We start from the raw sequence: 115,343 nt of genomic DNA on the forward strand, positions 1-115,343 counted from the left end.
AACTCGAAAGTGGTGATTACTACATGAAATTGTTAAGCGGCGCATCTTTTCAGCGGTTGGAAAGCGCAGTTCATGCAGCAGAAATGCGGCAAGGCGTGCTGGCAAATAACATCGCAAATGCCGATACTCCAAACTTTAAACGGTCTGAAGTGTTATTCGAGGAACTGCTGGAACAGCAAATGGGTCAACAACCGGAGAGAAAGCTGGTAGGACTTCGAAACAATGAAAGGCACTTGCATATCGGCAAGACTTCCGCTGCGGCTTCGACAACGCAGATTTCGACAGATTCGGCGACTACGATGAATAATAATGGCAACAATGTCGACATTGAGAGAGAAATGGCGCTGCTGGCTAAAAACCAATTAAGCTATAACTTCTATATTCAACAAATCAATCATGACGCGAAAATGATGCGAATCGGAATTGAAGGGAGAGCTTAGTCTTGAAAATATCGAGCAGTTTTGATGCAAGCGCATCGGCGCTAACCGCGCAGCGGCTCAGGATGGACGTTATATCTTCAAACGTAGCAAACGCGGAAACGACTAGAGCTTCGATTGTGAATGGGCAATTCGTCCCGTACAAAAGGAAGATGGTCGTGGTCGAGCCGCAAACGCAGCAAACTTTCGCGGATGTGCTGAATGGCCATATAAATGGCTCCAGTAGTTCGAAAGGCGTGGTTGCAGCTCGCGTAATCGAGGATCAGACACCTACGAAACTGGTCTACAATCCGACTCATCCCGATGCCGATGCAAACGGCTATGTGAATATGCCCAACGTAGATATCGCAAAGGAAATGGTAGATATGATTTCGGCCACTCGTTCTTACGAGGCCAACGTCACGGCGCTCAACGCTTCAAAGGCGATGTTTATGAAAGCCCTTGAAATCGGTAAATAAAACTAAATTCGCGGAGGTGCTAACATGATTCAGTCGCTTCAGCTCAGCCAGGCCCAGCCTGTTTCCAAGCTGTTGGAAGCTTCCCAATCTAAGCAAGCAACGCCTGCAGAATTGACGCAGTCATTCGGGCAATATTTGCAGCAAGCCATAGATGGCGTAAGCGCGCAAGAAAAGAATGTACATACGATGAATGATAAGTTTCTGATCGGCGAGGTTGACGTTTCGCAAGTGCTCATCGCATCCGAACAAGCACAGCTTAGCCTGCAGCTTACCGCGCAAGTCCGTAACAAAGTGATTGAAGCATATCAAGAGATTATGCGGATGCAAGTATAGCTGTAATACATACCTAGCAAATATTTGGGTGAGGTGACAATGTGAACGAAAGAATCGCCCAAGCTACGCAAAGGCTCAAGCAATTTTGGAGTCAAATGGGCAAAAAACAAAAAATTGGGCTGGGGGCATCGATTGGTGTACTGCTTTTGTCCATCATACTGCTGACGTACATATTCACAAGGACCGATTATGAGCTCGCTTTTCAAAATCTAGATACAACGGATGCAGCTGCAATTATGAATTATTTGGACAGCAGCGGCATTTCATACGAACTGAGCAATAACGGAAAAAGCATTTCCGTTCCAAGCGCAGTCGCTTCTCGAATCAAAGTCGATGTCGGCTCGCAAGGACTTGTCCAGAACGGCTCGATGGGCTTTGAGGCATTCTCGGAAGGCTCCTCGCCATTTGGCGGAACGGAGAACGAATTCAATGTTAAATATTTGAATGCGTTAAACGGCGAGGTTCAGCAGTTGCTGAACGGCATGCAAGGCGTCGAAAGCTCCAACGTATTGATCAATCTGCCGGAAGAGACCGTATTTCTAAGTCCTGAAGAGGCGGAGAGAGCATCGGCTTCCATCATGTTGAAATTCACTTCCGGTTACCGCCCTTCGCAAAAAGAAGTGGACGGCTACTACAATCTGGTAAAAACGGCAGTGCCGAAATTGGCGGTTGAAAACATTACGATTTCCAGTCCGCAAGGCGAACTCGTTTCAACTGAAGCCGGCGGCATTGGAGCAGGTGCAACAGACGCGGCTGACGACCAGTTCCAAATTCAGCGCAAATACGAATTGGAATTGAAAAAGAACATTCAGCAGTTTCTTGGTCCGCTCGTAGGCGAGAATCTTGTCATCAGCGTAGCGAGCAGCTTTAATTTCGATAAGAAAAAGTCGGAAGAGCAGCTGGTTAGGCCGCTGGAGAACAACAACAACAACGGCATTATACTTAGCGAAGAGTCGAGCAACAGCAGCTCGACAAACGGAAGCGCTCAAGCCGGCGGAGTGGCCGGAACGGGTGAAACCGACGTGCCTGGCTACACAGCCGCTCAATCGAACGGCAACTCCGAATCGGAGCAAAGCACCAGCGCTATTAATTATGATTACAACCGCATCAACAACTTGATTGAATCCGCTCCGTTCACGCTTAAAGATCTGTCGATTAGCATCGGCGTTGAGGAAGGCAAGTTGAACGAGCAATCGCTAGCCAGCGTTACTACATATTTGACATCACTCGTACGGGCGCAGCTTGCTGATTCCGGTCAAGATGTTAATGATGACGTGCTGATGAATAAAAAGGTTTCAGTCATTGCCCAAGCTTTTGCGGAAAATGGCGGAAACGGCGCAACAAGCGGGTTGTCCACAGGTTGGACGATCGGTATTGGCGCAGCGGCACTTGCCATAATCGGCGCACTTGCCGTCATGCTTGTTCGAAGAAGAAAACAACAGGCAGTCGAACAGCAGCTGGTTATGGATACACCGGTCAAAGTCGAGTATCCATCTCTGGATTTTGATGCCACGCAAGACAGTCAAGCTCGTAAAAATCTGGAAACACTGGCCAAACGCAAGCCTGAAGAATTCGTTAACCTTCTTCGCACCTGGCTTGTGGATGAATAGAGGTGGATCAGATGGCGAAATTGTCAAACGGTTTAACCGGCAGGCAGAAGGCTGCTATCCTTCTAATTACGCTAGGGCCTGAAGTGTCGGCACAAATTTTTAAACATTTGCGGGAAGAGGAGATTGAACAGCTTACGCTGGAAATCGCCAATGTCCGAAAAATCGATAGCAGTGAAAGAGAAACGATCATAAGCGAATTTCATCAAATTTGCTTGGCTCAGGAATACATTACGCAAGGCGGCATTACGTATGCGAAGGACATCTTGGAAAAAGCGCTTGGCGAGCAGAAAGCAAGTGAAGTGATCAGCCGTCTGACAGCTACGCTGCAAGTAAGACCGTTCGACTTTGCACGCAAAGCTGAACCGACGCAGATTTTGAACTTTATCCAAAATGAAAATTCGCAAACGATCGCGCTCGTCCTGTCCTATTTGCAATCGGAGCAATCCTCGCACATTCTTTCGTCGCTTCCGCAAGAGAAGCAAGCAGATGTTGCACGCAGAATTGCGCTGATGGACAGTACTTCACCTGAAGTTATCGGTCAAGTAGAGCGAGTCCTGGAGCAAAAGCTTTCGGCTACAGTTACTCAGGATTATACGAACGCCGGCGGCATCGATTCGATCGTTCAAATTTTGAACGGCGTCGACCGCGGTACAGAACGCACCATTCTCGATGCGCTCGAAATTCAAGATCCTGAACTAGCCGAAGAAATTAAAAAACGGATGTTTGTATTCGAAGATATCGTCAACATCGACAACCGTTCGATTCAGCGTATCATTCGCGATATCGAGACCTCCGACCTTCAGCTTGCGCTTAAAGTGGCGAGCGAAGAAGTTCGCGAAGCGATTTTCCGCAACATGTCGAAGCGGATGGTCGAAACGTTCAAGGAAGAAATGGAGTTTATGGGTCCTGTCCGTTTGCGGGATGTGGAAGAAGCCCAAACTCGTATCGTCGCTACTATTCGCAGACTGGAAGAATCCGGCGAGATTATTATAGCTCGCGGCGGAGGAGACGATATCATTGTCTAATTTAATTAAATCGAATAGCGTTATCTCGCTCGAGCAAATAAAAGAGCTGCTCCGGCAAAACCAATATGCGCCGCCTGCTGCTGAGTTCGATCAAGCACAGCTGGTCCCGGAAGAACCTGCGGGTCCTGACGAAGAAACGATTTCGCTCCGCGAGCAAATTTTGAATGACGCTCAGTCATTTGCGGAGGAACGGCTTCGTGAAGCCGGGAAACAATGCGAGCAAATGATCGCCGATACAGAAGCGCAAATTGATGCCTGGTGGCTTGAGAAAAGGCTTGAAGATGAGCAAATGGCCCAAGTTTCTCGCGAAGACGGATACAAGCAAGGCTTCATGGAAGGCAGCGAACAAGCACAGGCCGAATTGCACCAGCAATGGGAACAAAAGCTTGTTGAAGCTAGCGCCATACTAAAGTCCGGCTATGAAATGCGGGAGCAAATCATTCAAGAAGCAGAACCGTTCCTTGTCGAATTAAGCTGTGCGATAGCGGAAAAGGTTATTGGCCGCCAACTTGAATCAGCTCCGGAAATTGCTCTTGAACTCATCCGCAAATCTTTATCTCGTCGCAGAGAACAAGGCGTTATTGCGCTTTGTGTTGCCCCAAGCCAATTGGCTTTTGTGCAAGCAGCACGAGAAGAACTTAATCTCGTAATCGACTCGCAAGCTGAACTGCAAATTTTGCCCGACGCTACAGTACGCGATTTTGGCTGTGTCATACGCTCTGCATTCGGCAGCATAGACGCTCGAATCGACACGCAGCTTTCGGAAATTAAACGCGAGCTCATCCAGCTTGCTCACCAAAGCGATGAGGATCGAGGGATAATTGATGAGCGCGATTAAGCTGGATGCTTCCAAGTATATTGAACATTTGACTCCAATCGATCCAGTCCGTGTGAACGGAAAAGTTACACAGGTTATTGGATTGACGGTCGAGTCGGAAGGTCCGGACGCAAGCATCGGCGATGTGTGTTACATCTACTCGTCGAAAGGCGCAAAGCCGATTAAAGCGGAAGTCGTTGGATTTCGCGACAATAAAGTTATTCTAATGCCGCTAGGAGATCTTCATGCGATAAGCCCGGGTTGCGATGTTGTCGGCACAGGCAAACCGCTGACGGTTCAAGTCGGATCTGAACTGCTAGGCAAAGTGCTAGACGGACTTGGTCAGCCGCTTGACGGATCATTCCTGCCAAGCCGGATGCAGCACTATTCGACTCATAACGAGCCTGGCAATCCGCTCAAGCGTCCTAGGGTAACGGAACCGCTAAGTATCGGTGTACGAGCGATTGATGGTTTGCTTACTGTCGGTCAAGGCCAGCGCGTAGGCATCTTCGCAGGCTCGGGCGTAGGCAAAAGTACGCTGCTCGGCATGATTGCGCGCAACACCTCAGCGGATGTAAACGTAATTGCGCTAATTGGTGAACGCGGTCGAGAGGTGCTCGAGTTTATCGAGAAGGATCTCGGACCGGAAGGGCTCGCCAGATCCGTCGTCGTAGTCGCGACATCCGATCAGCCGGCGCTTATTCGAATTAAGGGCGCTTTGCTCGCGACGTCAATCGCTGAATATTTTCGCGATCGCGGCATGAACGTCATGCTCATGATGGATTCTGTCACGCGATTTGCGATGGCGCAGCGCGAGGTCGGGCTTGCTATCGGCGAACCTCCGGCAACCAGAGGCTATACGCCTTCTGTTTTTGCAACCTTGCCGAAACTGCTTGAACGGGCGGGAACCGGTCCGACAGGATCGATTACCGCGTTCTATACCGTTCTTGTAGACGGCGATGATATGAATGAGCCAATCGCAGACGCAGTCCGCGGCATATTGGACGGGCATATCGTATTAAGCCGGCATCTTGCTAACAAGGGACATTTTCCTGCCATCGACGTGTTGGCTTCCGTAAGCCGGGTCATGAAGGAAATTGTAACGGAAGAACAGCAAGATGCAGCCAATCAATTAAAACGGCTGTTATCAATTTATAAAGATTCGGAAGACCTCATCAATATTGGGGCGTACCAAAGCGGTTCGAATGCAGAAATTGATTTGGCGATCGAAAATATCGAAGCTATTCATCAATTTACGAGGCAGAGAACGAGCGAAAAAGTAAGTCTCACAGAGGCGCAAGACCGTTTAATGAGCGACTTTTACAGGAGATGAACCGTAAATGGCAATGGCATCCTTTCGGTATTCGTATCAAAAGATCGTCGATTTGAAGACAAGCGAAAAGACTCAGGCCGAATGGCTTCTCTCTTCCGCGATCGGAGCTTTGCAGGTTGAGGAGCTGTCGCTCTCCGAACTGCGTCAGAAGCGATTCGAGTGGGAAGAGAAACAGCAAGAATCGGCTTTATTGTCCGTATCGTTGTCGGAATTGCAGCTCGTTCAACATTATTTAGAGTATTTAGACTGTTGTATTGAGAACAAGCTGCGAGACATTCGGCGTGCGCAGCAGAAGGTGGATAATAGCCGTTCTGAGCTGGCTGATCGGATGAAGGACGAGAAGGTATGGATGAAGGCGAAGGAGCATGCGCATGAGCGGTTCCGGTATGCGACGCAGTTAAAAGAGCAGAACGAGCTCGATGAAATAGCGACCGTTCGCTATATCGCATCGGCTACGTAGCGGAAGCTGCACGCTAGGCTAGAGGGAGTGATTCAATTGGCGAATGCGGATTTGGAGAAAGAAGGCTACAGCGGTTTTGAACGATTTCTGTTTTTTATGACTCCAGTGCTGTTTGTAATCGTTTTGTTAGGCGTGCTGTATGTGCTGTTTAACGCAGATATGCGCAATTCCGCATTGAAGCTTGGCAATTCGATTCCAGTACTCAAAGAAGTTATTCCTGAAGCTCGGGAAGAGTCGGCAGGGTCGAAAGATTCGGAGCTGAAGTCGGAGAATATGGGACGCAAAATTGCCGACCTGCAGGCGCAGCTGACGGAGAAGGAAAGCGAACTGGCACAAACCGCGCAGCTCAAAACCATGCAGGAGCAGGAGATAAAAAGCTTGGAAACGGAAATTGAGCAGCTGAATGCGGCGAACTCGAAAAAGGCGCTTGAGGATGAGCAATATCAAGCTAAAATTCAAGAGCTTGCCGCGATGTACGGCAAAATTACGCCAAGCAAGGCGGCGCCTATTCTGGAGAGCATGACGATTGAGGATATGGTCCTCGTGCTTGAAGCGATGCGGCCGGACGATCGGGTTCGCATTTTGGAAAAAATGAACCCGCAAACGGCAGCAGATGCAACGGTGATGCTTAAAGATACGGTATCGGCTAAAGATCGCCAAATTGCCGCATTGCAAGCACAGCTGAAAAAAGCGCAAGAAGCAACTGCGACGAAGCAACAGTCCGCATCGCTCGATTCGGACCAACTGAGCGCTACATTCTCGGCTATGGACCCGAAAAATGCGGCGGAGCTTCTACTTACAATGTCAGACATTAGTCCGAGCAAAGTGCTTCGCATTTTGAACGCAGTAAACGATACGACACGTTCGTCAATCGTAGGCGAAATGTCGGCGATCAACGATAAGCTGACTGCACAGCTTGTGTCGAAGCTCATGACAGGCAATTAAGCGGCTTCATTATGAAATTGTTAGTTAGAATATGTTGTGACTTAAGATCCTGATGTCATCAAAGATCCTGTTGTAGGGAAAGGAGGTGAAACAATGGATATGAACATGCCTGCCATTTCGGCAGGAAGCGCAACATCGGCAAAAGCAATTGCTGCATCGACCGCAACAGGTCAGACGAAAACAGAAGGTGGAGCAGCGTTTCAACAAAAGCTGTTCTATCACATGAGCAGCGGCAATACCGGTGAAACAAACGGAGCAGCAAGTGCTGCAGCAACCGGATCGCCTTCTTTATCGGTAGCTGATGCTGCCGTTGACAGTGTGAATGCAGATCTTACGCTTGCAGAAACAATGGACTTAATTGCGATGATAGAAGGATTGATTGAGGAACTAATCGCTAAGGACGAGCAAACTGATGCTGCTGAGGTCGATGAGAAATCGCTGGAGCAAATGCAATCGGTGCTGGAACAGCTTAATGCGTTGCTAGCACTGCTCGGAGCGCCGGTCATCGAATGGAAAGATGTCCAACTGTCTGGCGATTCGGCGGACGGGGAAAGCGTTCAAGCAAATGCTTCCACTCAAGTGAAGCTGCAATTGCAAGAGTCGCTCTATCAGCTTCAATCGCTTTTGCAAGAAGGCGGTCTGAAGCAAGTTCAACAACAAGAACCGCTTCAGCTGATCGGACAGCAATTGCAAGCAATTGAGAAAGTGCTTCAAAAGCAGAAGGTTCAGCAGAATAATGCGCCAGCAAACTTGCAAAGCCAAACAGATGCGGCAGCGGATCAAACGGCTGAAGTCCAAGTTACTCAGTCGGCAGCATCGTCAACGACGTCAATGCTGCAAAGGTTGAGCCAGCAAGCGATTCATCCGTCGGTGCTGATCGCATCTACTGGCGAAGAGGGGACGGAAAGCGCAACGCAAAGCATGACGGCAGAAACGGCGGAAGCCGGAACAGCCGCGCAAACGGGGCCGGTATTTGGCGATCTGGTACGCTCGGCTGCTATTCATCCGTCTGCAAAAGCGCTGCTTCAACCATATGTTGCTGCGGATCAATTCGCAGACACGATGTCCGAATTTGTACAAAAGCTGGATTTCAAAGTGTTGAACGGAGCGACTGAAGCGACGATTCAATTGTTCCCGGAACAGCTCGGGCAAGTAGACATTCGCATAACTGTGCAGAACGGACAATTGACCGCAGTATTCCATACCGACACGGTGTCAGCTAAAGATGTGCTGGACAATCAAATGGCTCAGCTTCGCGCAGCGCTTCAAGCGCAAGGATTATCGGTTGATAAGCTGGAAGTAACGCAAGGCCAAGCGGCCGCGCACTTGTCTAACGGATATCTTGGCCAAGGTGCAGGACAACAGTCTTTTACGGGACAGAACAAGTCGAAAGGCAGCCGCATCGCGGATGATGCCGCCGTATTTGAGAATGATGTAGTCGAGCAATTGGCGATTCAGGATATGGGTTACGGACGAGCAGTTAATGTAACGGCATAAAGCACAGCAAATCAATCGGTACGCAAGTAGGATGGAGGTGAACGAAATGGCGACTGTTTCATCCAAAGTAACGTGGCCGAATTATTCTGAAGTCAACGTGCAGACAGCAGCAGCGAAAGAGAATGACTCGATGATGGGGAAAGACGATTTTCTTAAAATATTAGTCACCCAGCTTCAAAATCAGGATCCGCTGCAGCCGATGCAGGATAAAGAGTTTATCGCTCAGATGGCTCAATTCACTTCCGTAGAGCAGCTAACGAATATGTCGGAACAAATCGGCTTGCTTCGCCAAAATCTCGGCTCGGCATCCACAATGATCGGCAAAACTGTGCAGTGGTACGAACTGAATGATGCGGGACAATCCGCAGTCGTTTCCGATGTCGTTGAATCGGTTGTTGTCTCAGGCGGTAAGCAGTATGTGAAGTTTGGCGACGATACGATGGTTCTGGTTGACGACTTGATTTCCATTTCGGAGACTAGCTCAACCGACACAGATGCAGATACAGATGCTTCCGCAGAAGATAAGGACAGCTCGAATTCCGAATCGGAAGGGGCTGAAACCGCATGAGTGACAGCGTGAAGATCGGGCATCTGATGCCTGTCAAATCGCCGTTATTAGTACAAGGAAAGACGACGGCGGCCAAATCGAGCCAATCAGGCGAATTTCGCAGCATGCTCGATGCCAAAGTGCTTCATTTCAGTCATCACGCAGAGGTACGCATGAAGCAGCGCGGCATTCAGCTACAGCCGGAATCGTTGACGAAAATTATGAACGCGGTTGAAGAGGCAGAGTCCAAAGGGGCCATTGATTCTTTAATCGTCATGAAGGATGTCGCGATGATCGTAAATGTGCCAAGCCGAACCGTTGTAACGGCAATGGATGGCAAACAGCTGCAAAGCAATGTATTTACGCAAATCGACAGCGCCGTCATTCTGAATGAATAGGCTGGACCGAGCAGGAGGCCTAATACAGGCTGCGGACCGACTGAAGCAGCCTGGCGCAAAACTAATTAAGCAAACCCAAATTGTTGAGGAGGAATTACTTAATGCTTAGATCGATGTACTCCGGCGTATCCGGTATGCGCGGGTTTCAAGTTAAGCTTGATGTAATCGGCAACAACATTGCAAACGTGAATACGGTCGGCTTTAAAGGCAGCCGCGTTATGTTCAGCGACATTCTGAGCCAGACGACTGCTGGCGTAACAGGTTCCATTGAAGGTGAACAAGCCGGCGTAAATGCGAAGCAAGTGGGTCTGGGCGTTTCTATCGCTTCAATCGACACTATGCATTCTCCAGGCAGTGCGATGACGACGAATAATCCGACAGACCTTCGTATCGACGGAGACGGATTTTTCGCCGTATCTCCAAGTCCGGACGCTGAGCCTGTATTGTTGACTCGCGCAGGCAACTTTACAATCGATGCCAATCGCCAGCTGGTAACGGCTGACGGCCTGTTCGTCCTTGGCGTTGACGGACCGATCACGATTCCGGAGGAAGTAACATCCTTCTCGATCGGACAAGACGGAACCATTCTTGGCGTATCGCCGGACGGAACGGAAGCTGTTGCACAGCTCGGTATTGTTAAAGTAGTTAACCCAAGCGGTTTGCTTAAAATGGGCAACAACTTGTATCAAGTAACGGCGAACGCCAATCCGGAAGGCGAGTTTGAAATTGTTACGGCTTCCGATGCTGAGCTTGGTACGGGCGACATCATTTCCGGTCAGCTGGAAATGTCCAACGTTGACCTGACAGCAGAATTTACAGAGATGATTGTTGCACAGCGCGGCTTCCAAGCGAACTCGCGGATTATTACGACATCGGATGAAATTTTGCAAGAAGTTGTAAACCTGAAACGCTAATCGCTTAATTAGCTAGATCAATACATGCGGGAGGCTCAAACAGCCTCCCCGGTATGTGAGGGGGACAGCTTATGATAACCGTAACTCGGTTGAATGGCACGAAAGTAATGATTAATGCTCTTCTGATTGAGTTGGTCGAAGAGACGCCTGATACGATTATTTCGTTGACGACAGGCAAAAAAATCATCGTGGCGGAAAGCTCGTCCGAACTTCTGCTGCTCGTACAGAGTTATATTCGCTCGATCGGCGTTCTCGCAGCGACCCAGAAGATCGAACAAACGGAGGGTCCTTAGACATGAAGAAGATGTTGCCTTGGATAGTAACTACATTGCTCGCGATTACACTGATCGCAATCGTATCCATTATTTTATTCAAATCATTTTTCAGTGAAGCTGCTGACGCAGACCCGAACAAAACAATTGAAGTCAAGCACTTATCGGCGACAGAGCGCGTAGAGGTTACCTCTGAGCTCAAAGATTTCAAACGCAACCTGCTTGACACAGATTATGTCGTCGTAATGAACTTTGCTTTCCAGCTGGACAGCAAAAAGACGAAAGAAGATTTCGACAAGCTGCTGGACATTGAGGTGAAGCCAATCATTAACCGCACGATTGCGGATATGACGGCCGATGATCTGAAGGGTTCCAAAGGTGAAGACATGCTGGAATCGAAGCTGCTTAACCTAATTAATCCGATACTGCCGGAAGGGAAAAAGTTGGTTAAAGTCGAAATTACTAACTTTATCATTACGCAGATCTAAAGCTTGAAGCCGACATTCCTTGAAGGGGGTGAGAGAATTGGTTGATGTATTATCGCAAAATGAAATTGACGCGCTGCTAGCGGCGTTATCATCCGGCGAGATGGACGCTGACGAGCTAAAGAAGGAAGAAGTAACAAAGAAAGTCAGAGTATACGATTTCAAGCGCGCCGTTCGTTTCTCGAAGGATCATATTCGAAGCTTGACCCGCATACACGAAAACTTCGCGCGATATTTGACTACCTATTTCTCAGCGCAGCTCCGCACTTTCGTGCAAATAAATGTGGTTCAGGTGGAACAGCTGCCTTACGACGAATTTATTCGTTCCATTCCGAAAATGACGATATTGAACATTTTCGAAGCCGAACCGCTTGAAGGCAGAATGGTGCTGGAGGTTCATCCGAACGTCGCTTATGCGATGCTCGATCGTTTGCTGGGCGGTCAAGGTAACGCGCCTACTAAGATTAATAACTTGACGGAAATCGAGACGATAGTGATGGAGCGTATTTTCGCCCGCACATTCGAAAGTCTTCAAGAAGCGTGGAAAACGATCATCGACATTTCTCCGCGATTAGAGGCGCTCGAGACAAATCCGCAATTTATGCAGATCGTGTCGCCGAATGAAACGATCGCACTAATTTCATTGAGCACCAAGATTGGCGATACGACAGGGATGATAAACCTTTGTATCCCGCACGTCGTAATTGAACCGATAATGCCAAGATTGTCGGCGCATCATTGGTTTGTGTCTCAGAAGAAGGAGCGCATTCCGGAAGAGGTCGAGATGCTCGAGCATCGCGTAAGCAAAGCGAAGCTTCCTATCGTAGCCGAGCTTGGAGAGTCTTCCATTACGATTCAAGAGTTTCTTAGTTTATCGGCAGGCGACGTCATTTCGCTAAGCAAGCCGATAAATGAAGGTTTGCACATTAAAGTAGGCGATAAATTGAAATTTATCGGCAGTCCCGGCTCGGTCAAAGATCGGATAGCCGTTCAAGTGGATCAAGTTGTCAGCGAAGGAGCGGAAGAAGAATATGACGAGTAAAGATTACTTATCGCAGGAAGAGATTGACGCGTTGCTCAATCAATCGACTGGATCGGAAGCAGCGCCTTCGTCCACCGAGGACGTACAGCTGTCGGACTTTCTGTCAACGATAGAGCAGGACGCGCTTGGCGAGATCGGCAATATTACGTTTGGCAGCGCGGCTACCGCATTATCGACGCTGCTGGGCAAGAAAGTCGATATTACGACGCCTCAGGTAACTTTTATTCGCAGAGATCAGCTGGCGGATGAGTTTCCAAAGCCTCATGTTGCAGTTAGCGTTCAATACGTAGACGGCTTTGAAGGCATCAATTCGCTCGTAATTAAGACGAAGGATGCGCAAGTCATTGCGGATCTGATGTTGGGCGGAGAAGGCGATATCACGGCTCAGGAGCTTAACGAAATACATATTAGCGCCGTTCAAGAAGCAATGAACCAGATGATGGGCTCGTCGGCCACGTCGATGTCGACGATCTTTAACCGATTTGTCAACATTTCGCCGCCAGGCATTGATATTTTGGATGTGGATAGCGGCGATGGAATGGGCCAACTGCCGCCGGTCGATATCTTTATCAAAATTTCATTCCGTCTAACAATCGGCGATTTGATCGATTCGACGATTATGCAGCTTCTCCCGGTATCGTTTGCAAAACATATGGTGCAAACGCTGATGGGCGGAGGAATGGAAGAACCTGCGAGCGCTCCGGCACCGGCGCCTGCACCACAACAGAAGCAGCAAGCTGTGCAAGAGCCTGCTTACACGCAGCAGCAAGCTCATATGGAAGCGGCAGCATCGCAGCAAATGTATCAACAGCCGCCAGCTCATTACAGCATGCCGATGCAGCCGCAAGGCCCGCAAACGTACGGAAATCCGGTTAATCGCAACGTTAATGTGCAGCCTGTACAGTTCGCGAATTTTAATCAGGCTCCATTTGTGCAAGCGGATGACACAAATCTGAATTTACTTCTCGACATACCGCTGAAGGTTACCGTAGAATTAGGTAGAACCCAGAAGCAAATTAAGGATATTTTGGAATTGTCCCAAGGATCGATTATCGAGCTGGACAAGCTTGCCGGCGAGCCTGTAGACATTCTTGTGAACAATAAGCTGATCGCCAAAGGCGAAGTTGTCGTAATTGACGAAAACTTTGGCGTTCGCGTAACCGATATCGTCAGCCAATGGGACCGCATTCAAAAATTACAATAACACCTTAGGAGGAAAAGAAGATGGCAAACCGCATTCTAATCGTAGACGACGCAGCATTTATGCGCATGATGATCCGAGATATTTTATCCAAAAATGGGTATGAAGTCGTCGGGGAAGCGCAAGATGGAGCGCAAGCGGTGGAGAAATACAAGGAACTGAAACCAGACCTCATTACGATGGACATTACGATGCCTGAGATGGACGGCATTTCTGCACTGAAAGAAATTAAAAAACTCGACGGAAACGCTAAAGTCATTATGTGCTCCGCAATGGGGCAACAAGCGATGGTTATCGATGCGATTCAAGCCGGCGCTAAAGACTTTATCGTGAAGCCTTTCCAAGCGGATCGCGTTATCGAAGCGATTAAAAAGACGTTGGGCTAACGGTTTCCGGATGCTCAACAAAATTTCAACGATATCCATGCTGTCGGTTTCAGGCTTAGCCGTATGGCCGTCGCTGGCGGCGGCTAGCGATCTTAACGGCGATAGCAGCAAGCCGCCATTCTCGGATTCCGGCAACATGACAGGCAGCATGATTTGGGTCATTATATCTTTATTTTTAGTTATCGGATTAATTGTGATCGTGTTGAAGTGGATGTCCCAGCGCAACCGGGCTTGGGGAACGAGCCGTTCTCTTCGCTCGCTCGGAGGCATTGCTCTGGGGCAGAACAAATCGCTTCAAGTGATCGAGCTTGAAGGCTGCGTCTATATTGTCGGCGTAGGGGAGAATATTACGCTGCTAGACAAAGTAGACAATACCGAGCAGGCGCATTCGATTATCGCCGCCATGGAGCGACAAGCAACGGGCGGTTGGTCGGCGGGTTCGATTACTGAGGTTGTGAAACGTTTCCGCAAACAGCAAAGCGGCTCCGAAAGCGTTACCGGATCCAAGGCCGATTCAACCAACGAGATGTGGAACGGGGCATCGTCTTCCTTTCAGTCGATGCTCAACGACAAGCTGAGCCGTCAAGCAGACCGTAAACAACAGCTGGAAGCGTTGCTTAAAGACGACAAAATTAATGAACGGTTGATGGATGACAATGAAAAATAAATGGTGGATATCAATCGTCGCAGTACAACTGGCTGCTTTTCTGTTCCAAACGCAGGCATTTGCAGAACCGTTGCCTAATGTCGAGATAAACTTTGGCAGCGGTGGCGAGGAACCGAGTTCAAGCGCGTTATCGATTCTGTTGCTTATTACGGTGCTTAGTATCGCGCCAGCCATTCTTGTATTAATGACGAGCTTCACTAGGATTGTCGTCGTGCTCGGCTTCGTGCGAACGTCGCTCGGTACGCAGCAAATGCCGCCGAACCAGGTGCTGATCGGGCTGGCGATGTTTCTCACCTTTTTCATAATGGCTCCGACCTTCTCGCAAGTAAACGAGGTTGCGCTTCAGCCTTATCTGAAAGGTGAAATATCGCAAACCGAGGCGTTTGACAAAGCGGCGGTTCCGATGAAGAAGTTTATGTTCTCGCATACACGAGAAAAAGATTTGCTGCTTTTTATGAACTACACGAAAACGGAAAAGCCGGAAACGTATGAGGAAATTCCGCTGACCGTACTCGTACCCGCCTATGCGATAAGCGAATTGAAAACCGCGTTTCAAATGGGCTTTATGATTTTTATCCCGTTTCTCGTAATCGACATGATCGTCTCGAGCATATTGATGGCGATGGGGATGATGATGCTGCCGCCGGTTATGGTTTCACTGCCGTTCAAGCTTCTATTGTTCGTGCTGGTAGACGGCTGGTATTTGATAGTCAAATCGTTGCTGCTTAGCTTTAGCACATGATTTAAGACGGGGAGGAACTTGCCATGAGTGCTGATTTCATCATCGGTTTGGCGGGAGAAGCCATCTATACGATATTGAAAGCCAGCGCGCCGATGCTCGTTCTCGCTCTAGTCGTCGGATTAATCGTAAGTATTTTTCAAGCGACTACACAGATTCAAGAGCAGACGTTAGCCTTTGTGCCAAAAATTGTTGCGGTATTTGTATCCCTTATCGTATTTGGTCCGTGGGTATTGAATACGATTGTCGATTTCACTTACAATCTGCTGAATAATTTGCATAAATACATCGGATAGGCTGTGAATCGAATAGATGGATGCGATCGTACAGGGTTTTCCTATTTTTTTGCTTATCTTTTGTCGAATAACCTCTTTTTTCGTCGTCGCACCGTTGTTTTCGATGAAAAGCGTGCCGAATTCATTCAAAATCGGACTTGGGTTTTTCATTTCGTTTATCGTTTATCTCACTTACGGAGTGAAGCAAACCGTCGATATTGATGCGGAATACATATTGTTTGTTTTGAGAGAAGTTTTAGTAGGCTTGCTGATAGGCTACCTTGTCTATTTGTTTTTTACTGTCGTGCAGACGGCAGGCGCGTTTATGGATTTGCAAATCGGTTTCGCAATGGCGAACATCGTCGATCCGATGACCGGCGTTTCCTCGCCGCTGCTCGGCAATTTCAAGTACATGCTCATGATTATGATGTTCCTCTTAATGAATGGACATCATTACTTGCTGACAGGTCTAATGGACAGCTATCAATGGATTCCGATTGATAATGATCTGTTTGCCAGACTGATGGATGGCAGCATTACCAATTATTTGTCGCTGGCGCTTGGACACACTTTTTTATTGGCGATGCAAGTTGCCGCTCCGCTGGTTGTATCGATGTTTTTGACGGACGCGGGTTTAGGCTTCTTAGCCAAAACAGCGCCGCAATACAACGTATTCGTCATCGGCATCCCGCTTAAAATGATTATCGGCTTGATTGTCTTGGTCCTGCTAATGCCGGGGATGGCCGGATTGTTCGATAAGCTGTTCGCAATTTTATTCAACAATCTGGAGCAATTGTTCGGCATCATCAAGAGTCCGCCGGGACAATAGGATTTTACAGAGCAAAGGAGGCTGCAGCCGTGCATAAGTTTCGTTTACAGCTCGACTTGCAGCTTTTCAGCCAAGAAAAGACAGAAAAAGCGACACCTAGAAAAACGCAAGAAGCAAGGAAGAAAGGGCAGGTTTCGAAATCGGCAGAGCTGCCGAGCGCATTTATTCTGCTCTTTACGTTTGCCGGGTTTTCCATGTTCGGCATGTTCTACAAACAACGGATCTATCAGATGTTCGGCCATCTGTTCAACGATTGGCTCACGATGGAAATGACCGAGAGCAATATCCGCGTCCTATTCTATGATGTAGCTTTAGATATGCTGATCATACTGGCGCCAGTCTTCGCGATAGCCGTTATCGTCGCAATAGTCGGAAATGTAATGCAGTTTGGCTTCCTCTTCACAGGAGAGCCGCTGAAACTAAAATTCAGCAAATTGAATCCGTTTAATGGCTTCAAACAAATATTTTCGTTGCGTTCCTTGATCGAGTTTGCCAAAAGCATTTCGAAGCTGCTAATTATCGGGTTGCTCGTTTTTCAATCCATTGCTTCGAATTGGAACCGCATATTGTTGCTTTCAAGCTTATCGATCGAGCAAATCTTTTCGTTTACTGCAAGATTGACCGTAGGGCTTGGCATTAAGATCGGCGCAGTGCTGGTTATCGTTGCGTTTGCCGATTATATGTACCAACGTTACGAGCATGCGAAAAGCTTGCGGATGTCAAAGCAAGACATTAAAGATGAATTTAAAAAGTCAGAGGGCGATCCTCTAATAAAAAGCCGAATTCGCGAAAAGCAGCGGAGGATGGCGATGCAGCGCATGATGCAAGAGGTTCCGAAGGCGGACGTCGTCATAACGAACCCGACGCACTTTGCAATTGCCCTTCAGTACGATGCCTCAAAAATGGAAGCGCCGCTCATAATCGCAAAAGGGATGGATCATGTCGCGCTAAAAATTAGAGAGGTCGCAAAGGAGCATGGCGTCATTATGATGGAAAATAAGCCGCTGGCCAGAGCGCTGTACGAACGGGCAGACATCGGAGACTCCATACCAGCAGACCTGTTCCAGGCTGTGGCGGAAGTGCTGGCATACGTATACAAATTGAAAGGCCGAGTAAAATCTTCATAAACTATCATTAGAAAGGGAGGAGGCGCATCATGAAACTAAAAGACCTTGTTATCCTAATCGGGATCATCGGCATCGTGCTCATGATGGTTATCCCTATCCCTACCTTATTGCTGGATATTTTATTGATCTTAAATATCTCGATTGCATTAACGATTTTGCTTATTGCAATGAATACGAAGGAAGCGCTTGATTTTTCAATCTTCCCTGCGATTTTGCTCGTAACCACTCTATTCAGGCTAGCGCTAAACGTATCGACAACGAGAAACATTTTGGCGCATGCTCATGCAGGCGAAGTGGTTAAAACGTTCGGCGAATGGGTAGGCGGGGGAGAAATAGCGATAGGCTTTATCGTGTTCCTGATTCTCGTCGTTGTCCAGTTTATCGTAATTACGAAAGGCTCGGAACGCGTAGCCGAGGTTGCGGCGAGATTTACGCTCGACGCGATGCCGGGCAAGCAAATGAGTATCGACGCCGATTTGAACGCAGGTCTTATTAACGAGCAGCAAGCTCGCGAACGCCGTTCGAAAATCGAGCGTGAGGCCGATTTCTACGGTGCAATGGACGGTGCGAGCAAATTCGTAAAGGGCGACGCGATCGCTTCTATCATTATTTTGCTGATCAACTTGATCGGCGGCTTTGTAATCGGTATGGCAATACATAAGTATCCATTTAGTGAAGCTCTTTCAACCTATTCGATATTGACGATCGGCGACGGTCTGGTTAGTCAGATTCCGGCGTTGCTTATTTCTACGGCTGCAGGCTTGATCGTAACGAGAGCGGCATCTGACGGCAACCTCGCCGATGATGTCACATCTCAACTGTTCAAATATCCGAAGCTGCTATATATCGTGGCAGGAACAATCGCAGCGCTTGGTCTCTTTACTCCAATCGGAGTTATGCGGACATGGCCGTTCGCTATACTGCTTGGTGTCGGAGGATGGCTGATGCAAAAGTCGATTTCCCAAAAACAGCAGCAACAAGAGATGCTCGTCGAAGAACAGCAAATCGAAGAGGTGCGCAGTCCGGAGAGCGTTATCGGCTTGTTGCAGGTTGATCCAATCGAATTCGAATTCGGCTACGGACTTATCCCCCTCGCGGATACAGGGCAAGGCGGAGACTTGCTTGACCGGATCATTATGATTCGCCGGCAATGCGCGCTTGAGCTCGGTCTTGTCGTACCGGTTATCAGAATTCGCGACAACATACAGCTGAAGCCAAATGAGTACGTTATTAAAATTAAAGGCAATACAGTCGCCAAGGGCGAGCTGCTGCTTAATCACTACTTAGCGATGAGTCCGGGCTTTGAGGACGATTCGGTTATCGGCATTGAAACGACGGAGCCGGCTTTTGGGCTTCCAGCGATTTGGATTGATGAGCAAATGAAAGAACGCGCCGAGCTTTCCGGCTACACGGTAGTCGATCCGCCTTCGGTAGTTGCTACGCATTTGACAGAAATTATTAAACGCCATGCGCATGAATTGATTGGACGCCAAGAGACGAAGTCGCTTGTTGAAAATGTCAAGGAAACGTATCCGGCGCTTATCGACGAGCTTATTCCTTCCATTCTATCGATTGGCGAGATTCAAAAAGTGCTTGGTAAACTTCTCCGCGAGAAAGTGTCGATTCGAGATCTGGTTACGATATTTGAATCTTTAGCCGATCAGGCGCAGTACACAAAGGATCCTGACATTTTGACGGAATACGTAAGACAAGCGTTGTCCAGACAAATTACGCAGCAATTCTCCGCTTCCGGAGACACGCTGCGAGTCATTACGGTTGGTCCGGGGCTGGAGAAGAAGATTGCCGAGTCGGTGCAGCAATCCGATCAAGGAAGCTACATTGCGCTTGATCCGGTTGCTACCCAGCAAATCTATCAAAAGCTGAGCGAACAGGTATCCCGCCAGATCCAATCCGGTTATCAGCCGATCGTCTTGACTTCGCCGACAATCCGCATGTACTTGCGTCAAATTGTAGAACGCACGATGCAGGATATTCCGGTACTCTCTTATAGCGAGCTGGAGCCAAATATTGAAGTTCAAAGCGTCGGGGTGGTGAATCTATGAGGGTAAAACGGTATGTAGTTAACGATTTGCCTGAAGCGCTCCCGATGATCCGAAGCGAGCTTGGAAAAGACGCCGTTATATTGAATACGAAAGAAATTCGCGTCGGCGGTTTTATGGGAATGTTTCGGAAGAAGAAGATGGAGGTTATCGCTGCGATTGAATCTGGAGCGGCGGCCAGCAAGCCGCAAGCTCAAAGCCGGCAGGCTGCAGATTTCAACGCGGTGATGACTGCCATTAATGAGACGGTGCAGCAGCGTACCAACGCTGCTGCTGCAGCCGTTCAACCGAGCATTGAAAGCAGGGGAGACGGATTTCCAGGCGCGGCATATGCTGCTGCCGGAGGAGCGGCCAGCAAATTACCGCAGCAGCCTCAAGCTCCGAATGTGTCGACAGCAGTTATGGAACGGCCGGATAGTTCAGCCGCATTGTCTCGCATTAACGACGAACTGCTGGACGAGATCCGCGTCATTAAGCAATCGCTTCTCCAGCTATCGGTCAATCGGCCGAATCAAGATTTGCCGATTGCGATGCGCAAGCTATACGAACGATTGGTAGATCAGGAAGTAGATGCCGATCTTATCCGCCGATTGCTGGATAGTACGGAGGAAACGCTGCGATCGCAAGCTTTGCCATATTCAACAGAGACCGTTTGGGAAATCGCCCGGCAAACGCTGCTGGAGTGGTTGCAGCCTCTATCGGGCGAACGAATTCGCGAGGATGCTAGAATCGTTCATTTTGTCGGTCCTACAGGCGTAGGCAAGACAACGACGATTGCAAAGCTTGCAGCCGAACAAACGATAAAGCGCGGCCGCAAAGTCGGATTCATTACATCCGACACCTATCGAATCGCTGCGGTCGATCAACTGAGAACGTATGCGAACATTTTGAATGTGCCAATTGAAGTTGTATTTTCGCCGATGGATTTGATGAAAGCTTTCAATCAGCTTGAAGACCGCGAGCTCATTTATATGGATACAGCGGGACGAAATTTCCGTAATGAGCTTCATGTTTCTGAAGTTAACAGCTTGCTGCAAACGAATGAAACGAGTGAAACGGTACTCGTGCTCAGTTTGACAGGCAAGACGAGAGACATGATGGCAGTTGCCGACAACTTCGCAAAATATGGAGTGACGAAAGCTCTGTTTACGAAGCTTGACGAGACGTCGGTGTTTGGCGCGATTCTCAATCTGGCACTTAACTATCAATTAATACCGACCTTCGTCGCAAGAGGGCAAACAGTGCCGGATGATATTGAACCTTTCAACGCAGAAACCTACGTCAATGATCTGTTGGGGGAAGCGGCCGATGAATGATCAAGCGGAGGCGCTTCGCAACTTGGTGAAGCAGAAAAACAGCATGGAGCGCAACCGCATGACGCGCATTGTTACGGTTACGAGCGGTAAAGGCGGCGTTGGCAAATCGAACTTCAGCCTGAACTTCGCACTTGCGCTTCGCCGGCTCGGAAAAAAGGTGCTCGTCTTTGATGCCGATATCGGCATGGCCAACATTGACGTGTTAATGGGGATCAGCTCCTCAAGCCATCTCTATCATTTGTTCAAGCAGGATAAAACGATTTGGGATATCGTTCAGGAAGGTCCAAGCGGCCTTCAATTTATTGCCGGAGGTTCCGGCTTCAAGGATTTGCTGGAGCTGTCGGAGAGCGAAATGAGATGGTTTTCAGAGCAAATCGGCAAGCTGGACGGCATGTATGACGTTATTTTGTTCGATACGGGCGCGGGACTCTCTAAAGAGACGGTACTGTTCATAGAAGCTGCGCGCGAAACGATAATCGTTACGACGCCGGAGCCGACTTCCATAACTGACGCTTATGCGCTCATTAAAATGGTAAAAGCGAAAGGCGTAGATCCGAGTTTCCGGCTCATCGTCAATCGCGCTTCCGACAGGAAGGAAGGCAAGCAAACGGCGGATAAGATCAGCATGGCGGCAGAACGTTTTCTAAATACGCAATTGCCGACATTAGGCATCATCCCCGATGATCCGTCCGTGTCGAAAGCGGTCAAGCGTCAAGTCCCGTTTACGATTGCTTTCCCCGGATCGGAAGCCGCTCGCGCCATCGACGATATCGCCAGACGCTTTATCGAGGACGAGAAGCCGTCTGAAGAGGTTGTCCATGAAGGGATCAAAGGATTTTTACATAAAATGTTCAGGCTATCCAGATAGTCCTTTGAAAATGAGGAGGTAAGAAGATGGCTCCTTATCGCATTCTCGTAGTAGATGATTCGCCGTTCATGCGTAAGATTTTTACAGACCTTATCGTGAAGGACCCGCAGTTTACGATCGTTGGTACGGCCGCAAACGGTGTCGAGGCGATAGAAGCTGTAAGCCGTTTGAAGCCGGACGCGGTAACGCTGGATTTGGAAATGCCCGAAATGAACGGGATTGATGCGCTTCAAACGATTATGAAGCAGCATCCGACACCGGTCATAATGCTCTCCGGCATTAGCGAGGAGAACACAAGGGAGACGATCAAAGCGCTTCAATATGGAGCTTTTGATTTTATCCGCAAGCCTTCGGGGCCATTCTCGAACGATATCGTGCAGGTTGGCGAGCTTTTGTTGGAAAAGCTTAAAATCGCTGTTCTCATGAAGCGAAATGTAGCGGGTTTGAAGAATGACGCTTCGGCAATCGAGAAGAGCAAAAAATTTGGGGATCCGGTGCCATCGGAAAAAAAATCGACGCTGCCCGAACGAAAAGCGCAAGCGCCGACAAAGCCGATTGAGAAAAAACAAGCGCTCCGAGACATTGCCGCCCCTTCACATACAGAAAGGCCGATCAAAGCGCCTCAGCCAGAGAAAGCGAAAGTGAAGCCGGTTTATTCCGAGTCCAAACTGCCGAGTACCGATTCGTTCCGCCATATTGTAGCGATTGGAACTTCAACCGGCGGACCGAGAGCGCTTCATGAGGTGATTTCTTCACTGCCTGCCGATCTTTCGGCACCCGTGCTAGTTGTCCAGCATATGCCGCCGAAGTTTACGAAATCGCTGGCTCAGCGGCTGGACGCATTCAGCTCGGTACATGTTGTTGAAGCGGCCGATGGCGAGAAGCTGCATGCCGGGGTCGTCTATATCGCGCCAGGCGGTTATCACATGGAACTGGCCAAGGATGCTGCCGGCTATTGCATTAAGCTGACGCAGCAGCCGCCTCGCAACGGCCATCGGCCGTCAGTCGATGTCCTTTTCGAATCGCTTGTCCCGTATACGGGGTTAAAACGGCATGCGGTCGTCATGACGGGCATGGGCAGCGACGGCGCGAAGGGAATCAAGGCGCTGGTAGAAAGCGGCGCCGCAACGGCGATAGCCGAAGCGGAAGAAACATGTGTTGTATACGGCATGCCTCGAAGCGCTATCGATATCGGTGCGGTAAAGACCATATTGCCGCTGCCGCAAATATCGAACGCGATTGCGCAAGCCGTTATAAAATCGACGTAATCGAGCTATAAAGCCCTTACAGGAGGTGCACCACAATGGATATGAATGCTTATCTGTCGATGTTTATCGATGAGTCCAACGATCACCTGCAATCCTTGAACGAAAATCTGCTGCGTCTGGAAGGCGAGCCGGAAGATTTGACGATCGTCCAATCGATATTCCGTTCCGCTCATACGTTGAAAGGCATGTCCGCGACGATGGGATTTGAGGATCTTGCCTCTTTGACGCATGAGATGGAAAACGTGCTTGATCTGGTACGCAACAGCAAACTGAAGATGGACAGTTTTATTTTTGACACCTTGTTTAAAGGTTTGGACGCGCTTGAAGCAATGGTACAAGATATTGTTGGCGGCGGAACGGGCAAAGCGGACGTTACCGCGATCGTCGCGTCGCTGCAGGCGATCGTGAAAGGCGATTACAAGACGACTGCTTCTGCCGCCTCGGCTTCTGCCGCTTCGGCTCCGGCCGCTTCCGGCAACGCATCGGGACCAACGCCGGGTTCGGCGGTATTGGACGAGTTCCAAACATCGGTTATGCTGCAATCGATCGAGAGCGGCCATTCGGCTTTTCACATTGCAGTAAGCATTAATGACGATTGTGTCCTCAAGGCAGCTCGCGCATATATGGTGTTTGATTTGCTGGAGCGAACCGGGGAAATTATTAAATCCGACCCGACGGTGCAAGATTTGGAGCAGGAAAAGTTTGACCGCTCCTTCGTAGTGTTCACAATCTCCAAGCTTTCGCAAGAAGAACTGCACAAACAAATAACAGCGATTTCTGAAATCGAATCGGCTGACATCACGATTCTCGACGAAGAATCTTTGCAAATGTTCAATGCCAAGTCTGCCGCTTCAACAGCACCGGCACCGGCACAAACGGAGGCTAAGCCGGAGCAAGCGCCGGCAGCCAAACAGGAAGCGGTCAGCCAAGTGGCGGCTGCGCGAACTCAATCTGCTGCTGCAAATGCTCCGGCTGCTGTATCTCGTACGATTCGCGTTGATATTGACAGATTGGATTCGCTAATGAATTTGTTCAGCGAATTGCTAATCGACCGCGTAAGGCTCGAACAGCTGTCCAGTGAAATTAAGCGCAATGAATTGACGGAAACGGTAGAACATATGGCACGGGTAAGCTCCGATTTGCAAAATATTGTGCTTAAGCTGCGGATGGTCCCGGTAGATACCGTGTTCAACCGCTTCCCGCGAATGATCAGAGACTTGGCGAAATCGCTCGACAAAAAAATCGAGCTCATTATTACCGGTGCAGATACCGAGCTTGACCGGACCGTAATTGATGAAATCGGCGATCCGCTTGTTCACTTGCTTCGCAACTCTGTTGACCACGGGATCGAAACGGTCGAAGCCCGCCTTGCTGCCGGCAAGCCGGAAGTCGGTACGATTCATCTGAGAGCGTACCACAGCGGCAACCACGTCTATATCGAGGTCGAGGAAGACGGAAGCGGCATTAACCAGCAGAAAGTGCTGCAAATTGCGATCAAGAACGGTGTCGTAACCGAAGAGGCGGCAAAGAAGCTGACGAGCGACGAGATCCATATGTTGATCTTCGCAGCGGGCTTCAGCACCGCGGACAAAATTTCCGATATTTCGGGTCGCGGAGTCGGACTTGACGTCGTTCGCTCCAAGATTACCTCGCTTGGAGGCAATGTTACCGTTGATTCGGCGTTAGGCAAAGGCACAAAGTTTTCCGTGCAGCTGCCGCTGACGCTTTCGATTATTTCTGCGATGCTGATCAAGCTAGGCTCGGAGAAATACGCGATTCCGCTTTCCTCGATTGTTGAAACGGCGATTATCAAACGCGAGCAAATTTTGAACGTTCATGGCAATCAGATGATTGAGTTCCGCAATTCCGTCATCCCGCTCGTGTCGTTAAGCCGTGTGCTGGAGGCGCCGGATTTCAACGAGAAAGATGAAGTTGAAACGGAAATCGTCGTCATTCGCAAAGGCGATAAGCTGGCTGCCGTAACCGTAGACGAATTTATTGGACAAAGCGAAATTGTTCTTAAGACACTTGGCAAGTATTTGACAAATATCGAAGCCATATCGGGCGCAACGATTCTGGGCGATGGACAAGTCGCTTTGATCATCGATCCGAATGCACTTATTAAATAAGGGAGGGTTTCACGATGGGAGAAGAATTGAAAGTCATAGTGTTTGGCCTTGCGCATGAAGAGTACGGCATCGAGGTAGATAAAGTGCGGACAATCGAACGGCTGTCGCCAATCACTCGTGTCCCGAAAACGCCAAGCTTCATTAAAGGCGTTATCAATTTGCGCGGCGTAGTCGTTCCTGTTATCGATCTGCGCGGCAGATTTGGCCTTGGCGAAACAGAACCTACTGAAAACTCGCGAATTATCGTCGTGGCGACTGGCGAGCTTGAAGTCGGATTTATTGTAGATGCGGCGAATGATGTTATCGATATCGACACGGATTCGATCGATTCGCCTCCTGAAATCGTCGGCGGCATCAAGGCGAAATATTTGCGCGGTATTGCGAAGCTAGGCTCGAACCGTTTGCTTATTATGCTCAATCTGTCCGAGGTGCTGAACAAGAACGAAATTATTCAACTGGAACAGCTCGAGGTTTAAGGTGAATATATTTAGCCGGTTTGAAGCGTTTGAGTTGGATGTTTTGAAGGAAGTAGGCAATATCGGTGCAGGCAATGCCGCAACCGCCTTATCGAGACTGCTCGATAAGCCGGTTGACATGGCCGTTCCTAAAGTGAGCTTGCTTCCGTTTGAAGAAGTAGCCGAACGTGTCGGCGGCGCTGAGCAAGTCGTAATTGCCGTTTTTCTTCGAGTAGAGGGAGAAGCTCCAGGCAATATGTTCTTCATCATCCAAGAAGAGTCGGCCAGATCGCTGCTTCGCCAGCTGTTGTCTATGCCAGTTGAGCAGCAAGAAGGCTATACCGAGATGGAGCTGTCCGCGCTGTGCGAAATCGGCAATATTTTGGCTGGATCGTACTTATCTTCGCTTGCGGATTTCACGCATTTGTCTATGGCGCCATCGGTGCCGTCGGTTGCATTGGACATGGCCGGAGCGATTCTTAGCTACGGCCTGGTCCAGTATGGTGAAATGGGCGATTCCGCTTTGCTCATCGAAACGACTTTTTTGGAGGATCGCCAAGAATTAGAAGGACATTTCTTCCTTATACCAGACCCGGAATCGTTCGATAAAATCTTTAAAGCATTGGGAGTACTTGCCGAATGATGCAGCAGCCTTTGATCAAAGTCGGAATGGCGGATTTGAATATTGCGACGGAGGGTGCGATTATTCGTACAACGGGCCTGGGCTCTTGCGTCGGTTTAACGCTATATGATCCCATTGCTAAAATCGCGGGAATGGCTCATGTGATGCTTCCCTCATCATCCATAGCCCGCGAGTCGGCTTTCAATGCGGCCAAATATGCGGACACCGCTATTCCGCTTTTGATCGAGCAAATGGAGGCGGCTGGCGCCGTCATGAAAAGAGCTATTGCGAAGATGGCGGGCGGAGCGCAAATGTTTGCCTTCAGCGGACAATCCGATTCTATGCGAATCGGTCCGCGAAATGTAGAATCCTGTTTGGAAATGCTGGCGCGAAATTCGATCCCGGTCAAAGCGCAAGACGTCGGCGGCAACTACGGTCGAACGATCGAGATCGACAGCAGCAATGGAATTTTGACGATTAGAAGCGTACAGCTTGGAACAAAGGAGATTTGATTAATGATCGGTACATGGCGATGGAATGTTGGTATGGGGCTTGCTGGATCGGTGTTAACGCTGCTTTTCTCGATCGGTAAAAATCCGCTGGATGTCATGCTTATACGCAGCGTTTATGCGTTCATCGCCTTCGCCGTACTTGCATTTATATTGCGGGCCGCGTTTGCGTTCATATTGCGACCTCCGGCGATTGAAGCCGTTCCGGAAGGTGCGGAAACGGCCGGCGAGAAGGGCAGCACGCTGGATTTGATCACACCGGACGAAAGTGAAGACATTAACAACCTGCTTAAAACCCAATTGGAAGAAGGCGCTCGGCCTGTTAAACAGCAAACGGAAGTTGACGCGAAACCGGTTGAGGATGCCGAAAGCTCATTCCGTCCGCTTAACCCGCCGCAGCTGGTAACGGCGCCTACCAAAGATCCCGAGCAATTGGCACAGGCAATACGTCACCTGACAGGAGGTTGAGGCGATGATTGCGTCAGTAAACATCCAGATGTGGCAAGCATGGAAAGATGATGGAGACATTGAAGCGAAAAAGCTTCTAATCGAGCAATATTTGCCGTTAGTTGATTATGTTACAAACCGCATGGCGATTGGATTGCCTAAAAACGTACTGAGAGACGACCTGGCCAGCAACGGCGTAATGGGGCTTATCGATGCGATTGAAAAGTTCGACTACAGCCGCGGACTGCAGTTTGAAACCTATGCATCCTGGCGTATTCGCGGATCGATTATTGACGGGCTTCGCCAAGGCGATTGGGTGCCGAGATCGATTCGGGAGAAGGCGAAGAAGGTTGAGGATGCCTATCAAAAGCTGGAGCAGCAATATTTGCGTTCAGTGTCCGATGCAGAAATAAGCGAATATTTGGAAATGAGCGAAAAGGAGTTTACGACGATGCTGCACGAAATCGCCATTACGACTGTTTGTTCATTAGAAGATCCGATTCGCGAGGAAGAATCAGAAACACGGCTTAGCCTTCTTGTTGATGAAAGAGCCAAAAATCCGGACCATAAGGTACATGAGTTTTTTTTGAAGGAATCTTTAATCAGCGGCATTGAAAAGCTCACTGAAAAAGAGCGTACAGTCGTCTCTCTCTTTTATTATGAAGAGCTGTCTTTGAGTGAAATCGCCGAAGTGATGTCGCTGTCACCGTCACGAATTTCCCAGCTTCATTCGAAGGCGATACTAAGGCTTCGTGGAGCTTTGTCTAGGCATAAAGAACAATTAATGCAGCATTAGTAAGGAGGAGCACGGTGGACGACCAGTTATTAGACTCGTACCTTCGCATACAGATTGCAGCGGATAAACAGTCTGCTTTTCTGACGTTCAGCAAAATTACCGACGAGTTTGACAGCAGCGCTGAACAGCTGGAACGTTTTGTTAGAAGCAAAGGGATTACATACGGAATTCGCAAAGAGCTGCTTGCGGAAATTTGCAACAACGTGCTCGCTTACTGCAAGGAGCAAACAGTTATTGCAGTCGGACAATCGCCATCGGAAGGAAAAGACGGTTACATTCGGCTTATTTACGATCTTTCTGAACGTGAGCAGCGTCCAGCACAGCTGGAAGACGGCACTGTTGACTTTAAAGAAGTTAATCAGCTGAAAAACGTCAAGCGCGGCCAAATTATTGCCGAACGGATCGAAGCCCAATACGGCACAACGGGAATGACGGTTACAGGCGAGGAAGTGCCAGCCAAGCTTGGAAAACAGGCGCGTTTTAAAATCGGCAAAAATGTAGTTGTAAGCGGTGATGATTCGGCCATGTACGCTACGATTGACGGTCTTATTACGATGACTGACAAAGATAAAATCAATGTATTCCCGGTTTACGAGGTTAACGGAGATGTGGACTATAAAACCGGCAATATCGATTTTGTCGGCACTGTCGTTATCCGCGGCAACGTGTTGAGCGGGTTCCGAATCAAGGCGGCAGGCGATATACGAATTATCGGCGGCGTCGAAGGCGCCGAACTTGAGTCCGAAGGCTCAATTGAAATTGTTGGCGGCATTATGGCCGGCAATAAAGGCCATGTGAAAGCCCAGAAAAATGTTAAAAGCTCCTTTATTCAAGACGGAAATGTAATTGCCGGAGAAGACGTGCTTGTCTCTCAAAGCATTATGCATTCGAATGTTCGCGCAGGCCGCAGCGTTATTTGTTCCGGCGCCAAAGGACTAATTGTCGGCGGCGTCATCCAAGCAGCCGATCTCGTATTCGCTCGCGTAATCGGCAATACGATGTCAACAGCAACTACGGTTGAAGTGGGCGTTCGGCCGGAATTCCGGGCAGAACTGATGGAGCTCCGCAGTAAGCTGAAGCAAAACAACGAAAGTTTGGATAAAACGGAAAAAGCGCTTACGATTCTTGATCAGCTGGCCGCTGCCGGTCAATTGACGGAAGATAAAATGGCTTTGCGCATTAAGCTTGGAGCAACGAAACGATTGGCCGTTGGCGAGAATGAAGGGCTTAGAGAACGTATATTAGAAATCGAGAAGACGCTTGAGGATACGGATCGGGCTAAGGTTGATGTTAGCCATACCATTTATGGCGGCATTAAAATTGTGGTCGGACGGTACACGCGTTATCTTAAGGATCCAGTTCAACGCGTTTCGTTCCGTTATTCCGAAGGGGATATTGTCCAATTACCGTTTTTCTCGTAATCGGAATTGAGCTAATGATAGAGGGAGGAGGGAGCAGCTATGCCCTTTAAACCGATTGATTTGCAGCTTTCGATACCGCGTACCCCGGAACTGAGCAGTCATCAAGGACAACAAAACGTGCGCCCCATCGTAGAGCAAACGCGGCTTGAAGAAGTTCAAATCAAGCAAACGGAACTCGCGCGGGGCAAAAACGCGGATGTCGAGCACACAACCGGCTTGAATATTCGCCAGGATCAAGACAGCCAAAATGGCGGCGACGGCCAGAAGCGCAAGCGGCAGCCTGATCAGCATAACGTTTCGGATGAAGAGAAGCCGCCTGCTCATCCTTACAAAGGCCATCATGTAGATATTTCATTATAGAGGTTGTTCAAAAAGTCCACTTTTGATCACGAAGCTATTCATGAAGTAGATTCGTCACAGCTTCGTAAGCATTTCTTATGTGCTGAAAGCCGGACTTTTTAAACACGAACTTAATGTACAGGAATCAATCATTTAGGCAGGTGCAGCAAATGGATACGTGGACATATGTTGTATTGGTCGGCGCTGCGGTATTGGTGTTGGCGCTGTTTGCGCCAAAGCCGAAGGCGGTTCAAACCGCAGCAAGCCAGACCACGAACAATATGGAAATTGCTCTTGAGCAATTTATGGAAAATACGGAGCAGGACCATCAGGAGCTCGTAAAACTCGTGACCCAGTTTCGTGAACAAACGCAATCGCAGTCCGATTTGAAAGAAAATCGAATCGTTCAGCTTGAGAGCAGAATTCAAACGCTCGAGCAAGCTTTGCAGGAGACGCGGCAAGGGATGCAGCAGCAATGGGCTGATGCACAGCTTGCAGCGTCTTTGGCAGTTTTGCCGGTACAATCGGGTGAGACAGCGCCGCCGCAGATTAATGCGGAGATGATAGAGCCTGCCGCTTCCGATGCGCAGGCTGCATCGATTCATTCGCGGTATGCTGAACTGTTGGAGCTGTACAGCCAAGGCAAATCAATTGAAGCGATTGCCAAGAAACTTGCGATGAATAAAGGCGAGGTGCAGCTTATATTGCAACTGGCGAAGCAGGAGGAGAGCGTCCGTGCTTAAAAACCGAAATTTTTTGACCGGACTTGGCATCGGCATTATCGTTGGCGCGCTTCTGCTTCAGCTGATGCTCATAGGCGAGCAAAGCCAGCGAGAGCTCGGAGCTGGATTGAATGGGGCGGACGAGAAGCTTTATTCGCAAGCAGAGCTTGATGCAGCTATAGAGGCCGAAAGAATGGACGCACAGTCGCGCCAATCGGCCGAGACAGCGACGGAGAGCGATGCTAAGAAAACAGAAGCGCCTTCAAATACGCCAGCGGCGACCGAAACGCCGAAGCCTTCTGCAACGAGCGGCAATACAGAGAAGACCAAGCAGGAGACTCCTGTGGAACGCAAGGTGCGCATTGTCGGCGGCATGAATTTGACATCTACGGCGAAACTTCTGTTTGAAGAGGGCATTATTACGGATCAATCCGAGTTTATAGCAAAAATGAAACGGTCCAAGAAGCAGGTGCGCGCCGGCCATTTTTTATTTAAAGGACAGCCCGCGCTTGATGAGGTCATGAAAGTTATTACAAGCCAGCCGTTAACAAAAGAGGAAGTAGAAGCGTTGAAAAAACGAGGCATTGAATAAATCGCACAGTCCGTCAAAGCGAATAGATTTTCAAAGTTTGTTGCACCGGGCATACAGATATGATATAGTAATTGACGGTGTTAAAAACACACGCCGATTAATTCCGTTATTGGTGCTTCCGGTCGCCGGAAGTTTTAACGGAAGATGATATCGGCGGCGGAGAACACACAAAAACCACTATTAGGAGGTGTTGAAGAATGGCGGTTATTTCCATGAAACAGCTTCTCGAAGCTGGGGTACACTTCGGTCACCAAACTCGTCGTTGGAACCCTAAGATGGATCGTTATATCTTCACCGAAAGAAACGGAATTTACATCATCGACTTGCAAAAAACAGTGAAAAAAGTTGAGGAAGCTTACAACTTTGTTCGCTCGATCGCTGCTGAAGGCGGCACTATGCTGTTCGTCGGCACGAAAAAACAAGCTCAAGATTCGGTTAAAGAAGAAGCAGAACGTTGCGGCAACTTCTACATCAACCAACGTTGGCTCGGCGGCACGCTGACTAACTTCCAAACGATTCAAAAGCGTATCGATCGTCTTCGCACGCTGGAGAAATGGGCAGAGGACGGAACTTTCGAAGTTCTTCCTAAAAAAGAAGTTATCATCCTTAACAAAGAAAAAGACCGTCTGGAAAAATTCCTCGGCGGCATCAAAGGCATGAAAGGTTTGCCAAGCGCTTTGTTCATCATCGATCCTCGTAAAGAGCGTATCGCTGTTGCAGAAGCTCGCAAACTGGGTATCCCAATCGTAGGTATCGTTGATACGAACTGCGATCCAGACGAAATCGACTATGTCATTCCTGGTAATGACGACGCGATTCGCGCAGTTAAATTGCTTACGTCCAAAATGGCTGACGCAATTGTGGAAGCAAACCAAGGCGAGCAAACTACTGCTTAATAAGCTTGTTAGCTGCAAAGGGTGGTCAGACGGTGAAAGCCTCTCACCGCCCTTTTTTTGACTATATCGGAGCAAACTGTGTCACTTTGCTATACCGGATGTCAATAATAATACAAACGCAAAATATCAGGAGGGCTAATAATATGGCAGTTAGTGCTAGCGCAGTAAAAGAACTTCGTGAAAGAACAGGAGCAGGAATGCTCGATTGCAAAAAAGCTTTGGACGAAACAAACGGCGATATCCAGAAAGCAATTGATTTGCTTCGCGAGAAAGGTCTTTCCGCAGCGGCTAACAAAGCTGGCCGCGTTGCTACTGAAGGCGTAGTTGAATCGTACATTCACGCTGGCGGCCGTATCGGCGTTATCGTTGAAATTAACTGCGAAACGGACTTTGTTGCTAAAACAGATCAATTCCGCGCATTCGCTAAAGATATCGCAATGCACATCGCGGCTGTCAACCCTAAATTTGTTCGTCGCGAAGAAGTTCCTGCTGACGAGCTCGAGAAAGAACGCGAAATCCTTCGCGCTCAAGCGCTGAACGAAGGCAAGCCTGAGAAAATCGTTGAAAAAATGGTTGAAGGCCGCATTTCGAAATACTACGAAGAGTATTGCTTGCTTGAGCAATCTTTCGTAAAAGATCCAGACAAAACAATCTCCGCATTGCTGAACGAGAAAGTAAGCGCAATCGGCGAAAACATTTCGATCCGTCGCTTTGTTCGTTATGAACTGGGCGAAGGCTTGGAGAAAAAAGTGGATAACTTCGTTGAAGAAGTTATGGCTCAAGCGAAACTGTAATCCGAACGCACAGGCGGGGCGGGGCGTCCGCCCCGCCTTTTTTTACCACATCGGAAAGTATAAGTTTTCTGCGCTGGAAAACTTATACTTTCCGATTGGGGATAAAAATCGCCGTTAAAAATAAACAGTCACATAATTGTGGTTCATGATGGAGGTAGAAACGTTGGGACAGCCAGTGTTTAAACGAATTGTATTGAAGGTTAGCGGAGAGTCGCTTTCCGGGAATAATGGCTACGGCATTGAAGCCTCTGTAATTTCAGAAATAGCCGAGCAAGTTAAGGAAGTTATTGCTCTTGGCGTTGAAGTTGCAATCGTCGTTGGCGGCGGCAACATTTGGCGCGGTATCGCGGGTACTGAAAAAGGTATCGATCGTGCAACGGCCGACTATATGGGGATGCTTGCGACAGTGATGAACTCGCTCGCGCTGCAAGATGCATTGGAACAAATCGAAGTGCCGACGCGCGTGCAAACGTCGATCGCGATGCAACAAATCGCCGAGCCGTACATTCGCCGCCGGGCTATTCGCCACTTGGAAAAAGGACGCGTTGTTATTTTCGCAGCAGGAACAGGCAATCCGTTCTTCTCGACAGATACAACTGCGGCGCTGCGTGCAGCCGAAATCGAAGCCGAAGTTATTCTGATGGCGAAAAACAAAGTGGACGGCGTATATTCGGCCGATCCGTTCAAAGACGCAACTGCTGAAAAATTCGAAGAGCTTACTTATATGGACGTTATTAGCCGCAATCTTGGCGTTATGGATTCTACGGCGTCGTCGCTTTGCATGGATAACAATATTCCGCTCGTCGTTTTCGCGATTACGGAAAAAGGAAACATTAAGAAAGTCGTGCTCGGTGAGAAAATTGGAACTATCGTGAGAGGAAGTGCGAAATAATGCCGCAAGCTGTGAAGAAAAACGCAGAAGAACGGATGGAGAAAGCTATTGGCGCTTTGAAGCGCGACTTGGCAACATTGCGCGCAGGACGCGCAACTCCAGCTTTGCTAGACCGCGTTCAAGTTGAATATTACGGCGCGCTGACGCCTGTAACGCAATTGGCTAACGTAAACACGCCGGACTCCCGCACGCTGTTCATTCAGCCTTGGGATAAATCGTCCATTGCAGCAATCGAGAAAGCGATTATGAAGTCGGATCTCGGTTTGACGCCTTCGAACGACGGAGCGTCGATTCGTATTACTATTCCGCCGCTCACTGAAGAGCGCCGCGCAGAGCTTGTGAAAATGACGAAGAAATTTGGCGAAGAAGCTAAGGTGGCGATTCGCAACATTCGCCGCGACGCGAATGACGACATTAAAAAGATGGAGAAAACGACGATCTCGGAAGACGAGTCGCGCCGCCATCAGGACGACATTCAAAAAGCGACTGACCGTTTTATTGTTGAAGTCGATAAAGTGCTTGTCGCTAAAGAAAAAGAGATCATGGAAGTTTAATTCACTTCCGTTTCTGCTTGAGGCAGGGTTTGGATTTCCGGGTGGGAGGAACGTAGATGATCAGTCGGCTTTGGACCAAATTAGGCAAATCGTCCCCACAAAAGGCTGAAATGCCTCAGCTAGATAAAGTGCCTGATCATGTTGCCATCATTATGGATGGCAACGGACGCTGGGCCAAAGATCGCGGATTGCCGCGCATTGCGGGTCATCATACCGGTATGAAGGCAATCAATCGCGTCGTTAGGGCAGCTGATAAGCTTGGCGTGAAATATTTGACGCTGTACGCTTTTTCGACAGAAAATTGGAAACGTCCGAAGGATGAAGTCGATTTTCTGATGAGGCTTCCTCAGCAGTTTCTTGAGATTGAACTGGAGGAGCTCATTCAGAAAAACGTCAAGGTTCGAATGATGGGCAACAAAACGGATTTGCCTTCCTATACGATTGATGCGGTCGAGCAAGCGATGGAGAAAACGAAGGACAATACAGGCCTTGTGCTTAATTTTGCCCTCAATTACGGCAGCCGTAAAGAAATGATCGATGCGATCAAGGAAATTGCGGGAGAGGTAAAGGACGGACATCTCTCGCTGGAGCAAATCGATGAGCAATTGATGGGAGGAAAACTGCTTAGCAGCGATCTTCCTGACCCTGATCTGCTTATTCGAACGAGCGGCGAATTACGGCTAAGCAATTTCATGCTTTGGCAGCTTGCTTACAGCGAGTTGTGGTTTACGGACATATACTGGCCAGAGTTCACCGAGATTCATTTTCAAGAAGCGGTGCTGCAATATCAACGCCGTAAACGGCGGTTTGGCGGCTTGTAAGCTTCCTTAACGGAGAGTGACTTGATTTTGAAACAAAGAATCGTGACTGGCGTTATTGCAGCCGCCGGATTTGTAGCCATCGCGCTTGCCGGTGGCTGGTTTTATGCCGGTCTTCTTGTATTGATGGCCATTGTCGGTTTTTATGAATATGTGAGAATGAACGGCATGGACTGGCGTCATCCCGCCTCTATTATCGGTTTTGCGGCAATGCTGATGCTCGCTCTTCCGTGGCAATTGATCGGCTGGGATCAGCCCTCGGCATTAGCTGTTTTGTGGATCGAGGCGTTGCTTCTATTATCAGTCACCGTCATTGCGAAAAATAAGATAACGATTGATAGCGTTGCGCTGATGCTGCTCGGTTCGCTTTACGTCGGATATGGGTTTGGCGCGTTGAATGCGGTGCGCCAGTTGGAAGAGAACGGCATGTTCTGGACGTTTATGCTGCTCGGTTGCATTATTGCCTCGGATGTGGGCGCCTATTTCGTCGGACGAGCAATCGGAAGGAATAAGCTTTGGCCTTCTATTAGTCCAAACAAAACGATTGAAGGCGCGGTTGGCGGCATTCTGTTATCGCTGGTTACGGCTATTTGCTTTGCTATTGCAGCTCCGGACAAGATCGAAATTGCAATTGCTTTAGTCATTGGCCTCATTGCCGCTGTGGCAGGACAAATGGGCGACTTGATTCAATCGGCATATAAGCGGGTTCGCGATATTAAAGATACCGGCGCAATTTTACCTGGACATGGCGGTATTCTTGACCGCTGCGACAGTTGGATTATCGTTTTTCCGCTTGTCGTCCTATCGGGATTGCTGCCTACATAAATGAAATGATTTGCCGCCAAAGGGCGGCAAAGCTTTTTTAATGAACCGGAATACAGGTAAGCGAGGGATAACGATGAAAGTAACGATTTTAGGCTCGACCGGATCAATCGGAACACAAACGTTGGACGTCATATCAGCCGACCGCGACCGATACGAAGTAGTCGGCCTGTCCGCCGGAGGCAATGTAGACTTGCTTGTTCAACAAGCGTTGTTATTCCAGCCCAAGATCGTTTGCTTGGCGTCGAAGGAATTGGCGGATGAAGCGAAGAGTCAGCTTCCTGCTTCGATCCGCGTCGTGTATGGCGAAGAGGGACTTATCGAGACAGCGGCATCGACCGATGCTGAAATTGTCGTAACAGCAATTATGGGAAGCCGCGGTTTGCCTGCGACGTTGGCAGCCATCGATGCCGGCAAAAAAATCGGCCTCGCGAATAAAGAGACGTTAGTAACAGCCGGTCATATCGTAATGGAGCGCGCAAAGCAAAAGGGTGTGCCGATTATTCCGATAGACAGCGAGCATTCCGCAATCTATCAATGCTTGAACGGTGAAGATTTGCGGTCGTTAAGCCGAATTACGCTTACAGCATCGGGAGGCTCATTCCGCGATCGCACAAGAGAGCAGCTTGCAGGCGTTACCGTACAGGAGGCGCTTAATCATCCCAATTGGTCGATGGGCGCAAAAATTACGATCGATTCGGCTACAATGGTCAATAAAGGGCTTGAGGTCATCGAAGCGAAATGGTTGTTTGGCGTCAGCTACGATCAAATCGACGTACTCATTCATCCAGAGAGCATTATCCATTCTTATGTAGAGTTCACCGACAATAGCGTTATGGCACAGATGGGGCTGCCGGACATGCGTGTACCGATTCAATATGCGCTAACCTATCCGGAACGGAGACCGACTCCGACCGGCAAGCTTAATCTTGCCGCAATCGGCAAGCTTCATTTCCGCGAAATGGACTTTGACCGATACCCGTGCTTGCGGCTTGCCTTTGAATGCGGCAGAGCGGGACAGTCGGCGCCTACTGTTTTCAATGCAGCGAACGAAGTTGCTGTAGGTCGTTTCTTGAACGGCGAAATCGACTTCCTCTCAATTGAACGCGTGCTTGAACAGGTGCTGGAGCGTCATACTGTGACCGATGTCAGCGATATCGAAACGATCGCTTCGATTGATAGTTGGGCGCGTCAAACGGCGGCCGTTATTTAGCTTATGCGGCAACCTGTGGTTCTCTTGTATCGAACGGGAGAATAATGATAATCTATGTACAGGCCGTTACGAACAGGAGGCTCGTTATGGAGACGATACAGGTCGTATTTTTAACCGTGCTCGTATTTTTTGTCATTGTGACCATACATGAATGGGGTCATTACTACTTTGCCAAGAGGGCCGGCATATTGGTAAGAGAATTTGCGATCGGCTTCGGGCCGAAGCTGTTCTCGATTAAACGCGGAGAAACCCGGTTTACGCTGCGCCTTGTGCCGGCCGGGGGGTTCGTTCGGATGGCCGGCGAGGATCCGGAAATCGTTGATGTGAGCGAAGGCCAGACGGTTGCGCTTCGCGTAAAGGACGATAAAGTAACACGAATATATTTGGATCGGCTGGATGAGAGAAGCGGAGTCGTTCGCGGAGAAGTGACTGCGATCGATTTGGAGCGGGATCTTTTCGTATCACTCGATCTCGACGGCGAAATCGAGAGGTTCCGCGTCCATCCGCAAGCTTTGATGATTTCGAAAGGCAAAGAAACGCAAATTGCTCCGATAGATCGCCAGTTCGGCAGCAAATCGGTAGGCGCGAGAGCAATGGCGATTTTTGCCGGCCCGATGATGAACTTTATTTTGGCGTTTGTGCTGTTTGCCGTTTGCGTGCAAATGGCAGGCGTTCCGAAAGAAAATCCGGATAAGCTGTTTGTCGGATCGATTACGGATAAAAGTCCGGCCTCAGGATCCGATTTGAAGCGCGGGGACACGATATTTGCAGTCAATGGAACGCCGATTGGCGGCAACTTTAAATTAATGGTTGATATTATCAACAAATCGAAGGATACAGCCGTGAAGTTCGATATCATTCGCGAAGGCGTTAAGCATTCCGTTAATATCACGCCGGCATTTGACAAGGAATCCCAAAGCTACAGGGTTGGAATTTCTGCAGACCCGCAGACCAGACCCGCAACCTTTATGGAAACCTTTACGATTGCCGGCAAACAGATGAAAGTTTGGACGATCAACATTTTTGAAGGGTTCAAAAAAATTATTACGGCTCAGTTCAAGCTCAGCGATATCGGCGGTCCGGTTAGAACTGCGCAGTATACGAGTCAGTTTGCAGCTGAAGGCATTGACAAGTTGACATTTTGGACCGCAATACTCAGCTTGTACTTAGGCATTTTCAATCTGATGCCGATCCCGGCGTTGGATGGAAGCCGTTTAATCTTTATTGGTATTGAAGCAGTGCGCGGCCGTCCGGTTAATCCGAATCGGGAGAGCATGGTTCATTTTATCGGCTTCGCATTAATCATGCTGCTGATGGTTGTTGTAACGTTTAACGATATTTTGCTATTGGTGCGAGGGGAGCAATAAGCCGGTTATGTCGAAGGATAAACAATTTGTGACCGAAATTACGCCGCAAGGCGAAGATTTTTCAAGATGGTATATTGATGTCATCAAAAAAGCGGAACTGATGGATTACTCGCCTGTTCGCGGCTGCATCGTATTTCGTCCGGAAGGCTATGAGCTGTGGGAAAACATCCAGCGTGATCTGGACCGCCGCTTCAAAGAAACGGGCCATCGCAACGCATACTTCCCGCTCTTTATTCCCGAGAGCTTTTTCCAGAAAGAGAAGGAGCATGTAGAAGGCTTTAACCCGGAGCTTCCGTGGGTTACGGAAGCGGCCGGCGAGAAGCTGGAGGAGCGGCTCGCCATTCGTCCGACATCCGAAACGATGTTCGGGCATATGTACGCCAAATGGATTCAATCTTATCGCGATCTGCCGTTGCTCATCAATCAATGGGCAAATGTAGTGCGCTGGGAAAAACGGACGCTGCCTTTCCTTCGTACAAGCGAGTTTTTGTGGCAAGAAGGCCACACGGCTCATGAGAATGAAGAAGAAGCTCGCGATGAAACGATGAAAATGCTTGATGTTTACCGCCAATTCGTCGAAGAGTTTCTTGCAATTCCGGTTATCGTCGGCGAAAAAACGCCTTCCGAGCGTTTTGCCGGCGCCGTAAACACGTATTCGATCGAAGCGATGATGAAAGACGGACGCGCTGTACAAGCGGGTACTTCCCATTATCTCGGTACTAAATTTGCCGTTGCATTCGATATCAAATATTTGGATCGTGAAAATACGCTGCAATTCGCGCACACAACTTCCTGGGGCGTGAGCACGCGACTGATCGGCGCTTTGATCATGGTTCACGGCGACGACCGCGGCCTTGCGCTGCCGCCGAAAGTTGCGCCTACACAAGTCATTATGATTCCGATTGGTCCGTCTAAGACTCGCGATCAAGTCGTTGGCCGCGTGGACGAGCTGTATGCCGAGCTTAAAAAAGCAGGCGTTCGCGTCCGGGTTGACGATCGTTCGGACGTAAGTCCGGGCTGGAAATTTAACGAGTATGAAATGCGCGGCGTACCGCTCCGTTTGGAGCTTGGACCTCGCGACATGGAGAATGGCGTTGTCGTTCTCGTCTCGCGCGTCACCGGCGAGAAGAAGATCGTCAGCCAAGATAATCTCGTTGCCGAAGTAGAAACGATGCTGGCTGAAATTCAGCAATCGATGTTCGAGAAAGCGAAGCAGTTCCGCGAGGATAACTTCTACGATGTCGATACGCTGGATCAAATGAAAGCTTCGATGGAAGAGAAACGCGGCTTTGTGCTGGCAGGCTGGTGCGGTTCCGCCGCTTGCGAGAAGCAAGTGAAAGAAGAAACCGGCGCAACGAGCCGCAACATTCCATTTGAGCCGGAGAAGAAGAAGAGCAGCTGCCTCGTATGCGGCGAGCATGCCGAGCATACAGTCGTTTTTGCCCGCGCCTATTAATAGCAAAGTTTTATGATATAAGTTTTGCCCTGATGTAAGGAGTTGACCGATAACGATGAGCCAAACCGGAGATAAACGGCATCGCTTCGAACTGCTGCTGCAGCAGTCCGAGCTGCCGTTGGAACTTATACAATCCTATTATAAAGACGGCTATATCGATCAAGTTATCGTCAGCAAAAGCAATCGCAAATGGACGTTTTGCATCCGCAAAGCGTCCTTAGTGCCTTCTAGGGCCTATAGCGGACTTTTGCAGGCGGTAAGCATGAAGTTTGCCCATATTGCAGAGACAAGCTTTCAATTTCAATACGAGGATCAAGTTGCCTCAGCGGACATCGCCCGTGAATATTGGGAGCTTTTTATCGAAAAGGCGCAGAAGGAAATCGCCTCCGTTAACGGCTGGCTTGCGAAAGCCGGCATGACGGCGGAAGGCGACCAGATTACGGTATCCTTGCTTGATGGGATGGGGCTCGAGCTTGCCCGCAAGAAGCGGATCGACGAGGAGATCGGCCGTTTTTACAGCGAGCTGTTCGCCAGAAATTACCGCGTAAAGCTTGAAGTCGGGGCAGCCGTTCAATCTCGGCAAGAGGTTTATGAGGAGTTTCAGCAGAAGATCGTTCAAGAGGAGCGCGAAGCGGTGCTCCAGATTATGGAAAGCGCTTCGACGGAAACTTCCGAGGCTGAGGGCGACGAGCCGCCAGCTAAGCTGGCAATCGGATACGATATAAAAGACGAGCCGGTACCTATAATGAACATTCGCGAGGAAGAGAAGAAGATTGCGGTGCAAGGCACTGTTTTCGGCCTTGAGGTGAAGGAGCTTCGCAACGGCATGACGCTCTACACGTTCAACGTGACCGATTTCTCCGATTCCATGGCGATGAAAATGTTCGCGAAGACGAAAGAGGACGTTAAGCTGCTTAACCTTCTGGCAAACGGCAAATGGGTGAAGGCGCGAGGACGCGTTGATTACGACCGTTTTATGCAGGAGCCGGAGCTCGTCATGATGCCAAGCGATCTGCATGAAATCGGCTCGCCGCCTGACCGGAAGGATAAGGCGGAAGTGAAGCGGGTGGAATTCCATCTGCATACGACAATGAGCGCAATGGATGCGGTGACGCCTATCGACGTCTATGTAAAAACGGCTGCGAAATGGGGCCATAGAGCGATCGCTGTTACCGACCATAGCAATATTCATTGTTATCCGGAGGCGTTCAAGGCCGCGAAGAAAAACGACATTCAAGTGCTGTTCGGTTTGGAAGCTAACGTAGTCAACGATTCCGTTCCGATGGTGATCAATTCTCGGGAGGAGCAGCTTGCTTCCGCTGATTACGTCGTTTTCGATATCGAGACAACAGGTCTGTCGATCGTCAATAACAAAATTATCGAGCTTGCGGGCGTGCGCATGAAGGACGGCAAAGAAACGGAGCGTTTCTCGACGTTCATTAACCCGCATGAAAAAATACCTTATCATATTCAGCAGTTGACAAGCATTGACGACGATATGGTAAAGGATGCGCCGGAGCTAGAGCCTAAGCTGCGCGAGTTTATCGAATTTATCGGCGATTCTGTGCTCGTTGCCCACAATGCGCGATTCGATATCGGCTTTATTCAAGCGAATTGCAAGTCGCTCGGCATGCCGGAAGTGACCAATCCGGTGCTTGATACGCTGGAGCTTGCGAGATTTCTTCATCCGAGCTTAAAAAACCATCGTCTGAATACGCTGGCAGCCAAATACAAAGTCAGCCTTGAAAATCATCACCGCGCGGTTGACGACTCGCTTGCCTTGGGAGGCGTGCTTTACGGCCTGATCGGCGATGCGGCTGAACGCAACATTACCGGACTTCATCAATTAAACGATTATGTCGGCTTGGACTTATCCAATTCCCGTCCGTTCCATTGCAATATATATGCGCTTAATGCGGCAGGCAAAAAAAATCTGTTTAAATTGATTTCGATCTCGCATACGGAACATTTCAAGCGGGTAGCCTGCATTCCGAAAAGCAAGCTGACCGAGCTGAGAGAAGGCATTCTCGTCATTTCCGGCTGCGAAAAAGGCGAGTTTTTCGAAACGGTGCTGAACAAATCGTATGAGGAAGCGCTTGAGGTTGCTCGTTTCTACGACGTGCTGGAAATTCAGCCGATCGATTTTTATATGCATTTGGTTGAGAAAGGATTTGTCGGCAGCCGCGCTGAGATCGAGAACGCGATGCGCAGCATTTGCCAGATCGGGGATGAGCTCGGCAAGCCGGTCATCGCGACCGGCAATGTCCATTACTTGAATCCGCGCGACAAGCTGTTCCGCGATATCGCCATTCATGGTATTACAGGCTTCAGTCCGCTTAAGGATATGCGCAAGCCGGACGCGCATTTGCGCACGACCGACGAAATGCTGGCGGAATTTGCTTTCCTTGGAGAGGCGCGGGCATACGAGGTCGTTGTTACGAACACGAACGAGCTTGCCGACCGTTTCGAGCCGTTCGATATGTTCCCGGACAAGCTGTTCACGCCGAATATCGACGGGGCAGACGAGGAAATTCGCAACACCTGCTATGACACGGCGAAATCGTTCTATGGCGAAGCATTGCCGCAGGTCGTAATCGACCGTTTGGAGAAAGAGCTCGTGCCGATTATTAAGTACGGCTTCTCGGCCAACTATCTCATTTCCGCACGGCTCGTTAAGAAATCAAACAGCGATGGTTATCTTGTCGGCTCCCGGGGTTCCGTAGGCTCATCCGTAGTCGCGACGTTTCTTGGCATTTCCGAGGTTAACCCGCTTCCCCCCCATTACATGTGCTTAAATCCGGATTGCCGCCACAGCGAATGGTTTCTGGACGGCAGCATTATGAGCGGCTTCGACCTTCCGCAGAAAAACTGCGCGAAATGCGGCCAGACGACGAAGGGCGAAGGCCAGGACATACCGTTTGAAACGTTTCTTGGATTTAAGGGCGATAAAGTTCCCGATATCGATCTTAACTTCTCAGGCGAATATCAGCCTATTGCGCATAACTATACGAAGGTCATGTTCGGCGAGAAGAACGTTTTCCGCGCCGGCACGATCGGCACAGTAGCAGAGAAGACCGGTTACGGCTTCGCCAAGAAATACGAGGAAGAACACGGTAAGAAATGGCGCGGAGCGGAGCTGTCAAGGCTCGCGAACGGCGTTACGGGCGTGAAGCGGAGCACCGGGCAGCATCCGGGCGGTATCGTCGTCGTTCCGGACTATATTGAGGTGGAGGACGTTACGCCGGTGCAATATCCTGCGGATGATGTCAATGCCGAATGGAAGACGACGCACTTCGACTATCATGCTTTTGAAGCCAATCTGCTCAAGCTTGATATACTCGGCCACGACGATCCGACAATGATGCGTATGCTGCAGGATTTGACCGGCATCGACCCGACAACGATTCCGATGAACGATCCGAAAGTGATGAGCATGTTCAATTCGACCAGTGCGTTAGGCGTAACGCCGGATAAAATTAAAACGCCGGTTGCAACGTATGGGGTACCGGAAATGGGGACGAAGTTCGTTCGCCAGATGCTTCAGGAAACGCAGCCGTCGTCGTTTGCCGACTTGCTGCAAATATCGGGATTGTCGCATGGCACCGGCGTTTGGCTCGGCAATGCGCAGGAATTGATCAAGAAAGGCACATGCAACATTAAAACCGTTATCGGTTGTCGGGATGACATTATGCTTTATCTTATTTATAAAGCAGGCATGGATGCGGGCCTTGCTTTCAAAATTACGGAAAGCGTCCGTAAAGGCAAAGGCTTGACGCCGGAATGGATCGAAGAAATGAAAAACTGCAAGGTGCCCGCATGGTACATCGATTCTTGCTTGCGCATTGAATACATGTTCCCGAAGGCGCATGCCGCCGCTTATGTCATTTCCGCAGTCCGCACCGCCTTTTTCAAGCTGTATCATCCAATTGAATACTACGCGACTTATTTCTCGGTTCGCGCCGAGGATTTCGATCTGGATGTGCTTTGCCAAGGTTACGAGGCGATATTCAAAAAGCTTGTTGAAATCGAGGACAAAGGGTTTAATGCCACGACAAAGGAAAAGAACAGCGTCTCGTTGTTCGAGATGGCGCTCGAGATGACGGCTCGCGGGTTTTCCTTCAAGCCGATCGACCTGTACCGTTCGGATGCGACGAAGTTTATCGTCTCAGGCGATACGCTCATTCCGCCATTCGCGGCGATAGCCGGGATCGGCGATAATGCTGCGCGCAACATTGCGGCTTCACGCGAGCATGGCGAGTTTTTGTCGATCGAGGATTTCCAGCAGAAGTCCAAGGCGAGTAAGACAATTGTCGAGGTGCTGAACGGCATGGGCTGCTTTAGAGGGCTTCCGGAGTCGAATCAGCTGTCGCTGTTCTAAGGGTAGCTGGCAAGCGGTGTCACTTTGAGCTCTACTCAAAGATCCTGATGTTATGAAAAGATTTCTTGTCACTTTCAAGACGATTATGATATAATTTTTGTGGCAATGATGTTGATAGAGACTTTGAAGCAGAAGAGTGGGGAAACCCACTCTTTACGTTTTGTTTATGGACTTTTTTTAGTCCCGGCTTCAAAACGTATGTCCAAACAGGAGGTAAATGCAATTTGAGCACATCCAGAATCAAATCCGTCGTTGAGGAAATGGTTACTCCGTTTCTCAGCAGCAATGGCTTTGAGCTTGTCGATATCGAATATGTAAAGGAAGGAAGCAACTTCTTTCTGCGCGTGTTCGTGGACAAGGAAGGCGGCATCGACATCGATGAATGCGGAAGGATCAGCGAATATTTGAGCGAGCAGCTCGATAAGAATGATCCGGTCAGCGACGCTTATTTTCTAGAAGTATCTTCGCCCGGTGCGGAACGTCCGCTGAAAAAACCGGAAGATGTGCGCAAGGCGGTCGGCAAGCATGTCTACATAACGACGTACGAACCAATCGACGGGTCAAAAGAATTCGAAGGCCAGCTGCTGTCGTTTGACGGGGAGCAGGTTCAAGTGAAGGTCGGCAAGAAAGAGCATGCGATTCCGTATGCCAAAGTGGCCAGTGCCCGGCTTGCCATCGTATTTTAAGGGAGGAATTTCATTCCAATGAGCATGGATTTTATTGAAGCGTTGTCGGAAATTGAAAGGGACAAGGGAATAGCGAAAGATGTGCTGCTTGAAGCGATCGAAGCTGCGCTGATTTCCAGCTACAAGCGCAATTTCAATACGGCGCAAAACGTGCGTGTTGACATTAACCGCCATACAGGCGTCATTAAAGTATATGCCCGCAAGACAGTCGTCGACGAAGTGCTCGATCCGCGGCTTGAAATTTCGGTTGAAGCGTCGCGGGAGATCAACCCGCATTATCAGCTGGATGACATCGCCGATATCGAAGTAACGCCTCGCGATTTCGGACGGATCGCGGCTCAGACAGCCAAGCAAGTCGTAACGCAGCGCATTCGCGAAGCAGAGCGCGGACTTATATACAATGCTTTTATCGATAAAGAAGAAGATATCGTCAACGGCATTGTGCAGCGCCAAGACGTCCGCAATTTATTCGTTGACCTCGGCAAGGTGGAAGCGGTGCTTCCGCTTACTGAGTTGATGCCGACTGATAAATTCAAGCACGGCGATCGCGTGAAATCGTATATTACAAAAGTGGAGAACACGACGAAAGGGCCGCAAATTATTTTGTCGCGTACGCATCCAGGCCTGCTGAAACGTCTGTTCGAGCTGGAAGTGCCGGAAATTTACGACGGTGTCGTTGAAATCCGTTCCGTCGCTCGCGAAGCGGGCTTCCGTTCCAAAATTGCCGTACATTCGCGCAATGAGGAAGTGGATCCGGTTGGTTCTTGCGTTGGACCGAAAGGTCTTCGCGTACAGACAATCGTTAACGAGCTGACAGGCGAGAAGATCGATATCGTTCGCTGGTCCGAGAATGTGGAAGAATACGTAGCGAATGCGCTAAGCCCGTCCAAAGTGCTTGAAGTTATCGTATTCGAGCAAGAGAAGCTTGCTCGCGTTATCGTTCCAGATTATCAGCTTTCCCTAGCCATCGGCATTAAAGGACAAAACGCCCGTCTTGCAGCCAAGCTTACGGGCTGGAAAATCGATATTAAGAGTGAAACGCAAGCGGAGCAAGAATATGGCCGCCCGAAATCATTGACCGGCACGATGATGCACCAGGATTCCGTCTCGATTGATTCCTAACCGGCTTCAGCTGCTGCGTCCAAAATCAGCAGAGGAGGGGTTACGGTGAGACCAAGAAAAGTGCCGCTGCGCAAATGCGTAGCTTGCCAGGAAATGAAACCCAAAAAAGAATTAATCCGTGTTGTTCGAACACCAGAAGAAGAAGTGTTGATTGACCTAACAGGTAAAAAGGCCGGCCGTGGCGCCTATTTGTGCGGAAAAGTCAGCTGTTTTAAGCTGGCGAAGAAGTCAAAGGCGCTCGACCGCGCGCTAAAGCAAACCGTCGGCATGGAAATTTACGACCAGCTTGAACAGGATTTCATCGCAGTAGAAGAACAATTTCTCGCCAGCAAGGAGCTGATGAGCGATGAAGACGAATAAGTTCTTGTCCTCCCTTGGCATGGCGATGAGAGCAGGCAAATTGATTACTGGCGATGAAATTGTGCTCAAGGCGGTACGTAAAGGAGAAGCAAAGCTTGTCATTATTTCAGGCGACGCTTCCCCGAATACGAAAAAAAAATTTCGCGACAAATGCAGCACCTACGGGGTACAACTCGCTGAAGCATTCGACCGCGATCAGCTTGGAAAGGCGATCGGCAAGCCGGAACGAGTCGTGCTGGCGGTTACAGACGCAAAGTTCGGAAAAATGATCGCAGGTCATCTGAGTCAAAATTCGGAGGTGGATCATATTGAGCAAACAACAGGACAACAGCAAGGACAATAAAGATAAAACGCGTGTATATGAATACGCGAAATCGCTAAACATGAGCAGTAAAGAAATTATAACTATTCTTAAACGGCTGAACATGCCCGTTAACAATCATATGAGCGTGATGGAAACGGAAATGGTCCAGAAGGTGGAAGGATTTTTCCGTGATATTAAGGCGAACGCCGCTGCAAAAAGAGCTCAGGAATCCGGAGCAACGGTTTCCTCCGCTGCGCAAACAGCCGGCAAGCCGCAGCAACAACAGCAGCAAAAGCAATCGCCGCAGCAAACGAATATAAATATATCTCAGGATAGACAGGGGCCTATGAATTCTATTAAAACGAATACGCAACCAAATCAAAATCAACAAGAACAACGTCCGGAGCAATCTCAAGCTCAATCTCAAGCTCAATCCCAAGCGCCGCAGCAGCAGTCTGCTCCGCAAGGCGGTCAAAGACCTGCCGGCGGTCAAGGCCAAGGCGGCAATCGTCAAGGTGGATACAACAGTCAAGGCAACCGTCAAGGCAACCGTCCTGGCGGTCAAGGCCAAGGCCAAGGCGGAAACCGTCCATCCGGCGGTCAGGGCCAAGGCGGCAATCGTCCATTCGGCGGCGGCCAAGGCCAAGGCCAAGGCGGAAACCGTCCATCCGGCGGTCAAGGACAGGGCGGCAATCGTCCATTCGGCGGCGGTCAAGGCCAAGGCGGAAACCGTCCATCGGGCGGCCAAGGCCAAGGCGGCAATCGTCCATTCAGCGGCGGCGGCCAAGGCCAAGGCGGAAACCGTCCATCGGGCGGCCAAGGACAGGGCGGCTTCACTTCTGCTCCACCAGCATCCCGCGCGCAAGCGGCGGATTCCGGCCAAAACCGCGGAGGCGGCAAGCCTGGCTTGAACAAATCCAAGAGCGGCCCGAACGGCAACCAAAATCAAAGACGTTTTGACGACGGCAAGCCGCACGGCAACTTTAGAGGAAGCAACAATAACCGCGGCGGCAAAGGACGCAATAATCGCAATCAGCCGCAGCAAGAGCGTCGCGAGAAAATCGACAACACGCCTAAGAAAATTATCGTGCGCGGCACGATGACGGTTGGCGATTTGGCGAAATTGCTTCATAAAGACGCATCTGAAGTTATTAAAAAGCTCATTTTCCTCGGCGTTATGGCGACGATCAACCAAGAAATCGATATGGATGCTATCCTGTTGCTTTCTTCGGAATACGGCGTTGAAGTCGAAGTGAAAATTCCGGTCGAAGAGGATACATTCGAGACGGTTGAAGAAACCGATGATGAAGCGGATCTGGTCACTCGTCCGCCAGTCGTAACCATTATGGGTCACGTTGACCATGGTAAAACGACACTGCTCGATGCAATCCGTCATACGAATGTAACCGGCGGCGAAGCCGGCGGCATTACACAGCATATCGGCGCGTACCAAGTCGAAATTAAGCAAAAGAAAATTACGTTCCTTGATACGCCGGGCCACGAAGCGTTTACGCTCATGCGCGCACGCGGCGCTCAGGTTACAGATATTACAATTATCGTTGTAGCAGCAGACGACGGCGTCATGCCGCAAACAGTCGAGGCGGTCAACCATGCGAAAGCAGCAGGCGTTCCGATTATCGTTGCTGTCAACAAAATCGATAAACCGGATGCTGATCCGGACAAAATCAAGCAAGCTTTGACCGAGTATGAGCTTGTACCGGAAGAGTGGGGCGGAGATACAATCTTCGTTAACGTATCCGCGAAACAGCGCATCGGTCTTGAAGACCTGCTTGAAATGATCCTTCTCGTAGCAGAAGTTAACGATTATAAAGCGAATCCGGACAAACGTGCTCGCGGTACAGTGCTTGAAGCCGAGCTTGATAAAGGCAAAGGCCCAGTTGCCCGCGTTCTCGTTCAGCACGGCACGCTCAAAATCGGCGACGCATTTGTTGCAGGCAACTGCTTCGGACGCGTACGCGCTATGGTCAACGACAAAGGCCGCCGTCTGAAAGAAGTGGGCCCGTCTACGCCGGTCGAAATTACCGGTCTGACTGAAGTGCCGCAAGCGGGCGATCCGTTTATGGTATTCGAAGACGAGCGCAAAGCAAGAGCGATTTCCGAACGCCGCTCCATCAAGCAGCGTCAATCTGAGCTTGGCGCGAACACTCGCGTTACGCTGGACGATCTGTATAAACACATTAAAGAAGGCGAGATTAAAGATTTGAACGTCATTATTAAATCGGACGTTCAAGGCTCGGCGGAGGCGCTTAAAGGCTCCCTGGCAAAAATCGATATCGAAGGCGTTCGCGTAAAAATTATTCACAGCGGCGTTGGCGCAATCAACGAGTCCGATATCAACCTTGCCTCGGCTTCGAACGCAATCGTTGTCGGCTTTAACGTTCGTCCTGAGCCGCAAGCGGATCTGGCTGCGCAGCAGGAAAAAGTCGACGTTCGTCTGCATCGGGTTATCTATAACGTAATCGAAGAAATCGAGCAAGCGATGAAGGGCATGCTGGATCCGATCTTTAAAGAGGTTGTAATCGGCAACGCGGAAGTCCGCAATGTCTTCAAAGTGAGCAAAGTGGGCGCAATTGCAGGCTGTATGATTACATCCGGCAAAGTAACTCGTTCGGCAGAAGCGCGTATCGTTCGCGAAGGCATCGTTATTTACGAAGGCAAAGTGGATACGCTCAAACGCTTCAAGGACGATGTGAAGGAAGTAGCTCAAGGCTACGAGTGCGGTATTACGCTGGAAAGATTCTCCGACTTTAAAGAAGGAGATATTATTGAAGCCTTCGTGATGGAATCAGTAGAGAGGTGATAAACGATGGCTAAAGTACGGGTTGGCCGTGTAGGCGAACAAATCAAGAAAGAATTGAGCACCATTATTCAAACGGAACTCAAGGATCCGCGCATTGGCTTCATCACCGTAACCGGTGTTGAAGCTACGCCGGACCTGTCGCAAGCGCGCGTTTACTTGAGCGTGCTTGGCAGCGAGGAACAGAAGGAAGAGACGCTTAAGGCGCTGGGACGTGCGAACGGATTTATCCGTTCCGAGCTTGGCAAGCGGATGCGTCTCCGCCATACGCCGGAGCTGCTGTTCAAGTTTGACAGCTCGATCGAATACGGCAGCCGGATTGAAGGGCTGCTTGAACAAATCAATCGCGGGAACGAATCGTGATGACAAGCGAAAATTATTTGGCACAGCTGGACGCCGCAATTGCTTTCATGAAGGAGGGGGACGACTTTCTAGTCGTCTCCCATGTTCAGCCTGACGGGGATGCGATCAGCTCGACTTCGGTTATCGCATGGCTGCTGAATAAGCTTGGCAAAAAAGCCGTGCTTATGAACGAAGGCGAGCCGCCTTCGCGCTTAAGTTATCTTTATCAGTTTGATGCCATTATTAATTATCGTAAAACTCGGCCGGAGACGAAATTTACTAAAGTAATAACAGTTGATTGCGCCGATTATAAACGGATTGGGGAAGTAACAGCGTTATTTGCTCCCGATGTTCAAATGGTTAATATCGATCATCACCCGACCAACGACGGCTTCGGTTCCGTAAATATCATTCTTGATCATGCGGCGGCAACCGTTGAAATATTGTACGATTTAATTGAAAGAGCCGGCATTGAATTGGATTTGGATTGCGCAACCGCTATTTATACCGGATTACTGACGGATACGGGCGGTTTCCGTTATTCCAATACGAGTTCGAAAGTTATGGCAATCGCATCGCGTCTGCTGGAATTTGGAGTGAGAGGTCACCAATTGGCCGATCATTTGCTTGAAAAAATGACGATGCCGAAGCTTAAACTGCTGCAGCGCAGCTTAAGCAGGCTAACGTTCAGCGAAGACCAGCAAATCGGTTGGCTGTACATTGCCAAGGACGATATGAGGGAAACGGGCGCTGTTTCCGACGATTTTGAAGGGATTGTCAACTACGCTCTTAATATTGACGGCGTTGAGGTCGGCATCTTATTCAAAGAAACGGATGACGGACAAGTCAAGGCGAGCTTGCGTTCGGCGGGCAAAGTCGATGTTGCGGCAATCGCCCAATCTTTTGGCGGCGGCGGACATGTGCGTGCAGCCGGCTGCCGATTAGAAGGACCGCTTGCCGAATCGACCCAAACGCTCGTTGAAGCAGTTAGAAAGGCGTTGACGCAATAAGATGGACGGCATTATCGCAGTATGGAAGCCGGCAGGCTGGACGTCGCATGACGTCGTCGCGAAAGTGCGGCGGCTGCTTCGCATGAAACGGATAGGCCACTCCGGTACGCTAGATCCGATGGTAACGGGCGTTCTGCCGTTATGCCTCGGCCGCGCAACTCGTGTTGTGGAATATTTGCAGGAACGGCCGAAAGCCTATGAAGCGGTTATCCAGCTAGGCATTTCTACGGATACCGAGGATTTGACTGGAACTGTTCTTGAGGAACGGGGCGGCATAACCATTACCGAGGAAGAAGTGCTTCGCGTTCTTCGCAGCTTTGTCGGGGAAATCGAGCAGGTTCCGCCGATGTTCTCGGCTGTCAAGGTAGATGGCAAACGGCTGTATGAGCTGGCGCGGGAAGGGAAGACGGTCGAGCGCAAGTCGAGAAAGGTGACGATTCACCAGATTGAGCTGCAAAGCATCGATAACTCGACGGATAAACCGACCTTCGCGTTTTCCGTCGTTTGTTCGAAAGGAACGTACATTCGAACGCTTTGCGTCGATATCGGCAAAGCGCTTGGCGTGCCTGCAGCAATGGCGCAGCTGACGCGGACGATGTCCGGCGGCATTACGAAAGAACAGTGCTTGACGCTCGAACAGATTGAGCAACTCCAGCAAGATGGTGAAATTGAGAAATTTATTCTTCCTGCGGAAGCTGCGATCTCCCATTTGGAGCCCGTACAATTGAATGAACGTCTCTCCGAAATGGCACTGCGCGGGCAAAAAATTCCGTTCGCCATGTTAGATGCCGATCTGACTGAGAGTCGTAATCCGATTAGAGTTTATAATGAGAAGAAATCGTTTATCGGTATTTTCGAAGCGGATAGCGAATTGGCTGTTCTTAAACCGGTAAAGGTTTTTTCATAGTTTGATAGATAGCAGACCGGAGAACGGTTTGAATATGCGAAAGTCTGAACAAGAAATGCAGGTGTATCCGATTGGAAACCATCTATCTTCAATATCCGTTGACAGAACTGCCGGCAGATAAGCAAGGGTTGTCGATTGCGATCGGCCATTTTGACGGCGTTCATCGCGGGCATCAGAACGTTATTGCTCAAGCTGTTTCCGAAGCGAAGCGGAAAGGGCTCAAGTCTGCCGTTATGACTTTTAGTCCTCATCCGAAGGAAGTACTCGGTCAAGGCGACCGTTATTACAGCAGCCTTACGCCGTTTGATGCCAAAGCGGCGCAGTTCGCCGAGCTCGGAGTAGATATCGTGTTTGTCATGAAGTTTGATCCGGAGTTTTCAGCCATTCTGCCTCAGCAATTTGTTGACGAGGTGTTACGAAAGCTGAATGCCCGTCATATCGTTGTAGGCTTCGACTTTCATTTCGGCTTCAAAGGACAAGGAAACGCTGAAATGATGTGCCAAATGTGCGCGCCAGACATTAACGTCGATATTATTGAACCGCTCTACGAGAACGATAAAAAGGTAAGCAGCACCTATATTCGCGAAGCGCTGGAGCTCGGCAGCATTGATGTGGCCGCGAAGCTTTTGGGGCGTCCTTACGAGCTCGAGGGGACGGTCGTTCACGGCGACGGACGGGGTCGCACGATCGGATTTCCGACCGCCAATATTGAAATGTCCGAGCGGTATGTAGCGCCTCGTCTAGGCGTATTTGCGATTACAGCCGAAGTGGCTGGAAAAAGCTATTACGGCGTGCTGAATCATGGGATGAAGCCAACCTTCAATAAAGAAGAGATCCGACCTGTTATGGAAGCGCATTTGTTTGATTTTCATCAGAGCATATATGGTGAGTCGATACGCATCCGGTTTCATGCTTTCATTCGCCCTGAGCAGAAGTTCGGTTCGGTTCAGGAGCTTATTGCTCAAATCGGCAACGATGCGGAATCGGTAAAACGGCTTTTCGGCATCGCTTAGTTCATGGCATTTACTTGCCCAAGTCATTATGTTATACTGAGTAACGTTGCTGCTGAAATCCATATCGGACGATGAGCACACGAACCTTAGCTTGGATGTCCGCACTCACCGGCGGTACCTGGGCTAACGGCGATTATTTTAAATATTCAAGGAGGTGAACGAGGATGGCAATTACACAAGAGCGTAAACAAGAACTGATTGAAACGCACAAAACACACGCGAGCGACACGGGTTCCCCGGAAGTTCAAGTAGCTATCCTGACGGAAAACATCGTTAACTTGACGCAACACTTGCGGGAGCACAAGAAAGATCATCATTCCCGCCGCGGTTTGCTCAAGATGGTAGGTCAACGCCGTAAGCTGTTGGCATACCTGAAAAACAAAGATGTTAAACGTTATAGCGCATTGATCGAAAAACTCGGCCTTCGCCGCTAGAACAATTCTCACGAAAAGCAACCTGGCTGTCTTGCCGTCCGGGCTACCCGGACCTGGCGGAAGCGGGTTGCTTTTTGTAATATCCAAAGGTTCAGCAGGATATGCCAAAGCAGTTGGCGAATGGTAACAAAGCCAACTCTTACTTCAAAAACTAGGAGGGATTACATTGCAACAAGTTGAAATGTTGTTGGGCGGCAGAAAGCTTGTCCTTGAGACAGGCCGTCTCGCAAAACAAGCGAACGCAGCAGTAACCGTGCGCTATGGCGATACGGTCATTTTGTGTACAGTAACCGCTTCTTCGGGTCCGAAGGATTTGGATTTCTTCCCGCTTACGGTTAACTATGAAGAACGTTTGTATGCTGTCGGCAAAATTCCAGGCGGCTTTATTAAACGCGAAGGCCGTCCAAGCGAGAAAGCGATTCTGTCGAGCCGTTTGACAGACCGTCCGATTCGCCCGTTGTTCCCGGAAGGCTTCCGTAACGACGTACAAATCGCAAACATCGTCATGAGCGTGGATCAGGATTGCCCGCCGGAAATCGCGGCTATGATCGGTACATCCGCAGCGCTCGCCATTTCCGACGTTCCGTTTAACGGACCGATCGGCGGTGTAAGCGTAGGTCGTATCGACGGACAATTCATCATTAACCCAACGGTTGAGCAAGAGCAGAAGACCGATATTTTCGTCGTTGTAGCCGGCACGAAAGATGCTATTATGATGGTGGAAGCGGAAGGCAATGAAGTTGGCGAAGACGTCATGCTGGAAGCAATTATGTTCGGACATGATGAAATCAAGAAGATCGTTGCGTCGATTGAAGAGCTTGTAGCTGTTGCAGGCAAGCCGAAGATGGAAGTGAAGCTGCATGCGGTAAACGATGAAGTAAACGCTGCCGTTCGCGCATTCGCTTCTGAGAAACTGGTTGAAGCGATTCGTATTCCTGAGAAGCATGCTCGCCAAGATGCTATTGATGCAGCGAACAGCGAGACTGTCGCTCATTTTGAAGAAGCATATGCGGAGACGCCTGAGCTGCTTGCCGATGTGAAAGAAGTATTGTACGACATCGTCAAGGAAGAAGTTCGCCGTCTGATTACTCATGATAAAGTTCGTCCTGACGGACGCGCGCTTAGCGAAATTCGTCCGATCGAATGCGACGTCGCTTTGCTTCCGCGCACGCATGGTTCCGGTTTGTTCACCCGCGGCCAAACGCAAGCGCTCAGCATCTGTACGCTTGGCGCACTTGGCGACGTACAAATCTTGGACGGCATCAGCCCGGAAGAGACGAAACGTTTCATGCACCATTATAACTTCCCGCCGTTCAGCGTAGGCGAAGCAAGACCATTGCGTCCTCCAGGCCGCCGCGAAATCGGTCATGGCGCACTCGGCGAACGCGCATTATCGAAAGTAATCCCGTCGGAAGCGGAATTCCCATACACAATCCGTCTCGTATCGGAAGTATTGGAATCGAACGGCTCGACATCGCAAGCAAGCATTTGCGCAAGCACACTTGCCATGATGGACGCAGGCGTACCGATAAAAGCCCCGGTAGCGGGTATCGCTATGGGTCTGATTAAAGACGGCGACCATTTCTCGATCTTGTCGGACATTCAAGGGATGGAAGACCATCTTGGCGATATGGACTTCAAAGTGGCAGGTACGGCGCAAGGCGTTACTGCGATCCAAATGGATATTAAGATCGACGGCATCGACCGCGCGATTTTGCAGCAAGCGCTTGAGCAAGCCCGCGAAGGACGGATGTTCATTCTCGGTAAAATGACAGAGGTTATGTCCGAATCCCGTAAGAGCCTGTCGCAATATGCTCCGAAAATTTTGACGCTCCGCATTAATCCGGATAAAATCCGCGACGTTATCGGCTCCGGCGGCAAAATCATCAACAAGATTATTGAAGAAACCGGCGTAAAAATCGATATCGAACAGGACGGCATGGTTTACATTGCATCTTCGAATGAAGAAATGAACCAACGCGCCAAAGCGATTATCGAAGGCATCGTCAAAGAAGTTGTTATTGGCGAAGTATATCTCGGTACAGTTAAGCGCATCGAGAAATTCGGCGCATTCGTCGAAATTTTGCCGAACAAGGACGGTCTCGTACACATTTCCCAGCTTGCTAACGAACGTGTTGCGAAGGTTGAGGATGTTGTGGCGATTGGCGATCAGATTACGGTTAAGGTTACGGAAATCGATCAACAAGGCCGGATCAATCTGTCCCGCAAAGCTGTTCTAGCTCCATCTGTACCAGCGCAGTAAGCTTGTCTTCTGCGCTTTCTATACGAACTTAAGCAAAGAGCCAGATTGAATCTGTCTCTTTTTGTTTTTTCAGGAACAAGTGCAGGCTTGTACGGCTGCCTCTGCATAATCTCGTCCAATTCTACATACATTGGAGCATGCGTCTTGAACCAATGATGAGGTGAAGATTGGCCTATGAGAATGGATCGGGTAAAAATCGGCTTGATCTGTGCCGGAATGGCAGCTGTATTGGCAGTTATAAGCTTGAATATCGGGGGCATAAGCGACTATGTAAACGCCGTTAAGAATCAAGGTTCGTCTATTGCGGCCATAACTGCCCCTGCATTCAGCGAGCAGGAGCAGACAGATCTGCTCCGGCAAATTGAACAAGAAGCGGAAAACAAACGGGTAGCGCCGATTAACGCGCGAATTGACCGGGTTTGGAAAGCGATTCCCGGATATAATGGGGTAGAAGTCGATATTAAGGCGACGTACGAGAAGACGATTGCAAGCGGAGCGTTGTCGCCCATTCAATTCGTCTATAAAGAAGTGAATCCGCAGGTGTCGCTGCGGGATCTAGGCAAATTTCCGATTTACCGGGGCAATCCGGAGAAAAAGATGATTTCAATTATGGTCAATGTAGCGTGGGGCAATGAATATATTCCTTCGATTCTAAATACGCTGGAGAAGGAAAACGTAAAGGCGACCTTTTTTCTGGACGGCTCGTGGCTGAAAAAATACCCGGAGGTCGCAAAACAAATACAAGACAAAGGACATGAGATGTCCAACCATGCATACTCTCATCCGAATATGAGCGAGCTGGACCGTCAATCCGCCTATACGCAAATCGCAAAGACAGAACAGTTATTGAAATCGACATTAAATGTGCAAAACAAATGGTTTGCTCCGCCCTCGGGGGATTACAATCAACAAACGGTTCAGGTAGCCTCCGAGCAAGGCTTGATGACGGTGCTTTGGACAATCGATACGATTGATTGGAAAAAGCCGGCGCCGGATACGATCATTCGCCGGATATCGGCGAAGTTGGAGCCGGGGGCGCTCATTTTAATGCATCCGACCGCTTCTTCAAGCCAGGCGCTGCCCGGCATGATTAGCGAAGCTAAGCGTCAAGGATACGCCATTGGCACTGTAGATGAGCTCTTGTCGCCGAACCGTGTTCCGTCCGTTGTTGAGCCTGAGAATTAATTTTGTTACACTAAAGGGTAATTATTGCTCGCTGAGGAGGACAATCGTGAATAAATATACATTAAGCAATGGATTGCGTGTCATTGTGGAATACTTGCCGACCTTCCGTTCCGTTTCATTCGGTATCTGGGTTAAAACAGGGTCGCGCAATGAAACGCCGGAAAACAACGGAGTTTCCCATTTTGTCGAGCATATGCTGTTTAAAGGGACGAATAACCGTTCGGCAAAAGATATCGCTGACTTATTTGACGGCATTGGCGGCAACGTTAATGCGTTTACTTCCAAAGAATATACATGCTATTTTGCAAAGGTGCTGGATGAGCATTTGCCGATCGCAGTCGATGCTTTGGCGGATATGTTTTTCGAATCGAAGCTTGATCCGGAGGAGCTTGCGAAAGAGAAAAACGTTATTTTGGAAGAAATTTCGATGTATGAAGACACGCCGGACGACAAGGTGCATGACGAAGCGTCGCGCGCGGCATACGGCGACCATCCGCTCGCTTATTCGATTCTGGGGCTCGAAGAGCGCTTAACCGCGATGAACTCTGATTCTTTGCGCAGCTATATGAACGATACATATACGATTGCCAATACGGTAATTAGCGTGGCCGGCAATGTCGAGGAGCAGAAGCTGCTGGAGCTGCTTGAAAAGCATTTTGGCCGTTTCAGCAACCAAGGCAGCACGGCCATTGTTGAAGCACCGTCATTTCATGGCGATTACGTCTTCTTTAAAAAGAAAACGGAACAAAATCATCTTTGCCTTTCTTTCCCGGGCTGCTCGATTTCCGATCCGAAGCTGTATGCGATGATTCTATTGAATAATGCGCTGGGCGGCGGCATGAGCTCGCGACTGTTCCAGGAAATCCGCGAGAAGCGGGGCCTTGCTTACTCGGTATATTCGTACCATACCTCTTATGCGGATACGGGCCTTTTTACCGTCTACGCGGGCACAGCGCCAAAGCAGACAAAGGAAGTGCTCGATCTGACGATGGAGCAGCTGGAAGAGCTGGCCGTCAAAGGACTTGGCGAAGACGAACTGCATCGCGGCAAAGAGCAGCTTAAAGGCAGCTTGATATTGAGCCTTGAAAGCACTAGCAGCCGTATGAACCGTCTCGGCAAAAACGAGCTGATGCTTGGACGCCATTATACGCTTGACGAATTGCTTCAACGGATTGATAATGTGACGATGGACGACTTGCGTCAAATGACGGAACGGATGCTTTCGGTGCCGTTTGCGGTGGCGATGGTCGGATCGAATGATAAAGCGGCTTCACAATTGGGGAGGAATCGTTTTGTTTCAAGTATTGTTTAAACGTTTGGCAGGCAATGAAGATATTTTGCTGCCGAACAAAATGTCAGAATGGGCTGCGGGCTTTGATCTGCAAGCTGCGGTTAGCGAGCCGGTCGTGCTTGCTCCGGGGGAGCGCAAGCTGATTCCGACTGGCTTTGCAATGGCGATGCCGGCAAATCTGGAGGCGCAAATTCGTCCTCGCAGCGGCCTTTCCTACAAGCATGGCATCACCTGCTTGAATTCGCCTGGCACGATTGACGCCGATTACCGGGGCGAGGTGAAGGTGCTGCTCGTCAATTTGGGGCAGGAGCCGTTCACGATCGCGCGCGGCGAACGCATTGCGCAAATGGTATTTCAAGTCGTGCCGGCTATTGAAATCGTCGAAGCGGACGAACTGCCGGACACGGTGCGCGGCGCAGGCGGATTCGGACATACGGGCGTGTAACGAATAACGGATAACGGAAGAAACTTCCTTTAAAATGCGATGTTCAGCGGAAAAGGCAGGGTTAACGTAGAAAACTTCCGTTATTCTGCTAGATATTCCGATATTAACACTCGAAGATTGGAAATAACGGAAGAAAGTTCCGTTATAATGCGGTTTAAAGCGAAACGGGCATCAATAACGGAAGAAAGTTCCTTTATTCCGAGTATCGCTCGAAAAACAATTCCGCAAGGAAAAGGTGTAAGTTTAAACTCCGTTTAATAACTCCGGATAAGGTGTGAGTTTAAACTCCGTGTAAACTGCTGATGTCAAGACCGAGATACCTCGGTCTTTTTTTTATGCGTTTTTCACCCATTATGGGCGTTAGCATAAGATGGTCTATAACCCGTGCGCAGAAAGGAGTGAATGCTGCATGTTAACAGGCGTTCAGGTGCTGCTGTTAGGCGGCGATGCGAGACAGCTGGAAGTGATCCGGAAGTTGGCGGAGATGGATGCGTCGATTACGGTATCGGGCTTTGAGGGGCTGGTGACATCGCTTGACGGTGCAGTGCATGCTGAATTTGACGAGCAATTGTTCGACGGCATCGATGCGCTGCTGCTGCCGGCGGTCGGCACAGACGATCAGGGGCTCATTCATACAGTGTTCAGCGATCGCGAAATTAGGCTGCTTGGTGTGCATCTTGCGCGGATGCCAAAGCACAGCAAAGTATATACGGGTATGGCTAAACCGTATTTGAAGGAATTATGCTTGCAGCATCAGCTCGAGCTGGTTGAATTGTTTGATCGGGACGATGTGGCGATTTACAACTCGATTCCTACGGCCGAAGGCGCAATTATGATGGCCATTCAAAATACGGACATTACGATTCATGGCTCGCGATCCATGGTGCTGGGCTTCGGAAGAACCGGCTTCACGATGGCTCGAACACTTCAAGGGTTAGGAGCGGAAGTCTACGTTGGAGTAAGGCGCGACGAGCATTTTGCGAGAGCTGCCGAGATGGGTTTTAAGCCGTTCTACACAAGCAAACTGCAGGAGTATACAGGCAATATTGACTTGCTTTTTAATACAATTCCGACTATGATAGTCACAGCACAAATTATAGCTACTTTACCTTCGCGAGCCGTAATTATCGACCTTGCCTCGAAGCCGGGCGGAACCGATTTCCGCTTTGCTGAGAAAAGAGGAATTAAGGCGATGCTCGCACCCGGATTGCCAGGTATCGTTGCTCCTAAAACTGCTGGACGAATCATAGCCGATTGTTTATCTCAATTGATTATGGATGATTCGAAAAAGCGGGGGAATGGGCAATGAATTGGTCTGGAAAAACAGTCGGGTACGCGTTAACGGGATCGCACTGCACGCTTGCGGAAATTATGCCGCAAATCAAGAGATTTGTTGATGCCGGGGCCAATGTCATTCCGATCGTATCGAACACGATTATGACGACAGATACCCGTTTTGGCACATCTGAAGAATGGCAGACGCAAATTAAAGCAATTACAGGCAATGATATTATTTCGACTATTGCGCAAGCGGAGCCGCTTGGTCCATCCAAGCAAATCGACGTTTTATTGATTGCTCCTTGCACTGGCAATACAACGAGCCGGTTGGCGAATGCGATGACGGACAGCGCCGTATTAATGGCAGCCAAAGCGCAAATGCGCAACGGAAGACCGATCGTGCTGGCGATATCTACGAATGATGGACTTGGGTTGAACGCCGCTAATATAGCTAGGCTATTGGTGGCTAAACATATTTATTTTGTGCCTTTCGGCCAAGATAATCCCGTACAGAAGCCTAATTCGCTTGTGGCGAGAATGGATCTGACTCTCGAGGCTTGCGAAGCGGCGCTGCAAGGAAAACAGCTGCAGCCTTTGCTCATCGAACGATTTAATTATTAACGAGCTGGCAGATGTCAATGAACGAATCCGACAACCCGATGAATGGCGCTCAATCAGACGCAAGCGGCAATTTTGACATCTTGTTATCGGCAACGGAGGAGCAATAGTTATGCGTATCCTGGTCCAGAAATTCGGGGGCACGTCACTTTCGTCCGATAAAGCTAGAAGCCATTGTGTAGATCATATTGCAAGAGAGCTGAAGAACGGATACCGTATCGTCGTCGTCGTATCGGCGATGGGCCGTAAGGGCGACCCTTATGCTACGGATACGCTTCTTCAGCTCGTTCGTGATAACGGCGATCGTCTGCCGCCTCGCGAACGGGATATGCTGCTTGGCTGCGGCGAGATTATCTCAGCGGCAGCCTTATGCAGCCTGCTCAACTCGAAGGGCATCGCTTCGATCGTATTGAATGGCGGTCAGGCAGGCATTCGCACAGACGAACAGTTTGGCCACGCCCGCATCAAAGAGCTTCATCCGGAACGGATGCTAGAGCATCTGCGAGTAGGGACAGTCGTTATCGTAACCGGTTTTCAAGGCAGCGCGGAGAACGGAGATTTGACGACGCTAGGCAGAGGAGGCAGCGATACTACGGCAACGGCGATCGGCGCAGCGCTTCATGCTGAAATGGTCGATATTTATACGGATGTGAACGGCATTCTAACGGCAGATCCGAGAATTGTCAAAGACGCTAAGCCGCTTCCCGTCGTCGGTTATGCTGAAATTTGCAATATGGCGCGGCAAGGCGCAAAAGTCATTCATCCGCGCGCGGTTGAAATCGCCCAGCAGGCAAGAGTGCCGATCCGTGTGCGTTCCACCTTCTCCGAGGATGAAGGGACGCTCGTTACCGACCGGCCTGAGCTTGTGAAAGGCTATGTCGCAGATAAGCATGTGACGGGCATCGCCCATGTCGCCGGCATAACGCAAATTTCGGTTCAAGCCATTGAAGGCCGAACGGATATGCAGCTGCAAGTGTTTCAAACGATGGCACGCAATCATATTAGCGTTGATTTTATTAACGTAACGCCAAGCGGAGCGGTTTACACCGTATTTGATCAGGATGCCGAGCGGGCGGTCTCGCTGCTGAGATCGAACGGCTTTGAGCCCGCTGCTGTAAGCGGCTGCGCCAAAGTATCCGTTATTGGCGGCGGAATGAACGGTGTGCCCGGCGTTATGGCCCGCATCGTCGAAGCGCTGACGGAACAAGGGATAACGATCATGCAATCGGCGGATTCGAATACGACGATTTGGGTGCTCGTTAAGGAGCCGGATATGGCGCCTGCGCTTCAAGCGCTGCATGCTAAATTCGAGCTTCATCTTTAAATTAGAGTTAATAGCCTAACTTGGATAAAGTAAAGCACACGGTTTATTGCCAGCATAAGCAAAGCTTTGTAGGAGGGTATAAGGATGGATTTTGGAAGATTAGTTACAGCCATGGTCACGCCATTCGATGCGAACGGTCAGATCGATTGGGAATCGACCGGTCGTTTGATCGACTATTTAATTGAAGAACAGCTCAGCGATACGCTTGTAGTATCGGGAACGACAGGCGAATCGCCTACGCTCACGGACGACGAGAAAACGGCACTTTTCCGTTTCGCAGTAGAACGCGCCGCCGGTCGCTGCAAAATTATTGCCGGTACGGGGAGCAACAATACAGCACATTCCATCCATTTGACGAAGGAAGCGGAAGCTTGCGGCGCAGATGGCGTACTTCTTGTTGCGCCGTACTACAATAAACCGAACCAAGAAGGGTTGTTCCAGCATTTCAAAGCGATTGCCGAATCTACGAAGCTGCCGGTTATGCTATACAACGTTCCTGGACGCACAGGCATTAATCTGTCGGTGGAAACGACTCTCCGTCTTGCCGAGATCGACAACGTCGTTGCGACGAAGGATTGCGCAAGCTCCGATCAGTTGACGCAAATTATTGCGGGCGCTCCAGAAGGCTTTAAAGTATACAGCGGCGACGACAGTGCAACGCTGCCGACGCTTGCGATTGGCGGATACGGCATCGTAAGCGTAGCGAGCCATATTATCGGAGCCAAAATGAAACAGCTTATCGCTGCTTATTTGAACGGCGACGTGCAGCAAGCTGCGAAGCTGCATCTGGAATGCCATTCGGTCTTTAAAGGACTGTTCGAATGTCCGCATCCGGTCCCTAATCCGGTAGCGGTAAAATATGCGCTCTCGCTCCGCGGCATTGCGGTTGGCGGAGTACGCCTTCCATTAGTGAGCGTAAACGAAGCTGAAGCAGCCTTCATTAGCAAGCTGGTATAATAAATAGTTATGATCATAGACTGGAGCCTCGGCTCCAGTCTTTTTGCATGCGTTCGTTACAATAAGATTCATGAAGGGACGGCATGATCCGTATATTTTCACCAGTCAACCTTATACTATGACGAGCCGCAGCATTCTGCAGCATCATAGTCATTAGAGGGGGATTTCATGCCATGTGGCGCCAAAGTTATTCCAATAGCGAAATGAACGAACAACCGGAGACGGGTGCAGAGGATAAGAAAAAAAATATCGTCGAGACGATTCAGCAGTTGGGCCAGACTTCAACGCCTTCATCAGCGGATTCCAATATTCATTGCATGACGATTATCGGGCAGGTAGAGGGACATATCGTACTGCCTCCGCAGAACAAAACAACGAAATATGAGCATCTTATCCCTCAGCTGGTGGCGGCCGAGCAAAATCCGAAAATCGAAGGTATTCTTATTGTTCTGAATACAGTTGGCGGCGATGTGGAAGCCGGGCTTGCCATAGCGGAAATGATAGCTTCTTTGTCGAAGCCAACAGTTACGCTCGTGCTTGGCGGGGGCCATTCGATTGGCGTGCCGATAGCTGTTGCCGGAAATATGTCTTATATCGCCGCGACTGCCACCATGACGATCCACCCGATTCGATTGAACGGGTTAGTGATCGGCGTGCCGCAAACGTTCGAATATTTGGATAAAATGCAGGAACGCGTCGTACGATTCGTTACACAAAATTCTAAAGTGTCGGAAGAAACGTTTAAAGAATTAATGTTCAAGACAGGAGAGCTGACACGCGATATCGGAACGACCGTCATTGGTTCTGATGCGGTCAAGCACGGCTTAATTGACGCAGTCGGCGGGCTTGGCGACGCGCTTAAAGAATTGAATCGCCGAATTGCGGAGCGCAAATCCGAGCTCCATTCAGCGAATTCGACGGGAGTGTATAACTAATGACTCTCTATACAATCATGCCTCTTGAGACGGTTTTCGAGCAAATGCATAACGGCAATGAAGCCGAACGGCCTGTTCAAATTTGGTGGAACGGCATTCATATGGAGGTTGAGCCCATTGCGCCCGGCATGGGAAAAATCGTCCGTCTGCTCCAATGCCAGCTCGACGATTATTTGAATCCCGGTTTATTTCCAGGCACCGTCGTTATGTTTGGCAGCCATCAGAGTGCTCAGGGATAAAAGGAGCCGATAGGAACATTTGTCCACCTATGGTATAATGTATAACCAGAGGTGACGAGAGTTGGCTAAAAAGAGAAGAAAAAAGAAGTCGATTGCGGCTCATTTAAAATATGAAGTTTATGGCATTTTACTTATCACCGTATCCGTCATTGCGCTGTCCGGCAGCGCGACCGTCGGACGGTCGCTATCCAGGCTGTTCGGCCTTTTCCTTGGCAAGTTTTATTTTGTATTGGCGTTAGTCGGCATTTATGTCGGACTGGCGGTTATGGTAAAACGGGTATGGCCAAAAGGATGGTCGAACAGAAGGACGGGCATATTGCTGTTTGTGCTGGCGTTGACGCTTTGGAGCTCAGTAGCTGAAATTGACAAAATGTTAACGCCTTCAACCGAATTGTCGGGAGGCATCATATTTAGTCAATTAAATGATAATATTCGCTATGAATTGCTTGCCTTCGATACAGCGGATACGCGGCCAATGAATGAAAAGGCTATAAGCGGCGGCTATATCGGAGCGATTCAATATTCAATGTTGTTTATGCTGTTCGGATATTTTGGCGCCAAGCTCGTAATGTGGGTAATGTTTGCAATTGCAATCATGCTGATGACAGGCAAATCCTACGTCGAGATGGGCAGCTTCGTCAAAACGAAGCTCGTGCGCCTGTTCAAGCTGCTGTCGGCAAAATGGTCCCATCGAGCAGCACTGCGTTCAGCAACAGCTGCTGCAGCCGCAAAATCGGCGAAAGCCGACGACGACAACAATCAAGGCTACATGCAGGACGACGGTATCGAGGATGACGATCAAATCCCGATTATGCCGCGCCGTCAAAAACGTTCGTTATTTTTCTCGTGGCGGCAACAGCTGGAGAAGGCGGAGGATGCCCATGCTGACAATGCAAGCAAGCAAGCTTCTTACGACGATTGGTCGCTTGAAGACGAGGATTATGCGAGCCAGCAAAGAAACGGCAAAAATCCTCATTGGGCAACGGAATGGGAACAGGAAGAGTGGGATCGAAACGGAGAGCAGGAAACGGTACATAATGACGGCTTGAAAGCTAGAATGGATAATGAATCTGACGAATTGGATCCGTATCCGGCTCCTGAAGCTGCGGTTCCAAATCCTATCGAAACCGGAGCAGAAGACCGATGGGCTGATGAAACCCCATGGCCGCAAGCGGACGCGGATTATCATGGCAATGAAGAATCGCGCTATATTGCCGGCCATTCGGATGTAGAAGCGAATTCGAATCATCATGCAGGCCATCGCGATCCATACGTGCACGAACAAGAGGAAGAGGAGCAAGTCGAGCAAATTACGGCGTTCGATAAACAACTGACTTCCGGGAAGAACAATCCGGCTCCGATAGCTTCACCGCCATCGGAGCCGGTCGTTCCGGTGCAAAAACCGTATATGCTGCCGCCATTCTCGTTGCTTGCAAAGCCCAGCCTGCTGGCGAGAGGCGTTGACGGCAACGATATGGACGCGAAGCGAAAGCTGGAAGCGACACTCGAAAGCTTTGGCGTGCGCGCCAAAGTATTAAACGTTGTACGCGGCCCTGCTGTAACGCGATACGAAGTGCAGCCGGCAACCGGCGTTAAAGTAAGCCGAATTGTCAATCTGACGGACGATATCGCGCTGGCGCTTGCCGCCAAAGATATCCGGATGGAAGCGCCGATCCCCGGGAAGTCGGCCATCGGCATCGAAGTGCCGAATATGGAAGTATCGGTTGTTACGATGCGTGAAGTGATGGAGACGCCGGAATTCCAAAATGCGCCTTCCAAGCTGTCAATTTCATTTGGACGCGATATTTCCGGCCAGCCGATTATCGGCAATTTGGCGCGTATGCCCCATTTGCTTGTAGCAGGCGCGACAGGCTCAGGCAAATCCGTTTGTATAAACGGCATTATTACGAGCATTTTGTACAAAGCGAAGCCGGACGAAGTGAAATTTCTAATGGTCGATCCGAAGATGGTCGAGCTTAACGTATACAACGGCATTCCGCATTTGCTTGCGCCGGTTGTAACCGATCCGCGAAGAGCTTCCCTTGCGCTGAAAAAAATTGTCGTCGAGATGGAAAAACGGTACGAGTTGTTCTCCAAATCGAGCACGCGCAACATTGAAGGCTATAACAACTTGATGATCGACAATCCCAAGGCTGTACTGCCCTACATCGTCGTTATCGTGGATGAGCTTGCAGACTTGATGATGGTTGCGGCAAACGATGTGGAAGATTCCATTGCGCGGCTCGCCCAAATGGCGCGCGCGGCCGGCATCCATCTCATAATTGCGACGCAGCGTCCGTCGGTTGACGTAATTACCGGCGTTATTAAAGCAAACATTCCTTCGCGTATCGCATTTGGCGTATCTTCGCAAGTCGATTCGCGTACGATCCTCGATATGGTTGGCGCCGAGAAACTGCTCGGCCGCGGCGATATGCTGTACTTGCCGGTAGGCATGTCCAAGCCGATCCGCGTACAGGGTGCGTTTCTGTCCGATCAAGAAGTGGAATCGCTCGTTGAATTTTCACGGGGCCAGGCGGAGGCTGAATATAAAGAGGATCTTGTTCCCGAGGTGGAAGAGGAGGATACCTCCAATCCGGAAGAAATTTTGGACGAACTGTATGACCAGGCGGTTACGATCGTAATCGAGGCGAAGCAAGCATCCGTCTCACTGCTGCAGCGCCGGATGCGTATTGGTTATACGCGGGCAGCCCGATTGATCGATCAGATGGAGGCGCGGGGAATTGTCGGCCCTTATGAGGGCAGCAAACCGCGCGAGGTACTTATGACCATGGACCAATTTCAAGCTGGACGAATCCCCTCGTAATCTCGCCGTACCGCAGTTGTCCATGCTGCCATTACTGCCAAACGATGCATAGAAGGTGGGACGCTTTCTCATACTACTGTTAGCAACGCTTCTATTAAGCGGACTAACTTGCATGAGAAAGGCAGATCCCTAGATGAGAAATCGTTTGATTGTAGTGACCGCGTTAATCGTAATGCTCGTATTCGGCACTTTTTCGGTGCAGCATATGATAAACGGAAAAACGGCCGAAACGTTCAGCAACGCTATACTTAAGGTCGGTTCCTCAGGCAAGGATGTATACGAGCTGCAAGGAAGGCTAAAGCACTTAGGCTTTTTCAACGGCAAAATTGACGGCCAATTCGGGACAAGCACAAAAAACGCCGTAACTTGGTTTCAATGGAAGTTCGGCATGAAGTCGGATGGAGTCGTCGGCGCTAAGACGAAGCTGAAACTATGGGAAGCGACGAAAAACTGGAAGCCGACGGCCGAGGATTCGGGCCAAACTACTTCCGGCGGCTCGAGCTCTAGCGGCGGTTCAAATACGACTGAAAAAGCGACATCGCTCGAGAAATCGAATAAGCTCGGCTTGACCGCAGGCGATTTGAAAATTATGGCCAACGCTGTGTACGGCGAGGCGCGCGGCGAGCCTTACGAAGGGCAGGTTGCTGTTGCGGCTGTTATTCTGAACCGGCTGCAATCGCCAAGCTTCCCGAATTCGATATCAGGCGTTATTTTTCAGCCAGGCGCATTTACAGCAGTTGCTGACGGCCAAATCTGGCTGACGCCTAACGAGAAAGCGGCGCAAGCCGTGCAAGATGCAATTGCCGGCTGGGACCCTTCCGGCGGCTGTCTGTACTATTTCAATCCGGAGACAGCAACCTCCAAATGGATTTGGACTAGGCCGCAAGTGAAGACGATCGGCAAACATATATTCTGTATGTAATAGACGAAGAAGCAACCTGAAGCCGCGCGAGGCCAGGTTGCTTCTTCCATTTCGCATCGGTTAGAATGGTATAGGCAATATGCAACTGGAATACATTTACTCCAACAGAACCAAACTGCAGTTTTATTCGAGGAAGGAGCTAACGGAGTGACACTATTTGAGAGAGGGCAGCTTGGCCGTATTCGGCTTCATGTGCTGCCGACGAAACGATTCAAAACGTTTGCAATTTCATTGTTTGCTGGTGTGCCGCTATCGGAGGACTCCGTAACCGAAACGGCGCTTGCTCCTTTTGTCCTTCGCCGAGGCACCGCTTCAACGCCTGAGACGAAGGCATTCCGGGAAAGGCTGGACGATTTGTACGGCGCCGGCTTTGGCTTTGATGTATATAAAAGAGGCGATTCGCAAATCGTTCAATTTCGCATGGATGTCATCAACGACCAATTCGTATCGTCGAACAGTCCGCTGCTTGACGAGTCGTTAAAGCTGCTTGGCGAGGTCATTACCGATCCTTGCACAGAAAACGGCGCGTTCCGGGCTAAATATGTGGAGGCGGAGAAGCAAACGCTGAAAAAACGTCTCGAAGCGATCGTTAATGATAAAATTCGCTACGCGGCAGAACGCTGCCTAGAAGAGATGTGCGAGGGCGAGCCGTATCGTCTTCACCCGCTTGGCAAGCTGGCCGATCTCGACGGCATTACGCCGCAATCGCTGTATGCGGCTTATGAAAATTGGCAAAACACAGCCGCGTTTGATTTATACGTGGTAGGCGATACATCGCTTGCCGAAGTAACGGCGCTCGTTCAGCATTATTTCCGTCCGAAAGCGGGCGTTCCGGCTGTTTACTCGCTTCCTGAATTGACGCGCGAAGACCGTGAAGTCAAGACGGTTGTCGAGCAAATGGACGTTAATCAAGGCAAATTGAATCTGGGCCTTCGCACAGGCATCGGCTACAGTGATGACGACTACGCGGCTTCGCTGATGTATAACGGCATTTTGGGCGGATATCCGCATTCCAAACTGTTTTTAAACGTAAGGGAGAAGGAGAGCTTGGCTTATTATGCCGCATCGCGTTTGGACGGACATAAAGGGCTATGTACGATACAGTCCGGCATCGAAATTGCAAATTACGAACGTGCGGTAACGATTATTAAGGAGCAATTGGAAAGCATGAAACGCGGCGAGCTCTCCGAGCTGGAACTGAATCAGACGAAAGCGATGATTTCCAATCATTTGCGGGAGCTGCAGGACAGCGCCTACGAAATGATCGCCTATGATTTCAACTCGGTGCTTTCCGGCAAAGACCGCAGCGCGCAAGAGCTGCTTGAACAAGTGCAGTCTGTCACGTCTGCCGATATTGTGCGCGTGGCGAACAAAGTGAAGCTCGATACGATCTACTACTTGCGTGACCGGAAGGAGGCTTAACCGCCATGGAGACGCTTGAATATAAAGGGGTGCAGGAAACGCTGTACCGCGAAGTGCTGGACAACGGACTCGAGGTTGTTGTGCTGCCTAAACCGGGATTTCAAAAAACGTATGCCACTTTCGCAACGAAATACGGTTCCGTCGATAATCAGTTTGCAGTAAGCAATGACGAGATATCCAGAGTACCGGACGGCATCGCACATTTTCTCGAGCATAAAATGTTCGAAGAGCCGACTGGCGATATTTTTGCAACGTTTGCATCCCAAGGCGCCTCGGCCAATGCGTTTACCAGCTTCGACCGCACGGTTTACCTATTTTCCGCAACCGAGCAAATTCCGGCCAATTTGGAAACGTTGATCGATTTCGTTCAAAACCCTTATTTCACTGACGAGAATGTAAATAAGGAAAAAGGCATTATCGAACAGGAAATCAATATGTACAAAGACAACCCAGATTGGCGCGTTTATTTCGGCTTGATCGATGCGATGTACCATACGCACCCGGTTCATATTGATATTGCGGGAACGGTGGAATCGATTTATGAGATCGATAAGGAGACGCTGTATCGCTGCTATGAAACGTTTTATCATCCTTCCAACATGCTGCTGTTCGTTGTTGGCGGCGTAGATGCGAAGGAAGTGTTTGACCTCGTCAAAGCGAATCAAGCGCGTAAAAACTTTACGCCGCAGGGCGAAATTCGCCGGTTTTTTGAGGATGAACCTGTCAAAGTAAAAATACCGCGAAAAATTACACATTTGCCGGTTTCACTTCCGAAAGTGATGTTTGGCTTTAAGGAGAAAAAAGTCGGTTTGTCGGGAAAGGCGCTGCTGCAGCAGGAAGTCGTGTCCAAACTGATGCTTGACGCATTATTCGGCGCGAGTTCGGCGCTTTACCAGGAGCTTTATGAGCAAAATTTGATTTCGGATTCATTTGGCTCCGAATTCAATTCAAGCGAGGACTATTGCTTCTCGGTTATTGGAGGAGACAGCCCTAATCCGGAGGAGCTGCTCGCCAAAGTTCGCGTCGCTATTGAGCAGGCGCTCACTTCGGGTATCGATGAGGAATCGTTCGAGAGATCAAAACGGAAAAAAATTGGCGGTTATTTGCGAATGCTTAATTCCCCGGAAGCGATCGCAGGCGAGTTTACGCGCTATCGGTTCCGCAACAGCGATATGTTCGATTTGCTTCAGCTGTATGAGAGCAGTACGCTCGACGATGTAAACGGACGGCTTCGCGAGCATTTCGATTTCGATCAACTGGCGATTTCGATCGTCGAGAAAGCGGGCGAATGACCTTAAACCGTCCATCAACCGTGTTGGTCACCGGGGGAAGCCGCGGTATCGGCGCTGCCATTGCGCAGCGCTTTGCCGCGGAAGGCGCCAACATTATTATTCATTATTTGGAATCGCATGAAGCAGCCAATGAAACAGCTCGCAAATGCATGGCGCTAGGCGCCAACGTCATGACGATCAATGCGGATCTCCGATCGAAGGAGCAGCTTATACGCATGAAGGAAAAGCTGGAGTCGCTTCATTTGATGCCGGATATTCTCGTCAATAACGGCGGCATTTCGCATTACGGCATGCTTATTGACGTAACGGAACAGGAATGGGACGACGTTATGTCCGTTAATTTGAAGGGCATGTTTCTGTGCAGCCAAATTTTCATGCCGCATATGATCGCCAATCGGTTTGGACGCATTATAAACGTTTCCTCGGTTTGGGGAATGGCCGGAGCGTCTTGCGAAGTGCTGTATTCAACGACTAAAGGCGGCATGAACGCTTTTACGAAGGCGCTGGCCAAGGAGCTCGCTCCGACCGGCATTACGGTAAACGCTGTTGCGCCTGGAGCGGTCGATACGATGATGATGAGCGGCTTTGACGATGCGGAGAAGGCAGCGATCGAGCAGGAAATACCGCTCGGCAGATTTGCTCAGCCGGATGAGGTCGCTTCGCTCGTATATTTCTTATCGTTGCCGGAATCTTCGTACATAACGGGACAGATTATTAGCCCTAACGGCGGTTGGCATACTTAGTTGCTTCGTTCTCAAGGCCATGCATAATTCCGAAGCGAAATGGCACAATAATGACTGTTGTTCACTCTTTTCTAAATACGGAGGCGAAGTAACAATGTCAGTGTTAAGCAACTTCGGATCGTTTAAGCAGTTTTTGTCAGAGCGTGTGGATCAAGCGAAAACGATGGGAATGACTGAAGAGACGATTGCGAATTTGGCTTATGAGATCGGTTCTTTTCTCGATGAGAAGGTCGATCCGAAAAATGAGCAGGAGCGCGTATTGAAGGAGCTTTGGGACGCAGGCGACGAGTCCGAGAAAAAAACAATCGCGAATTTGATGGTGAAGCTCGTCGGCCATTCGTAAAAAGCACTTATAGGATATTGCAGAAAAGCCTCCCGAACGGAGGCTTTTCTGCAATGTTCCAATAGGAGTTAAAGGATTGTGGCGAAAATTGTAGAATAACATTTTTAGTAGCATGGCATTTATGGTATTCTTATTAATGGAGCACGGAAGCAAAGAATACAACAGGCTTAGGGCGGTGACTTTTGTTGGAAAGCAAGCAGTATTACATGGAATACAAAATACATAAGAATAGACCCGGGCTATTAGGCGACATCGCTTCGCTGCTCGGCATGCTTGAAGTTAATATTATGACGATCAACGGGGTTGAGGATCGGACGCGGGGAATGCTTTTGCAAACCGACGATGAGGAGAAAATCGTCCTGCTCGGCAAAATGCTGCAAAAGGTCGACAACATTACGGTCAATAAATTGCGGACGCCAACCATTGTCGATATTTTGGCCGTGCGCCATGGACGCTATATTGAACGTGATTCCGATGACCGCAAAACTTTCCGTTTTACACGCGACGAGCTTGGCTTATTGGTCGATTTTCTAGGCGAAGTGTTCAAGCGGGACGGCAATCAGGTTATCGGCCTGCGCGGCATGCCGCGTGTCGGCAAGACAGAATCGATTATTGCGGGAAGCGTGTGCTCGAATAAGCGCTGGACGTTTGTTTCGTCAACCTTGCTGAGGCAGACGGTTCGCAGCCAATTGTCCGAGGATGAGATGAGCGACAACAATATTTTCATCATCGACGGGATTGTCAGCACGATTCGTTCCAATGAAAAGCATTATTCGCTGCTGCAGGAAATTATGGCGATGCCTTCGACGAAGGTGATCGAGCATCCGGATATTTTCATCAAGGAATCCCATTATGATTACAGCCATTTTGATATGATTATCGAGCTTCGCAATACGCCGGATGAAGAAATTACATACGAATCCTTCACCGCCAACTATACAGACGAATTTTAAAGAGAGGAGACGGACAAATGTCAGACTTAGGAGCGCTGCTGCGCAAAGCAAGAGAAGAGCGCGGTTTATCGCTGGAAGATGTTCAAGAATCGACGAAAATTCGCAAACGTTATTTGGAAGCGATCGAGAATGGTGATCACAGCATTTTGCCGGGAACATTTTATTTAAGGGCTTTCGTTAAAAACTATTGCGAAGCCGTTGGCTTGGATGCCGATGAAGTGCTCCGTTTATATCAGCATGAAGTACCTGCGTCCGTCACAGACCAGATCGTTGAGAAGCCGGCAGCTGCCAGAGCGCCCCGCCGCGTGCAGACACAATCATCGGAGCGCATAAGCAAATTGGGCTTTAATGTGCTGATGTGGTCGTTCCTTATTCTTATTGTCGTTGTGGTTTGGGTTTATTTCGTAAATCAACAGGGTAACGACACGAAAGAGATCGATCAGACGAATATTACGGATGAAGCGTCACAAGCGCCGTCGCCTACAACGGATTCATCGAACGGAGCAGGGACGAATAGTCCGTCCGCAACGCCGTCGCCTACGCCGTCTGAACCGACAAGCGTTACGTTTACGGCTAAAAAGGGCAAAGTGGATCATTATGATGTCGCGCCTGCCGGAACTGTGCATAAGCTTGAAATTAAAATTTCCGGCGGTAAAGTATGGATGGAAGTGAGAAAGGGCAGCGATAAAGGCGAACAGCTAATGTCGGGCAATGTGGAGGACGGACAAGTCATTTCCTACGATATCACCGAGCCGTTGTACGTCAATGTGGGACGCGCGGATTTGTCGGTTATTTCTGTAGACGGCATTACAGTAAACGACGGAGATCAAGCACGATCCAAAAAAGTGCTGTTGAACCCTGTTCAAGGTGCAGGAGCGGGAGCAGATGCGAATGCTTCGCCGACACCGTCCGCATCGGCAGACACAACCGCACAATAATTTTACAGGTAGGGGAGAAACGGAATGTCATCGGAAAGTTCATTTGATATCGTATCGAAAATCGATATGCAAGAGCTTAATAATGCGATTCAGCAAGCGGAACGCGAAATTGAAACGCGCTTCGATTTTAAAGGCAGCAAAAGCAGCATCAAGCTGGAAAAGGAAGAGCTTGTCATCGTATCGGACGACGACTTTAAATTGAACAGCGTCATCGACATCTTGCAAGCAAAAATGGTAAAGCGCGGCGTGCCGATTAAAAATATGGATTTCGGTAAAATCGAGTCGGCATCGGCCAACACTGTGCGCCAGCGCATTAAGCTGCGTCAAGGCATCGACCAAGAGCATTCGAAAAAGATCAATACGCTGATTCGCGATTCGAAGCTCAAAGTGAAAAGCCAAATTCAAGGCGATCAAATCCGCGTAACGGGCAAAAGCCGCGACGATTTGCAAGCTGTCATCGCTATGCTTCGTGCGGCCGATTTGAAAGTTGAACTGCAATTTATGAACTACCGTTAATAAGTTGCCGCGTCTGCATAGGCCGCGGCGGCTTTTTTTGACATGCGGATCAGCCGTATATTATACTTGCTATAGTTTTTGGAAACGATCTGGGGGATATACAGATGAAGGTACACGTACAAAAAACAAGCTTTGCGACGATTGACAGGCTTTTTGCCAAGGAGGTTTCCGCATGAATCTGGCCAATAAAATTACGTTAGCCCGAATCGTTTTGGTGCCGATTATTATGGCGTTCCTGCTTGTCAATTTCGAAATTGCGCCGCTCGCTTTCGGCGACTATTCCATTACATACAATCAGATTGTGGCGGCACTTATTTTTATAGTGGCGGCAAGCACCGATGGATTAGACGGATACATTGCGAGGAAAAATAAAATCGTGACGAATCTCGGCAAACTGCTCGATCCGCTCGCGGACAAACTTCTCGTAGCGGCCGTGCTGATCTCGCTTGTACAAATGGACAAGCTCGACGCTTGGATGGCCATTATTATTATAAGCCGTGAGTTTGCCGTTACCGGCTTGCGCCAAGTCGCTTTGCTCGAAGGCAGCGTAATGGCTGCGAGCAAATGGGGCAAATGGAAAACAGCGGTGCAGATCACAATGATTATTTCGCTGCTTCTTAACAACTTCCCGTTCAACTTCATTGATTTTCCGTTCGATGTTGTTTCAAGCTGGGTTGCTGTTGCAATTACCGTCTATTCGGGAATCGATTATTTTGTGAAAAATAAAAAGCTCATACCGGTTCAATAGCATTTGCATTTGATTGGTTTGCAAACGAAAAGCATCTTCCCTAAGGGGAGGGTGCTTTTCCATCTTTCTTTCAAAAGGGGATTGGAATATGAAAGCGGAAATCATCGCTGTGGGCACGGAGCTGCTGCTCGGACAAATCGTAAATACGAATGCCCAGTTTTTATCGCAAGAGCTCGCGGCGCTGGGCATAGATGTATACTTTCAAACGGTTGTAGGCGATAATTCGAATCGGATTAGAGCTGCGATCGAAACCGCGCGGCAACGGGCCGATTTGCTCGTATTTACAGGAGGTCTCGGACCGACGCAGGACGATTTAACGAAAGATGCGCTGGCAGCCTATCTGAACCGCGGCATGACCATTCACGGTCCATCTATGGAGCAAATCGAGGAGCTGTTCAGCTCGCGAGGCATTCATATGGTGGAAAGCAATAAACGGCAAGCGAACACTATAGACGGCGCTGTACCCCTATTTAATGAAGCGGGGCTGGCGGTAGGCAACGGCATTAGCGCAGAAGGGACGCATTATTTGCTGCTGCCGGGACCGCCTAAAGAAATGAAGCCGATGATGGAGGGGCCGGGACGGGAATGGCTTCGTTCGTCTGTGCTTGGCGAAGAGACGCCGCTATACTCACGGCTGCTTAAGTTCGCAGGCATAGGCGAGTCGAGCTTGGAGGCTAAGCTTCTTCATCTGATCGAAGGGCAGACAGATCCAACGATCGCTCCGTACGCGAAGGAGGGCGAAGTGGCCATTCGCGTGTCGACTAAAGCAACGTCTGAGGCGGACGCTGTGCGCAAAATCGACGAGACGGTGGAACGGATCAATGAAATTGTCGGCGAGCATTTATACTCTCATAAGGATATTCCGCTGGAAGAGGCGGTCGTAGCGCTGCTAAGGGAAACTAGACGCAAGCTGGCTAGCGCTGAGAGCGCCAGCGGCGGACTGCTCGCCGAGCTCATTACGAATGTGCCGGGGAGCAGCGGCGAGTTTGCGGGCGGCGTAGTGACGTACACGAACGAAATGAAGCATAAGCTGCTTGGCATCCCGATGTCGCAATTGGAAGGCGAGGGGGCGCCGGGCGCAGTCAGCGAATCGACGGCAGCGATGATGGCCGAAAGGGTTCGCGATTTGGCCGACAGCGATTTTGGCGTGTCGATTACCGGCGTGGCCGGTCCTGCCGAGTCGGAGGGAAAACCGGTAGGTCTTGTTTATTTTGCAATTGCCGAGAAGGGAAAGCCGACAAGCGTCCATACGACGCATCTGAGCGGCAGCCGTTCTATTATACGCGTCCGAGCGGTTAAAGCGGTGCTCTATCGACTGTGGCAAGCGTTGAATGACTAGAAAAAGATTGCGTTTGGCTCGAATATTGACTATAATTGTCATTACGACGGAAGAACCGTGGCGAAGAATACTTTGCTGCGGTTCTTTTTTTGCGTTTATTTAGGGAGGAAAGGAGGGGGGATAAAAAAACCGAATGTATGTTCGAAAAAATACTTGGCAAAGCGCAAGAAAAAAGGTATCATTACATTATAAATAATGAAGGATGTGGGATGGTTGTCAGATCGTAAAGCTGCATTAGAGATGGCACTACGTCAAATCGAGAAACAATTTGGCAAAGGCTCGATTATGAAATTGGGCGAATCGACACATATGCAAGTTGAGACCGTATCCAGCGGTTCGCTTGCTTTAGATATTGCGCTTGGCATTGGCGGTTTGCCAAGAGGCCGTATTATCGAAGTATACGGACCGGAATCTTCCGGTAAGACGACGGTTGCATTGCATGCGATTGCTGAAGTTCAACGCGTGGGCGGACAAGCTGCCTTCATCGACGCGGAGCATGCATTGGATCCGCTTTATGCGAGCAAGTTGGGCGTCAACATCGACGATCTGCTGCTGTCGCAGCCGGATACAGGCGAGCAAGCGCTTGAAATCGCCGAGGCGCTCGTACGCAGCGGTGCAGTAGATATTATCGTTATCGACTCTGTCGCGGCGCTCGTGCCGAAAGCGGAGATTGAAGGCGATATGGGCGATTCGCATGTCGGCTTGCAAGCACGGCTGATGTCGCAGGCGCTGCGGAAGCTGTCCGGGGCTATCAGCAAGTCGAAGACAATCGCAATCTTCATCAACCAGCTTCGCGAGAAGGTCGGCGTTATGTTCGGCAATCCGGAGACGACTCCGGGCGGACGCGCGCTGAAGTTCTACTCCAGCGTACGTCTTGATGTACGTCGCATCGAGACGATTAAGCAAGGCAACGATATGGTCGGCAACCGTACGCGCATCAAAGTCGTGAAGAATAAAGTGGCTCCTCCGTTCAAGCAAGCGGAGATCGATATTATGTATGGCGAAGGCATTTCGAAGGAAGGCAGCCTTGTCGACATCGGTACGGAGATGGACATCGTTCAGAAGAGCGGGGCTTGGTTCTCGTACAATGGCGAACGTCTTGGACAAGGCCGCGAGAATGCGAAGCAGTTTTTGAAGGAACACGCGGAAATCGCTTCCGTTATTGATAAGCAAATTCGCGAAGCAAGCAATTTGTCGGCAACGGCTCATCCGGTTGAATCGTTCTCTCAAGACGATGATGACGATTTCGATGAATCCGAACTCGATTAAGATAACTTCATACGCATGAGCAGACGCCGTTCCTTCCGGGGAACGGCGATGCTGTTATTAGGGTAAGCGAGGGATATTATGCTGGAGATAAAGGCGGTTAAGCAGGATCGCAAGGAACGCAGCCGCTTTCATATATATGGCGAAGACGAAGAAGCCGTATTAACGGTACATGAAGACTTGCTCATTAAATATAGGCTGCTCAAAGGTCGTACGTTAACGGACAGCGAATTGGAGCAAATTCGCGAGGAGGATAACCGTTATCGTACATATGCGCTGGCAGTTGCGTATTTGGGAGCCAGACCGCGGACACGCAAACAGCTGGAGCAATATTTACAGCGGAAAGCGTTCGAGGAGGAGCATATTTCTGCGGCGCTGGAACGTTTAGAAAACGAACATTTTGTGGATGATGATGAATATGCCCGCCAATTTGCGTTGCAGCGTATCAAATATGCGCATAAAGGCAGGCGTTGGATTAAGCAGGAGCTTCAGTTAAGAGGCGTGTCGAAACAAGCTGCGGCAAGCGCAGCCGAAGCTATCGACAAAGGCGCGGAATTGGAAGCGGCGATCATAGCGGCAGGCAAGAAGTGGAGATCGTTGAAGGGCGAAGAAAGAGACCGCAGAATGAAATTAATGGCCTTTCTAATGCGGAGAGGCTTTCCCGGCGATATTGTGAAGGAAGCGGTAAGATCGGTCTTAGAACGCGCTGCAGCTGAAGCAGCCGATGACGATGATGGGCTAATGCTTGACAATTGATTTTGTCAAAAGATAAAATGAAAATGTATTCCTTCTATTTCAAATCAATTTTCCTTCCAAAAGTTGATTTGAAACGATAATTTTCGTCAAATTGTTAGAAGATCAATCGGTTTGAAAGCCGGCTAAAAAACTTAATATCATCCCAAGCTTTGCCTTGGTGCATGCAACGAGGAGGTGAACAAAATGGACACAATCTGGGTTGTGTTGATCTGTCTCGTTGTTGGCGTTATTTTCTTTGGGATTGGTTATTTTATTCGAAAGTCGATTGCCGAAGCTAAAATTTCCAGCGCTGAGCAAGCTGCTGTACAAATCGTAGAAAATGCGAAGAAGGAAGCGGAAGCTCAAAAGAAGGAAACGGTGCTTGAAGCGAAAGACGAAGTCCACAAACTCCGTACGGAAGCTGAAAGAGACATTCGCGAGCGGCGTAATGAAACACAGCGTCAGGAAAGACGTTTGCTCCAGAAAGAGGAGTCGCTGGATAAAAAATTAGAAGCGCTAGAACGCAAAGAAGAGCTCGTTGCCAACAAAGAGAAACGGATCGATGAGACACAAGAACAAATTGATTCCATCTATAAGCAGCAATTGACCGAGCTTGAGCGTATTTCAAGCTTGACGATGGAAGATGCGAAATCGATCATTTTGTCTAATGTGGAGCAGGAAGTGCGTCAGGAAACAGCTCAAATGATTAAAGAGATTGAGCAGCAAGCGAAGGAAGAAGCAGACAAGAAAGCGCGCAACATTATTTCACTCGCTATCCAACGCTGTGCGGCTGATCATGTGGCGGAGACGACAGTATCGGTCGTATCGCTGCCGAACGAAGAAATGAAGGGCCGCATTATTGGACGTGAAGGCCGTAATATCCGCGCGTTGGAAACATTGACCGGTATCGATCTCATTATCGACGATACACCGGAAGCGGTCATTCTGTCTGGATTTGACCCGATTAGGCGGGAAATTGCCCGCACTTCTCTTGAGAAGCTTGTGGCTGACGGACGGATTCACCCTGCACGTATTGAAGAAATGGTTGAAAAATCCCGCAAGGAAGTGGACGAACGCATCCGCGAATACGGTGAACAAGCGACATTCGAGGTTGGCGTACACGGCTTGCATCCGGATTTAATTAAAATTTTGGGCCGTTTGAAGTATCGGACAAGTTATGGCCAGAACGTCTTGAAGCATTCGATGGAGGTCGCTTATTTGACCGGTCTGATGGCTGCCGAGCTCGGCGAAGATGTTACGCTCGCCAAACGTTCGGGTTTGCTGCATGATATCGGTAAAGCGCTCGACCACGAAGTCGAAGGCTCCCACGTTGAGATCGGCGTAGAGCTTGCCAAGAAGTACAAAGAGCATCCGGTCGTTATTAACAGTATCGCATCTCACCACGGCGATGTTGAAGCGACTTCGGTTATCGCAATGCTTGTCGGCGCAGCAGACGCGTTGTCGGCTGCAAGACCGGGAGCGCGGCGCGAAACGCTGGAGACGTACATCAAGCGTCTGGAGAAGCTTGAGGACATTTCGGAATCGTTCGACGGCGTTGAGAAATCGTACGCGATTCAAGCTGGCCGCGAAGTGCGCGTCATGGTAGCGCCAGAGAAAATCGACGATACGGAAGCGTTCCGTCTGGCACGCGATATTACGAAGAAGATCGAAAGCGAGCTTGATTATCCGGGACATATTAAAGTTACGGTTATTCGGGAAACACGCGCGGTTGAATATGCGAAATAGTCGCGATCGTTCAACAAACTCTAAATAGCAAGGTCGGAAAAGTGGCTGCTTGTCAGCCACTTTTCCCGTTTGAGAAATGGATTAGGGTTCAGGAAGAGAGTGGGGCAAGAGATGAATGTATTGTTTATCGGAGATATTGTCGGCAGCGTTGGGCGCGCGGCGCTAAAACGAGTGCTGCCGGCGTTAAAAAGCAAATACAACCCGCATATTATTATCGTGAACGGCGAGAATGCGGCTGCAGGCCGCGGCATTACGGCCGCCATTGCCAGAGAGTTTTTTGAGTGGGGCGTTCATGGCATCACGATGGGCAATCATACGTGGGACAATAAAGATATTTTTGAATGGATTGATGACGAACCGCGTATCGTGAGGCCGGCCAATTTCCCGCCCGGAGCGCCGGGACAAGGTTCGGCGATCATTAAAGCAAACGGCAAGCAGCTGGCTATTATAAATTTGCAGGGCAGAACGTTTCTCCCGCCCATCGATTGCCCGTTCCGCAAAGCGGATGAGCTGGTCGAGCAAGCAAGGGAGAAAACGAATAACATATTGGTTGACTTTCATGCGGAGGCGACATCGGAGAAAATTGCGATGGGCTGGCATCTGGACGGCAGAGCATCGGTTGTTCTAGGCACGCATACGCATGTCCAGACGAATGACGACCGCATTTTGCCTGAAGGTACAGGCTATTTGTCTGACGTTGGCATGACGGGGCCGAGAGACGGCGTTCTCGGCATGGAACGCAATGCGGTGCTTCATAAGTTTTTAACGCAGCTTCCGACCCGGTTTATCGTAGACGAAGGGCAGTGGCATTTGCACGGCCTGTCTATTCAGTTGGATGATGCTACAGGCAAGGCGATAAAACTTCAAAAAATTCGTCTGACTGAAGACGAATGGCTGCTCATGTAACCGATACGACATTGGACTCAGGAAGACCGATGCTCGTCATCGGTTTTTCTATTAACATATAAGAATGCAACCAAAAAAGTTAGACAATTCAGAAGAGTGCGTAAAGTCGCGCAATAAAAGCAGGAATTATTTAACCTCTCTCGAATACTATCTAAATAGTGGAATCCATCCATCATTCCCGAGGAGGTACTTTTTCATGGAAGTATTAAAAGTTTCAGCAAAGTCCAATCCAAATTCCGTTGCAGGTGCGCTGGCCGGAGTTTTGCGTGAACGCGGCGCCGCTGAATTGCAAGCCATCGGGGCAGGTGCATTAAACCAAGCGATCAAAGCGGTGGCGATTGCTCGCGGGTTCGTTGCTCCTAGCGGAGTGGATCTCATTTGCGTACCGGCCTTTACAGACATTGTCATCGACGGGGAAGACCGAACTGCGATAAAGCTCATCGTTGAACCCAGGTAGCGGAAGCTTGGATCGGCTGTTTACGGCAATCCGCACTGGGTAGTTGAACCTGTTTACGAAGTAGACAGGTTTTTTGCTTTGTCGTAACATTTACATATGAGGTGAATCTAATTATGAATAATCGAATTGTAGATTTTCATTGCGACGTACTGACTAAGCTTCTTCAAAATCCCGATCTTTCATTTCGCTACAATGAAGGAGAATTGCTGGACGCATCTTACGAGCGATTGAAGCAGGCTGGAACAGTGCTGCAGACATTCGCTATTTATATACCGCAATCATTGAACGGACCGATTGAACCGATTTTGGAAAGCATCTCCCTATTTTATGAGAAAGTGCTGACTTGTCCGGACATACAGCTGGTGAAGACAAAAAGCGATCTGGACAATTGTTTGAAGAGCGGTTCGATAGGGGCGATGCTCTCGCTGGAAGGCATAGACGGCATGCAAGGCAATATTCCGCTGCTCAGAGTCCTCTACGAGCTTGGCATACGCGCTGCAGGACTGACATGGAATCACGCCAATTGGGCGGCAGACGGCGTAATGGAGGAACGAGGCGGCGGATTGACCTCGAAGGGGAAAGCTTTTGTGCGCGAATGCGATCGGCTCGGCATCATTGTCGATGTGTCGCATTTGTCGGAGAGAGCGTTCTGGGACACGGCGGATACTGCATCCAAGACGATCATAGCGTCTCATTCGAACTGCAAACGGTTAATGGGCCATCCGCGCAACTTAACTGACGAACAGATCAAGGCGATTATCGCGCTTCAAGGCATGGTGGGCGTAACGTTCGTTCCTTATTTTGTCGCGGACGGAGAACGAGCCACGATTGATGATGTGCTTCGCCATGTCGAGCATATATGCGAGCTGGGCGGAAGCGATCATTTAATGTTTGGCTCCGATTTTGACGGCATTGATCGTTATGTCGATGGATTGACGCATCCTGGGGAAGTGGACTCGCTGCGCGAAGCGCTGTTGAAACGGTACTCCGCGGCGCATGCGGAAGCCTTTATGTCCGGCAACGCACTTCGGTTTTTATCGCGCGTATTGCCAGATTAATCGCTGCCGAACAATTATCTAACCTTGCTATAGAAGTCATCGAAAATCATTATACTTTAGTTAAGCGTTTACATCTTGCAATTTGTCAAGCTCCCATTTACACTTGGTGTGATTGTTTATTACAATATAATAATGCAGCCAAGCGTATCGACTGTTATATTATGAAAAAATCACTGTTGGATATTGCCATTATACATGATAGGGCTTACGCCATCAAAAAGAGGAGATGGACATTTTGATTAGTCAATTGTCTTGGAAGATCGGGGGACAACAAGGGGAAGGCGTCGAGAGTACGGACCGTATTTTCTCTACGGCGCTTAACCGGCTCGGGTACTATTTGTACGGATACCGGCATTTCTCTTCCCGAATTAAAGGCGGCCATACAAATAATAAAATTCGCATAAGCACAAAGCCGATTCGCGCAATATCGGATGATTTGGATATTTTGGTGGCATTCGATCAGGAAAGTATCGACCTGAATGCAAAAGAGCTTCGTTCCGGCGGTGTTGTCGTTGCCGACGCGAAGTTTAATCCGACGATTCCGGAAGGAATCGACGCTAGATTGTTCGCGGTTCCGATTACGGCTATCGCCGAAGAGCTCGGAACGTCGTTAATGAAAAACATGGTTGCTTCCGGCGCATCCTGGGCATTGCTCGGGTTGCCGCTTGAAGTGTTTAATAAAGCGGTAGAAGAAGAGTTTGGCCGCAAAGGCGCGGCTGTCGTTGAGAAAAATATTGAAGCGGTTAAACGCGGCGCCGAGTTCGTCCTGGAACAAGCAGGCGGTCCGCTCGACGAGTTTAAGCTGGAAGAGGCGGACGGCACGCAGAAGCTGTTCATGATCGGCAACGAAGCGATCGGCCTTGGCTGTATTGCTGCGGGGTGCCGCCTCATGTCGGCTTATCCGATCACGCCGGCTTCGGAAATTATGGAATACTTAATTAAGAAGCTGCCGAAATTTGGCGGAACAGTCGTACAGACGGAAGACGAAATCGCCGCCGTAACGATGGCAATCGGCGCCAACTATGCGGGCGTACGCACAATGACTGCATCGGCAGGCCCCGGCCTGTCACTGATGATGGAAGCGATCGGCCTTGCCGGCATGACCGAAACGCCTCTCGTGATCGTCAATACGCAGCGCGGCGGCCCTTCGACAGGCTTGCCGACGAAGCAAGAGCAGTCTGACTTGAACGCGATGGTCTATGGCACACACGGTGAAATTCCAAAAATCGTCATTGCGCCGGCTTCGATTGAAGATTGCTTCTACGACATGATTGAAGCGTTCAACTTGTCCGAGCAGTATCAAGTTCCGGTTATCGTCATGACAGATCTTCAACTGTCGCTGGGCAAGCAGTCTTGCGAAGTGCTCGATCTGAACAAAATTACGATTGACCGCGGCAAGCTGGTGACGGAAGCGCCTGAGCTGGCGCAGCATGAACTGTTCAAACGTTACGAGTTTACAGAAGACGGCGTTTCTCAGCGTGTTGTTCCCGGCGTGAAGCATGGCATTCACCATGTGACCGGCGTTGAGCATGATGAAACGGGACGTCCTTCCGAGAACGCTGTAAACCGTCAACGCATGATGGATAAGCGTCTGAACAAGCTTAACGGCTTGCAGGTGCGCGACGCGCTTCGCGTCGATGCGAAGCACGACAATCCGGATCTGCTTATTATTGGCATGGGTTCGACTGGCGGCACGATTGATCAAGCTCGTGAATGGCTTGAAGCGGACGGCGTTTCGACTAACCATGTAACGGTCCGTCAAATTCATCCGTTCCCGACCGAGCAATTGTTCCCTTACTTGCAAAGCGCTAAAAAGGTAGTCGTGCTGGAAAACAACGCGACGGCTCAGCTTGCAGGACAAATTAAAATGAACGTTGGCTTTGCAGACAAAATAAACAGCCAATTGAAATATGACGGCAATCCGTTCTTGCCTTCTGAAGTATACAAAGCGTGCAAGGAGCTGAACTAGGATGGCAACATTTAAAGAGTTTCGCAACAATGTAAAACCGAACTGGTGCCCAGGCTGCGGCGACTTCTCGATTCAAGCGGCAATCCAGCGCGCAGCTGCGAATGTCGGTCTTGAACCGGAAGACCTTGCGGTTATTTCCGGCATCGGCTGCTCTGGGCGTATTTCCGGCTATATTAACGCATACGGCTTGCACGGCATTCACGGCCGCGCACTGCCGATCGCTCAAGGCGTTAAGCTTGCGAACCGCGAGCTGACGGTTATCGCATCGGGCGGCGACGGCGACGGCTTTGCAATCGGCATGGGCCATACCGTTCATGCGATTCGCCGCAACTTGAACATTACGTATATTGTCATGGACAACCAAATTTACGGTTTGACGAAAGGCCAAACGTCGCCGCGAAGCGCGGAAGGCTTCAAGACAAAATCGACGCCGGAAGGCTCGATCGAGTCGACGCTTTCTCCGCTTGAAATTGCAATGTCCGCAGGCGCGACTTTCGTTGCGCAATCGTTCTCCAGCGATTTGAAGCAGCTGACCAGTCTGATCGAGCAGGGCATCAAGCACGAAGGGTTTTCGCTGATCAACGTATTCAGCCCGTGCGTGACGTTCAACAAAATTAACACGTACGACTGGTTTAAAGAAAATATCGTCAATCTGGAACAATTCGAAGATTACGATCCTTCAAACCGTTTCGCAGCGATGAATAAAATTATGGAGACGAACGGTTTGCTGACGGGTCTCATCTATCAGAATAAAGAGCGCAAGGCGTACGAGGATCTCGTAACCGGCTTCCGTCCGGATGCGCTCTCGAAGCAAGATTTGACACTTTCGCAAACTGACTTCGATAAGCTTGTAGCAGAATTCAAGTAAATGCTATGATAAGCATACGGCTTTTGCCGTATGCTTATTTTTTTCTATTAGCCAACCGGCATAGAGAGAGGATGAACGATACATGGAACAGAAATTCGTGCCGATTGGCGTTTCGGCCAGACATATTCATTTATCCGCCGAGCATGTCGCTCAGCTGTTTGGAGCGGGCTATGAGCTGACGGAATTTAAACCGCTGTCACAGCCAGGACAGTATGCGGCGAACGAAACGGTCGAGGTCATCGGCCCTAAAGGCGGCTTTGCGAAAGTGCGGATTCTCGGTCCGATTCGCAAAAGCACGCAGCTGGAAGTATCACGCACGGATGCGTTCGCAATTGGCATTAACCCGCCGCTTCGCGAATCCGGCGACATTGCCGGTTCTGCCGGCATCAAGCTGAAAGGGCCGGCTGGAGAAGTAACGATTGAAGAGGGCGTCATTGTAGCGGCACGACATATTCATTTTCATACAAACGACGCGGAGCGTTGGGGCATTGCCGACAAGCAGCTGCTTCGAGTTCGTGTCGGCGGAGAGCGCGGCGTCATATTTGAGAACGTAATTGCGAGAGTTTCGCCGGATTTTGCACTAGATATGCATATCGATACGGACGAAGCGAATGCGGCAGGCGTCGCAAACGGTTCGACCGGTGAAATTATCGACTAATCGAATTGGCCGCTCTTCTGGAAAGGGCGGTTTTTCTCTCTCGATGGAATAGGCAGCGCCAATGTGCTATAATATTAAATTGGTATATGTGAATTTAAAAAAGAAAAATTGCTATAGATATCATTCATGAATGCAGGGGATGTGAACACATTGACGAAGGAGACTCCAAACTCACCGGACTTAAAATCCGGCAAGGGCGAGAAGGACTACTCCAAATATTTTGATTTCTCCGATGCCAAAGTGTTAAGCGAAGAAGACGGCAAAATTACGTATCGGATTAAAGGTCGTAACATTCAAATTAATGCAACTCCCGATCATAAAGCCGAGAAAAAGCGCGGCAAGGAAGATATCGAGGTGCATTACGACTTCGGCATTCCTGAAGAATTGCAAAATCTCGGCAAGGGCAAGTTTTATTTAATTCAGACATACGGATGCCAGATGAACGAGCATGATACCGAAGTGATGAAGGGCATGTTCGAGAAGATGGGTTACGCGCCTACAGAGGATCGCCGCCAGGCTGACGTCGTGCTGCTGAATACTTGCGCAATCCGCGAGAATGCGGAAGATAAAGTATTTGGAGAGCTTGGCCATCTGAAGGTGCTCAAGCAGGAAAAGCCGGATTTGCTGCTCGGCGTTTGCGGCTGCATGTCGCAAGAGGAAGCGGTTGTCGGCCGTATTTTGCAAAAGCATGCGTTCGTCGATATGATATTCGGCACGCACAACATTCACCGGCTGCCGCAGCTGCTCCAAAACGCCTATTTCAGCAAGGAAATGGTCGTTGAGGTATGGTCCAAAGAGGGCGATATTATTGAGAACCTGCCGAAGAAGCGCGAAGGCATGCGAGCATGGGTGAACATCATGTACGGCTGTGATAAGTTTTGCACGTACTGCATCGTTCCTTACACGCGCGGCAAAGAAAGAAGCCGCAGGCCGGAGGATGTAATTGCCGAAGTGCGCGAACTGGCGCGCCAAGGCTTTAAGGAAATTACGCTGCTTGGACAGAACGTGAATGCTTACGGCAAAGACTTTGAAGATATCGAATACCGGTTCGGCGATTTGATGCAGGATATGTCCAAAATCGATATCCCGCGAGTTCGCTTTACGACGAGCCATCCGCGTGATTTTGACGATCATTTGATTGAAGTGCTGGCGACCGGCGGCAATTTGGTTGAGCACATCCATCTTCCTGTTCAATCGGGAAGCACGGAAATATTGAAACGGATGAGCCGCAAATATACGAGAGAATCGTATTTAGAGCTCGTTCGCAAAATTAAGGCGGCTATCCCGAACGCCATGCTGACATCCGACATTATCGTCGGTTTTCCCGGCGAGACGGATGAGCAATTCGAAGATACGCTGTCGCTTGTCCGCGAGGTCGGCTACGATTCGGCCTATACTTTCATTTATTCGCCGCGAGAAGGCACGCCGGCTGCCGAGATGGAGGACAATATTCCGCTTGAAGTGAAGAAGCAGCGGCTGCAGCGGTTGAATGCGCTTATGGCGGAAATGAGCCGGGAAAGCCATGAACGGATGAAAGGCGACGTTGTCGAAGTGTTGATTGAGGGCGAAAGCAAGAATAATCCGGATATTTTGGCTGGCCGTACACGCACGAACAAGCTCGTTCATCTCGAAGGTCCGAAGGAATGGATTGGACAATTTGTACAAGCTAGGGTAACGGACGCCAAAACATGGTATATTAAAGCGGAAGCTATTGAAGCTATCAACCTGGAAGCGGGCCAATCGGCTGTTTCTTGATATAATGAGGGAGAGATTATCCGATGACAGAGCAAGCAGTTAATCATTCGCATGACCACGATCATCACGATCACGAGCATGGAGCGGGATGCGGCGTTCCAAAATTCAATACACGCGATTTGCTTGTACGGGAAGATATTATGGCGAAAGCGCAAGAGCTTGCAAGCTTGATCTATACGTCTGAAGAGGTTCAACATTACCGCCGCGCAGAAAAGCAAATTCAAGGCAATGAACGCGTGCAAGGACTAATTGCGCAAATTAAGAAAAAGCAAAAAGAAGTTGTCGCTTTCGAAACGACGTTTAAAAACGAAACGATGGTTAAAAAAATCGAAGGCGAAATGGAGCAGCTTCAGGATGAGCTTGACGGTATCCCGATCGTATCGGAATTCCAGCAAAGCCAGACGGATATTAACTATTTGCTTCAGCTTGTCGTATCCATTATTCGCGATACAGTATCGGAGAAAATCAATGTCGAATCGGCATCGGTAGAAGCGCCAGACCAATGCGACTAGTTCAAAGCGCGCTTATCCTTAACGGATAGGCGCTTTTTTATACATATAATAGAAACGGAGTGAAGAACAAGATGCGTCCATTTTCCTTTTACAATCCGACTAGACTGTATTTTGGCGCGGGTCAATTGAATCAGCTGTCCGCAGAAGCGGCAAAAAGGGGTAAAAACGTTTTGCTTGTCTACGGCGGCGGCAGCATTAAACGGAACGGGCTGTACGATCAAGTGATCGAAAAGCTGAATGAAGCGGGCAGTACGATTACAGAGCTTGCCGGTGTCGAACCAAATCCGCGCATTACGACTGTACACAGAGGACAACAGCTTTGTAAGGAACACAATATTGACTGGGTACTGGCTGTCGGCGGCGGCAGCACGATCGACTGCGCTAAAGCGATTGTTGCGGCTGCAAAATTCGATGGCGATTTCTGGGATGTCATCATTAATAAAGCGACCGTACAAGATGCGCTGCCGCTTGGCACAGTGCTGACGCTCGCTGCGACGGGATCGGAAATGAACACCAACTCGGTCATTTCAAACGCAGAGACGCTTGAGAAGCATGGCTGGGGCAGTCCATTTGTTTCTCCCGCCTTCTCAATTCTCGATCCGGCGTTTACGGCGAGCGCGCCAAAAGACCATACCGTATACGGCATGGTCGATATGATGGCTCACGTATTCGAGCAATACTTCCATCATGATGCGGCAACACCGGTTCAGGACGGCTTCAGCGAATCGATTATGCGAGCTGTCATCGAGGTCGCTCCTAAGCTTGTTGACGATTTGACCAATCTGCAGTACCGCGAGACGATTTTGTACAGCGGCACTATGGCGTTGAACGGCGTATTGTCAATGGGGATCGTTGGCGACTGGGCCAATCACGATATGGAGCATGCAGTGTCGGCTGTATATGATATTCCGCATGGCGGAGGTCTTGCGATTTTGTTCCCGAACTGGATGAAGTATGTGCTTGACGACAATGTTGCGCGGTTCAAGCAGTTTGCGGTTAATGTATTCGGCGTAAGCGATGACGGCCGCAGCGACCGCGAAATGGCGTTAGAAGGCATCGAGAAGCTGCGGGCGTTCTGGAATTCGATCGGCGCGCCTTCGCGCCTTGCCGATTACGGAATTGACGACAGCAGACTTGAGGAGATGGCGGAGAAGGTAACAGGCAGCGGCACTCGCGGAAATTTCCGCAAGCTCACGAAAGAAGATGTGATTGCGATCTATCGGATGTCGCTGTAAAGCTATTGAAAAAGCAGCAGATCGAAGGGCTTGCTCCTCGAACTGCTGCTTTTTGTTATTGACCGAATTTGATCGTTCCTGAGTTTTGGTTTTGTATGAAGGAAGCTTTCGTCGTTGACGATTGAATTTTCAGGATGTATGGTTTTAGAGAGAAGGTTACAAGTGCGGCAACGACCGATTTTATCGCGTCGCCAAGCAGATACGGATAGCAATAGAGAGTCATCGCTTTACTGAAGCTTATGTTGGCAACATGCGCCAGCCATGGAATTCCCGGCACATAAGCGAAGAAGGAGCTGAACAGCTCGAAGGCGATAAATAAGCCGATGATAGATATGACGCGTTTATTGCTGAGAAGCTTGCTTCTATAAATATAGCGGGCCGCGAACCCGACCAGCATCGCGCAGAACGGGAACGCGAATATAAAGCCGCCGGTAGCCCCGATTATGTAGGACAGGCCGCCTTTGCCGTGCAATAATGGAAGACCTGTCGCCGTTAAAGCGACTACGGCAGCTATGGATAAAAATCCGTTCCGCGGTCCGAGGAAAGCGCCGGCTAGCGCCACGGCCATCGTTTGAAGCGTAAACGGAAGTATTTTTGTGCCAAGTTTAATATCAACGGAACTCATGACAATAAATAAGGCGGCAAATAAAGCGATAAATACGAGACTGCGGATATTGCTGTTGGTGCGCATTACATCTGCTCCTTTAATGATATGATATTTTCTCATTGCTCGTATATATGTCAACCGTATAACATGATAATACGGTTAACATTCCGGATTGTAGCACAGCATCTCGTTTTATGGAAGAGGTCGGGTGATTTTTTTTGCAGAAACTGCTATTTGAATTGAAACAGGTTTCCGTTAAGCCGTTTGATCGGCTAGGATCGACCGATATAGAGGAGCAATCCACAACGTATATGCTCCACAATATAAATCTTTCGATAATGCAGGGAGAGTGGGTAACGCTTATCGGCCGCAATGGCAGCGGCAAGAGCACATTGGCAAAGCTGCTTGCCGGTTTTCAGACCGGTATCGCCAGCGGCGAAATGATGCTTCACCATGTTATCGGAGGGGCAAGCGGCCGTGAGACGCCGATCGTTATGCAGCAGCCGGAAGCGTCAATGGTGGGCTCGACTCCGATGGAGGATCTCATCATTATGCTTGAGCAGCATGGAATCGAGAGCAGCTTAATAAGAAGCAGGGCCGAGCACGCGTTGCAAATAGTCGAGATGAGCGATAAAGCGCACCAGTCCGTAAGCACATTGTCAGGAGGCCAAAAGCAGCGGGTAGCCATTGCCGGCTGTCTTGCAGTCGATGCTCCGTTTCTTATTTTGGATGAGCCGACAGCGATGCTAGATCCGGAAGGCGCGGCACATATTCTGAAGCTTGTAAGATCCTTGCATAGCACGGGCATTACTGTACTTTGGATCACGCAAAAGCTGGATGAGCTGCGTGAGGTGGATCGCGTCATTGCGCTCAATGAAGGTTTGCTTTGCTTTGATGGCGCAGCGCATCAACTGTATCAACGCGGAAAGTCGGGGGAGGCGAGCATCTGCGAGCTGCTCGGTTTTGAAGCGCCTTATGTCGTTCAAACCGTTTGGGAGCTGGAGAAGCTGGGCATTTCGCTGCGGACACCGTCGATGCCGTTGTCCGCAAGCGGGCTTGTAAAGGCGGTGCTGCAATGAGCAACGATTGGCTATTGCAGCAGGTTACGGTTGTTGCTCCCGCAGACGGCGGCAACAAGGAAATCATCCGTCAGCTCAACGCCCGTTTTAAGCAAGGGCGAATTACGCTGCTTGTCGGCGGTAACGGCGCGGGGAAATCCACTCTGCTGGAGACGATCGCCGGATTGCGCAGCTTGGAAGAAGGGACGATCTCGAAAGGCGAACTGCTGCTATGGCAGAAAGGCCGGCGGAAAAAAAGAATAAACCGGTCGGTTTCCCTTGCGACCGGCATTGCACTTCAGCATTCCGAATCGCAATGGTTCGCAGCTACTGTCAAAGCGGAATTTCAATATTCGTTAAAGCCATATAAACCGACCGAGGAAGAGCGAGATATACGGATTGCGGCGGCGATGCAAGCCGTTGGGCTGTCTGAGAGGCTCCTTGCTGCCGATCCATGGACGTTAAGCGGCGGTCAACAGCGCAGGCTGTCACTCGCTTGCCTGTTAGCTTGCAGACCGGAATGGCTGCTGCTGGATGAACCAACCTCCGGACTTGACGGAGAAGGAACGCGCAAGCTGATGGAAGCGCTCAAAGCTCATCGTGATGACGGCGGTGGCGCCATAATTGCGACGCATGACTTGGACGCGCTGCTGCCGCTGGCTGATGACGTCATTGTGCTGGAGAACGGCGCCATCCGCGAAATGTCTACTGCGGCTGAGTGGGCGGCCAAACATGCCAAAGAACCATCGTCTCCCCAAGCTCTGCAGCTATTGACGCTGCTCGGTGAAGCGGGTTTTCATCTGCCTGAGGAGGGCGAAGGAAACAGGATTTGGCCGACACCGGCGGACCTTGCAGCTTCGATTGCGGAGCAAGCTGTACAAATGAAGCATGCTGAGATACAGCCGGCTCTCGTTACTCCGGTTCGGAAGGACGGAGACGACAAGGCATTAAAGCGAAAACTCGAGGCGGATTCGACGGCGTGGAACACGCGCTTCGATCCGCGCGCAATAATTATTTCGTACTTGCTGCTCGCGACAGCTATTCTCGTGCAAGGGAGTTGGATTGGCATTGCCGCCGCAGCTGTCGTGACGATGGCTGTGCTGCTGCCGCTGCGCGCGCAAACAAGGCCATGGAGCGGAGTGATTCGCGGCTACTCGATTATGATCGCCGTTATTTCGCTCGTTTCTGGCTTTGAATGGAATCCGCTCGGCTTCAATCAAGCGAACGCATTAACGACATTGCAGCGCTTTAGCGTTCTTATGTTTGCTATGATGCTCGGTTTGCCGATGCTAGGCTTAGTTACGCCATTGCGAGTTCAGCGAGCGTTCGAGCAAACGTTTGGCTGGCTGGGCCGCATGAAAGTGCCAGTCCGATCGTTTGCATTAATTGTTACGCTCATTTTCCGTTTTATTCCGTTGCTATCGGCGGAGTGGCAGCGGTTCGCGGCGATCGCGCATGCTCGCGGCAAAGCGTCCTCGCCTGCGGGGAAACTGCCGGCTTCCATGCTGCTGTCCGCGCTCGTTCCATACATCCGCTCTTTGCTTCGCATCGCTGATCAATTGGCCGATGCGTTGGAAGCTCGCGGCATCGGCCATCCGCTCAACAAGCCGACTCGCGGCTTGACGCTTCGCTTTAGGGCGGAAGATACTTTGCTCGTGTTAGGAGCCGGGGCAGCGTCGGCGCTCCTCTATATGTTGGACCGAGTGTTGTAAGCGAATGAAGATGGGAAAAGAATATTGCGGAATGGAAACTTTTCGGCGATTATTCGCGTATATTTTTTTGGACCAAGTTGTATGATGAAGTAAATCAATCGAAGAGAAGTCGGGGTGTTTACTCATGGATACTCAACCAGTGAAACGGAGCAATTGGCGGAAAGAGCTGCGAGAATGGGGGATATCGCTGTCGCTGGCTATCATTTTTGCGTTATTATTTCAAAATTATGTGTATGCCCAGTCAGAGGTACATAACATTTCGATGCAAAATACGCTCATAGCCGGACAACGGCTCATCGAGGACAAATGGAGCTACAAATTCAAGAATCCCGAGCATGGCGATATCGTTATTATTAACGGGCCAGAGAGCGACATGCGGCTTGTCAAAAGAGTGATCGGCCTGCCCGGGGACGTTATCGACATTCATGACGGCTCCGTATTTCTCAATGGCGAGCGTATCAATGAGCCTTACACAAAAGGGCTGACGACTTCCGGATCTTTAGTTTTCCCGTACATCGTTGAATCGGACAAAATTTTCGTCATGGGCGACAATCGCGAGCATAGCGAGGACAGTCGAGATTTGGGTCCGATTGCTTTTTCCAGCATCGAAGGAAAGGTTGTGTACCGGATCTGGCCGATTGCCAAATTCGGCGAGGTTCAATAATTCGTATTAAGGAGATTGACATGCCGTTTACATTATCGCATCCCATCCTAGCCGCACCGTTAAAGAAAGCGTTTCCGTCTCTTAGTTTGAGCGGCCTTATATTAGGAAGCATGGCGCCAGATCTTGAATATTTCGTCGCCATGCAATCCTATCGCTCCATCGGGCATTCGGTTCCCGGTTTTGTGTTTCTCGGCTTGCCGCTGTGCATTGCGCTGGCAGTCGCTTTTCATCGCGTTATAAAGCCGGCGCTGCCGGCTTTATTGCCCTCTACAGGGGGCATCAATCGTTTTGTGCTTCGCTTGATCGAGAAAAGCGGTTCAACTGGATCAGCGCCGTCCTCCGGATGGGCGCTGTTTGTGCTTTCCGCTTTTATCGGCTTTTTTACGCATATCTTTTTTGACGGCTGGACGCATCGATACGGCTGGTTTGCTTTGCGCATTCCTTTTTTAATCGAACGCGTCGGGCATTTCGGCGTCTATTATATTTTGCAAATCGGCTTGACGCTCCTTGGCGTTGGACTGCCGGCGCTTTGGCTCCTATACAAATATGTGCAATGGCGCACGGGCCAAAACAAAGCTCGCCTAACAAATGCCAGCATCGAAAGAGACAAGCTGTCATTTGCATTTGTTGTGGTTGGAATTGCGCTCGCAGCGCTGCTGCTTGGCTTCAAGATTGCTTTAGCGCCAGACCCGCTTTTTCTTAACATTTGGGTAGTCGCACCGTTTACAGCAGCCGGCTTTGGATTATTTTGCGCAGCGCAGCTGCACATTGCGAAGGTATACGGAAGGCTTAAGCTTGCGACGGGCAGTTTGGCTTTACTATTGACGGTCATCGGCGGAGGTGTGCTGCTCAGACATCAATATGGCAATGATATCGGTTCATGGGTTCAATATCATTGGCTGCTCGTCAGCGCTTTAATCATTGCGAGTGTCGTTGTGAAGGGGAACAAGCGTCCTGAAAGGATGTAAGAAATTTGTAAGAATTGATTTAACATCTGTTTATATTTGGCGTTTAAGATAAACGCTAGACACATCGAAATAATGAGTAAGGCGTGATTACGTTGTCCATTCGAAGAAAGCTGTATTTGTCTTACATGCTGATGACGGTCGCCCCCTTTATTGCGGTAGTGGGCCTTATGCTGTTCATCATTCATGTGAGCGGCATTGAAGACGTAAGAAACTTTTTTAAGGATGGAGGCAAAATCAATTACGCCCAGTCTTTCGTCGCAGGCGAGATGAATAACGAGCTTCAGAGCGATCCGGGCAGAATCGAGAATGAAGACGCGCGAAAGCAATGGGACGATAAGCTGGCTGAACTGATGGCGGGTTTTGTGCTTTATAAAGACGGTAAGGCAGATTATGTCTCGTCCTATCTGCACCGTTTCTCACCGAATGAAAAATGGGAAAAGTTTTATCGCTCAGATCCGGGGGATATCGCTTTAAATCAGTACAGCTTCCGTATGTTTGCCCTCGATTTCGTCTATGAGGACGGATCAGCGGGCAAATCGGTTATTATGCTCCGAGCTGAAGCGGTGCCTATGTATTGGAAACCAATCTTCACGTTATTTTCGCTCATCATTATCGGACTAACAGGCGTGCTGCTGACCTATTTCGTGTCCCGAAGCATCATTCGGCCGCTGCAATCATTAAAAATTGCGGCCAATTACATGAAAGAAGGCGATTTGTCTCATCCGGTCGAGGCGAAGGCAAAAGGCGAAATTGGGGAGTTAAGCACCGCGTTTGAAGAAATGAGGGTGCGGTTGAAGCAATCAATCGACCAAAGCTTGCAGTACGAGGAAAACCGTAAAATGCTGCTCTCACACATTTCTCATGATTTGAAAACGCCGATATCGGCCATCAAGGGTTATGTTGAAGGGCTTGCGGACGGCATTGCCAATACGGATGAAAAAAGGGAACGCTATATGCGTACGATCTACCGCAAAGCATCCGATATGGATCGTTTGATAGACGAACTGTTCTTGTTCTCCAAGCTCGATCTGCAAAAAGTCGCATTTGATTTCAAAGTGATCGATTTGCGTAAATATTTGCTTCACTTCCTGGAAGAACAGCGGTTTGACGCAGAAAAAGCCGATATTGCATTGCAATCAGACGAAATTGCAGCCGATGCTTCCCCAATCTATATCGCTGCCGATTTGGAAAAACTGGGACGAGCGATCGGCAATATGATGAACAACTGTATGAAGTATATGAGACAGTCGAACGGTCATTCCGAAACGGCATGCAAACGAATCAGCGTGCGACTGAACGCTTATGCTAAGGAAGCGATCATTATTATTGAAGATACTGGACCGGGCATTGAGCCCGCGGATTTGCCGTATATTTTCGACGGCTTTTACAGGGCGGAGCAATCGCGCAACTCAGAAACCGGAGGCAGCGGCCTCGGTCTAGCAATCGTTAAGCAAATCATAGAAGGGCATGGCGGCCGGGTATGGGCGGAAAACGCGAAGCCTTGCGGCTCTCGTTTTTACGTATCGCTGCCCGTTTCATTACAGCCGCTCAAGGCGGTGAAAGACGATGAAAAAAATACTGATCATTGAAGATGAGAAATCGATTGCTGAGCTGGAGCGCGACTATCTGGAGAGCCATGGCTTCGATGTTGATATTGAAGGCAGGGGCGATCTGGGTCTTCAGAAGGCGAGCGAAGGCCAATATGACTTCATTATATTGGATCTTATGCTGCCGAAGATGGACGGCTTCGAAATTTGCCGGCAAATTCGTAAAACGACGGATGTTCCGATATTGATGGTTACCGCGAAAAAAGATGACATAGACAAAATACGGGGATTAGGACTTGGCGCAGACGATTATATGACCAAGCCCTTCAGCCCGAATGAGCTTGTCGCAAGAGTAAAAGCCCACTTATCCAGATATGAACGATTGACTGGCGATCGAGGCCATAAAGGCAATCGCAGCGAACAGATCCAAATTCGCGGACTGGCAATCGACCAGCTCTCTCGCAGGGTAACCATCCATGATGAAGAAGCGATGCTGACAGCTAAAGAATATGATTTGCTGTTGCTTTTCGCCTCAAACCCGAATCGTGTCTTTGAGAAGGAAGAGCTGTTCGAGCGGGTGTGGGGGCTGGATTCTGTCGGCGATATTGCAACCGTAACGGTTCATATTCGCAGGCTGCGCGAGAAAATCGAGCACGATCCGTCCAATCCCCAATATATCGAGACAATTTGGGGCGTTGGCTATCGGTTCAAGATTTAAAGAATAGACGAGAATGATGTTAGGAGTGGAACAAAGTTGAAAAGCATTATTAAATTTTCGCTAAACAATAAGTTTGCGCTATGGATTTTGACTGCAATCGTTATGTTTGCTGGTTTGTATTCCGGTCTTAATATGAAAATGGAAACATTGCCTGATATCACGGTGCCGATCGTTAGCGTTACAACCGTGTATCCAGGCGCGGCGCCAGAAGAAGTAATGGAGAAACTCACTAAGCCAATCGAGCAGCGCACCCGCAATATGGATGGGGTGAAGACGGTAAGCTCTACTTCGTACGAGAACGCTTCTTCAGTCGTTATTGAGTACGATTATGGCATTGATATGGAGAAAGCGGCGGCAGACGTAAAAGAAGCCATACTCGGAATTTCATTCCCTGAAGGCGTTCAAGATCCGAGCGTCTCGCGACTTAGCTTAAATGCATTTCCTGTTCAATCGTTAAGCCTTTCCAACGATAAACTGAGCTTGGAGGAACTGACCAAGCAGGTAGAGGAAACCATCGTACCTGAACTGGAAGGCATCGAGGGCGTTGCCACCATCCAAATTTCCGGTCAAAGCGTAAAGCAGGCGGAACTGGCATTTAAACCTGAGCTTGCAAAATACGGATTGACGGAAGAGACGGTTAAGCAGATTATTCAAGGCAATGCCGTATCCATTCCGCTTGGCGTATTTGAATTTGAAGCTTCTGAAAAAACGGTTCTTGTAGACGGCGGAATTGTATCGGAAGATGATTTGAAAAACCTGCAAATTCCTTATACGCCGCAAGGGGCCGGAGCAGGAGCGGGAGCAGGCTTTGGCGCTGGCGGCGCAGACGCTGCCGGACAAAGCGCAGCATTGCCGCAAGGATCAGCTTTAGACATTAAGTTGCCTACTGTCGCGCTTAGCGAAGTGGCCGATTTGGAAATCGCCGATAAGGTAGAATCGGTATCGCGTACGAATGGCAAAGACGCAATCAGCTTAAGCATTGTCAAAGCGGCGGATGCCAACACGGTTGAAGTTGTTAATGGCGTTAAAGATGTGCTTGAGCAGTTGAAAGCCGACAATGACGGCCTTGAAATTGTTACAACTCTCGACCAAGGCGAGCCGATAGAAGAGTCGGTAAACACGATGCTTAGCAAAGCGGTAATCGGAGCGATTTTCGCAGTCTTTATTATTCTGGTGTTCTTGCGCAATATCCGTTCGACAATAATTGCGGTCGTATCGATCCCTCTGTCGATTCTCATTGCTTTGCTCGTACTGAGCCGCTTCGACGTTACGTTGAATATTATGACGCTCGGTGCGATGACCGTTGCAATCGGACGGGTAATCGACGACTCGATTGTCGTAATTGAAAATATTTACAGACGCATGTCGTTGTCCGGCGAGAAGCTGACAGGCAAAGAGCTTATGCTCGACTCGACAAAGGAAATGTTCGTTCCGATTATGTCCTCGACGATCGTAACGATTGCCGTATTTCTGCCGCTTGCGCTCGTATCGGGCGTGATCGGCGAAATCTTCATGCCGTTTGCCCTTACAATCGTATTCGCGTTGCTGGCATCGCTCCTTGTTGCCATTACAGTCGTACCGATGCTTGCGCATATGATGTTCCGCAATGGCATCAAAGCGGGCAAAGCGCACGAGGAGAAGCCGGGACGCATGGCGGAAGGCTACAAAGGCATTCTTCGCTGGTCGCTGAATCATAAATGGATTACGAGTATCATCGCCGTATTGCTGCTTCTAGGCAGCTGCGGATTGCTTCCGCTTATCGGCTTCAGCTTCTTGCCGGGCGATGAAGAAAAAACGATGATGGTCTCGTACAACCCGGCACCTGGTGAAACGCGCGAGCAAGTTGAGAAAATGGCGTTGGAAGCGGAAAAATTGCTTGAGCCAAACAAACGCGAAGGGGTAGAGGTCGTCCAATACGCAGTTGGCGGCTCCAATCCGTTTAGCCCTGGCGCTTCCAAACAGGCATTGTTCAACATTATGTACAGTGATGATTTCAAAGGCTTTTCAGATGAAAAAGAAAAAGTGATCGAGGTTCTTCAAGGCCTTGGAGGCAAGGGAGAATGGAAGCAGCAGGACTTCTCGGGAGGCTCTCTTGGCGGCTCAAGCGTTTCGATGCTTGTATACGGCCCGGACATGAAGTCGCTGCAGCCGGTAGTTGAAGAGCTGCAAGGCAAACTGAATGAAAATAAGGATCTGACGAACGTCGACACAAGCTTAGCTGCAACCTATGAGCAATACCGCATTGTGACCGATCAACAAAAACTGAGCCAAAACGGTCTTGCAGCCGGTCAAATCGCAATGGCGCTCAGCCCAGTCCGCGAAAATCCGGTATTAACGAGGATCGAGAAGGACGGCAAAGAACTTAACGTTTATGTGAAAGTGGAACAACAAACGTATAAGAACAAAAGCGATCTGGAAAATGTGAAGCTGACTTCGCCGCTAGGCAAAGAAGTCGCTTTGAAGGATGTTGCGGCAATCGAGGAAGGCGAGTCGCCGAACACGATTACACGCAAGGATGATCGGATTTATGCGGAAGTTTCCGCAGATGTTACGGCATCCAACGTTGCCGCTGTATCGACAGCGCTGCAAACGATGATTGACGAGATGGAGCTTCCTGCGGGCGTCGATATCGATATGGGCGGCGTAACGGAGCAAATGAATGAATCGTTTGCCCAGCTTGGACTTGCGATGCTTGCGGCAATTGCCATTGTCTATCTCGTCCTTGTTATTACGTTTGGCGGCGCATTGACGCCGTTTGCGATCTTGTTCTCCTTGCCGTTTACAGTAATCGGCGCATTTGTCGGCCTGTTTATTGCCGGAGAAACATTGAGCATTACCGCAATGATCGGCGCGCTTATGCTGATCGGCATAGTCGTAACGAATGCAATCGTACTCGTCGACCGCGTTATTCATAAAGAACGCGAAGGCTTGACCGTACGCGAAGCGTTGCTTGAAGCAGGCGGCACGCGTCTTCGTCCGATTCTGATGACGGCGATTGCTACGGTTGGCGCATTGCTTCCGCTCGCATTCGGTTTCGAATCCGGCGGCTTGATTTCGAAAGGGATGGCGATTACAGTTATCGGCGGTTTGACGAGCTCGACGCTGTTGACGCTGATTATCGTACCTGTCGTATATGAAGCGCTCCACCGCAAGAAAAGAAAAGCAGAACTAAAATAATTGCAGAGAAGAAAGGCTGTCCCGATTGATCAGGGCAGCCTTTCTTTTTGTTCCATGCGGTGCAACATTAAGGCGACAAGCTGCGTTTCAACACTAGAATCGGGTAAGGGAAAATAGCAGAGGAGGCGAACACGATGGATCTGTTGAAGCATCGGCCGATTAAACGTTCCAAATTAAGATTGAAGGTTGGCAAATGGTGGTTCATGGGAAAAAGATATGCGAAGTGGATGGCTGATACTGGTAACTCCGCCAAGACCCATTCCAGCCTTGGTTTGCCTCATACCGTGTTTAGGCATGAGACGCCTCTTTATCGTCAGCTGCGGAATGTGGACATGTGGCTGCAATCAAATAAGGTTATAAATTTGAAGCTTGCGGCGGAACGATTAAACGGATTGTTGCTGAAACCGGGCGAGAAGTTCTCGTATTGGCGGACGATCGGCAAGCCAAGCAGCCGGAGAGGTTATGTCGATGGAATGATTTTATATTATGGAACTTACGGCGTCGGAGTAGGCGGCGGGTTATGCCAAATGTCCAATTTGATCTATTGGATGACGCTGCATACGCCGCTGACGGTTACGGAGCGCCATAGGCACAGCTATGATGTATTTCCCGACGCCAGCCGCACGCAGCCTTTCGGCAGCGGAGCAACTTGCGCTTACAATTATTTGGATTTACAAATTGTCAACGAAACGACGGACACGTACCAATTGAATGTGCGAGTTGAAGAAGAGATGCTCGTGGGGGAATGGAGATGCAGCGCGCCAAGCAGATACCGATATGATGTCTATGAGAAAGAACATCGGATTGAATTGCGGCCATGGGGCGGATACATAAGAAGCAATCGGATTCACCGGGAAGTTTATGCTGCCTCAGGAGAGATGCTTGAAGATCAATTCGTCGCGTCTAACGAGGCGATCATGATGTATGCCCCTCTGCTTCCTGACGAGCAACCTTGAATAACCAATCCTGTCCTGGGCTATTCTATTCGGAGCGGCTCATTCGACAGGCGGTGATTTTGCAGCATGATGAAGCGATTGACAATTTGGTTGTTGATATGGATTGGACTAAGCTTTAATCTAAGCAACTATTCTGTGGCGGAAGCCAGTAAGAGCACACTGGAACCGGAATACGCCAAATGGGGCAGACTTGCTGTGCAGGAAACGAAAAATAAATACAATGCCGACATTTTGGACTATAAATACGAAGGCCGCTTTCCTATAAGCTCACAGACTGTTGAGGAACGGTTCCGACTATGGATTGTTCAAGGGACAAAGGAATTTGGCGTCAGAGTGCGCATTCATGTAAGACTGGATGACGATTCGGCTGAAGCGATTGAATTTGAAGAGCTGCAATAATATCCGTAAAAAGTGAAACACGGCTGACGTTTACTGCGTAATGAAATGCATGATCCAATCATATCGCTTCAGAAATGAAGCAAGGGGGAATGGAAATGTTGATTACGACAACGCCAACAATCGAGGGGCGTCCCATTATTGAATATTCCGGGGTCGTTACGGGCGAAGCGATTATGGGTGCGAACGTTGTGCGTGACTTTTTTGCATCGATAACCGATATTGTCGGCGGACGATCGGGTGCATATGAGAGCAAGCTTAAGGAAGCCCGAGACGTGGCTATTGAAGAGATGAAACTGCAAGCCTCCAGAATGGGCGCTAACGCAGTCGTTGCTATTGATATCGATTATGAAGTTATTCGCGAAGGCATGCTGATGGTAGCGGTCAGCGGAACAGCGGTACGAATTTAGCGTGTAACGATTATTGATATTTCGAAAACATTCCTGCTGTCTGCGTGATGCGGACGGTACGGGATGTTTTTTTTTCGCCCGGAAGTTGTTTGTTTATTTTAGTGAAAATGCAACATTCCCATGCCAATTTCCGTTATTATGGAAATGACCGATTTAGAAAAGAGAGGGGTTTGTTTGTGATTCGACAACAATCGATGCTGCAACGGTTGATCGCATGGACTTTTATTATCGTTTTGACTGCAGCATTAATGGGAACGGGAAAGGCCGCGTTTGCCGAGGGCTCTGAAGGAATTATGATTCAATCCAGCATCGGCTTTAATGGACAGTATAAAGAAGGCATCTGGACGCCTGTCCAACTGTCGATGACAAACACATCGAAGGATAATTTGAAAGGGGAAGTCGTCGTCTCAGTCAACAGTCCATTCGGCGGGCAGTCAGTTGATTATGTAGTGCCTGCAGAGTTGCCTGCAGATACGGAAGTTGAGATCGAGCTTTCCATCCCAGGCACGCAGCTGCACGAAAAAAACAATAGAATTCGATTTTTTAAAGGCTCATATAAATCTGGCGATGAAGTCAAGTTTATGGGCAACAATTATTTAAGCGGGTCGATGATCGCCAACAATACGATTGGCGTTATTGCCAGCGACCCAGATACACTTAATTTCATGCCTTCTCTAAATTTACAAGGCTATAATATTTATGTGTTGCCATTGACTGAAGACCAGCTTCCGTCGAATCCGAATTTGCTTAATTTCTTTAATGTCCTTGTTCTAAATGATACGGCGACATCAGGATGGGACAATAAGCATATCGAAGCGATTGAAGGCTGGGTCCGAGCTGGAGGAACGCTCATGCTCTCCGGCGGCGCGGGTTACAGCAAAACGGCCCAAGCCTTCCAGGAGATTGCGCCTTTCGAACAAGAAGGTACGGCAAATATTGATACGAAATCGCTTGCCGCAGCCAGCGGTGAAGAATGGAAAGTAAGCGGCTCTTTAACCGTTTCGACCGGTTCGATCACTCAGGGAAATACTGTTCTGTCGGCGGAACAGCTGCCGATCGCGATTCAACGTCAAGTCGGCTTAGGCAAAACGGTATATGTCGCTTTCGACCCTGCGCTTGAGCCCTTCGCGTCATGGAGCGGAAGCGAGGAATTGTACGCCAGATTGCTGCAAGACAATTTGACGCCAGCGTTTCAAGGCAACGTTTCAACAAATTTAAATAACACATATTGGTTTTTCGACAATATCGTAAACCGTTTCCCTTCCATTAAGACGCCCAATTTTATACCGTTGCTGCTGACTTTTGTTATTTATACAGTAGTAGTTGCTCCTTTTCTTTATTTGTTGCTGCGCAAGCTGGACCGCCGCGAATGGACATGGTGGGTTGTGCCGTCGTTGGCTGTCCTGACAGGCATCGCAATCTTCTTCTACGGTTCCGGCGACAGAAGAAACATGGTAGCCCATACGGTATCGATTGCTGAGCTTTCGCAGGATGGCGGCGGGACACGCTCCGGCGTTTTTGCCGTGTATACGCCAACCGGAGGGACGATAAAAGCTGGATTCGATCAGCAGATGTTTTTGACACCGTTGTACAATGACGGCGGCGGTCAATTTAGCGATACGATCAACTTAAACGGGAACAAGCAAGTCATAACGGACGAGAACGGATCGACGATGAAATGGAACGACGTATCTTATTCATCAACCCGCAAAGCATGGTTTGAAGGCATGGTGATTCCTAGCTCGGAAGGCAATTTTAAAATCGTCTACCATGATGAAAACGGCGCGATGATGATTACGGTGACGAACACGACGAAGGCTGACATGTCGCACGTTGCCGTATTAATGAACGGCGACCTTTACCCGGTCGGCAGCCTCAAGCCGAATGAGGAAAGGACCGTTGCCATCGGAACAAGTTCAATTAACAGCGGCTATTATTACGGCTCTTCGCAAAATCTGTTCCCGACTTCAAATGGCAATGACGAATTTAACCGGCATCGCGAACTGCTCGACAATTATTTGAATCAGAACTATGGGCTGGCGGCGCAGCTTCAGCCTCGCGTAATCGGATTCAGCACGGACAATACGGAATGGATTTCGATGAACGGCTCTGCTGTCCAAACGGACAATTTGACTTTATGGGTGCAGAAAATCGGCGAATTGCTGTCGGAAGACAATGGACGATACACAGTGCCGGCAGGCTTGCTCAAGCCGGTTATAGGCAATCATACGATGCAGCGAATGGACAGCTTTGGAGACGGCAACTTTGGTATAAGCTCCGGCGAGCTGGAATTTGAATATCAATTACCGAATGTAAACGGCGTGAAATTTGATCAATTGCTGATTGCAAAAGATGTGCTGAACAATAATACGAATTTGACATGGCAGATCTGGAACGAAGCGAAGCAGCAATGGGACAAAGCGGCCGATCAGATGGATCCAGCCTCGTATATAACAGCCTCCCATTCGATCAGAATGAAGCTAATCGCATCAACAGACACAGATACGCGGCTGCCGTTGATCTCGCTGAAAGGAGTGGCGACACCATAATGAACGAGTCAAACGAAATGGTTGAGACGGTTTCCATGCCGCCTGCAGCATCGCCAATGATCGAAATTAAAGGGTTGACGAAAACGTTCGGACAATTCCAAGCGCTTAAGTCGATCGATTTAACGATTGCCAAAGGAACGGTATTTGGCTTTGTAGGGCCGAACGGAGCGGGAAAGTCGACGACGATGTCGATTTTGGCTACGCTTATGGCGCCGACCTCGGGCATTGCCAAGGTAGACGGCTTTGATGTGACCGAGCATCCGGCAGAGGTGCGAAAGCGGATCGGGTATATGCCGGATTTCTTCGGCGTATACGATCAATTCAAGACGATTGAATATATGCATTTCTACGGAGCGAGCTACGGCATCCCGAAGCATGAACGGGAGCAGCTTATTCCGCAGCTGCTGGAGCTCGTCAATTTGAGCGATAAAAAGGACGCTTACGTCGACACGCTTTCGAGGGGCATGAAGCAGCGGCTTTGCTTGGCACGTTGTCTTGTCCACGATCCCGAACTGCTCATTTTGGATGAACCGGCTTCGGGCTTGGATCCGCGCGCGCGCATTGAGATGCGTGAAATATTGCGGGAGCTTAAAGCTATGGGCAAGACGATTATTATTTCATCTCATATTTTGCCCGAGCTTGCCGAGATGGTTGATGAGATCGGAATTATCGAGCATGGACGCATCATTTCGCAAGGCAACGTGGCGGACATTCAGAACCGGATGCGCGTCAAACGGGTTCTGTTCCTTCGTCTGTCTGACCGCAACGAGGAGGCGGAGCAGTGGCTTCGCGATCAGCCGTTCGTCGGTCGCGTGCTGCGTGACGAACGAGGCATTCATGTTCATTTTGCCGGACATGACGAAGAGCAGGCAGCGCTGTTAAAGGCTCTGTTCACGGCAGGCTTCGCGGTCATATCCTTTAGCGAAGGGCAGACCAATTTGGAAGACGTGTTTTTGGAAATGACGAAGGGAGGCGACGGTCTCGCATGAGAAACGACGGTATGGCGGCAAAAGGATTGAACGGCTGGCGTTCAAAGCTGATCAATCCAGTGCTTGATAAGGAATTTCGGCTGCGCATGCGGTCGGCCCGCTCGATGTGGACGATGTTTGCTTATTTGCTAGCGATTGGTTTGTTCGCTTTTTGCTCTATTTATTTGACGCAAGAGATGAGCGGCAATTCAAATGCGTTTGATCCGGAACGAAGCCGCGTTCTGTTCTATGCGCTCAGCTTTGCCCAGCTTGGACTTATTACGTTCATGGCGCCGGGCTTGACTGCAGGTGTGGTGAGCGGAGAAAGAGAGAAGCAGACGCTCAATTTGCTGCTTACGACGCAGCAGAGCTCGACAACGATTATTTTGAGCAAGCTCGTATCGTCTCTTGGCTTTATGGTGCTGATCGTCGTAAGCACAATTCCGGTGTACGGAATGATGTTTCTATACGGCGGCATTTCTCCGTCGCAGCTGCTGCTCGTCTTTTTATTTTATTTCTTTATGATGATCGTGCTGGGATCGTTCGGCATTCTTTTTTCAACGCTGTTTAAACGGACGATGATTTCCGTTATTGTCACATACGGGCTTACGCTGTTTATCTATGTTGGTACGCTGCTCATATTCTATGTTTTCATGACCATCGAGAACAACATGTATTCGTCCTCCGGACAGCCTCCGGCGTCGATGCAATGGGTCGGACATATTTTGGCGTGGAATCCGGGCGCTGCGTTGTACAGCATTCTGGAACCGTCAATTACACAGGAGCTTTATTCAAGCGTCTCAGGGAATACTGGAGCGAATAAAGGAAAAGGGCTGCAGCTTTGGCAGGAGTTTATGATCATTTATGCGGTATTGTCCGCTGGCGCATTGTGGCTGAGCATTGTAAAGCTTCGTCCAAGGCTGAAGCGCAGATCGAATAAATAAAGCGATAGAAGGATGTGGGCGAGATGACGGAACGGCGAACATTGTTGCAGCTGCTCGCACCGGTGCGCAGCCGGATAACGATGTTTACAGTAAGCCGCAATGCGCTGCTGGGCTTTCTTGCCGGCAGCTTTGCCGGCTTGCTGCTGCTTGCGGTAAGCCGGCTGTTTCCATTGCTGCATGCGCGTTTTTTTGCGTTGTTGTTTGCAGCGGCCGGTCTGTTGGCTGGACTCGCCTACGGCTATTGGAAGCGCGCGACGCTGAGCGATGCGGCGAAGGCGATGGATCGAAGCGGGACGGATGATGCGATTTTGACTGCGCTCGACGGATTATCGCATCCTCTTGATGCAGAGCCGGTAATTGTCAGTTTGCAGCGCGAGGATGCTGTCGTATCTGCTCGCGCTTATACAGAGTCGTTGCGCGAGCGGCTGCCGTGGCCGTCATGGCGAAAATGGCGGCTGCTCGTTTATGCGCTTGGCGCCGTCTGGACTTTGACGGCGCTGCTGCTTTTTTGGCCGAATCCGCTCGATGAGAAGGCGGAGGCGAGAGCGGCAGCAGCGCGAGAGCTGGAGAGGCTCGAAGAGCAGATGGAGGAGCTTAAGCAGGAGCTTGAGGCGGCAAAGCTTCCATCGGAAGCTGCAGAACCGATCAAGGAGACGCTCGAGGAGCTGCGCAACAAGCTGGCGCAAGAAAACGATTCTGCGGCAGCATTAGAGGAGCTTGCAGAAGCGATAAAGAAGCTGGAGCAAACGGCTGATGCCGCGAAGCAAGCTGCAGAGCGCCTCGATGAGGCATCGGAGGCAATGGAATCGGAGCCTGGACTGCGGCAGTTAGGCAATGCGCTGCAAAATCGCAATGCGGCCGAAGCGGCAAAAGCGATAAGCGATATGCGAAATGAGCTGACACGTTTAACCGCGGAGCAGCGTAAGGCGATTGCCGAAGCGCTGGAAAGGATTGCGATGGAGCAGCCTGAGGAAGCCTCAGAGTTGGCGGAAGCATTGAAGAAAGCAGCTGAGCAAGCCCGAAATGGAAACTCAGGCGGATCTGAGGGAAGCGCGAATGATGGTCTAAGCGAGCTGCAGCAAGCATTAGAGCAAGAGCTTTCGCAGGCTCAGCTGGAGGCGATCGCCCGTTCGATGGCAGAGCAGCTCTCGCAGTCGGGGCAAGCGCTGGCGCAAGGAGCGGCAGCTCAAGGAGGCGGTGTTCCATCTTCCTGGAGCGAAGCGACTAGCGGTGCAAGCGGCAGCTCCAGCGGCAGCAATGGGAGCTCTTCCGGCGAACCGGGAGGCGCGGAGAACGGAGCTCAAGGCAATGGCGGCGGAACCGGACAGGGACAGCAAAGCGGAGGCGGATCTGGATCTGGATCGGGCTCGGGTAAAGGAAACGGCGGCAACGGCAATGGAAACGGTACCGGCGGAGGCGTACAGGGCGGCTTAACGGGCGGAACCGGAGTCGGGGGGCGAGGACTTATTACAACTCCCCGCGATTTGCAAGGCTCCGGGAACGTCCAGCAGGACGGCGGTCCGTCGACTGGCGGCCAGACGCAAACTTCAGAGGACCCGTCGCCGATGATTGACGGGATGACTCGGCCTTATGAGGAAGTGTACAGCGAATATGCGGCGGAAGCGAAGGATGCGCTGTCGCGGTCGCAATTGCCGCAAAGCATGCAGGACAAAGTGAAGCAATATTTTGACCAAATACAGCCTAATCGATAAGAGGTGATCCGGATGATTGAGACGAAAGCGCAAGTGGATGAGGCGGCGGAACAAATCGCTGCATTAAAAGCGGAAATAGGCAAAATCATCGTAGGCCAGCAGATGGTCGTCGAACAGCTGCTCTGGTGTTTGTTAGCCGGGGGACATGCGCTTTTGGAAGGAATTCCGGGTTTAGGGAAAACGATGCTGGTGCGGACGGTGGCAGATACGGTCGATTTGCAGTTTTCGCGCATCCAGTTTACACCCGATTTGATGCCGTCAGATATTACAGGTACGACGTTGATTGATTTCGGCGCGCAAGGGGCCGCTGCACAGCGGTTTCAACCGGGGCCGATTTTCGGCAATCTCGTATTGGCGGATGAAATAAACCGGGCTACGCCCAAGACGCAAAGCGCATTGCTGGAAGCGATGCAGGAAGGAACGGTAACCGCAGGCGGAACTACCCATTTGCTGCCGAAACCCTTTTTCGTGCTTGCGACGCAAAATCCGATCGAGCAGGAAGGTACGTATCCGCTGCCTGAAGCGCAGCTGGACCGGTTTTTGCTTAAAATCGGTGTCGACTATCCGACTAGGGAGCAGCTAAAGGAAATCGTGCTTCGGACGACTTCGCCTCGGCAGGAGCGGGCAACGGTCGTTTTGAACGGCGAACGTCTGCAGCAGCTTCAGCAATATGCGAAGCATATTCTAGTTGCTGACGATGTCCTTGATCTGGCTGTTCAGCTTGTTATGATGACGCATCCGGCAGAGGCTGACGCGCCTGAAGAGGTGAAGCGTTACGCAAGATTTGGCGCAGGGCCGCGGGCGCTTCAGGCGATTATAGCGGTAAGCAAAGTAAGGGCGCTTTGCGGAGGCAAGCTGCACGTCGCGTGGAGCGACATTCGCGCCGTTGCGCTGCCAGCGCTGCGTCACCGTATTGTGCTGGGCTATGAAGCGCAGGCAATGGGCATTACAACCGATCGGCTGACGGAATTGATACTTGCGTCGCTGGAGTCCAAGCGATGAGCGAACAGCCGCTGATCGAACAGCATGCAAGCGACTCGCGACAAAATATCAAATTGCTTTTTCCCGACGTTGCGCTGCTTGCCCGCTTGGAACAACTAAGTGTTGCGGCAGGCAGCCGGATAAAAGGGACAATGGCGGGCAAACTCCGCTCGAGCTCGCTTGGCGGCTCGCAAGAGTTTGCCGATTATCGGCCCTACGCCCCCGGCGACGATATTAGACGATTGGACTGGAACGTATACGGCAGAACCGGCCGCGCATATATGCGCCAGTATTGGGACGAGCAAGAACTTAGCGTTAATTTGCTCATTGATGTTTCCCGATCGATGACGTTCGGCGGAACAGACAATAAGCTGCATTACGCCGTTCGGCTTGCAGCTTGCATAGCCTATGCATCGCTGTCGGGCGAGGATCGTATCGCGTTGAAGCTTTATGGCGACAGCAGACTCGAAAACCAGCTAATGCCGGTTAGAGGGAAAGCTTCATTGCCGATCGTATTTTCGATGCTCGCCGAAACGATACGCAAGGAGGAGAAGCTTCGTTCGGCGCTTTCGGACGCTGCATCGGCTCACACGCCGCCATCGCTCTCCATGTCGGAGGCGATAAACGCGGCGGGAGGCAAGCCGTTTAAATCGGGAGTTGCTTTCCTGCTCACTGACGCGATGTATGAAGAAGGCATTGAAGAGGCGTTAACAGCGCTGCTTGCCGCAGGACAAAAAATTGTATTCATTCATTTACTAAGCCCGGATGAGCTGGAGCCGGATTTGTCGGGCGAATTGAAGCTGATCGACAGCGAGTTGGGCACGGGCAAAGATATTGCCGTGTCCGCTCCGTTAATTGACAAATACAAGAGAGCGGTTGACGGCTATCGTCAATATTTGCGGCAGTTGTGCGGCGAGCGCGGCATTGATTATTTGTTTATTGATACGGGCCGTCCGCTGAGTCAGGCTGTACAACGGGATTTATTGCAACGGGGCGTGCTGAGAAGCAAATAGGAGGGCAAGACAAGGATGCAATTTTTATCGCCGATTTCCGCCTTTTTTGCGCTTTCATTACCGGCAATTGTCATTTTGTATTTGTTAAAAAGAACTTATATCGATACTGAAATTTCGAGCCATATGCTTTGGAATCGGGTGTTGCAGGAGCAAGAAGCTAATCGGCCGTGGCAAAAATTGCGAAGACGTCCGTTGCTGCTGCTTCAGCTGCTTGCGGCTGCTCTGCTCGTACTGGCTATTATGGGGCCGTATTGGAAGCAATCGAATGCCCCTCAAGGTCACGCCGTCCTGATCGTCGACCGATCGGCAAGCATGACAGCGAAAGGCGACGACGAACAACCGCTAATGGATCAGATGAAGGCGCAAGCGGCAAGCTGGATTTCGGAGCAGCCGTCTAATCGGCTGCTGACCATAATTGCTACAGGAGAGCAGCCGGAGCTGATTGCTTCCCGCGAGCTTGACCATAACGCAGCGATCGAAGCAATCAGCAGCCTGCACCCAACCTTCGGCGCAGCCGATAATCTGGCTGCGATGTCGCTGGCCGATTCATTGCTGACACAGGAATCTGACGGAGAAATCGTATTGTTTACCGACGGCAGATGGAAGGATGCGGCAGAGGTTAACGAGCTTCAGCTGCATTCGTCGCTTCGCCTCATGCTGGCAAGCGATAGCGTGGACGGCGGAAATGCCGCGATCGTACATTTCGGATTAAAGGATCAGCCTAACAGCGATAACACACGCGAGGCGGTTCTGACGGTTCGCAATGATTCGAATGCTGCCCGTCAGATGACAATAAAGGTTTATGCGGAAGGTTCGAAAAGCGCGATTGCGACTGAGAAAATGAAAGCCGAAGCAAACGGCTGGGCGAGCGTGAAAATAAGCAAGCTCCCGGGTGGAGCAGCCTTCTACAAGGCTGTTCTCGAATATGAAGGCGACCGCTATGAAGCGGATAATATGATGTACCAGTTTCCGGCCGCAGCAGGAGACAAGACGGCGCTGCTAGTCAGCGACGGAAATCTTTTTCTGGAGAAGGCGCTGCTGCTCGCAGGCGTGAGTACGTTGAAAGTAAATGCCGAGCAATACGTTCCTTCGGCCGAAAACGGCAAAGAGCTGGATTGGATTATTATCGACGGCGATGCAGAAAGGCTGCTGAAGGATAAAAATTGGACGAAGCTGCTGCGGGAGAAGCCGGTTTGGTATATCGATCATCCCGATGAAACAGGGGCGGTTCCGGCGAATAGCCGAATCGAAATTGCTGCTCATCCGATTACTTCATATTTATCGCTAGCCGATACGCATATCGGAAGGCTGGATGAGCCTGCCGTTGCATGGGGGGAGCCCATTGTGAAATATGGAGGCATTCCAGCCATTTTTGCCGGGACTGTTGAAGGAAAGCCGCAATTGCGGTTTACGTTCGATCTTCAAGATACGGATCTGCCGCTTCGCCCTGAATTTCCGGTTCTGATCGTACAGGCTGCGGATTGGATGAGCGGGGGGATTAGGAGCGAGTTGGGTTCTTCGATTGCAGATGCGAACGTTGAGGTGTCGGTAGGCAGCGATACGGCGAAAGCAGAGTGGATGCCTGTCGAATTGCTGAAAGGTTATGGACAGAGCAATGCGAATTCACCGATCGTCGCTGCCGACCTTACAAGCGGAGTGATTAATGCGCCCGCGATTCCGGGGTTGTATCGTTTGAAGGAATACGACGGATCCGGCAGAGCGGCGGGAGATCGGATGCTGGCTGTGATGGCGGATCCGGGAGAGAATGAAGCTTTCGGACAGGCAACAGAGCCGATCGCTCCAGTCAGTGCGGCAAAAGCGCCAGACACAAATACGGACAATACAGAACAAATGGATCGTGCCGGTATCGGATTCGGAATGCCGGCAGCAGCTGCATCCGCTGCCGGATGGCTTGCGTTGCTGCTATTCGCGCTTTTGATCGGGGAATGGGAGGTGTATCGTCGTGGGAATGCAGGCTAACTCGCCTTGGCTTCTCCTTCTCCTCATACCGTGGGGCTATTTCGTCTGGCGGATGATTGCCTCGACAGCAAGGCTTCAGGGAAGCCGCAAAGCCGCGGTAATCACTATCCGCGCGATTATTATGCTGCTGCTTATCGCCATTGCTGCGCAATTGCAGCCGTTCTGGACGTTAAGCGAGCGGAACGTTGTTTTTATCGCCGACCGTTCTTCGAGCGTTCAGGCGGACGAAGCGTTAGGGCAATGGATCGCGAAAGCGATGGCAGGCAAGGATGATGAGGACATGGGCGGCATCGTTACAGTCGGGCTGGACGCTGCGGTTGAAAGGGCGTTATCGAAAGACGCTTTGCGCAGTGAAGACAGCTATACGTTCCGAGCTGTCGTTAATGATCAGTTTACTGACCTGTCACAAGGTCTGCGGCTCTCATCCGGCCTGCTTCAGCAAGCTGGCGGCGGTCGAATTGTTTTATTAAGCGACGGAGCGGAAAATGCGGGGAGCATGCTGAGACAGGCTGCCATGCTCAAGAGCGCTGGCATTGAAGTGGATGTCGTGCCGATCACACCGCCGCAAGTGACAGACGCTGCTATCGAATCGTTTGATGTTCCGTCAACGCTTCGTCAGGGGGAGAAGTACAATTTTGAATTCACCATTACAAGCACGACAGCCGGAAGCGGCGAGCTGCGATTATATGGCGACAATATAGAATTGACTCGAAGCGTAATTCAGCTGGAAGCAGGGGAGAACCGTTTCGCGCTGCAAAGCGCAGCGCTTGATCCCGGTTTTCATCAATTCCGCGCTGAGCTGTTTACGGACGGGGATGAACGCGAGCAAAACAATGAGGCTTATGCGTTCAGCAAAGTAAGCGGTCCGCCGGGTGTCCTGATCGTTGAAGGCGAGCCGGGCTCATCCGCCAATATCGAAGCCGCTATGGATGCATCTTTTATCCGGCACGAAACGATAGCTCCGGAACGGCTGTCTGTCGAGCTGGCTTCCTATGCGGCATATGACAGCATCATTCTTCATAACGTTCCCGCAACGCGAATTGCCGAGAAACCGATGGAATGGATCGCCAAAGCGGTCAGCGATTACGGAATTGGACTTGTGATGATTGGCGGCAACGACAGTTTCGGCCTTGGCGGATATTTCAAAACTCCGGTCGAACGAGCTCTGCCGGTCTATATGGATTTGAAAGGAAAACGGCAAATTCCGTCTCTCGGTCTTGTGCTTGTCATCGACCGCTCCGGCAGTATGTCGGACGGCAAGCTGGAGTTGGCGAAAGAAGCGGCGATGCGTACGGTCGAGCTGCTTCGCGAGGAGGATACTGTCGGCGTAGTCGCCTTCGATTCCTCGCCTTGGTGGGTTGTTGAACCGACAAAGCTGACGAATCGCGAGGATGTCATTAGCAAAATTCAAGGTATTCAGCCGGAAGGCGGAACGGAGATTTTTACGGCGGTACAAGAGGCCTATAATGAGTTGCTCGAAATGCAGACGCAGCGTAAACATATCATTTTGCTTACAGACGGACAGTCGGCGTCCAATCCAGGCTATAAAACGCTAACGGACGCCATGGTGGAAAAGCAAATGACGATGTCAACCGTAGCTGTAGGCGACGGCGCGGATCAAACATTGCTGCAGCAGCTCGCAAAGGATGCGAAGGGAAGGTATTATTTTACGAAAGATGAAAGCACGCTGCCGGCAATATTTAGCCGCGAGACCGTTATGATGTCGCGTGCTTATATCGTGGAGCAGACATTTACTCCGCAAATCGGGCAGGCTGGCGACTGGTCTGCGCTGTGGAAAAACGGGATTCCGCAATTGAACGCATACGTCGCCACGACTGCAAAGGAAACGGCAGAAGTTGCGCTGCTTTCGCCGGAAGGCGATCCGATTCTGGCAAGATGGCCATACGGTTCGGGCAGGGCAGTAGCATGGACGAGTGATATGACGGGAAGATGGTCCCGAGAGTGGACTGCCTGGCCGGAAATGCCGAAAATGCTTACGGAATGGATAAAATGGACATTCCCTCAGTTCGAAAGCACGCCTTACTCGGTTCAAGCTGAGCTCGAGGGCCGTAAAGCGGATATTCGAATACGGGCAGAGGGCGGCGAAGGAGATTATTCGACCAAGCTGACTGCAGTCATCAACAATGCAGTCGGCGATACGAAGATATTGGAGCCTGTTCCTGTTGCTCCAGGCGAATATAAGGCAAGCTTGCCGATAAACGAGCCGGGCGTCTATTTGATGCGGATCGGCGGAGGCGAGAATGCGGCGGGCGGCGCCGCTGCCGGAACGACAGCGGGCTTCGTCATTCCGTATTCTCCGGAGTATAGACTTCTTACGCACGATAACGGAGCGGATACGCTGAAGCAGCTTGCCGAAGCGACGGGAGGCAGCGTGCTTGCGTATGATCGTCCGCAAGATGCATTTGGATTTGCGCCTGAACGGATGCGGCAGCGATTCGATTGGTCCCGCCATCTGTTCGTAACCGCACTGTTGCTATTATTGCTCGATATTGCGATGCGCAGATTGTCGCTTCCGTGGACTGCATGGGGGAAATGGCTGCATTCGCATCTAGCGTTCGCGAGGAAACAGAGCAACGAAGCCGCGCAAGCGGCATCGTCAGCATCCGTGCTGTCGGTATCGAGACTTCAGCAGCGGAAAAGCCGCGCCGCATCATTTTTTGAGAACGATAATGACCGACCGGCAGCGTCTGCCAAAGAAAACGTAAAGCGTACACAGGAAGTGATTCATAACGTATCGCAGCAAGAAACGGTTAAACCTCAACCGACGGCGCCTGCTCGACATGAAGAGTCTGACTCATCCGCTGCGCCTAAGCCGGACAGCAACGAGAAAGTGAATCGGCTTTTGGCGGCTAAAAATCGGACTAGGCGATAGAATTCTCACATGGAACAAACGCTTTGCCGGGGCATATTGCTTCTGGCAGAGCGTTGTTTTATTCTGGCTGGACATCGGCATTGCAAGAACGATACAATAGTCCAAGAGAAGGAGCGATGATAGCGGTGGACTGGTTATCTTCTCTTGTTGAGCAGCGAATTCAAGAAGCGATGGCAAAGGGCGAGTTCGACAACTTGCCGGGTAAAGGCAAGCCCTTGGAGCTTGAGGATCTGTCCTTTGTGCCGGAGGACCTTCGCGTCAGCTTCAAGCTATTGAAAAATGCAGGCGTCGTGCCAGAGGAAATGGCGCTCGCCAAAGAAATGGTTACACTTCAGGAATTGCTTGACCTTTGCAAGGATGAGAAGGAACGCAATTCGTTGACGCGCAAGCTAAACGAGAAAAGGCTTCGCTATCGGATGATGATGGAAGCTAGAGGCTGGAGCCAATCTTCGGCTTTTACGCAATATGAAACGCAAATTATAGAGAAAATCGAGAGGACGGATGAAAATGATCGCAACAATTAACCCGGAAGAGGTAGAATCGTTATTAAAGGAAGGAAAGTCGCTTAACTTAATCGATGTCCGCGAACTCGACGAGTGGGAGTCCGGTCATATTAAAGAAGCGCGTTTTCTGCCGCTGTCCGAGCTTGAAGCGCGGCTTGGCGAGCTCGACAAAAACGAGGAATACATTATGGTATGCCGGAGCGGCGGCCGGAGCGGCAGAGCTTGCGAATATATGCAGGCGCTTGGTTACAAAGTAACCAATATGACGGGCGGCATGCTGCAATGGCAAGGCGAAGTTGAATAAGCAACCATGAAAATCA

The 115,343-nt window shown here is 49.9% G+C and carries 111 protein-coding genes; 110 read left to right on the forward strand and 1 reads right to left on the reverse strand.

Features of this window, described 5'->3' with window-relative positions:
* The first annotated feature begins 23 nt into the window (after positions 1–23).
* The 90 genes from flgB (at position 24) to GOM71_RS10915 (ending at position 89,267) form a co-directional block, all read left to right on the forward strand.
* A complete protein-coding gene (gene flgB, locus GOM71_RS10470) occupies positions 24–440 on the forward strand; it encodes a flagellar basal body rod protein FlgB (protein WP_156280703.1) in 417 nt (138 codons plus the stop codon).
* Between the two features lie 2 nt (positions 441–442).
* Entirely contained in the window at positions 443–895 is a 453-nt protein-coding gene (gene flgC / locus GOM71_RS10475) for a flagellar basal body rod protein FlgC (RefSeq protein ID WP_156280706.1), read from the forward strand.
* 24 nt (positions 896–919) lie between these two features.
* Positions 920–1,228: a flagellar hook-basal body complex protein FliE gene (gene fliE / locus GOM71_RS10480; protein WP_156280708.1), complete on the forward strand. Its 309-nt coding sequence runs from the start codon at positions 920–922 to the stop codon at positions 1,226–1,228.
* A gap of 41 nt (positions 1,229–1,269) precedes the next feature.
* Positions 1,270–2,838, forward strand: coding sequence for a flagellar basal-body MS-ring/collar protein FliF (gene fliF, locus GOM71_RS10485; protein WP_367649546.1), 1,569 nt, complete (start codon positions 1,270–1,272; stop codon positions 2,836–2,838).
* Positions 2,839–2,849: 11 nt separating this feature from the next.
* Complete coding sequence (gene fliG, locus GOM71_RS10490) at positions 2,850–3,863, forward strand: flagellar motor switch protein FliG (RefSeq protein ID WP_156280710.1); 1,014 nt, start codon at positions 2,850–2,852, stop codon at positions 3,861–3,863.
* Entirely contained in the window at positions 3,856–4,701 is an 846-nt protein-coding gene (locus GOM71_RS10495; RefSeq protein WP_156280712.1) for a FliH/SctL family protein, read from the forward strand. Before fliG ends, GOM71_RS10495 begins: the two co-directional genes overlap by 8 nt.
* A complete protein-coding gene (gene fliI / locus GOM71_RS10500) occupies positions 4,688–6,013 on the forward strand; it encodes a flagellar protein export ATPase FliI (RefSeq protein ID WP_156280713.1) in 1,326 nt (441 codons plus the stop codon). Before GOM71_RS10495 ends, fliI begins: the two co-directional genes overlap by 14 nt.
* Before the next feature lie 7 nt (positions 6,014–6,020).
* Positions 6,021–6,473, forward strand: a complete 453-nt coding sequence (gene fliJ / locus GOM71_RS10505; RefSeq protein WP_483311034.1) for a flagellar export protein FliJ — start codon at positions 6,021–6,023, stop codon at positions 6,471–6,473.
* A gap of 27 nt (positions 6,474–6,500) precedes the next feature.
* Positions 6,501–7,418, forward strand: a complete 918-nt coding sequence (locus GOM71_RS10510) for a MotE family protein (RefSeq protein WP_367649547.1) — start codon at positions 6,501–6,503, stop codon at positions 7,416–7,418.
* Positions 7,419–7,511: 93 nt separating this feature from the next.
* Positions 7,512–8,915, forward strand: coding sequence for a flagellar hook-length control protein FliK (locus GOM71_RS10515; protein WP_156280717.1), 1,404 nt, complete (start codon positions 7,512–7,514; stop codon positions 8,913–8,915).
* A 46-nt stretch (positions 8,916–8,961) separates the two neighbouring features.
* Entirely contained in the window at positions 8,962–9,483 is a 522-nt protein-coding gene (locus GOM71_RS10520; protein WP_156280719.1) for a flagellar hook capping FlgD N-terminal domain-containing protein, read from the forward strand.
* Entirely contained in the window at positions 9,480–9,860 is a 381-nt protein-coding gene (locus GOM71_RS10525; RefSeq protein ID WP_156280721.1) for a TIGR02530 family flagellar biosynthesis protein, read from the forward strand. Before GOM71_RS10520 ends, GOM71_RS10525 begins: the two co-directional genes overlap by 4 nt.
* Positions 9,861–9,961: 101 nt before the next feature.
* Complete coding sequence (gene flgF, locus GOM71_RS10530; RefSeq protein WP_156280723.1) at positions 9,962–10,774, forward strand: flagellar basal-body rod protein FlgF; 813 nt, start codon at positions 9,962–9,964, stop codon at positions 10,772–10,774.
* A 71-nt stretch (positions 10,775–10,845) separates the two neighbouring features.
* A complete protein-coding gene (locus GOM71_RS10535) occupies positions 10,846–11,067 on the forward strand; it encodes a flagellar FlbD family protein (RefSeq protein WP_156280725.1) in 222 nt (73 codons plus the stop codon).
* Between the two features lie 2 nt (positions 11,068–11,069).
* The gene (locus GOM71_RS10540; RefSeq protein WP_156280727.1) at positions 11,070–11,534 is read left to right on the forward strand and encodes a flagellar basal body-associated FliL family protein; all 465 of its coding nucleotides are present in this window, start codon (positions 11,070–11,072) and stop codon (positions 11,532–11,534) included.
* Between the two features lie 37 nt (positions 11,535–11,571).
* Positions 11,572–12,573, forward strand: a complete 1,002-nt coding sequence (fliM, locus tag GOM71_RS10545) for a flagellar motor switch protein FliM (protein ID WP_156280729.1) — start codon at positions 11,572–11,574, stop codon at positions 12,571–12,573.
* Positions 12,563–13,777, forward strand: a complete 1,215-nt coding sequence (gene fliY, locus GOM71_RS10550) for a flagellar motor switch phosphatase FliY (protein WP_156280731.1) — start codon at positions 12,563–12,565, stop codon at positions 13,775–13,777. The genes fliM and fliY overlap by 11 nt, the downstream gene beginning before the upstream one ends.
* Before the next feature lie 20 nt (positions 13,778–13,797).
* Entirely contained in the window at positions 13,798–14,160 is a 363-nt protein-coding gene (locus tag GOM71_RS10555; RefSeq protein WP_156280733.1) for a response regulator, read from the forward strand.
* A 10-nt stretch (positions 14,161–14,170) separates the two neighbouring features.
* Entirely contained in the window at positions 14,171–14,827 is a 657-nt protein-coding gene (locus GOM71_RS10560; RefSeq protein WP_156280738.1) for a flagellar biosynthetic protein FliO, read from the forward strand.
* On the forward strand, positions 14,817–15,569 hold the full coding sequence (gene fliP, locus GOM71_RS10565) for a flagellar type III secretion system pore protein FliP (RefSeq protein WP_156280740.1): 753 nt from the start codon (positions 14,817–14,819) through the stop codon (positions 15,567–15,569). The genes GOM71_RS10560 and fliP overlap by 11 nt, the downstream gene beginning before the upstream one ends.
* 23 nt (positions 15,570–15,592) lie before the next feature.
* Entirely contained in the window at positions 15,593–15,862 is a 270-nt protein-coding gene (fliQ, locus tag GOM71_RS10570; protein WP_156280742.1) for a flagellar biosynthesis protein FliQ, read from the forward strand.
* 16 nt (positions 15,863–15,878) lie between these two features.
* Entirely contained in the window at positions 15,879–16,670 is a 792-nt protein-coding gene (gene fliR, locus GOM71_RS10575) for a flagellar biosynthetic protein FliR (RefSeq protein ID WP_156280744.1), read from the forward strand.
* A 29-nt stretch (positions 16,671–16,699) separates the two neighbouring features.
* Positions 16,700–17,797 carry a flagellar biosynthesis protein FlhB gene (flhB, locus tag GOM71_RS10580; protein ID WP_367649548.1) on the forward strand — a complete coding sequence of 366 codons (1,098 nt, stop codon included), beginning with the start codon at positions 16,700–16,702 and terminating at the stop codon, positions 17,795–17,797.
* Positions 17,798–17,826: 29 nt separating this feature from the next.
* The gene (gene flhA / locus GOM71_RS10585; RefSeq protein ID WP_156280746.1) at positions 17,827–19,860 is read left to right on the forward strand and encodes a flagellar biosynthesis protein FlhA; all 2,034 of its coding nucleotides are present in this window, start codon (positions 17,827–17,829) and stop codon (positions 19,858–19,860) included.
* On the forward strand, positions 19,857–21,173 hold the full coding sequence (flhF, locus tag GOM71_RS10590; protein ID WP_156280748.1) for a flagellar biosynthesis GTPase FlhF: 1,317 nt from the start codon (positions 19,857–19,859) through the stop codon (positions 21,171–21,173). The genes flhA and flhF overlap by 4 nt, the downstream gene beginning before the upstream one ends.
* Positions 21,166–22,041 (forward strand): MinD/ParA family protein, encoded by an 876-nt coding sequence (locus tag GOM71_RS10595; protein WP_156280754.1) that lies wholly within the window; start codon positions 21,166–21,168, stop codon positions 22,039–22,041. Before flhF ends, GOM71_RS10595 begins: the two co-directional genes overlap by 8 nt.
* A gap of 26 nt (positions 22,042–22,067) precedes the next feature.
* Positions 22,068–23,309 (forward strand): protein-glutamate methylesterase/protein-glutamine glutaminase, encoded by a 1,242-nt coding sequence (locus GOM71_RS10600; RefSeq protein WP_156280756.1) that lies wholly within the window; start codon positions 22,068–22,070, stop codon positions 23,307–23,309.
* A 35-nt stretch (positions 23,310–23,344) separates the two neighbouring features.
* Entirely contained in the window at positions 23,345–25,438 is a 2,094-nt protein-coding gene (locus GOM71_RS10605; RefSeq protein ID WP_156280759.1) for a chemotaxis protein CheA, read from the forward strand.
* A gap of 14 nt (positions 25,439–25,452) precedes the next feature.
* The gene (locus GOM71_RS10610; protein ID WP_156280761.1) at positions 25,453–25,914 is read left to right on the forward strand and encodes a chemotaxis protein CheW; all 462 of its coding nucleotides are present in this window, start codon (positions 25,453–25,455) and stop codon (positions 25,912–25,914) included.
* Between the two features lies 1 nt (position 25,915).
* Positions 25,916–26,536 (forward strand): chemotaxis protein CheC, encoded by a 621-nt coding sequence (locus GOM71_RS10615; protein ID WP_367649549.1) that lies wholly within the window; start codon positions 25,916–25,918, stop codon positions 26,534–26,536.
* Positions 26,533–27,027: a chemotaxis protein CheD gene (locus tag GOM71_RS10620; RefSeq protein ID WP_156280763.1), complete on the forward strand. Its 495-nt coding sequence runs from the start codon at positions 26,533–26,535 to the stop codon at positions 27,025–27,027. The genes GOM71_RS10615 and GOM71_RS10620 overlap by 4 nt, the downstream gene beginning before the upstream one ends.
* Positions 27,028–27,030: 3 nt before the next feature.
* Complete coding sequence (locus GOM71_RS10625) at positions 27,031–27,492, forward strand: hypothetical protein (RefSeq protein ID WP_156280767.1); 462 nt, start codon at positions 27,031–27,033, stop codon at positions 27,490–27,492.
* Between the two features lie 4 nt (positions 27,493–27,496).
* Complete coding sequence (locus tag GOM71_RS10630) at positions 27,497–28,267, forward strand: FliA/WhiG family RNA polymerase sigma factor (RefSeq protein ID WP_156280769.1); 771 nt, start codon at positions 27,497–27,499, stop codon at positions 28,265–28,267.
* Positions 28,268–28,281: 14 nt separating this feature from the next.
* Complete coding sequence (locus GOM71_RS10635; protein WP_367649550.1) at positions 28,282–29,688, forward strand: flagellar assembly protein A; 1,407 nt, start codon at positions 28,282–28,284, stop codon at positions 29,686–29,688.
* Between the two features lie 39 nt (positions 29,689–29,727).
* Entirely contained in the window at positions 29,728–30,048 is a 321-nt protein-coding gene (locus GOM71_RS10640) for a hypothetical protein (RefSeq protein ID WP_156280771.1), read from the forward strand.
* 149 nt (positions 30,049–30,197) lie between these two features.
* The gene (locus GOM71_RS10645; RefSeq protein WP_156280775.1) at positions 30,198–30,770 is read left to right on the forward strand and encodes a DUF6115 domain-containing protein; all 573 of its coding nucleotides are present in this window, start codon (positions 30,198–30,200) and stop codon (positions 30,768–30,770) included.
* Entirely contained in the window at positions 30,763–31,341 is a 579-nt protein-coding gene (locus tag GOM71_RS10650; protein ID WP_156280778.1) for a hypothetical protein, read from the forward strand. Before GOM71_RS10645 ends, GOM71_RS10650 begins: the two co-directional genes overlap by 8 nt.
* 197 nt (positions 31,342–31,538) lie before the next feature.
* Entirely contained in the window at positions 31,539–32,237 is a 699-nt protein-coding gene (rpsB, locus tag GOM71_RS10655; protein ID WP_156280780.1) for a 30S ribosomal protein S2, read from the forward strand.
* Positions 32,238–32,380: 143 nt separating this feature from the next.
* Positions 32,381–33,031 carry a translation elongation factor Ts gene (tsf, locus tag GOM71_RS10660; RefSeq protein ID WP_156280784.1) on the forward strand — a complete coding sequence of 217 codons (651 nt, stop codon included), beginning with the start codon at positions 32,381–32,383 and terminating at the stop codon, positions 33,029–33,031.
* A 163-nt stretch (positions 33,032–33,194) separates the two neighbouring features.
* Positions 33,195–33,923: a UMP kinase gene (gene pyrH / locus GOM71_RS10665; protein ID WP_156280787.1), complete on the forward strand. Its 729-nt coding sequence runs from the start codon at positions 33,195–33,197 to the stop codon at positions 33,921–33,923.
* Entirely contained in the window at positions 33,923–34,477 is a 555-nt protein-coding gene (gene frr / locus GOM71_RS10670; RefSeq protein WP_156280793.1) for a ribosome recycling factor, read from the forward strand. Before pyrH ends, frr begins: the two co-directional genes overlap by 1 nt.
* Before the next feature lie 56 nt (positions 34,478–34,533).
* The gene (locus GOM71_RS10675; protein WP_156280795.1) at positions 34,534–35,298 is read left to right on the forward strand and encodes an undecaprenyl pyrophosphate synthase; all 765 of its coding nucleotides are present in this window, start codon (positions 34,534–34,536) and stop codon (positions 35,296–35,298) included.
* 27 nt (positions 35,299–35,325) lie between these two features.
* Complete coding sequence (locus GOM71_RS10680; protein ID WP_156280798.1) at positions 35,326–36,120, forward strand: phosphatidate cytidylyltransferase; 795 nt, start codon at positions 35,326–35,328, stop codon at positions 36,118–36,120.
* A 73-nt stretch (positions 36,121–36,193) separates the two neighbouring features.
* Entirely contained in the window at positions 36,194–37,330 is a 1,137-nt protein-coding gene (locus GOM71_RS10685) for a 1-deoxy-D-xylulose-5-phosphate reductoisomerase (RefSeq protein WP_156280800.1), read from the forward strand.
* 86 nt (positions 37,331–37,416) lie between these two features.
* Positions 37,417–38,697, forward strand: a complete 1,281-nt coding sequence (gene rseP, locus GOM71_RS10690; RefSeq protein WP_156280802.1) for an RIP metalloprotease RseP — start codon at positions 37,417–37,419, stop codon at positions 38,695–38,697.
* A gap of 7 nt (positions 38,698–38,704) precedes the next feature.
* Positions 38,705–40,153 carry a proline--tRNA ligase gene (proS, locus tag GOM71_RS10695; RefSeq protein ID WP_156280804.1) on the forward strand — a complete coding sequence of 483 codons (1,449 nt, stop codon included), beginning with the start codon at positions 38,705–38,707 and terminating at the stop codon, positions 40,151–40,153.
* A 55-nt stretch (positions 40,154–40,208) separates the two neighbouring features.
* A complete protein-coding gene (locus GOM71_RS10700) occupies positions 40,209–44,531 on the forward strand; it encodes a PolC-type DNA polymerase III (RefSeq protein ID WP_156280806.1) in 4,323 nt (1,440 codons plus the stop codon).
* Positions 44,532–44,755: 224 nt separating this feature from the next.
* Positions 44,756–45,217, forward strand: a complete 462-nt coding sequence (gene rimP, locus GOM71_RS10705) for a ribosome maturation factor RimP (RefSeq protein WP_156280808.1) — start codon at positions 44,756–44,758, stop codon at positions 45,215–45,217.
* Between the two features lie 18 nt (positions 45,218–45,235).
* Positions 45,236–46,339 (forward strand): transcription termination factor NusA, encoded by a 1,104-nt coding sequence (gene nusA, locus GOM71_RS10710; RefSeq protein WP_156280813.1) that lies wholly within the window; start codon positions 45,236–45,238, stop codon positions 46,337–46,339.
* 45 nt (positions 46,340–46,384) lie between these two features.
* Complete coding sequence (gene rnpM / locus GOM71_RS10715) at positions 46,385–46,699, forward strand: RNase P modulator RnpM (protein WP_367649551.1); 315 nt, start codon at positions 46,385–46,387, stop codon at positions 46,697–46,699.
* Positions 46,686–47,042, forward strand: a complete 357-nt coding sequence (locus tag GOM71_RS10720) for a L7Ae/L30e/S12e/Gadd45 family ribosomal protein (RefSeq protein WP_156280815.1) — start codon at positions 46,686–46,688, stop codon at positions 47,040–47,042. Before rnpM ends, GOM71_RS10720 begins: the two co-directional genes overlap by 14 nt.
* Positions 47,008–49,824 carry a translation initiation factor IF-2 gene (infB, locus tag GOM71_RS10725; RefSeq protein WP_156280821.1) on the forward strand — a complete coding sequence of 939 codons (2,817 nt, stop codon included), beginning with the start codon at positions 47,008–47,010 and terminating at the stop codon, positions 49,822–49,824. Before GOM71_RS10720 ends, infB begins: the two co-directional genes overlap by 35 nt.
* A 6-nt stretch (positions 49,825–49,830) precedes the next feature.
* Positions 49,831–50,184, forward strand: a complete 354-nt coding sequence (gene rbfA / locus GOM71_RS10730; RefSeq protein ID WP_156280823.1) for a 30S ribosome-binding factor RbfA — start codon at positions 49,831–49,833, stop codon at positions 50,182–50,184.
* The gene (locus GOM71_RS10735) at positions 50,184–51,173 is read left to right on the forward strand and encodes a DHH family phosphoesterase (protein ID WP_156280825.1); all 990 of its coding nucleotides are present in this window, start codon (positions 50,184–50,186) and stop codon (positions 51,171–51,173) included. Before rbfA ends, GOM71_RS10735 begins: the two co-directional genes overlap by 1 nt.
* A 1-nt stretch (position 51,174) precedes the next feature.
* Positions 51,175–52,080, forward strand: coding sequence for a tRNA pseudouridine(55) synthase TruB (gene truB, locus GOM71_RS10740; RefSeq protein ID WP_156280827.1), 906 nt, complete (start codon positions 51,175–51,177; stop codon positions 52,078–52,080).
* 71 nt (positions 52,081–52,151) lie between these two features.
* Entirely contained in the window at positions 52,152–53,093 is a 942-nt protein-coding gene (locus GOM71_RS10745; RefSeq protein ID WP_156280829.1) for a bifunctional riboflavin kinase/FAD synthetase, read from the forward strand.
* A gap of 164 nt (positions 53,094–53,257) precedes the next feature.
* On the forward strand, positions 53,258–53,527 hold the full coding sequence (gene rpsO / locus GOM71_RS10750) for a 30S ribosomal protein S15 (RefSeq protein ID WP_156280836.1): 270 nt from the start codon (positions 53,258–53,260) through the stop codon (positions 53,525–53,527).
* Positions 53,528–53,708: 181 nt separating this feature from the next.
* Positions 53,709–55,790, forward strand: coding sequence for a polyribonucleotide nucleotidyltransferase (gene pnp / locus GOM71_RS10755; protein WP_156280966.1), 2,082 nt, complete (start codon positions 53,709–53,711; stop codon positions 55,788–55,790).
* Between the two features lie 180 nt (positions 55,791–55,970).
* Entirely contained in the window at positions 55,971–56,975 is a 1,005-nt protein-coding gene (locus GOM71_RS10760; RefSeq protein ID WP_253944798.1) for a polysaccharide deacetylase family protein, read from the forward strand.
* 46 nt (positions 56,976–57,021) lie between these two features.
* Positions 57,022–58,287, forward strand: coding sequence for a M16 family metallopeptidase (locus tag GOM71_RS10765; RefSeq protein ID WP_367649552.1), 1,266 nt, complete (start codon positions 57,022–57,024; stop codon positions 58,285–58,287).
* Positions 58,232–58,711 carry a dUTP diphosphatase gene (gene dut, locus GOM71_RS10770; RefSeq protein ID WP_156280846.1) on the forward strand — a complete coding sequence of 160 codons (480 nt, stop codon included), beginning with the start codon at positions 58,232–58,234 and terminating at the stop codon, positions 58,709–58,711. Before GOM71_RS10765 ends, dut begins: the two co-directional genes overlap by 56 nt.
* Positions 58,712–59,120: 409 nt before the next feature.
* Positions 59,121–60,020 carry a dipicolinate synthase subunit DpsA gene (gene dpsA / locus GOM71_RS10775; protein WP_156280848.1) on the forward strand — a complete coding sequence of 300 codons (900 nt, stop codon included), beginning with the start codon at positions 59,121–59,123 and terminating at the stop codon, positions 60,018–60,020.
* Complete coding sequence (locus GOM71_RS10780; protein ID WP_156280850.1) at positions 60,017–60,610, forward strand: dipicolinate synthase subunit B; 594 nt, start codon at positions 60,017–60,019, stop codon at positions 60,608–60,610. Before dpsA ends, GOM71_RS10780 begins: the two co-directional genes overlap by 4 nt.
* 109 nt (positions 60,611–60,719) lie before the next feature.
* Positions 60,720–61,931 carry an aspartate kinase gene (gene dapG, locus GOM71_RS10785; protein ID WP_156280853.1) on the forward strand — a complete coding sequence of 404 codons (1,212 nt, stop codon included), beginning with the start codon at positions 60,720–60,722 and terminating at the stop codon, positions 61,929–61,931.
* An 84-nt stretch (positions 61,932–62,015) separates the two neighbouring features.
* Positions 62,016–62,888 carry a 4-hydroxy-tetrahydrodipicolinate synthase gene (gene dapA, locus GOM71_RS10790; RefSeq protein WP_156280855.1) on the forward strand — a complete coding sequence of 291 codons (873 nt, stop codon included), beginning with the start codon at positions 62,016–62,018 and terminating at the stop codon, positions 62,886–62,888.
* A gap of 173 nt (positions 62,889–63,061) precedes the next feature.
* Positions 63,062–63,823 (forward strand): ClpP family protease, encoded by a 762-nt coding sequence (locus tag GOM71_RS10795; RefSeq protein ID WP_156280857.1) that lies wholly within the window; start codon positions 63,062–63,064, stop codon positions 63,821–63,823.
* Complete coding sequence (locus GOM71_RS10800) at positions 63,823–64,062, forward strand: YlzJ-like family protein (protein ID WP_156280861.1); 240 nt, start codon at positions 63,823–63,825, stop codon at positions 64,060–64,062. The genes GOM71_RS10795 and GOM71_RS10800 overlap by 1 nt, the downstream gene beginning before the upstream one ends.
* 61 nt (positions 64,063–64,123) lie before the next feature.
* Positions 64,124–66,886 carry an FtsK/SpoIIIE family DNA translocase gene (locus tag GOM71_RS10805; protein WP_253944791.1) on the forward strand — a complete coding sequence of 921 codons (2,763 nt, stop codon included), beginning with the start codon at positions 64,124–64,126 and terminating at the stop codon, positions 66,884–66,886.
* Between the two features lie 133 nt (positions 66,887–67,019).
* Positions 67,020–67,808, forward strand: a complete 789-nt coding sequence (gene sleB / locus GOM71_RS10810) for a spore cortex-lytic enzyme (RefSeq protein WP_156280864.1) — start codon at positions 67,020–67,022, stop codon at positions 67,806–67,808.
* Between the two features lie 147 nt (positions 67,809–67,955).
* Entirely contained in the window at positions 67,956–69,230 is a 1,275-nt protein-coding gene (yfmF, locus tag GOM71_RS10815; protein WP_367649553.1) for an EF-P 5-aminopentanol modification-associated protein YfmF, read from the forward strand.
* Between the two features lie 5 nt (positions 69,231–69,235).
* Positions 69,236–70,522 carry an EF-P 5-aminopentanol modification-associated protein YfmH gene (gene yfmH / locus GOM71_RS10820; RefSeq protein ID WP_156280866.1) on the forward strand — a complete coding sequence of 429 codons (1,287 nt, stop codon included), beginning with the start codon at positions 69,236–69,238 and terminating at the stop codon, positions 70,520–70,522.
* Positions 70,519–71,265, forward strand: a complete 747-nt coding sequence (gene ymfI / locus GOM71_RS10825; RefSeq protein ID WP_156280868.1) for an elongation factor P 5-aminopentanone reductase — start codon at positions 70,519–70,521, stop codon at positions 71,263–71,265. The genes yfmH and ymfI overlap by 4 nt, the downstream gene beginning before the upstream one ends.
* 94 nt (positions 71,266–71,359) lie before the next feature.
* Positions 71,360–71,608 carry a DUF3243 domain-containing protein gene (locus GOM71_RS10830; protein ID WP_156280870.1) on the forward strand — a complete coding sequence of 83 codons (249 nt, stop codon included), beginning with the start codon at positions 71,360–71,362 and terminating at the stop codon, positions 71,606–71,608.
* 185 nt (positions 71,609–71,793) lie between these two features.
* Positions 71,794–72,561, forward strand: a complete 768-nt coding sequence (locus GOM71_RS10835) for a DUF3388 domain-containing protein (RefSeq protein WP_156280872.1) — start codon at positions 71,794–71,796, stop codon at positions 72,559–72,561.
* A gap of 17 nt (positions 72,562–72,578) precedes the next feature.
* A complete protein-coding gene (locus GOM71_RS10840) occupies positions 72,579–73,499 on the forward strand; it encodes a RodZ domain-containing protein (RefSeq protein ID WP_156280874.1) in 921 nt (306 codons plus the stop codon).
* A gap of 24 nt (positions 73,500–73,523) precedes the next feature.
* Entirely contained in the window at positions 73,524–74,015 is a 492-nt protein-coding gene (locus tag GOM71_RS10845) for a YajQ family cyclic di-GMP-binding protein (RefSeq protein WP_156280876.1), read from the forward strand.
* Positions 74,016–74,187: 172 nt separating this feature from the next.
* A complete protein-coding gene (gene pgsA, locus GOM71_RS10850) occupies positions 74,188–74,763 on the forward strand; it encodes a CDP-diacylglycerol--glycerol-3-phosphate 3-phosphatidyltransferase (protein ID WP_156280878.1) in 576 nt (191 codons plus the stop codon).
* Between the two features lie 88 nt (positions 74,764–74,851).
* On the forward strand, positions 74,852–76,102 hold the full coding sequence (locus tag GOM71_RS10855) for a competence/damage-inducible protein A (RefSeq protein WP_156280880.1): 1,251 nt from the start codon (positions 74,852–74,854) through the stop codon (positions 76,100–76,102).
* A 213-nt stretch (positions 76,103–76,315) separates the two neighbouring features.
* On the forward strand, positions 76,316–77,371 hold the full coding sequence (gene recA, locus GOM71_RS10860; protein WP_156280882.1) for a recombinase RecA: 1,056 nt from the start codon (positions 76,316–76,318) through the stop codon (positions 77,369–77,371).
* A 78-nt stretch (positions 77,372–77,449) separates the two neighbouring features.
* Positions 77,450–78,124, forward strand: a complete 675-nt coding sequence (locus GOM71_RS10865) for a regulatory protein RecX (RefSeq protein WP_156280884.1) — start codon at positions 77,450–77,452, stop codon at positions 78,122–78,124.
* A gap of 183 nt (positions 78,125–78,307) precedes the next feature.
* On the forward strand, positions 78,308–79,849 hold the full coding sequence (gene rny / locus GOM71_RS10870; RefSeq protein WP_156280886.1) for a ribonuclease Y: 1,542 nt from the start codon (positions 78,308–78,310) through the stop codon (positions 79,847–79,849).
* A 111-nt stretch (positions 79,850–79,960) separates the two neighbouring features.
* Positions 79,961–80,755: a TIGR00282 family metallophosphoesterase gene (locus tag GOM71_RS10875; protein ID WP_156280888.1), complete on the forward strand. Its 795-nt coding sequence runs from the start codon at positions 79,961–79,963 to the stop codon at positions 80,753–80,755.
* 196 nt (positions 80,756–80,951) lie between these two features.
* A complete protein-coding gene (locus GOM71_RS10880; RefSeq protein ID WP_005550495.1) occupies positions 80,952–81,212 on the forward strand; it encodes a stage V sporulation protein S in 261 nt (86 codons plus the stop codon).
* 113 nt (positions 81,213–81,325) lie between these two features.
* Positions 81,326–82,270: a dipeptidase gene (locus GOM71_RS10885; RefSeq protein ID WP_156280889.1), complete on the forward strand. Its 945-nt coding sequence runs from the start codon at positions 81,326–81,328 to the stop codon at positions 82,268–82,270.
* A gap of 235 nt (positions 82,271–82,505) precedes the next feature.
* Positions 82,506–84,239, forward strand: coding sequence for a 2-oxoacid:acceptor oxidoreductase subunit alpha (locus tag GOM71_RS10890; protein ID WP_156280892.1), 1,734 nt, complete (start codon positions 82,506–82,508; stop codon positions 84,237–84,239).
* A gap of 1 nt (position 84,240) precedes the next feature.
* Positions 84,241–85,107, forward strand: a complete 867-nt coding sequence (locus GOM71_RS10895) for a 2-oxoacid:ferredoxin oxidoreductase subunit beta (RefSeq protein ID WP_156280894.1) — start codon at positions 84,241–84,243, stop codon at positions 85,105–85,107.
* Between the two features lie 82 nt (positions 85,108–85,189).
* Positions 85,190–85,765, forward strand: coding sequence for a phosphate propanoyltransferase (locus GOM71_RS10900; protein ID WP_156280896.1), 576 nt, complete (start codon positions 85,190–85,192; stop codon positions 85,763–85,765).
* A 150-nt stretch (positions 85,766–85,915) separates the two neighbouring features.
* Entirely contained in the window at positions 85,916–87,520 is a 1,605-nt protein-coding gene (miaB, locus tag GOM71_RS10905) for a tRNA (N6-isopentenyl adenosine(37)-C2)-methylthiotransferase MiaB (protein WP_173275489.1), read from the forward strand.
* 23 nt (positions 87,521–87,543) lie between these two features.
* The gene (locus GOM71_RS10910; RefSeq protein WP_156280900.1) at positions 87,544–88,032 is read left to right on the forward strand and encodes a YlbF/YmcA family competence regulator; all 489 of its coding nucleotides are present in this window, start codon (positions 87,544–87,546) and stop codon (positions 88,030–88,032) included.
* A 71-nt stretch (positions 88,033–88,103) separates the two neighbouring features.
* Entirely contained in the window at positions 88,104–89,267 is a 1,164-nt protein-coding gene (locus tag GOM71_RS10915) for an iron-containing alcohol dehydrogenase (RefSeq protein ID WP_156280902.1), read from the forward strand.
* Between the two features lie 55 nt (positions 89,268–89,322).
* On the opposite strand, the gene GOM71_RS10920 is transcribed toward GOM71_RS10915, so the two are convergent.
* Positions 89,323–89,958: a biotin transporter BioY gene (locus tag GOM71_RS10920; RefSeq protein ID WP_156280904.1), complete on the reverse strand. Its 636-nt coding sequence runs from the start codon at positions 89,956–89,958 to the stop codon at positions 89,323–89,325.
* Positions 89,959–90,092: 134 nt separating this feature from the next.
* On the opposite strand from GOM71_RS10920, the gene GOM71_RS10925 reads away from it, so the two are divergent.
* The 20 genes from GOM71_RS10925 (at position 90,093) to GOM71_RS11020 (ending at position 115,327) form a co-directional block, all read left to right on the forward strand.
* Entirely contained in the window at positions 90,093–90,953 is an 861-nt protein-coding gene (locus GOM71_RS10925) for an ATP-binding cassette domain-containing protein (RefSeq protein WP_156280906.1), read from the forward strand.
* Positions 90,950–92,644 carry an ATP-binding cassette domain-containing protein gene (locus tag GOM71_RS10930; RefSeq protein ID WP_156280908.1) on the forward strand — a complete coding sequence of 565 codons (1,695 nt, stop codon included), beginning with the start codon at positions 90,950–90,952 and terminating at the stop codon, positions 92,642–92,644. Before GOM71_RS10925 ends, GOM71_RS10930 begins: the two co-directional genes overlap by 4 nt.
* 124 nt (positions 92,645–92,768) lie before the next feature.
* Positions 92,769–93,308 carry a signal peptidase I gene (lepB, locus tag GOM71_RS10935; protein ID WP_156280910.1) on the forward strand — a complete coding sequence of 180 codons (540 nt, stop codon included), beginning with the start codon at positions 92,769–92,771 and terminating at the stop codon, positions 93,306–93,308.
* Between the two features lie 20 nt (positions 93,309–93,328).
* Complete coding sequence (locus tag GOM71_RS10940; protein WP_156280912.1) at positions 93,329–94,276, forward strand: DUF4184 family protein; 948 nt, start codon at positions 93,329–93,331, stop codon at positions 94,274–94,276.
* Positions 94,277–94,368: 92 nt separating this feature from the next.
* Positions 94,369–95,865 (forward strand): sensor histidine kinase, encoded by a 1,497-nt coding sequence (locus GOM71_RS10945; RefSeq protein ID WP_156280914.1) that lies wholly within the window; start codon positions 94,369–94,371, stop codon positions 95,863–95,865.
* Complete coding sequence (locus GOM71_RS10950; protein ID WP_156280916.1) at positions 95,843–96,541, forward strand: response regulator transcription factor; 699 nt, start codon at positions 95,843–95,845, stop codon at positions 96,539–96,541. The genes GOM71_RS10945 and GOM71_RS10950 overlap by 23 nt, the downstream gene beginning before the upstream one ends.
* Positions 96,542–96,577: 36 nt before the next feature.
* A complete protein-coding gene (locus tag GOM71_RS10955; protein ID WP_156280918.1) occupies positions 96,578–99,718 on the forward strand; it encodes an efflux RND transporter permease subunit in 3,141 nt (1,046 codons plus the stop codon).
* A 134-nt stretch (positions 99,719–99,852) separates the two neighbouring features.
* Positions 99,853–100,674 carry a VanW family protein gene (locus GOM71_RS10960; protein ID WP_156280920.1) on the forward strand — a complete coding sequence of 274 codons (822 nt, stop codon included), beginning with the start codon at positions 99,853–99,855 and terminating at the stop codon, positions 100,672–100,674.
* Between the two features lie 78 nt (positions 100,675–100,752).
* On the forward strand, positions 100,753–101,073 hold the full coding sequence (locus GOM71_RS10965; protein ID WP_253944793.1) for a DUF3889 domain-containing protein: 321 nt from the start codon (positions 100,753–100,755) through the stop codon (positions 101,071–101,073).
* A gap of 95 nt (positions 101,074–101,168) precedes the next feature.
* Positions 101,169–101,480: a YbjQ family protein gene (locus GOM71_RS10970; RefSeq protein WP_156280924.1), complete on the forward strand. Its 312-nt coding sequence runs from the start codon at positions 101,169–101,171 to the stop codon at positions 101,478–101,480.
* 176 nt (positions 101,481–101,656) lie between these two features.
* Complete coding sequence (locus tag GOM71_RS10975; protein ID WP_156280926.1) at positions 101,657–104,029, forward strand: hypothetical protein; 2,373 nt, start codon at positions 101,657–101,659, stop codon at positions 104,027–104,029.
* Positions 104,030–104,085: 56 nt separating this feature from the next.
* Complete coding sequence (locus GOM71_RS10980) at positions 104,086–105,018, forward strand: ABC transporter ATP-binding protein (protein WP_156280972.1); 933 nt, start codon at positions 104,086–104,088, stop codon at positions 105,016–105,018.
* Positions 105,015–105,941 carry an ABC transporter permease gene (locus GOM71_RS10985; RefSeq protein ID WP_156280928.1) on the forward strand — a complete coding sequence of 309 codons (927 nt, stop codon included), beginning with the start codon at positions 105,015–105,017 and terminating at the stop codon, positions 105,939–105,941. Before GOM71_RS10980 ends, GOM71_RS10985 begins: the two co-directional genes overlap by 4 nt.
* 23 nt (positions 105,942–105,964) lie before the next feature.
* Positions 105,965–107,653, forward strand: a complete 1,689-nt coding sequence (locus GOM71_RS10990; protein ID WP_156280930.1) for a hypothetical protein — start codon at positions 105,965–105,967, stop codon at positions 107,651–107,653.
* Positions 107,654–107,665: 12 nt separating this feature from the next.
* Positions 107,666–108,655 (forward strand): AAA family ATPase, encoded by a 990-nt coding sequence (locus GOM71_RS10995; protein ID WP_156280932.1) that lies wholly within the window; start codon positions 107,666–107,668, stop codon positions 108,653–108,655.
* Complete coding sequence (locus GOM71_RS11000; protein ID WP_156280934.1) at positions 108,652–109,647, forward strand: DUF58 domain-containing protein; 996 nt, start codon at positions 108,652–108,654, stop codon at positions 109,645–109,647. The genes GOM71_RS10995 and GOM71_RS11000 overlap by 4 nt, the downstream gene beginning before the upstream one ends.
* A gap of 15 nt (positions 109,648–109,662) precedes the next feature.
* Complete coding sequence (locus tag GOM71_RS11005; RefSeq protein WP_156280936.1) at positions 109,663–111,627, forward strand: vWA domain-containing protein; 1,965 nt, start codon at positions 109,663–109,665, stop codon at positions 111,625–111,627.
* Positions 111,617–114,520 (forward strand): VWA domain-containing protein, encoded by a 2,904-nt coding sequence (locus GOM71_RS11010; RefSeq protein ID WP_253944800.1) that lies wholly within the window; start codon positions 111,617–111,619, stop codon positions 114,518–114,520. The genes GOM71_RS11005 and GOM71_RS11010 overlap by 11 nt, the downstream gene beginning before the upstream one ends.
* 125 nt (positions 114,521–114,645) lie before the next feature.
* On the forward strand, positions 114,646–115,044 hold the full coding sequence (locus tag GOM71_RS11015) for a DnaJ family domain-containing protein (protein WP_367649554.1): 399 nt from the start codon (positions 114,646–114,648) through the stop codon (positions 115,042–115,044).
* Entirely contained in the window at positions 115,031–115,327 is a 297-nt protein-coding gene (locus GOM71_RS11020; RefSeq protein ID WP_483311035.1) for a rhodanese-like domain-containing protein, read from the forward strand. The genes GOM71_RS11015 and GOM71_RS11020 overlap by 14 nt, the downstream gene beginning before the upstream one ends.
* Positions 115,328–115,343: the final 16 nt, after the last annotated feature.

Source organism: Paenibacillus sp. NEAU-GSW1 (genome assembly GCF_009737085.1).
Classification (GTDB): Bacteria; Bacillota; Bacilli; order Paenibacillales; family Paenibacillaceae; genus Pristimantibacillus.

Coding starts and splice junctions, on each gene's coding strand:
- GOM71_RS10675 (WP_156280795.1), top strand. CDS start 34,534: ATGATCAGTCGGCTTTGGACCAAATTAGGCAAATCGTCCCCACAAAAG.
- GOM71_RS10865 (WP_156280884.1), top strand. CDS start 77,450: ATGCTGGAGATAAAGGCGGTTAAGCAGGATCGCAAGGAACGCAGCCGC.
- GOM71_RS10560 (WP_156280738.1), top strand. CDS start 14,171: ATGCTCAACAAAATTTCAACGATATCCATGCTGTCGGTTTCAGGCTTA.
- truB (WP_156280827.1), top strand. CDS start 51,175: ATGGACGGCATTATCGCAGTATGGAAGCCGGCAGGCTGGACGTCGCAT.
- GOM71_RS10640 (WP_156280771.1), top strand. CDS start 29,728: ATGCCCTTTAAACCGATTGATTTGCAGCTTTCGATACCGCGTACCCCG.
- GOM71_RS10855 (WP_156280880.1), top strand. CDS start 74,852: ATGAAAGCGGAAATCATCGCTGTGGGCACGGAGCTGCTGCTCGGACAA.
- flgF (WP_156280723.1), top strand. CDS start 9,962: ATGCTTAGATCGATGTACTCCGGCGTATCCGGTATGCGCGGGTTTCAA.
- GOM71_RS10515 (WP_156280717.1), top strand. CDS start 7,512: ATGGATATGAACATGCCTGCCATTTCGGCAGGAAGCGCAACATCGGCA.
- GOM71_RS10880 (WP_005550495.1), top strand. CDS start 80,952: ATGGAAGTATTAAAAGTTTCAGCAAAGTCCAATCCAAATTCCGTTGCA.
- GOM71_RS10780 (WP_156280850.1), top strand. CDS start 60,017: ATGAATTGGTCTGGAAAAACAGTCGGGTACGCGTTAACGGGATCGCAC.
- frr (WP_156280793.1), top strand. CDS start 33,923: ATGCCGCAAGCTGTGAAGAAAAACGCAGAAGAACGGATGGAGAAAGCT.
- dapG (WP_156280853.1), top strand. CDS start 60,720: ATGCGTATCCTGGTCCAGAAATTCGGGGGCACGTCACTTTCGTCCGAT.
- GOM71_RS10895 (WP_156280894.1), top strand. CDS start 84,241: ATGGCAACATTTAAAGAGTTTCGCAACAATGTAAAACCGAACTGGTGC.
- GOM71_RS10605 (WP_156280759.1), top strand. CDS start 23,345: ATGGATATGAATGCTTATCTGTCGATGTTTATCGATGAGTCCAACGAT.
- GOM71_RS10995 (WP_156280932.1), top strand. CDS start 107,666: ATGATTGAGACGAAAGCGCAAGTGGATGAGGCGGCGGAACAAATCGCT.
- GOM71_RS10685 (WP_156280800.1), top strand. CDS start 36,194: ATGAAAGTAACGATTTTAGGCTCGACCGGATCAATCGGAACACAAACG.
- GOM71_RS10555 (WP_156280733.1), top strand. CDS start 13,798: ATGGCAAACCGCATTCTAATCGTAGACGACGCAGCATTTATGCGCATG.
- GOM71_RS10625 (WP_156280767.1), top strand. CDS start 27,031: ATGATCGGTACATGGCGATGGAATGTTGGTATGGGGCTTGCTGGATCG.
- GOM71_RS10630 (WP_156280769.1), top strand. CDS start 27,497: ATGATTGCGTCAGTAAACATCCAGATGTGGCAAGCATGGAAAGATGAT.
- fliQ (WP_156280742.1), top strand. CDS start 15,593: ATGAGTGCTGATTTCATCATCGGTTTGGCGGGAGAAGCCATCTATACG.
- GOM71_RS10620 (WP_156280763.1), top strand. CDS start 26,533: ATGATGCAGCAGCCTTTGATCAAAGTCGGAATGGCGGATTTGAATATT.
- flhF (WP_156280748.1), top strand. CDS start 19,857: ATGAGGGTAAAACGGTATGTAGTTAACGATTTGCCTGAAGCGCTCCCG.
- GOM71_RS10985 (WP_156280928.1), top strand. CDS start 105,015: ATGAGAAACGACGGTATGGCGGCAAAAGGATTGAACGGCTGGCGTTCA.
- pgsA (WP_156280878.1), top strand. CDS start 74,188: ATGAATCTGGCCAATAAAATTACGTTAGCCCGAATCGTTTTGGTGCCG.
- yfmH (WP_156280866.1), top strand. CDS start 69,236: ATGGAGACGCTTGAATATAAAGGGGTGCAGGAAACGCTGTACCGCGAA.
- GOM71_RS10990 (WP_156280930.1), top strand. CDS start 105,965: ATGACGGAACGGCGAACATTGTTGCAGCTGCTCGCACCGGTGCGCAGC.
- GOM71_RS10840 (WP_156280874.1), top strand. CDS start 72,579: ATGTCAGACTTAGGAGCGCTGCTGCGCAAAGCAAGAGAAGAGCGCGGT.
- GOM71_RS10910 (WP_156280900.1), top strand. CDS start 87,544: ATGACAGAGCAAGCAGTTAATCATTCGCATGACCACGATCATCACGAT.
- tsf (WP_156280784.1), top strand. CDS start 32,381: ATGGCAGTTAGTGCTAGCGCAGTAAAAGAACTTCGTGAAAGAACAGGA.
- sleB (WP_156280864.1), top strand. CDS start 67,020: ATGAGAAATCGTTTGATTGTAGTGACCGCGTTAATCGTAATGCTCGTA.
- GOM71_RS10930 (WP_156280908.1), top strand. CDS start 90,950: ATGAGCAACGATTGGCTATTGCAGCAGGTTACGGTTGTTGCTCCCGCA.
- GOM71_RS10920 (WP_156280904.1), bottom strand. CDS start 89,958: ATGCGCACCAACAGCAATATCCGCAGTCTCGTATTTATCGCTTTATTT.
- fliP (WP_156280740.1), top strand. CDS start 14,817: ATGAAAAATAAATGGTGGATATCAATCGTCGCAGTACAACTGGCTGCT.
- rpsB (WP_156280780.1), top strand. CDS start 31,539: ATGGCGGTTATTTCCATGAAACAGCTTCTCGAAGCTGGGGTACACTTC.
- GOM71_RS10830 (WP_156280870.1), top strand. CDS start 71,360: ATGTCAGTGTTAAGCAACTTCGGATCGTTTAAGCAGTTTTTGTCAGAG.
- GOM71_RS10760 (WP_253944798.1), top strand. CDS start 55,971: ATGGATCGGGTAAAAATCGGCTTGATCTGTGCCGGAATGGCAGCTGTA.
- rbfA (WP_156280823.1), top strand. CDS start 49,831: ATGGCTAAAGTACGGGTTGGCCGTGTAGGCGAACAAATCAAGAAAGAA.
- GOM71_RS10900 (WP_156280896.1), top strand. CDS start 85,190: ATGGAACAGAAATTCGTGCCGATTGGCGTTTCGGCCAGACATATTCAT.
- GOM71_RS10520 (WP_156280719.1), top strand. CDS start 8,962: ATGGCGACTGTTTCATCCAAAGTAACGTGGCCGAATTATTCTGAAGTC.
- fliI (WP_156280713.1), top strand. CDS start 4,688: ATGAGCGCGATTAAGCTGGATGCTTCCAAGTATATTGAACATTTGACT.
- GOM71_RS10845 (WP_156280876.1), top strand. CDS start 73,524: ATGTCATCGGAAAGTTCATTTGATATCGTATCGAAAATCGATATGCAA.
- GOM71_RS10735 (WP_156280825.1), top strand. CDS start 50,184: ATGACAAGCGAAAATTATTTGGCACAGCTGGACGCCGCAATTGCTTTC.
- GOM71_RS10915 (WP_156280902.1), top strand. CDS start 88,104: ATGCGTCCATTTTCCTTTTACAATCCGACTAGACTGTATTTTGGCGCG.
- dapA (WP_156280855.1), top strand. CDS start 62,016: ATGGATTTTGGAAGATTAGTTACAGCCATGGTCACGCCATTCGATGCG.
- fliJ (WP_483311034.1), top strand. CDS start 6,021: ATGGCAATGGCATCCTTTCGGTATTCGTATCAAAAGATCGTCGATTTG.
- GOM71_RS10795 (WP_156280857.1), top strand. CDS start 63,062: ATGTGGCGCCAAAGTTATTCCAATAGCGAAATGAACGAACAACCGGAG.
- GOM71_RS10540 (WP_156280727.1), top strand. CDS start 11,070: ATGAAGAAGATGTTGCCTTGGATAGTAACTACATTGCTCGCGATTACA.
- fliY (WP_156280731.1), top strand. CDS start 12,563: ATGACGAGTAAAGATTACTTATCGCAGGAAGAGATTGACGCGTTGCTC.
- GOM71_RS10960 (WP_156280920.1), top strand. CDS start 99,853: ATGGATCTGTTGAAGCATCGGCCGATTAAACGTTCCAAATTAAGATTG.
- GOM71_RS10980 (WP_156280972.1), top strand. CDS start 104,086: ATGATCGAAATTAAAGGGTTGACGAAAACGTTCGGACAATTCCAAGCG.
- GOM71_RS10940 (WP_156280912.1), top strand. CDS start 93,329: ATGCCGTTTACATTATCGCATCCCATCCTAGCCGCACCGTTAAAGAAA.
- GOM71_RS10970 (WP_156280924.1), top strand. CDS start 101,169: ATGTTGATTACGACAACGCCAACAATCGAGGGGCGTCCCATTATTGAA.
- fliG (WP_156280710.1), top strand. CDS start 2,850: ATGGCGAAATTGTCAAACGGTTTAACCGGCAGGCAGAAGGCTGCTATC.
- GOM71_RS10610 (WP_156280761.1), top strand. CDS start 25,453: ATGGGAGAAGAATTGAAAGTCATAGTGTTTGGCCTTGCGCATGAAGAG.
- flgB (WP_156280703.1), top strand. CDS start 24: ATGAAATTGTTAAGCGGCGCATCTTTTCAGCGGTTGGAAAGCGCAGTT.
- fliR (WP_156280744.1), top strand. CDS start 15,879: ATGGATGCGATCGTACAGGGTTTTCCTATTTTTTTGCTTATCTTTTGT.
- lepB (WP_156280910.1), top strand. CDS start 92,769: ATGGATACTCAACCAGTGAAACGGAGCAATTGGCGGAAAGAGCTGCGA.
- proS (WP_156280804.1), top strand. CDS start 38,705: ATGTCGAAGGATAAACAATTTGTGACCGAAATTACGCCGCAAGGCGAA.
- GOM71_RS10875 (WP_156280888.1), top strand. CDS start 79,961: ATGAATGTATTGTTTATCGGAGATATTGTCGGCAGCGTTGGGCGCGCG.
- GOM71_RS10885 (WP_156280889.1), top strand. CDS start 81,326: ATGAATAATCGAATTGTAGATTTTCATTGCGACGTACTGACTAAGCTT.
- pnp (WP_156280966.1), top strand. CDS start 53,709: ATGTTGTTGGGCGGCAGAAAGCTTGTCCTTGAGACAGGCCGTCTCGCA.
- rny (WP_156280886.1), top strand. CDS start 78,308: ATGGACACAATCTGGGTTGTGTTGATCTGTCTCGTTGTTGGCGTTATT.
- GOM71_RS10800 (WP_156280861.1), top strand. CDS start 63,823: ATGACTCTCTATACAATCATGCCTCTTGAGACGGTTTTCGAGCAAATG.
- dpsA (WP_156280848.1), top strand. CDS start 59,121: ATGTTAACAGGCGTTCAGGTGCTGCTGTTAGGCGGCGATGCGAGACAG.
- GOM71_RS10525 (WP_156280721.1), top strand. CDS start 9,480: ATGAGTGACAGCGTGAAGATCGGGCATCTGATGCCTGTCAAATCGCCG.
- GOM71_RS10720 (WP_156280815.1), top strand. CDS start 46,686: ATGAAGACGAATAAGTTCTTGTCCTCCCTTGGCATGGCGATGAGAGCA.
- nusA (WP_156280813.1), top strand. CDS start 45,236: ATGAGCATGGATTTTATTGAAGCGTTGTCGGAAATTGAAAGGGACAAG.
- flhA (WP_156280746.1), top strand. CDS start 17,827: ATGAAACTAAAAGACCTTGTTATCCTAATCGGGATCATCGGCATCGTG.
- GOM71_RS10595 (WP_156280754.1), top strand. CDS start 21,166: ATGAATGATCAAGCGGAGGCGCTTCGCAACTTGGTGAAGCAGAAAAAC.
- rpsO (WP_156280836.1), top strand. CDS start 53,258: ATGGCAATTACACAAGAGCGTAAACAAGAACTGATTGAAACGCACAAA.
- ymfI (WP_156280868.1), top strand. CDS start 70,519: ATGACCTTAAACCGTCCATCAACCGTGTTGGTCACCGGGGGAAGCCGC.
- GOM71_RS10600 (WP_156280756.1), top strand. CDS start 22,068: ATGGCTCCTTATCGCATTCTCGTAGTAGATGATTCGCCGTTCATGCGT.
- GOM71_RS11000 (WP_156280934.1), top strand. CDS start 108,652: ATGAGCGAACAGCCGCTGATCGAACAGCATGCAAGCGACTCGCGACAA.
- GOM71_RS10645 (WP_156280775.1), top strand. CDS start 30,198: ATGGATACGTGGACATATGTTGTATTGGTCGGCGCTGCGGTATTGGTG.
- GOM71_RS11005 (WP_156280936.1), top strand. CDS start 109,663: ATGCAATTTTTATCGCCGATTTCCGCCTTTTTTGCGCTTTCATTACCG.
- GOM71_RS10535 (WP_156280725.1), top strand. CDS start 10,846: ATGATAACCGTAACTCGGTTGAATGGCACGAAAGTAATGATTAATGCT.
- GOM71_RS10700 (WP_156280806.1), top strand. CDS start 40,209: ATGAGCCAAACCGGAGATAAACGGCATCGCTTCGAACTGCTGCTGCAG.
- rseP (WP_156280802.1), top strand. CDS start 37,417: ATGGAGACGATACAGGTCGTATTTTTAACCGTGCTCGTATTTTTTGTC.
- GOM71_RS10950 (WP_156280916.1), top strand. CDS start 95,843: ATGAAAAAAATACTGATCATTGAAGATGAGAAATCGATTGCTGAGCTG.
- dut (WP_156280846.1), top strand. CDS start 58,232: ATGATAAAGCGGCTTCACAATTGGGGAGGAATCGTTTTGTTTCAAGTA.
- fliE (WP_156280708.1), top strand. CDS start 920: ATGATTCAGTCGCTTCAGCTCAGCCAGGCCCAGCCTGTTTCCAAGCTG.
- GOM71_RS11010 (WP_253944800.1), top strand. CDS start 111,617: ATGCAGGCTAACTCGCCTTGGCTTCTCCTTCTCCTCATACCGTGGGGC.